92 protein-coding genes and 1 riboswitch (2 of these 93 only partly in view) are annotated in these 115,343 nt (G+C 44.0%); of the genes, 40 read left to right on the top strand and 52 right to left on the bottom strand.

The window, feature by feature from the left end; translation table 11 throughout:
• The 3 genes in view from AAFX28_RS05930 to AAFX28_RS05920 are tightly spaced (at most 18 nt apart) and all read left to right on the top strand, a layout consistent with a single transcriptional unit that may run on beyond the window.
• On the top strand, window positions 1–101 hold the end of the coding sequence (locus tag AAFX28_RS05930) for a transglutaminase-like cysteine peptidase (RefSeq protein ID WP_408686531.1). The gene continues 538 nt to the left of window position 1, outside the view; 101 of the gene's 639 nt are visible here — the last part of the coding sequence; its start codon lies beyond the left edge, outside the window; the stop codon is at window positions 99–101.
• Between the two features lie 5 nt (window positions 102–106).
• A complete protein-coding gene (locus AAFX28_RS05925) occupies window positions 107–2,017 on the top strand; it encodes an EAL domain-containing protein (RefSeq protein WP_408686529.1) in 1,911 nt (636 codons plus the stop codon).
• An 18-nt stretch (window positions 2,018–2,035) separates the two neighbouring features.
• Window positions 2,036–4,150: a type I secretion system permease/ATPase gene (locus tag AAFX28_RS05920; protein ID WP_408686528.1), complete on the top strand. Its 2,115-nt coding sequence runs from the start codon at window positions 2,036–2,038 to the stop codon at window positions 4,148–4,150.
• A gap of 77 nt (window positions 4,151–4,227) precedes the next feature.
• Here AAFX28_RS05920 and AAFX28_RS05915 read toward each other — a convergent pair whose 3' ends face one another.
• Window positions 4,228–6,765 carry a glycosyl hydrolase family 18 protein gene (locus tag AAFX28_RS05915; RefSeq protein ID WP_408686526.1) on the bottom strand — a complete coding sequence of 846 codons (2,538 nt, stop codon included), beginning with the start codon at window positions 6,763–6,765 and terminating at the stop codon, window positions 4,228–4,230.
• 482 nt (window positions 6,766–7,247) lie between these two features.
• On the opposite strand from AAFX28_RS05915, the gene AAFX28_RS05910 reads away from it, so the two are divergent.
• Window positions 7,248–7,892, top strand: coding sequence for a DUF2057 family protein (locus AAFX28_RS05910; RefSeq protein WP_408686524.1), 645 nt, complete (start codon window positions 7,248–7,250; stop codon window positions 7,890–7,892).
• Between the two features lie 16 nt (window positions 7,893–7,908).
• Here AAFX28_RS05910 and AAFX28_RS05905 read toward each other — a convergent pair whose 3' ends face one another.
• On the bottom strand, window positions 7,909–9,186 hold the full coding sequence (locus AAFX28_RS05905; RefSeq protein WP_408686522.1) for an HD domain-containing phosphohydrolase: 1,278 nt from the start codon (window positions 9,184–9,186) through the stop codon (window positions 7,909–7,911).
• Window positions 9,187–9,410: 224 nt separating this feature from the next.
• On the opposite strand from AAFX28_RS05905, the gene AAFX28_RS05900 reads away from it, so the two are divergent.
• The 6 genes from AAFX28_RS05900 (at window position 9,411) to sstT (ending at window position 14,268) form a co-directional block, all read left to right on the top strand.
• The gene (locus AAFX28_RS05900; RefSeq protein ID WP_408686520.1) at window positions 9,411–9,938 is read left to right on the top strand and encodes a GNAT family N-acetyltransferase; all 528 of its coding nucleotides are present in this window, start codon (window positions 9,411–9,413) and stop codon (window positions 9,936–9,938) included.
• A 103-nt stretch (window positions 9,939–10,041) separates the two neighbouring features.
• Window positions 10,042–10,470 (top strand): hypothetical protein, encoded by a 429-nt coding sequence (locus AAFX28_RS05895; RefSeq protein WP_408686519.1) that lies wholly within the window; start codon window positions 10,042–10,044, stop codon window positions 10,468–10,470.
• On the top strand, window positions 10,467–11,057 hold the full coding sequence (locus AAFX28_RS05890) for an SCO family protein (protein ID WP_408686517.1): 591 nt from the start codon (window positions 10,467–10,469) through the stop codon (window positions 11,055–11,057). The genes AAFX28_RS05895 and AAFX28_RS05890 overlap by 4 nt, the downstream gene beginning before the upstream one ends.
• A gap of 5 nt (window positions 11,058–11,062) precedes the next feature.
• A complete protein-coding gene (locus AAFX28_RS05885; RefSeq protein WP_408686515.1) occupies window positions 11,063–11,509 on the top strand; it encodes a copper chaperone PCu(A)C in 447 nt (148 codons plus the stop codon).
• Between the two features lie 245 nt (window positions 11,510–11,754).
• Window positions 11,755–12,819, top strand: a complete 1,065-nt coding sequence (rsgA, locus tag AAFX28_RS05880; protein ID WP_408686513.1) for a ribosome small subunit-dependent GTPase A — start codon at window positions 11,755–11,757, stop codon at window positions 12,817–12,819.
• Window positions 12,820–13,050: 231 nt separating this feature from the next.
• Window positions 13,051–14,268 carry a serine/threonine transporter SstT gene (gene sstT, locus AAFX28_RS05875; RefSeq protein WP_408686512.1) on the top strand — a complete coding sequence of 406 codons (1,218 nt, stop codon included), beginning with the start codon at window positions 13,051–13,053 and terminating at the stop codon, window positions 14,266–14,268.
• Between the two features lie 70 nt (window positions 14,269–14,338).
• Here sstT and AAFX28_RS05870 read toward each other — a convergent pair whose 3' ends face one another.
• Window positions 14,339–14,914 (bottom strand): hypothetical protein, encoded by a 576-nt coding sequence (locus tag AAFX28_RS05870; RefSeq protein ID WP_408686510.1) that lies wholly within the window; start codon window positions 14,912–14,914, stop codon window positions 14,339–14,341.
• A gap of 160 nt (window positions 14,915–15,074) precedes the next feature.
• On the opposite strand from AAFX28_RS05870, the gene AAFX28_RS05865 reads away from it, so the two are divergent.
• The gene (locus tag AAFX28_RS05865) at window positions 15,075–16,616 is read left to right on the top strand and encodes a DUF3612 domain-containing protein (RefSeq protein WP_408686509.1); all 1,542 of its coding nucleotides are present in this window, start codon (window positions 15,075–15,077) and stop codon (window positions 16,614–16,616) included.
• A gap of 284 nt (window positions 16,617–16,900) precedes the next feature.
• Here the strand turns inward: AAFX28_RS05865 and gntR are convergent, their stop codons facing one another.
• From gntR to AAFX28_RS05825, 8 genes are all read right to left on the bottom strand, one after another.
• Window positions 16,901–17,902, bottom strand: a complete 1,002-nt coding sequence (gene gntR, locus AAFX28_RS05860; protein ID WP_408686507.1) for a gluconate operon transcriptional repressor GntR — start codon at window positions 17,900–17,902, stop codon at window positions 16,901–16,903.
• A 115-nt stretch (window positions 17,903–18,017) separates the two neighbouring features.
• Complete coding sequence (gene gndA, locus AAFX28_RS05855; RefSeq protein ID WP_408686505.1) at window positions 18,018–19,526, bottom strand: NADP-dependent phosphogluconate dehydrogenase; 1,509 nt, start codon at window positions 19,524–19,526, stop codon at window positions 18,018–18,020.
• Window positions 19,526–20,032, bottom strand: a complete 507-nt coding sequence (locus AAFX28_RS05850; protein ID WP_408686503.1) for a gluconokinase — start codon at window positions 20,030–20,032, stop codon at window positions 19,526–19,528. The genes gndA and AAFX28_RS05850 overlap by 1 nt, the downstream gene beginning before the upstream one ends.
• Before the next feature lie 85 nt (window positions 20,033–20,117).
• The gene (locus AAFX28_RS05845) at window positions 20,118–21,440 is read right to left on the bottom strand and encodes a TRAP transporter large permease subunit (RefSeq protein WP_408686502.1); all 1,323 of its coding nucleotides are present in this window, start codon (window positions 21,438–21,440) and stop codon (window positions 20,118–20,120) included.
• The gene (locus tag AAFX28_RS05840; protein ID WP_408686500.1) at window positions 21,433–21,990 is read right to left on the bottom strand and encodes a TRAP transporter small permease subunit; all 558 of its coding nucleotides are present in this window, start codon (window positions 21,988–21,990) and stop codon (window positions 21,433–21,435) included. The genes AAFX28_RS05845 and AAFX28_RS05840 overlap by 8 nt, the downstream gene beginning before the upstream one ends.
• A 70-nt stretch (window positions 21,991–22,060) precedes the next feature.
• On the bottom strand, window positions 22,061–23,077 hold the full coding sequence (locus AAFX28_RS05835) for a TRAP transporter substrate-binding protein (RefSeq protein WP_408686498.1): 1,017 nt from the start codon (window positions 23,075–23,077) through the stop codon (window positions 22,061–22,063).
• Window positions 23,078–23,324: 247 nt separating this feature from the next.
• On the bottom strand, window positions 23,325–23,759 hold the full coding sequence (locus tag AAFX28_RS05830; protein WP_408686496.1) for a DUF962 domain-containing protein: 435 nt from the start codon (window positions 23,757–23,759) through the stop codon (window positions 23,325–23,327).
• A gap of 71 nt (window positions 23,760–23,830) precedes the next feature.
• Entirely contained in the window at window positions 23,831–25,207 is a 1,377-nt protein-coding gene (locus AAFX28_RS05825; RefSeq protein ID WP_408686495.1) for a diguanylate cyclase domain-containing protein, read from the bottom strand.
• A gap of 247 nt (window positions 25,208–25,454) precedes the next feature.
• On the opposite strand from AAFX28_RS05825, the gene AAFX28_RS05820 reads away from it, so the two are divergent.
• Together AAFX28_RS05820 and AAFX28_RS05815 are read left to right on the top strand one after the other, a co-directional pair.
• Complete coding sequence (locus tag AAFX28_RS05820; RefSeq protein ID WP_408686493.1) at window positions 25,455–27,638, top strand: EAL domain-containing protein; 2,184 nt, start codon at window positions 25,455–25,457, stop codon at window positions 27,636–27,638.
• 85 nt (window positions 27,639–27,723) lie between these two features.
• On the top strand, window positions 27,724–28,794 hold the full coding sequence (locus AAFX28_RS05815) for a DUF3541 domain-containing protein (RefSeq protein ID WP_408686491.1): 1,071 nt from the start codon (window positions 27,724–27,726) through the stop codon (window positions 28,792–28,794).
• Window positions 28,795–28,839: 45 nt separating this feature from the next.
• On the opposite strand, the gene AAFX28_RS05810 is transcribed toward AAFX28_RS05815, so the two are convergent.
• Window positions 28,840–29,724, bottom strand: coding sequence for a DMT family transporter (locus AAFX28_RS05810; RefSeq protein WP_408686823.1), 885 nt, complete (start codon window positions 29,722–29,724; stop codon window positions 28,840–28,842).
• Window positions 29,725–29,843: 119 nt separating this feature from the next.
• Between AAFX28_RS05810 and AAFX28_RS05805 the strand changes: the two genes are divergently transcribed.
• Window positions 29,844–30,746: a LysR substrate-binding domain-containing protein gene (locus AAFX28_RS05805; RefSeq protein ID WP_408686490.1), complete on the top strand. Its 903-nt coding sequence runs from the start codon at window positions 29,844–29,846 to the stop codon at window positions 30,744–30,746.
• A gap of 290 nt (window positions 30,747–31,036) precedes the next feature.
• A complete protein-coding gene (locus AAFX28_RS05800; RefSeq protein WP_408686488.1) occupies window positions 31,037–32,188 on the top strand; it encodes a diguanylate cyclase in 1,152 nt (383 codons plus the stop codon).
• 2 nt (window positions 32,189–32,190) lie between these two features.
• On the opposite strand, the gene AAFX28_RS05795 is transcribed toward AAFX28_RS05800, so the two are convergent.
• The 20 genes from AAFX28_RS05795 to AAFX28_RS05700 form a co-directional block, all read right to left on the bottom strand.
• On the bottom strand, window positions 32,191–32,493 hold the full coding sequence (locus AAFX28_RS05795; protein WP_408686486.1) for a hypothetical protein: 303 nt from the start codon (window positions 32,491–32,493) through the stop codon (window positions 32,191–32,193).
• Between the two features lie 300 nt (window positions 32,494–32,793).
• On the bottom strand, window positions 32,794–34,230 hold the full coding sequence (locus AAFX28_RS05790; protein ID WP_408686484.1) for a coniferyl aldehyde dehydrogenase: 1,437 nt from the start codon (window positions 34,228–34,230) through the stop codon (window positions 32,794–32,796).
• A gap of 123 nt (window positions 34,231–34,353) precedes the next feature.
• Window positions 34,354–36,117, bottom strand: a complete 1,764-nt coding sequence (dsbD, locus tag AAFX28_RS05785) for a protein-disulfide reductase DsbD (RefSeq protein WP_408686482.1) — start codon at window positions 36,115–36,117, stop codon at window positions 34,354–34,356.
• Window positions 36,114–36,998, bottom strand: coding sequence for an FAD:protein FMN transferase (locus tag AAFX28_RS05780; RefSeq protein WP_408686480.1), 885 nt, complete (start codon window positions 36,996–36,998; stop codon window positions 36,114–36,116). Before AAFX28_RS05780 ends, dsbD begins: the two co-directional genes overlap by 4 nt.
• A complete protein-coding gene (locus AAFX28_RS05775) occupies window positions 36,988–38,211 on the bottom strand; it encodes a DUF3570 domain-containing protein (protein ID WP_408686479.1) in 1,224 nt (407 codons plus the stop codon). The genes AAFX28_RS05780 and AAFX28_RS05775 overlap by 11 nt, the downstream gene beginning before the upstream one ends.
• A 19-nt stretch (window positions 38,212–38,230) precedes the next feature.
• On the bottom strand, window positions 38,231–38,710 hold the full coding sequence (locus AAFX28_RS05770; protein WP_408686477.1) for a DUF4266 domain-containing protein: 480 nt from the start codon (window positions 38,708–38,710) through the stop codon (window positions 38,231–38,233).
• Window positions 38,707–39,171 (bottom strand): TlpA family protein disulfide reductase, encoded by a 465-nt coding sequence (locus AAFX28_RS05765; RefSeq protein ID WP_408686475.1) that lies wholly within the window; start codon window positions 39,169–39,171, stop codon window positions 38,707–38,709. The genes AAFX28_RS05770 and AAFX28_RS05765 overlap by 4 nt, the downstream gene beginning before the upstream one ends.
• 22 nt (window positions 39,172–39,193) lie before the next feature.
• Complete coding sequence (locus tag AAFX28_RS05760) at window positions 39,194–40,384, bottom strand: hypothetical protein (protein ID WP_408686473.1); 1,191 nt, start codon at window positions 40,382–40,384, stop codon at window positions 39,194–39,196.
• Window positions 40,374–41,000, bottom strand: coding sequence for a tight adherence pilus pseudopilin TadF (gene tadF / locus AAFX28_RS05755; protein ID WP_408686471.1), 627 nt, complete (start codon window positions 40,998–41,000; stop codon window positions 40,374–40,376). The genes AAFX28_RS05760 and tadF overlap by 11 nt, the downstream gene beginning before the upstream one ends.
• The gene (locus AAFX28_RS05750; protein WP_408686469.1) at window positions 40,990–41,418 is read right to left on the bottom strand and encodes a TadE/TadG family type IV pilus assembly protein; all 429 of its coding nucleotides are present in this window, start codon (window positions 41,416–41,418) and stop codon (window positions 40,990–40,992) included. Before AAFX28_RS05750 ends, tadF begins: the two co-directional genes overlap by 11 nt.
• Window positions 41,415–42,152, bottom strand: a complete 738-nt coding sequence (locus AAFX28_RS05745; protein ID WP_408686467.1) for a tetratricopeptide repeat protein — start codon at window positions 42,150–42,152, stop codon at window positions 41,415–41,417. Before AAFX28_RS05745 ends, AAFX28_RS05750 begins: the two co-directional genes overlap by 4 nt.
• Complete coding sequence (locus AAFX28_RS05740; protein ID WP_408686465.1) at window positions 42,149–43,003, bottom strand: type II secretion system F family protein; 855 nt, start codon at window positions 43,001–43,003, stop codon at window positions 42,149–42,151. The genes AAFX28_RS05745 and AAFX28_RS05740 overlap by 4 nt, the downstream gene beginning before the upstream one ends.
• Window positions 43,000–43,908 (bottom strand): type II secretion system F family protein, encoded by a 909-nt coding sequence (locus tag AAFX28_RS05735; protein ID WP_408686463.1) that lies wholly within the window; start codon window positions 43,906–43,908, stop codon window positions 43,000–43,002. Before AAFX28_RS05735 ends, AAFX28_RS05740 begins: the two co-directional genes overlap by 4 nt.
• Window positions 43,905–45,221: a CpaF family protein gene (locus AAFX28_RS05730; protein ID WP_408686822.1), complete on the bottom strand. Its 1,317-nt coding sequence runs from the start codon at window positions 45,219–45,221 to the stop codon at window positions 43,905–43,907. The genes AAFX28_RS05735 and AAFX28_RS05730 overlap by 4 nt, the downstream gene beginning before the upstream one ends.
• A 17-nt stretch (window positions 45,222–45,238) precedes the next feature.
• Window positions 45,239–46,402 (bottom strand): CpaE family protein, encoded by a 1,164-nt coding sequence (locus tag AAFX28_RS05725; protein ID WP_408686461.1) that lies wholly within the window; start codon window positions 46,400–46,402, stop codon window positions 45,239–45,241.
• Between the two features lies 1 nt (window position 46,403).
• Complete coding sequence (locus tag AAFX28_RS05720; protein WP_408686459.1) at window positions 46,404–47,030, bottom strand: CpaD family pilus assembly lipoprotein; 627 nt, start codon at window positions 47,028–47,030, stop codon at window positions 46,404–46,406.
• A gap of 7 nt (window positions 47,031–47,037) precedes the next feature.
• Window positions 47,038–48,417, bottom strand: a complete 1,380-nt coding sequence (locus tag AAFX28_RS05715; RefSeq protein WP_408686457.1) for a type II and III secretion system protein family protein — start codon at window positions 48,415–48,417, stop codon at window positions 47,038–47,040.
• Between the two features lie 20 nt (window positions 48,418–48,437).
• Window positions 48,438–49,280: a Flp pilus assembly protein CpaB gene (gene cpaB / locus AAFX28_RS05710; protein WP_408686455.1), complete on the bottom strand. Its 843-nt coding sequence runs from the start codon at window positions 49,278–49,280 to the stop codon at window positions 48,438–48,440.
• A 25-nt stretch (window positions 49,281–49,305) separates the two neighbouring features.
• On the bottom strand, window positions 49,306–49,488 hold the full coding sequence (locus tag AAFX28_RS05705) for a Flp family type IVb pilin (protein WP_408686453.1): 183 nt from the start codon (window positions 49,486–49,488) through the stop codon (window positions 49,306–49,308).
• A 76-nt stretch (window positions 49,489–49,564) separates the two neighbouring features.
• Window positions 49,565–54,421 (bottom strand): DUF1566 domain-containing protein, encoded by a 4,857-nt coding sequence (locus AAFX28_RS05700; protein ID WP_408686452.1) that lies wholly within the window; start codon window positions 54,419–54,421, stop codon window positions 49,565–49,567.
• A 164-nt stretch (window positions 54,422–54,585) separates the two neighbouring features.
• Between AAFX28_RS05700 and AAFX28_RS05695 the strand changes: the two genes are divergently transcribed.
• From AAFX28_RS05695 to AAFX28_RS05660, 8 genes are all read left to right on the top strand, one after another.
• Entirely contained in the window at window positions 54,586–56,601 is a 2,016-nt protein-coding gene (locus tag AAFX28_RS05695; RefSeq protein WP_408686450.1) for a hypothetical protein, read from the top strand.
• A gap of 372 nt (window positions 56,602–56,973) precedes the next feature.
• Window positions 56,974–58,725, top strand: a complete 1,752-nt coding sequence (locus tag AAFX28_RS05690; protein WP_408686448.1) for an SgrR family transcriptional regulator — start codon at window positions 56,974–56,976, stop codon at window positions 58,723–58,725.
• Between the two features lie 211 nt (window positions 58,726–58,936).
• Complete coding sequence (locus AAFX28_RS05685) at window positions 58,937–59,926, top strand: ABC transporter substrate-binding protein (protein WP_408686446.1); 990 nt, start codon at window positions 58,937–58,939, stop codon at window positions 59,924–59,926.
• Window positions 59,927–60,027: 101 nt separating this feature from the next.
• Window positions 60,028–60,927 (top strand): ABC transporter permease, encoded by a 900-nt coding sequence (locus AAFX28_RS05680; RefSeq protein ID WP_408686444.1) that lies wholly within the window; start codon window positions 60,028–60,030, stop codon window positions 60,925–60,927.
• Entirely contained in the window at window positions 60,920–62,146 is a 1,227-nt protein-coding gene (locus AAFX28_RS05675; protein ID WP_408686442.1) for a glycine betaine/L-proline ABC transporter ATP-binding protein, read from the top strand. The genes AAFX28_RS05680 and AAFX28_RS05675 overlap by 8 nt, the downstream gene beginning before the upstream one ends.
• A gap of 194 nt (window positions 62,147–62,340) precedes the next feature.
• Window positions 62,341–63,933 carry a BCCT family transporter gene (locus AAFX28_RS05670; RefSeq protein ID WP_408686441.1) on the top strand — a complete coding sequence of 531 codons (1,593 nt, stop codon included), beginning with the start codon at window positions 62,341–62,343 and terminating at the stop codon, window positions 63,931–63,933.
• Window positions 63,934–64,196: 263 nt separating this feature from the next.
• Complete coding sequence (locus tag AAFX28_RS05665) at window positions 64,197–65,612, top strand: YfcC family protein (RefSeq protein WP_408686439.1); 1,416 nt, start codon at window positions 64,197–64,199, stop codon at window positions 65,610–65,612.
• Between the two features lie 135 nt (window positions 65,613–65,747).
• Window positions 65,748–66,548: a Cof-type HAD-IIB family hydrolase gene (locus AAFX28_RS05660; RefSeq protein ID WP_408686437.1), complete on the top strand. Its 801-nt coding sequence runs from the start codon at window positions 65,748–65,750 to the stop codon at window positions 66,546–66,548.
• Here AAFX28_RS05660 and AAFX28_RS05655 read toward each other — a convergent pair whose 3' ends face one another.
• The 6 genes from AAFX28_RS05655 to AAFX28_RS05630 form a co-directional block, all read right to left on the bottom strand.
• Window positions 66,549–66,935 (bottom strand): VOC family protein, encoded by a 387-nt coding sequence (locus AAFX28_RS05655; protein ID WP_408686436.1) that lies wholly within the window; start codon window positions 66,933–66,935, stop codon window positions 66,549–66,551.
• A 9-nt stretch (window positions 66,936–66,944) separates the two neighbouring features.
• On the bottom strand, window positions 66,945–67,373 hold the full coding sequence (locus AAFX28_RS05650) for a VOC family protein (RefSeq protein WP_408686434.1): 429 nt from the start codon (window positions 67,371–67,373) through the stop codon (window positions 66,945–66,947).
• Window positions 67,374–67,390: 17 nt separating this feature from the next.
• The gene (locus tag AAFX28_RS05645) at window positions 67,391–67,981 is read right to left on the bottom strand and encodes a hypothetical protein (RefSeq protein WP_408686432.1); all 591 of its coding nucleotides are present in this window, start codon (window positions 67,979–67,981) and stop codon (window positions 67,391–67,393) included.
• Window positions 67,982–68,139: 158 nt separating this feature from the next.
• On the bottom strand, window positions 68,140–68,676 hold the full coding sequence (locus AAFX28_RS05640) for a GNAT family N-acetyltransferase (protein ID WP_408686431.1): 537 nt from the start codon (window positions 68,674–68,676) through the stop codon (window positions 68,140–68,142).
• Window positions 68,677–68,749: 73 nt separating this feature from the next.
• Complete coding sequence (locus tag AAFX28_RS05635) at window positions 68,750–69,919, bottom strand: MerR family transcriptional regulator (RefSeq protein WP_408686429.1); 1,170 nt, start codon at window positions 69,917–69,919, stop codon at window positions 68,750–68,752.
• Window positions 69,920–69,984: 65 nt separating this feature from the next.
• Entirely contained in the window at window positions 69,985–70,770 is a 786-nt protein-coding gene (locus AAFX28_RS05630) for a response regulator transcription factor (RefSeq protein WP_408686428.1), read from the bottom strand.
• Between the two features lie 208 nt (window positions 70,771–70,978).
• On the opposite strand from AAFX28_RS05630, the gene AAFX28_RS05625 reads away from it, so the two are divergent.
• Window positions 70,979–71,992 carry a porin gene (locus AAFX28_RS05625; protein WP_408686426.1) on the top strand — a complete coding sequence of 338 codons (1,014 nt, stop codon included), beginning with the start codon at window positions 70,979–70,981 and terminating at the stop codon, window positions 71,990–71,992.
• 122 nt (window positions 71,993–72,114) lie between these two features.
• On the opposite strand, the gene AAFX28_RS05620 is transcribed toward AAFX28_RS05625, so the two are convergent.
• Window positions 72,115–73,590 (bottom strand): DUF1566 domain-containing protein, encoded by a 1,476-nt coding sequence (locus AAFX28_RS05620; RefSeq protein ID WP_408686424.1) that lies wholly within the window; start codon window positions 73,588–73,590, stop codon window positions 72,115–72,117.
• 660 nt (window positions 73,591–74,250) lie between these two features.
• Here AAFX28_RS05620 and AAFX28_RS05615 point away from each other — a divergent pair.
• The 5 genes from AAFX28_RS05615 (at window position 74,251) to ribB (ending at window position 79,678) form a co-directional block, all read left to right on the top strand.
• Window positions 74,251–76,143 (top strand): diguanylate cyclase, encoded by a 1,893-nt coding sequence (locus tag AAFX28_RS05615; RefSeq protein WP_408686422.1) that lies wholly within the window; start codon window positions 74,251–74,253, stop codon window positions 76,141–76,143.
• A 286-nt stretch (window positions 76,144–76,429) separates the two neighbouring features.
• Entirely contained in the window at window positions 76,430–78,001 is a 1,572-nt protein-coding gene (locus tag AAFX28_RS05610) for an ABC-F family ATP-binding cassette domain-containing protein (RefSeq protein WP_408686420.1), read from the top strand.
• A gap of 116 nt (window positions 78,002–78,117) precedes the next feature.
• Window positions 78,118–78,279: a hypothetical protein gene (locus AAFX28_RS05605; protein WP_408686419.1), complete on the top strand. Its 162-nt coding sequence runs from the start codon at window positions 78,118–78,120 to the stop codon at window positions 78,277–78,279.
• 78 nt (window positions 78,280–78,357) lie between these two features.
• Window positions 78,358–78,606, top strand: a complete 249-nt coding sequence (locus AAFX28_RS05600) for a DUF3297 family protein (protein WP_004412401.1) — start codon at window positions 78,358–78,360, stop codon at window positions 78,604–78,606.
• 157 nt (window positions 78,607–78,763) lie between these two features.
• Window positions 78,764–78,910: riboswitch (FMN riboswitch) on the top strand.
• Between the two features lie 111 nt (window positions 78,911–79,021).
• Entirely contained in the window at window positions 79,022–79,678 is a 657-nt protein-coding gene (ribB, locus tag AAFX28_RS05595; RefSeq protein ID WP_408686416.1) for a 3,4-dihydroxy-2-butanone-4-phosphate synthase, read from the top strand.
• A 48-nt stretch (window positions 79,679–79,726) separates the two neighbouring features.
• Here ribB and AAFX28_RS05590 read toward each other — a convergent pair whose 3' ends face one another.
• The 5 genes from AAFX28_RS05590 to AAFX28_RS05570 form a co-directional block, all read right to left on the bottom strand.
• The gene (locus AAFX28_RS05590) at window positions 79,727–82,222 is read right to left on the bottom strand and encodes a cache domain-containing protein (RefSeq protein ID WP_408686415.1); all 2,496 of its coding nucleotides are present in this window, start codon (window positions 82,220–82,222) and stop codon (window positions 79,727–79,729) included.
• A 206-nt stretch (window positions 82,223–82,428) separates the two neighbouring features.
• The gene (locus AAFX28_RS05585; RefSeq protein WP_408686414.1) at window positions 82,429–83,991 is read right to left on the bottom strand and encodes a response regulator; all 1,563 of its coding nucleotides are present in this window, start codon (window positions 83,989–83,991) and stop codon (window positions 82,429–82,431) included.
• A gap of 26 nt (window positions 83,992–84,017) precedes the next feature.
• Complete coding sequence (locus AAFX28_RS05580; RefSeq protein ID WP_408686413.1) at window positions 84,018–85,106, bottom strand: two-component system response regulator; 1,089 nt, start codon at window positions 85,104–85,106, stop codon at window positions 84,018–84,020.
• A gap of 31 nt (window positions 85,107–85,137) precedes the next feature.
• Window positions 85,138–90,519: a response regulator gene (locus AAFX28_RS05575; RefSeq protein WP_408686412.1), complete on the bottom strand. Its 5,382-nt coding sequence runs from the start codon at window positions 90,517–90,519 to the stop codon at window positions 85,138–85,140.
• Between the two features lie 272 nt (window positions 90,520–90,791).
• The gene (locus AAFX28_RS05570; protein ID WP_408686411.1) at window positions 90,792–91,994 is read right to left on the bottom strand and encodes a sugar efflux transporter; all 1,203 of its coding nucleotides are present in this window, start codon (window positions 91,992–91,994) and stop codon (window positions 90,792–90,794) included.
• 169 nt (window positions 91,995–92,163) lie between these two features.
• Here AAFX28_RS05570 and AAFX28_RS05565 point away from each other — a divergent pair, with 169 nt between their 5' ends.
• On the top strand, window positions 92,164–93,051 hold the full coding sequence (locus tag AAFX28_RS05565) for a helix-turn-helix domain-containing protein (protein WP_408686409.1): 888 nt from the start codon (window positions 92,164–92,166) through the stop codon (window positions 93,049–93,051).
• Between the two features lie 132 nt (window positions 93,052–93,183).
• Here AAFX28_RS05565 and AAFX28_RS05560 read toward each other — a convergent pair whose 3' ends face one another.
• The 7 genes from AAFX28_RS05560 to AAFX28_RS05530 all read right to left on the bottom strand — a co-directional run bounded on the left by AAFX28_RS05560 (window position 93,184) and on the right by AAFX28_RS05530 (window position 101,110).
• On the bottom strand, window positions 93,184–94,032 hold the full coding sequence (locus AAFX28_RS05560) for an ABC transporter permease (RefSeq protein ID WP_408686407.1): 849 nt from the start codon (window positions 94,030–94,032) through the stop codon (window positions 93,184–93,186).
• 2 nt (window positions 94,033–94,034) lie between these two features.
• The gene (locus tag AAFX28_RS05555) at window positions 94,035–95,315 is read right to left on the bottom strand and encodes an ABC transporter permease (RefSeq protein WP_408686405.1); all 1,281 of its coding nucleotides are present in this window, start codon (window positions 95,313–95,315) and stop codon (window positions 94,035–94,037) included.
• On the bottom strand, window positions 95,312–96,433 hold the full coding sequence (locus tag AAFX28_RS05550; RefSeq protein ID WP_408686403.1) for an ABC transporter ATP-binding protein: 1,122 nt from the start codon (window positions 96,431–96,433) through the stop codon (window positions 95,312–95,314). Before AAFX28_RS05550 ends, AAFX28_RS05555 begins: the two co-directional genes overlap by 4 nt.
• 133 nt (window positions 96,434–96,566) lie before the next feature.
• Window positions 96,567–97,481 (bottom strand): dihydrodipicolinate synthase family protein, encoded by a 915-nt coding sequence (locus tag AAFX28_RS05545; RefSeq protein WP_408686401.1) that lies wholly within the window; start codon window positions 97,479–97,481, stop codon window positions 96,567–96,569.
• Window positions 97,482–97,560: 79 nt separating this feature from the next.
• The gene (locus AAFX28_RS05540) at window positions 97,561–98,526 is read right to left on the bottom strand and encodes an ornithine cyclodeaminase family protein (protein ID WP_408686399.1); all 966 of its coding nucleotides are present in this window, start codon (window positions 98,524–98,526) and stop codon (window positions 97,561–97,563) included.
• 70 nt (window positions 98,527–98,596) lie between these two features.
• Window positions 98,597–99,676, bottom strand: a complete 1,080-nt coding sequence (locus AAFX28_RS05535; RefSeq protein ID WP_408686397.1) for a polyamine ABC transporter substrate-binding protein — start codon at window positions 99,674–99,676, stop codon at window positions 98,597–98,599.
• Window positions 99,677–99,844: 168 nt separating this feature from the next.
• A complete protein-coding gene (locus AAFX28_RS05530) occupies window positions 99,845–101,110 on the bottom strand; it encodes an NAD(P)/FAD-dependent oxidoreductase (protein WP_408686396.1) in 1,266 nt (421 codons plus the stop codon).
• A gap of 111 nt (window positions 101,111–101,221) precedes the next feature.
• Here AAFX28_RS05530 and AAFX28_RS05525 point away from each other — a divergent pair, with 111 nt between their 5' ends.
• A complete protein-coding gene (locus tag AAFX28_RS05525) occupies window positions 101,222–102,223 on the top strand; it encodes a 4-hydroxyproline epimerase (protein ID WP_408686394.1) in 1,002 nt (333 codons plus the stop codon).
• Window positions 102,224–102,253: 30 nt separating this feature from the next.
• A complete protein-coding gene (locus tag AAFX28_RS05520; RefSeq protein WP_408686392.1) occupies window positions 102,254–103,768 on the top strand; it encodes an aldehyde dehydrogenase (NADP(+)) in 1,515 nt (504 codons plus the stop codon).
• Window positions 103,769–103,864: 96 nt separating this feature from the next.
• Here AAFX28_RS05520 and AAFX28_RS05515 read toward each other — a convergent pair whose 3' ends face one another.
• A complete protein-coding gene (locus AAFX28_RS05515) occupies window positions 103,865–106,006 on the bottom strand; it encodes a glycoside hydrolase family 19 protein (protein ID WP_408686390.1) in 2,142 nt (713 codons plus the stop codon).
• A gap of 216 nt (window positions 106,007–106,222) precedes the next feature.
• Here AAFX28_RS05515 and ribA point away from each other — a divergent pair, with 216 nt between their 5' ends.
• From ribA to AAFX28_RS05475, 8 genes are all read left to right on the top strand, one after another.
• On the top strand, window positions 106,223–107,278 hold the full coding sequence (gene ribA, locus AAFX28_RS05510; RefSeq protein ID WP_408686388.1) for a GTP cyclohydrolase II: 1,056 nt from the start codon (window positions 106,223–106,225) through the stop codon (window positions 107,276–107,278).
• Between the two features lie 190 nt (window positions 107,279–107,468).
• A complete protein-coding gene (locus AAFX28_RS05505; protein ID WP_408686386.1) occupies window positions 107,469–108,140 on the top strand; it encodes a GntR family transcriptional regulator in 672 nt (223 codons plus the stop codon).
• A 13-nt stretch (window positions 108,141–108,153) separates the two neighbouring features.
• Window positions 108,154–108,918, top strand: a complete 765-nt coding sequence (locus AAFX28_RS05500) for a transcriptional regulator (RefSeq protein ID WP_408686384.1) — start codon at window positions 108,154–108,156, stop codon at window positions 108,916–108,918.
• Window positions 108,919–109,134: 216 nt separating this feature from the next.
• The gene (locus AAFX28_RS05495; protein ID WP_408686382.1) at window positions 109,135–110,322 is read left to right on the top strand and encodes an alpha/beta hydrolase; all 1,188 of its coding nucleotides are present in this window, start codon (window positions 109,135–109,137) and stop codon (window positions 110,320–110,322) included.
• 386 nt (window positions 110,323–110,708) lie between these two features.
• Window positions 110,709–112,319 (top strand): peptide ABC transporter substrate-binding protein, encoded by a 1,611-nt coding sequence (locus AAFX28_RS05490; protein WP_408686380.1) that lies wholly within the window; start codon window positions 110,709–110,711, stop codon window positions 112,317–112,319.
• Between the two features lie 333 nt (window positions 112,320–112,652).
• On the top strand, window positions 112,653–113,573 hold the full coding sequence (gene oppB / locus AAFX28_RS05485) for an oligopeptide ABC transporter permease OppB (protein ID WP_408686378.1): 921 nt from the start codon (window positions 112,653–112,655) through the stop codon (window positions 113,571–113,573).
• A gap of 10 nt (window positions 113,574–113,583) precedes the next feature.
• Window positions 113,584–114,513 (top strand): ABC transporter permease subunit, encoded by a 930-nt coding sequence (locus AAFX28_RS05480; RefSeq protein WP_408686376.1) that lies wholly within the window; start codon window positions 113,584–113,586, stop codon window positions 114,511–114,513.
• A 9-nt stretch (window positions 114,514–114,522) separates the two neighbouring features.
• On the top strand, window positions 114,523–115,343 hold the 5' portion of the coding sequence (locus tag AAFX28_RS05475; RefSeq protein WP_408686374.1) for an ABC transporter ATP-binding protein. The gene runs 169 nt beyond the window's last position; the window shows 821 of its 990 coding nt (coding positions 1–821); its start codon is at window positions 114,523–114,525; its stop codon lies beyond the right edge, outside the window.

Here is a 115,343-nt window from a genome sequence, read left to right as displayed (position 1 = left end):
AACTGGCAGGGAAGTCATCAAGGTTAAGCCTATGGAATGATCTCCGTGCCCGCGAGAAATCGCTCAAGTTAAACAAACCAAAAATTAATTATGATGAGTAGGCAATATGACTCTATATAAACAACTTGTCGCGGGAATGATTGCAGTTATTTTGATGCTGTTGATCTCAGTGTTTGTCATTGAGTTCAACACCACTCGAAGTAACCTCATTCAACAACAGCGCTCTGAAGTAAACAACACTATCAATACGGTAGGCTTGGCGTTAGCCCCTTACTTGGAAAACAAGGATCAGGTTGCCGTAGAGTCGGTCATCAATGCTCTGTTTGATGGAAGTAGTTATTCGATTGTCCGCTTGATCTTTCTAGACACCGGGGACGAGATTCTTCGTTCTTATCCAATAAAACCAAACAATGTACCGAAATGGTTCACTGAATTAAATCTATTCGAAAAAATCCACGATCGCCGCGTTGTCACTAGTGGATGGATGCAATTGGCTGAAGTGGAAATCGTGAGCCACCCTGGGGATGCCTACACCCAGCTTTGGCTCGCGTTTGAACGCCTTGTTATCGCATTCTGCCTGATCATGCTGATTGGTTTATTCTCGATTTCTTTTATTCTGAAACGCGCATTACGTCCATTGCAACTTATTGTCGATAAGATGGAGCAAGTAGCTCGCAACCAGTTTGGTGAGCCATTGCCTCGCCCTGCGACTCAAGATCTCATCTATGTGGTTGACGGTATCAATAGCATGTCTGCGCAATTAGAAAAATCTTTTAAAGCTCAAGCCAAAGAAGCTCAACAGCTACGTGAACGTGCCTACATAGACCCTGTATCTCAGTTGGGTAACCGTGCTTACTACATGAGTCAATTGAACTCTTGGATTGGTGAAGGTGGTATTGGTGGTGTTGCGATTCTTGAAGCAAGCTTCATTCGCGAGCTCTATGAAGATAAAGGCTATGAAGCCGGCGATGGCATGGTGAGAGAACTAGCGGATCACCTTCGAGTCTCACTTACCTCCCCTAACGTTACTCTGGCTCGTATTTCGAGTGAAGAGTTTGGTTTCATCCTCCCTAATATGGAAGACTCTGAACTTAAGCTTATCGCTGAAAGCATCGTTACTTACGTTCAAGATATCAATGCCGATCCTACGGGAATGGCAACATCTAACCTATCGTTAGGTGTGGTTTACAATAAATCTTCAACTAATTCGACTGAGTTACTCACCATGTTAGATAACGCTTTAGCGACCGCGAAGTCTAACCCTGAAATCACTTATGGCTACGTAACAGGTGAAAACACCGATAGTCTAATGGGTAAACAGCAGTGGAAGAACTTGGTGGAAGAAGCCATTAGCAATGATTGGTTCAGTTTCCGATTCCAGTCAGCTAACAACAGCTGGGGTCAGCCATACCACCGTGAAGTGTTCTCTGCTATTGAGAAAGATGGTGAGCGCTTTAGTGCAAACCAATACCTGTTCGCTCTTGAGCAACTTAATGCTAGCCACCTGTTCGACGAATACGTGATTGAAGCCATTGTTAAACGACTACAAGCCGGTGAGTTCAAAGAACCTGTTGCGATTAACATTGCGCAAAGTAGTATCTCTCAGCCAAGCTTCATCCGCTGGGTTACTCAGTTACTTAATAAACACAGCTCTGTTGCCCCTTTGCTGCATTTCGAAATCCCTGAAAATTGCTTCATACACGCCCCACACCATACCGCACTATTTTGTAATGCTGTACGTGGTGCCGGTGCAGATTTTGGTGTCGATAATTATGGTCGTAACTTCCAGTCTCTAGACTATATAAACGAGTTCCGCCCAGCGTATGTTAAGTTGGATTACTTATATACGCACCATCTAGACGATGAGAAGCAAAAATTCACTTTAACGTCGATTTCAAGAACCGCTCATAACTTAGGTATTAAGACGATTGCTTCACGAGTTGAAACTCAGACTCAGTTGGACTTCTTATCTGAGCATTTCATTGAAGTCTTCCAAGGTTTCATCGTAGATAAATAACAACTATAAAGGTATAGCATGCAAGACCCGCTATTAAATTCTCTTATCTACGTCAGTCGATACTATGGTTTAGCGAATTCGCCAGAAGCTCTAATTAACGGTTTGCCACTTTCTGATGGCAAACTGACGCCATTCTTATTCCCTCGCTCTGCTGAACGAGCAGGCTTGGTTGCTAAAGAGAATCGCTCTGGATTGCTTGAGATTTCTCAATTGGTCATGCCCGTCGTATTGATCCTGAAAAATGGTGAGGCATGTGTTCTAAATAGCATCAACGAAGAGAAAACCGAAGCAGAGATCGTGACTGGAGAGTCAGGGCTTGTTCCTATCTCCATGAGCATTGAGGAGCTAAACCAGCTCTACATCGGACGTTACTTCTTGGTAAAGAAACAGTTTCGATATGACGAACGCTCACCGGAAGTACTTAAAACCCGTGAAGGACACTGGTTTTGGGGAACAATTTGGCAATCTAAAAGAATCTATCGTGATGTTCTCATCGCTTCAATTCTAATTAACTTGTTCGCCATCGCAGCACCCATGTTTACTCGCTTGGTTTACGATAAGGTGGTCCCGAACCTCGCCTTCGAAACCTTATGGGTGCTAGCAAGCGGTATTTTCGTAATCTTCTTGTTTGATCTTACTTTGAAGTTGATGCGGAGTTACTTCATCGATGTCGCGGGTAAAAAATCCGATATTCTCATTTCTTCCAAGCTATTTAGCAAAGTAATGGGGATTCGGATGGAAGCAAGGCCAGCATCGGTTGGTGCTTTCGCTCGACACCTGCAAGAATTTGAGTCTATTCGCGAGTTTTTTACCTCTGCGACTATTGGCTCTTTGATAGACCTTCCGTTTGCCATTCTCTTCCTAGTGCTGATCTGGCTTATGGCGGGTAACTTGGTTATTGTGCCTATCGTGGGTGTACTTATTCTGGTTGTCTATTCGCTACTTATTCAAGGGCCATTGCGTCATACCATTGAAGAAGGCTCACGCTTAGCATCGCAAAAATACGCCAACCTTATCGAAAGTCTTTCAGGTTTAGAAACCGTTAAGCTGTTTGGAGCACAAAGCCAATTCCAGTTCCGTTGGGAGGAAGCGGTAGCTCACATGGCAAACTGGAACATTAAAAGCCGCCGGATTACCGATGGTATTCAGAATACCGCAGGCTTTGTTCAACAAGCCTCGAACGTAGGCATGATCATTCTAGGTGTTTATCTAATTGCTGAAGGTGATTTGACGATGGGCGGCCTGATTGCAGCGACAATGCTTAGCGGCCGCGCTATTGGCCCAATGGTTCAGCTTTCACTGCTTTCGACACGTTACAATCAAGCGAAATCATCGATGACGATCATCGAACAAGTCATGGAAATGCCTGATGAGCAAGAAGAAGGAAAGCGCTACATTCACCGCCCGATCGTACACGGCAAAATTGAATTAGATAAAGTAACGTTCCACTACCCTGACTCACCAATTGCCTCGGTTCGAGATTTAAGTCTAACGATTAATCCAGGCGAGAAGGTGGCTATCATTGGACGTATTGGCTCAGGTAAAACAACACTTGAACGTCTAATCATGGGCCTTTACAGACCAACTGAAGGCCACGTCCGTATTGATGATACTGATATCGATCAGCTACACCACATCGATATTCGCCGCAACATAGGCTGTGTACCACAAGATAGCCAACTATTTTATGGCAGTATTCGTGACAACATCACACTGGGTCGCCCTCTAGCTGATGACCGCGATGTGCTTGATGCCGCGAACCGCGCAGGCGTAACGGTATTTACTCAACAAGATCCAGCAGGCCTCGAACGTCAGGTCGGTGAAGGCGGTATGCTGCTATCCGGGGGCCAACGTCAAGCCGTAGCAATTGCACGCTCTCTATTAGGTCGTCCACCTGTTTTATTAATGGATGAGCCGACCAGTGCAATGGATAACCGTTCAGAAATGCATATTAAGCAACAGTTAGCTCAGTTGAAGCAGAGTGAGACTTTGATTTTGATTACGCATAAGACTTCAATGCTTGATGTAGTAGACCGTGTCATTGTTATGGAGAAAGGTTGCGTTATCGCCGATGGGCCTAAAGCTGACGTTCTGAATAACCTTAAGCAAGGTAAGGTAAGAGCGGTAAATTAACTCAAGCTTAGTTACTCGTATAAAAAGAAAGCCATTCGAGTTTCCTCGAATGGCTTTTTTATTAGATTAACGACTAATTAGTTAGTTGCACAGTTCGCTGCGCCAACTTCTTTCCAAACGCCCCACTCACCTGATTGCGTTGGATCATCACCTTGTGTCCACCATTTCGCTTCCCAGACTTTTCCAGCCCAAGAAACTTGGTCGCCACCGTTATATACAGAACCTGATTGCCACAAGTTGTCACACAGTTCACCACCAGTAGATGTCTTCGCTACGACAACTGTAGCCGAAACAGAAGACTCAGCTTGTCCATCACTGACTGTAACAGTAAAGGCTAACGAAGTGTCTTGAGTATATTCACCAGCAACAAAGCTCACTGTCGCACCATCAACCGTAGCTGTAAGACCTGCAGGAACACTCCATGTATAAGTAAGAGCATCGTTATCAGCATCAGTCGAGCCGGATGCGTCAACAACAACGACATCACCTGCATTTACGTTAGTAGGCGCAGTCACTGAAGCAACTGGCGCTTCATTGACTGGAGGAAGATCTTTAGGGTTAACCGTGACAACGACTGTGTCAGTTGATGTTGCACCTTCGTTATCAGTCACTGTTAGCTTAAAGCTTAACGTTTCAACTTGAGCAACTTCTACTACATCAAAGCTTACTACTGCGCTATTTGCTGAGCTCAAAGTTACTGGAGTTCCAGAAACTTGCGCCCATTGATAGCTTGCAACGGTGCCATCAGAATCACTTGAAGCACTTCCATCAAGGCTGACATTAGCAAGTCCAACGACTGTCACATCTACACCCGCATTCGCAACTGGAGCTCGGTTTTGCGGGGGACCACCAGCTAGACCTTCGTGCATCGCGTTTAAAATGTCACCGTTATCAGCATCAATTTCCCAAGAGAATAGACCCGCTAGGCCTAGGTTACGTACGTACGCACCTTTTGCTTTCACTGAGCGATCGTCATCAAATGTAATTAGCTGGCCTGTAGTCGGGTTCCATACCCAAGGCGCTTCAGCTTGCTCATCATAGCCATACTGGAAACCGTTGATACCTTGGCTGTTGTCACCCAACATGAACGACTTAATACCTTTGTAGTCAATAACACCGTCTTCCCAAACACCTTGCGCAGTAGAGCCTTTCAACTTGCCGTTACCAACACCAGTCATAGGATCAGCTGGATCTGATAGTGTTTCTGGCATCACACCTTCCCAACCACGACCATACATAGCAGCACCAAGAACAAGCTTACTTGCAGGAACACCTTGCGCTAGCAATAATTGGATACCGTTGTCAGACGTGTAGGCCGGTCCTTTGTACGCTTCACCGTTTTCATCAACACCAGTACCATCACACTGACCTGGGCGCATAAAGCCACCACAGTACAATGCGGTTTGGTGGCCCACTACATTGTTCCAACCGCCATAAAAGTCGTAGGTCATAGCAAAGATGTAATCCATGTACTGAATCGCTTCACCATAATTCACATCTTCAATCTTGTCGTGACCCACACCAATTGCAGAAGTCAGTTCATAACTTCGGCCAGTTGACGCTTCAAGCTCATCAAGCATCACTCGAAGTTCTTGCATTAGGGCAATATACGCAGGACCATCGTTAACTGGGTCCCCTAAGTTAGCAGCAGCACCGCCACCACCCGGGAATTCCCAGTCAATATCCACGCCGTCGTAAAACTTCCACGTCGTTAAGAATCGCTTAACTGAGGCAACAAAAGTATCTCGGTTCGCTTTGGTAGTGAAATCGAAAAATGGGTCAGAAAGTGTCCAGCCACCAATTGAAGGGATAATTTTCAGATCAGGGTTGCGCTGCTTAAGTGCCATAAGCATCGCGTAGTTACCTTTGATTGGAGAGCTATATTCATGCCCAGCTTGCGGGAAGCTTTTTTGGTAAGCCGCCCAAGGATCATGGATAACAACTTCGTAATCTGGCACGCCCTGACAAGCTGTCATCAGTGCATTGTAGCTATTACCACCAACCGACTTAACCGACTCATTTGGTCCACAAATTGGGATAAACCCGTAAAGAATGTGAGTTAGATTGTCCGCAGGAAGGTTATCTACTGTGTAATCACGGCCATAGATACCCCATTCAACGAAATACGTACCTACTACTGTGTTTGGGTCAGTATTGTAAGACTTGTTGTTCGGGTCGATATTCATTGTCAGTGGTTTTAAATGTGACCCGTCAGTGTCCGCTACCGTCACTTCAACCGGAGCACTAGTGCTACAACCAGTCGCATCACACGCTTCGATGGTCATTTGGTACAAACCACCTTTGCCATATTTAAATGTCGCATCCGTTTGACTGCCACTGATTGGGCCCGTTGCCACCTGTGTACCATCAAAGTAGATTTTGTAAGTGTCGCCTGTTGTACCACTCCATTGATTAAACTTAATGGTGATATCAGCTTCTTCGTGATACTTCACCATCTGGTTATAACCCGATACGGTTTCCATGGCTAATTCAATCTTAGAAAACTGAAGATTGTTCGAGCCATATACATCGACACTCGGCGCTGTAGGAGCGGCTATCGCTGCGCTTGATACTGCTAAAGCAATACTTGCAGCGCATAAGTTCATACGATTCATACCTATTTCTCTCGTTCCTTGAATATGTGCCCTAAAAGGGGCTAAGTCTGATTCCGTCAATCGGAAACATCCTCTTCAGTATTTAAGAGACTTTTTTTTAGATAGAAAAAATTAAAACTAATTACGAGCCAAGGCCAAAAATCAATTTGAAGTTATCAAAATGTTACATGACAAGTGGAATGTCGAGTCAAAAATTTGCAGCTAGCGGCATCAACAGAATAATCAAAATAGATATACGATCTTGCTAGAGAGTAGAACTATTTGGAATCGATATAACAGTATAGAACACTATAACCAGTCAGGTGATTACCTCCCCCCTTTGAAGACCTATCACTGGATTTGACACCCTCTGATGCAGGAATAGCGTTATTGTTCATTAAGATTTGATTAATTTTTCGAACTTCTTACATTTGGACATTGCAATGAATCCACAAGCTAGGCACTCTCTTTGAGTTAAGTGCCTGTTTATTAGGAAACTCAAAATGAAAATTAAAACAACACTACTTACTACCGTTGCGCTAGGATTTAGCGGTTTCACTACTGCTGCTGTCACCATTGAAGTTCCTGACACTGTCGAAGTTCTGATTGCTAATGACACAAAGCCAGAACTGTCGGGCGGTTTTTTCTCAGCAACAAAAACTCTCACGCTTCCTGACGGAGAGAACCAAATTCTGTTTACATACAACCCATACTTTGATCAAGGTAAGGACCGTATCATTTTAGAAAGTGATCCGATTATCGGGACATTTACTGCGAAAGATGCAGAATTACAGTTTGAGCTCCCGACTTATCGCAATGAGCATGAAGGCTCGAAGAAAATTCGAAATGTAGAGTGGAGCCTCAACGACAACAATGGTAACGAAGTTGCCGTCAAGCAAGATAAGTTAGTTAAAGATGGTATGCAAATCGGCCGTAACCACCAAATTGAATTGGCGGAATACAACCGAAAAGGTGGTATTGCGGCTCTTTCAACTGCAGTAGCTGTGCCAGTAACATTGCCAGCCCAAATTCCAGCTAAAGATGGCAAAGCCTCTGACAATACGGCTGAAGAAATGCTGCATTTTTGGTACAGCAAAGCAGACGCTGAAACTCAAGCACGCTTTAAAAACTACATAAATCAGCAGTAAGACTTGTCTGCCAGCGTTATATTAACGCTGGCTGATGCTGTTTTCGACCAGTCGAAATCTGATAACACGTAGTTTGATAATCCAGCAAGCATTCAAACACCAAGCGATCAAGTTTCCCCGTCTCAACCAACTCTTGAATAATATCGAGCGTACACTCAAGCGATAGCCCTTCTCGGTATGGTCTAGATTGAGTTAACGCCTGGAACACATCGGCCACCGCGACCAACCGACTTGGCCCATCAAGCTGAGAGGCATTCAGTCCAAGGGGATAACCAGACCCATCGAGTCTCTCGTGGTGATTTGCAGCCCATTGAATGATCAAGGAATCAGCAAACATATTTTGTAAAGCATGCCTTGAATCCGTTGCATGCCTTTTAATACAGCAATACTCTTCGTCGGTCAGCGCGCTCGGCTTATGTAAAATGCTATTTGGCGTTTTAAGTTTGCCAATGTCGTGAATGAGCCCTGCCAAGTAAAGCATACGTTGAGTGCGACAGTCATAACCTAACTTCTGAGCAAGAAATTCAGCCAACTCGGCGACATGCTTAGAGTGCTGATAGGTAAATGAACTTTTTGCATCAACAATGTTTGCAAACAGTTCAGCAACTTCTATTGATTGCTCCAACCCTGTGCGATGAACTCCGAAAGGTAAGCTTGAGAACTGACAAGCAAGAGTTTCTATGTACCTTGAGTCCATAGAAAACCAAAAGTCATCACACTGAATCAGTTCCACCATGCCTGTTACCTGTCGGGGATCAAACATTGTTCCTGAGTTAGCGACAAGCTCTCCCTCAAGGTTGATCTTATTGGCCTGAGTGATGTTTCCATATGAATCTAGGGGGTAGCAGCCATGAAGATAATCCACTCGGTCAGCGATAAAAACCAGCGCTGCAAACTGCTTATCTTCTTCGCTAAGTTCATCTAAGCTTGAAAGCTCTTTCCACCATGTATGGTGGTATAAAATCGGTGTAGCGAATTCAGACAGGGGCTGACATGCCTTTAGTAACTGATAACCTTTAATGCAGTGATCTTTGGTGTTTTTTGGGGCGAACGTAGTTAGCAAACCATCAATTTCTTTGGTATCAGAGACACCACAGTCGTGGATCAAGCCAAGCGAAAAAGCTTTTTGCGCTCTTTGCTCACTCCATCCCATTTGTTGTGCACACCGATAGGCAATATACGCGACTCGGTGTCCATGATAAGTATCATCAAAGCCAACAGCATCCAAAGCATAAGCAATTTCGAAAAGAACGCGACGTAGATCGACACTTAAATCAGTCTTGGGTAATTCCATATGAAGGGTTTAGTGTTTTATAAATAATTTTTATGTCTCGGAGGGTATACGAAAGTAGTACTTATAAACCATAAATTATGAAAGGTTATTAATAGAATTGTGACTTGTGTAACGGGATGGGATATTTTCGTGCCAGAAAGAAAACTGAATCTCAGCAATACCTTATGGAGATCACTCTTCGAGTCTGTTACGTTTACCATTCCCGATATGACCATGGATGCACTATGTTTTCACAACAAATTGACGCTGATATCTCGATTGCTCTGGTACAAGAATCTTTTGCCAATCATTATTCATCTATCGTGAATAGCCAAATAGATTATTTGTCTGAATGGCTTGCATGGCCAGGGGTGTGTACTAGCGAGCAAGACTTTCGCTTTTTCATTCAAAGAGTTTTACATGAGTATGCCGACGGAAAATCGATGACCTGCGCCATCGTTTATCAAGGTACTATTGTTGGTAATTGCAGCTTTAACACGATTAATTATGATACGAAATGTGCTGAAGTAGGTTACTGGTTATCTCAACCGTATCAAGGTAAAGGCATCATTACTCGAGTGGTTAAGTATCTAATCTCTTATGCTTTTAATCAGTTAGATTTACAGAAAGTTCAACTCTCAGCAGCAGTGGACAATCTGCCTAGTAGACGTGTTGCTGAACGTGCAGGAATGACTCTTGAAGGAGTGTTAACCAATCAAGAAAAAGTGGGCGACCGAATCTTAGACCATGCTATATACGGTATAAAACGATAAAGCAATAGCTAGTTGATGTGTTGCACAGTTTTACTTTTCAGCTCAAAGATTTAGCCAACTGTATGCTAGGATTGCGCCGGATAGAAACCATGGAACAACCAACATGCCCTCAATTGTTAAGCTACTACTCGTCGTACTAGCAGTCGGCGGAGGCTTCTTCGCCAATGATATTGTGCATTGGTTTAAAGCATCTAACAGCCCAATTTCACTTGATGACTATTGCATGCTCACCACTCAACCTTGCATTGAAGATTCCATCTCCATTAGTGCCGACAAAGAAACTAGTCAACCGCTCGTCCCAACTCAGGTCGAAGTTAAATGGCAAAATAGTTCAGCGGATAACCTGATAATATCACTTCAAGGTTATGAGATGGACATGGGTACTGTGGTGTTCAAACTCAATAGCACCGGAGGCAATGCTTATACTGGGCAGGTTATCTTACCCGTCTGTACTACCGATGCCATGACTTGGTACGGCACAGTAAGCGACGGAACAACATCGATTAAAACGTCTATAAGGATGGAAAGATGAGCAAAAATTGGTCTCTTATCTTAATTGTTGCATTTGCCCTTGGATTTGGGCTAAAAAGCTACCTTGATCAACAGGAAAACGCACAAGTAACGACTTCCGACTCTTCCGTTGTTCTATATGGTGAGAACAACCAAGCCGTCTCATTGTTCGATCAAGCAGATGAGCGAATTCGAGTTGTCTACTTTGGATTTACCCGTTGCCCTGACGTATGCCCAACATCTTTGGCAATGCTCGCTGGCGCACTTAATCAAGTCGAACAGTCAACCAAAGATCACTTCCGCCCTGTATTTATTTCACTGGATCCAGAACGAGATGCTGCCGCTGATTCGTATAAGTACGCTCAGTACTTTCATCCGATGATTGAAGGCCTGTCTGCGCCGTTAGAAGTGACTAAGCCACTTGCTCATCGTTACGGTGTTATTTTCCGTAAAACAGAATTAGAAAATTCGGAATTGAAATACACGCTTGATCACAGCTCGTATTTCTACTTCTTAAAACCAGATGGCACATTAATTACTAAAGTGCCACATACTTTGACCCCAGCACCGCTCGTTGAGGCCTTTAAAACCATTACTTCAAAAGGTTAGTTCAAATGAAACTAAAAGCACTACTTTTAGCCACTTTAGTATTAAGCCCACTTGCACAAGCAAAAATGGACATCATGACCCACCACGCTTACGCTCGTGCTACACCGCCAAATGCAGCGACAAGTGCCGTATTTGCTGAAATTATGAACCGCAGTGAAAACGTTCGCTACATTGTTTCCGCATCAACTGAAGCCGCAGGTAAAGTGGAGCTTCATGATGTGCTTAAAGAAGGCGATGTGATGAAGATGCGTCAGGTAGAACAAATCGAGGTCCCTGCTAACGGTAGTGTCGAGCTAAAGCCAGGTAGCCTACACATTATGTTGTTTAACCTGAAAAAGCCGCTCGTCGAAGGTGAAGAAATTGATGTTCAGATCACCTTTGCCAACGGAGAAAAACAGACTTTCACAGCACCAATTAAGAAAGTGATGAGCGGTATGAAACACCATCACTAAACTGAACAATATGGGGTGGGCAAATGCCTACCTCTTTTGCTATGATTGCGCCGTAAACAAAACATGAACCAGGAGGAAACGATGATTGTATTACAAACCCGCCCGGCAAATTTGGTGAAGAAAGACTAAAGCAGACTATTTACTCCCTTCTCTTCCCTTCTATTTTGCCCGGTGTTAATCAAACCGGGGTCTTAAGACCCTAACGAATTATATTCATGCAGAACTTCTGCAAGTTTGGGGCAATTATGTATACCAAAGAAAACAATCCAATCTCATTAGCAACACTTGGTTGGAACAACCTTTTTCAACAACAGCTTACACTAGAAGATCTAGAGCACCAGTATGTGATCGCACGCGTCAGTGAGCACCATCGCAGTGGCTATAAACTCATAAGTGAACATGGCTTGATCGATTTAGAGATTCACAAATCCCTTCCTTCAATGGCCGTGGGTGACTGGATTCTTCTTGATCAGGAGCAGCGATTTGTCCGTTTGCTAGACCGACAGTCATTATTTCGCCGTAAAGCAGCAGGGACGAAAGTGAGTGAGCAGCTTATATCCGCTAACGTCACGACACTATTTATCGTCTGTTCACTCAATGATGACTTCAACTTGAGCCGTATCGAACGTTACTTAGCGATCGCACATGAGGCAGAAGTTGAACCCGTTATTGTTTTGACTAAAGCTGACTTAACTGACGACGACGCGGAAAAACGCTCTCAGGTTCAAAAGCTCGATCCACTACTAATGGTAGAAAGCTTGAACGCTTTAGACGTAAATGAATGCCAACGTCTGAGTGCATGGTGTAAAACAGGTAATACCGTTGCATTCATGGGCTCGTCAGGTGTGGGTAAATCCACGTTGGTTAATACCTTACTTAACGAACAGACACAGCTTACCGGCGGGATTCGTGAAGACGATAGTAAAGGGCGGCACACCACGACCAACCGTTCATTGCATTTGATGCCAACTGGCGCTGTTTTGATCGATACTCCTGGAATGAGAGAGCTTCAATTAGTTGACTGCGCCGATGGCGTAGCTGAGACATTTTCTGATGTTGAATCACTTGCATCGCAGTGTCGTTTCTCAGATTGTCAGCATATCGACGAACCGGGTTGCCGAGTACGTGAAGCTATTGAGTCTGGAGAACTAGAAGAACGACGTCTAACTAATTACCTTAAGCTACTACGTGAGCAACGACGGAATACCGCTACTCTTGCAGAACAAAGGGCATCTCATAAACAGATGACTAAGTTCTATAAGAAAGTTCAAGGTGCGAGTCGCTCTCAGAAGAAAGGCGATCGTTATTAACGGTTTAAACATTATTTTAAAGGGGCTTTATGCCCCTTTTTTCTTTATTGAAATTACCAAAACAAAACACCAGCGCAACATAAAAACAACAACAAGTACGAGTTAGCAATCTTTAATGCTAAATTTCAAATAATTCTAGACACATAGTTTCAAGGCGATAGTATACCTCCCTCAGTTTTCAATAACTGAAATGACTACAAATCTATAAAACAATTCATTGTAGGGATAACTATGCAACACAACTCACTTATTGCACGTTTTGCTCGTGGCAATCTGGTTTTGCAGATCCTAGCAGGCATCATCTTAGGTGTTGGCTTAGCGATCGTATCGCCAGAACATGCTCAAAGCGTGGGTTTACTTGGAAGCCTCTTTGTCGGTGCACTAAAAGCTGTCGCACCAATTCTCGTCTTTATTTTGGTCGCTGCCTCAATTGCCAACCAGAAAAAGAACCAGCATACCTATATGCGTCCTATCGTCGTGCTTTACCTTTTTGGTACGCTTGCCGCTGCTTTAACCGCGGTCGTACTGAGCTTCCTTTTCCCGACGACATTGACACTTGTATCTGGAGCTGAAGGGGCAACGCCACCTCAAGGCATTGCTGAAGTACTAAATACACTCCTGTTCAAACTTGTCGATAACCCAGTCAGCGCCCTAATGAACGCTAACTACATCGGTATTCTTGCATGGGCAATCGGTCTTGGCCTTGCGCTTCACCACGCATCAGCAACAACGAAAGCAGTGTTTGAAGACCTTAGCCATGGCGTATCTCAAATTGTACGTTTCATTATCCGTCTTGCACCATTCGGTATCTTCGGCTTAGTGTCAGCAACTCTTGCAACTACAGGCTTTGAAGCACTTGCTGGTTACGCACAACTTCTCGCAGTTCTGCTAAGCTCGATGGCAATCATTGCACTGATTGTAAACCCGATCATCGTCTTGGTTAAAACCGGTGAGAACCCTTACCCACTCGTTCTACAATGTATCCGTGAAAGTGGTGTAACTGCATTCTTCACTCGCTCAAGTGCCGCGAACATTCCAGTGAACATGGCTTTGTGTGAGAAGCTAAAACTTGATGAAGATACTTACTCGGTATCAATCCCTCTAGGGGCTACCATCAACATGGCGGGTGCCGCGATTACAATCACAACACTAACGCTAGCCGCAGTTCACACCATGGGTATCGAAGTCGACATCTTAACGGCGATTCTACTAAGTGTTGTAGCAGCAGTCTCAGCTTGTGGAGCTTCAGGTGTGGCCGGTGGTTCACTGTTACTTATTCCACTAGCATGTGGCCTGTTTGGTATTCCAAACGAAATCGCGATGCAAGTAGTTGCGGTTGGCTTCATTATTGGCGTGGTTCAGGATTCTGCTGAAACGGCGCTGAACAGCTCAACTGACGTAGTATTCACCGCGGCAGTTTGTAAAGCGAAGCAAAAAGAGCAAGCGTAATCTACGCCATGCTCCATAAAATCAAAAAAGGTCTAGTGTTCTACTAGACCTTTTTTATTTCTGTCACTCTTTACTTGTTCATCGTGTAACAACACTCAAGATCGTAGTCTTCCCCACCTTTACCTGTGTACGCTTTTGCTTCAGTACAGGCTTTTGGTTTGCCTTTTTCATCGCCCCTTACCAAACTAATCCAGTGGCGCATTGCTGAAATTTCAGAACTCTCTGATGGGAACATCGTACATGTCTCTAGCTGGATATCATCAATTTCAATCAGCTCTACACAACCCGTCCCTTTTTGGCCACCAAATGTCAGCTCAACATGGCTTCCTGTGCCATCGCGGAACAAAATTGACGTTGGCGTTTCTTTCTCACCGCTATAAGCAACGAATTGTTTGTTGCTCTTCAAGCCACTGTGGGTTCCATCTTTGAAGTAAGCAACTAGATGGCGGTAATCAACCATGTAAGCAGTTACTTCTTGATGAGAACCGTTTTCTAGCGGGAACATACGGTCCAGCAGTTGTTTTGCTTTGGTTTGTTTTTCTGAAGATCGCTTCGAGTTAGTTTTCTCAACCGCGAAGACTGCTTCAGCGATAAATGGTTGTTCTTGTTTTTGGATGTCTGTTTTATCGATAGTCAGCATATTCATAGTGTTTCCCTCGCGGATGTTTCACAACTTTATGTCCTAGAGCAAAGATTTCAAACTTGCGTTTAATTGTTTTAAGTTTTGTGACTTTGCTTACTTTCTATACTAGTGAATTTTTGACTACAATTTCACAACAAAAATTTTACAATGTGAATTTTACAAAATGCCAGTGTCAAAAAGCTTAATTAGACAGTCCCATTTTTTGGGTACAAAGATAAGAAACTTGAGAAAACGCAACCACTTAACGATGGAAGATCTCTCGGCGCGCTGTATTCGTGTCAACCCAGAGTACGCACCTTCAGTTTCCTACCTCTCCATGATTGAACGCGGGAAACGTGTTCCAAGCATCGATATGTTGGAAGTCATCGCCGAAGTTTTCCAAAAAGATCCGGCATGGTTTCTAGATGATGAACCCGAGCAAGCGGACATCACACCGGATAAAGGAAATCGTGGTGGAATTAGTGGTATGGCATTAGAGCCAAGTTTTCTTTTTTCCAATGACATTCTCCAAATTGCGATTCCTGAGATGCTCTCACAAACGGGCATCACAGGTCGTCAATTTGCCCACCTGCTCATTCGTGCACACCAAGAAAGCAACCAAAATCACTTTCCTGATCTAGAGCGAGCAGCCGAAGAAGTCGGATTAAAAAGACTCAACCTATCGGCTGAAGATCTTATGGATATTGCCCGCAGCCTTGGATTGACGATTAGATGGATTTCTCGCCCACCTAAAGATGTTGTCGATGAGCTAGGAGTGAGTGCAAAACAAGTTGTGACTTCATTCTTTGAGCCCCCTGGTAGCATCTACTTGAATGAAATCCTTAAACAATATCCTACTCGCCTTAAGTATGACCTCGCGGTTTATATCGGCCACTGCGTGTTGCACAGTAAAGAGGGATTAAAAAGCGTACTTTCAGTTGGACACGCAAATAGCTGGGAAGAACACAGTCAAACCTCACCAACGTCAGAATTGAACTCTCAAGACATTCTTCAAGCATGGCGAGATTTTGAGTCTAGCTTCTTTGCTGGTGCGCTTTTGTGTCCGAAAGTTCCATTTAGACAACTTCTTGATAGAAGCGGCTATGAGATTGATGTGCACCAAAAAGCTGGAGTTTCTCCATCTGTTGCTATGCGCCGAATGACTGTAGTGTCTCCGTACCCACATTGGCACTACTTTGATGCTTATGGGCAAAACAAACTTAAGGCCGTGTACCGAGGTAACGGTATCCCTTTACCATGGGGGAATATGCGTAAAGTAAATGACCCTTGTCAGCACTGGGCGGTATTTCGTCGACTTTCAGAACCTCAGCAAGGGAGTTCAGCACAAATTTCCATTCTTAATGTTGGAGATGAACCAAGAATCTATTGTTGTGAATCCGTCAATATGACCGATCCTGCTGGCAACAACCGAGTTCTGTGCGCAGGCATTGATCTGAACCCGGCAATTGATGCTCAAGGGGGTAACTCACTCGAACTTGCAGAAGAGCTTAAATCACTCTGCGTTGGCAATGGTGGTAGCGCAGCAATTCCTCGCCATATTCAGAAAGAGTTTACAACCATTGCTAAAATCCTAAATATTAATTGGATTGAACGTGGAATCCAAACGGATGCGAGGGTTATCTGTTCCCGTGGCGCTGTTTGCCCGAGAAAGCCAAGCTGTTATAACGGGTGTGAAGACAACACGAATCAAATAATCTTAAGCTAGTATTGCCATGACGTTAGAAAGAAAAAAAGCCAATCACAATATACGTGATTGGCTATATATAAGTGTGAACAAAGTAGGTTCACTAACAACGTCAGTTGGCTAGGTGACCCTCGGCTTAATAAGGGTCGATGTATACAAAGCAGAATGCGTGCCAACTTTAAAACTATTTTAAAGCGGCTGTTTTTGTTGGATTTTTATACGATTTCACAAAAACAATGCGCATAATGAATTTTCAAATTGCAAATTGCTCTATTTTACAAATCTCAACATTTGCAAAACGCGAATTAAATACTCTCTCCAAGCTCAATTTCGTAACCTAAATCAATCGTTGCTGGCCAATCATGAACTCCTTTCAGACGCTGGATCAACTGCTCAGCAGCCACACGACCAATCTCTTCACGTGGCGTCACGACAGTAGCCAATTTCGGAATCATAGTCTGGCTGATATCATGCCCATGAAAGCCTGCAATCGCCATTTGCTCAGGAACTTGAATTCCTCGACGTTGACACTCGTAAACTGCACCAATAGCTAAGTCATCGTTGGTACATACAATCCCATCTACGTCAGGGTACTGTTCCACCAACTGAGCAAGAAGTTTTGCTCCTAATGTAAATGAGGATGCCTCTTCGGTTTGTAAGCTGACCGGCGCATTGCCTGCATCCTCCATAGCTTGATAGTAACCATCCATCTTCAAACGAGTGCGTTCATCCATACGAGCGGCGAAATAAGCAATATTGTTTCGACCTTTAGCAATAATCGCCTCTGTCATTGCCTTAGAAGCTTTAGCATTATCAAATCCAATCGCTTGCTCAATCTTATCGGAGTAACTGTCCATGATCTCTACAACTGGTATCGAAGCTGTTTGCAACATTTTACGCGCTTTTTCGGTATGTACATTTTCGGACAAAATAATGGCGTCAACGTTATACGAAAGTAGAGACGCAATGCTTTTTTCTTCCAGCTCTTCGCTATAACCATAGTGTGCAATCATGGTTTGATAACCCGCTGGTGCTGTCACGGACTCTATACCTCTAATCACTTCGGCAAAAACTTGGTTGGTCAACGATGGAACAAGTACGCCTATCGCGTTGGATTTTGCGTTGGAAAGAATATCAGGAGCACGATTGGGGATGTAACCAAGATCTTCCACTGCTTGATTGATCTTATCCTTGATTGAATCAGATACTTGGGATGGATCACGTAAGCAGCGGCTAACGGTCATTTTTGTCACACCTACTCGGTCAGCGATGTCTTGTAATGTCGGTCTTTTTTTCTTATTTGCCATGACAGAGTCTTTAACTTATTACTAATGTTACTGGTAACATAATACCTATGAATTCAATGTTTTTTATTGTCGTAGGTAACAAAAAAGCGCTCACATCACTGTGAACGCTCTTTTTCTATACACTGATTTGGGTTCTTTGTTCAGCACTCCACGTGATGTGGTATTTCTTGGATTCGTCTTCGTCAATACGAGCATAGCTGTGAGCACCGAAATAGTCCCTCTGCGCCTGTAACAAATTAGCAGGGAGAATTTCACAACGCAGTGAATCAAAGTAACTCAGTGCAGAGCTTATTGCCGGCATAGGTACACCTGTTAATGAAGAGTTAGCCACAGCGGCACGCCAGCCAAATGAACGGCTATGGACTTCATTCACAAAGCGTTCTGCAAACAATAGGTTTTCAAGCTCTGAGTCCGATTGGTAAGCTGAAGTAATATCTTGTAAGAAGATCGCTCGGATAATGCACCCTGCTCGCCAAATTTTAGCGATATGAGCAAAGTCTAATGCCCATCCCTCTTTTGCGGAGGTCGCTTTCATTAAGTCGAAACCTTGCGCATAAACAGAGAGCTTAGAACAGTAAAGTGCATCATGCAGCTCAGCGATGGTTTCCTGCTTGTTGAGGCCAGAACTCGGCTTAGTGTGCGTTTTAAGTACGCTCGCGCCTTTGATTCTGTTGCTCTTTTGGCTGCTTTGAGCTCGTGCAAATACCGCTTGAGCAATCGTCGGAGCTGGCGCGCCTTCTTGTAAGCTGTTTACTGCAGTCCATAACCCAGTCCCTTTCTGGCCTGCTTTGTCCAATACCACTTCAACAAACGGCTTTTCAGTCACAGGATCGAGAGTTTTGAGAATATCCGCACTGATTTCCATCAGGTAGCTATTTAAAACTCCTTGGTTCCACTGCTCAAATACTTCACCAATCTCGTTTGCAGACATAGCCAATACATCAGACATAAAGTGGTAAACTTCACAGATGAGCTGCATATCTGCGTATTCAATACCATTATGTACCATCTTCACATAATGGCCCGCACCAGCAGGACCAAGGTAAGCAGCACATGGCTCGCCTTGTTCGAACTGACCTACAGGTAGCCCTTTATCGTCAACCTTTGCAGCAATCGCTTCCCACATCGGTTGGACATAATTCCATGCATCTTTATCACCGCTCGCCATCAGAGCAGGGCCGATACGAGCACCAACTTCACCGCCAGACACCGCAGTCGAGAAAAAGCGTAGTTTTCCGCGATACTTCAACTCACGGGCTTCAGTATCGGTCCAAAGGCTATTGCCTGTATCAATAACAATATCATCCTGCTCAAGACCAGCCGTAAGCAAATCATCAATGACTGCTTCAACGATGTTACCCGCAGGGACAGACAGTGCAATGACACGAGGTTTCACCAATGAATCTAATACTTGGTTCAAGTCTATCGCTGTAATAAAGCTACCTTTACCCGCTTGCTGAGCAAGTTCTTTCGCTTCTGCTTCTGCACGTTCACGATGCGCGTCACTGATATCAAAACCGGTCACGTTGAAGCCTTGGTCAAGAAGGTTCAGTGCAAGGCTTTTTCCCATCACACCAAGACCGATCATTGCAATATTTGATTGAGTACGGTTAGAGCTAGTCATTACTTCTGTTCCTCAAACTGGCGGATTGAGCGCAATGTATCTTCAATTACTGCTTGTGCATCTTGTGAGATATTGATGAATAGAGCTTCACTTTGCTCTGGTTCAACAAGCGCTTCAAATTGGCTTTCTAGCATTGCTGAGCCATTGAAGTAGTGATTTTGACGTGCCTTATGGCGATTCCAAATCGTATCGAAGTCACCTTGAAGGTAGACAATGACAAGCTCTTCGTTGTTCTGACGTAAAATATCTCGATACATAGGTTTCAACGCTGAACAAGCGATTACAGCTTCATCATTGTTGGTATAAACCTTGTTTAGAGTTTCCAGCCAACCAATGCGATCTTCATCAGTAAGAGGAATACCCTCAGCCATTTTGTCCACATTTGTTTGTGGGTGGTAATCATCCCCATCATGGAAAGGAAGATTAAGAGCGTTAGCGATCTCGCTACCAATCAAGCTTTTTCCGCAGCCTGAAACGCCCATTACTAAGATTTTTTTCGCTTTCATTGGACAATACTATCCTTAGCCTCCAACTTACACCGGAGGCTGTAACTATATTCTTTGGGTATTTCGAGTTATTTAGAGTGGTGGATTATTTCCACCACATCGCTAGTTCAGGGAACGCAATCACAAGGCCAAGAACCAGAACCTGCAGTCCGATAAACGGCAATAAAGATGTGAAGATTTCACCTAGCGTAATGTCTTTTGGTGCGACTGATTTCAGATAGAAGGCAGCCGGGCCAAACGGAGGTGATAGGAATGACACCTGCATGTTTAGACAGAAGACAACACCAAACCATACTGGGTCGTAGCCAAGACTGGTAATAATTGGTACGAAGATAGGCATTGTTAGTAGTGCAACGCCAACCCAGTCTAGGAACATACCTAGAACAAGCAGAATCACCATCATGATCAGCAGAGTGGCTAATGCACTACCACCACTTAAACCTAAAATCACTTCTTCTACAAAGTCGATACCGCCCATGAGGTTGTAGATACCAACCAACGCGCTTGCGCCAATACCAATCCACATGATCATGCCGCAGGTACGCATCGTCGCAATAGCACTCTCTTTCAGCATGCTGAAGTTCAGTTCACCGCGAATCGCCGCTGAAATCATAATACCAACGACACCAAGAGCAGATGCTTCGGTTACAGATGCAACACCTGTGTAGATACTACCTAGAACAGTTGCTACTGATAGCAATGGGAAAAATAGCGCCTTGAAGTAGCTCGGCTGGTTCGCCATGTCTTCTGCCATCTCTTCATCGCTCGGTAACGGTGCAAGGGATGGGTTTAACTTACAACGAATTAGAACGTAACCAATGTAACAACCAGCAAGAATAAATGCAGGTAGGAATGATGCTTTGAACAGGTCACCAATTGAAACACTTGCTGTCATACCGTAGATGATCAAAACGATCGAAGGTGGAAGCATAGTACCTAATGCACCACCAGCACAGGTCGTACCGATAGCAAGCTTACGGTCATAACCAAGACGTAGCATCTGTGGTAGTGCAAGAATACCCAGTAGAACTGTTTCGCCACCGATAACACCGGACATAGATGCCAAAAGTACCGCAACTAAAAGCGTCTGAACGGCAACACCACCACGGACTCTACGACCGACTGATTTCATCGCATCAAAAAGATCTTTTGCGATACCAGAACGGTCAAGCAATGCAGCCATTAAGACGAACATCGGAACCGCAAGGAAAACATAACCTGACGCAAAGCTGTAAGTACGACTTGCAATCAAAGGAAGTGCATCTGGGCCAAACCAGAAGAGCGTGAAAAAGATGGCTACGAAGCCCGTTACGAACGCCAGCTGCATACCGGTTAGTAGCAAGCCAATCATCATAACCAGCATGAGGATACTGCCCCATGCAATGCCAATAGAAGATAAATCAAACATCGTCTTTCTTCCCTAGACCTACAATCTCTTGGATTAGGTGCAATACAAACTGGACAACAAGAACACAAAGGCAAACAAAAATAATGCCTTTTAACAGTGCTGGGTACGGTGCGTTAAGAACCGAGCCCGAGGTTTCAAGACGTAAATCACCCCAAGGTGTAAACCAAGACTCTTGAACCATTGAATAAGACGCGTATGCCAACATACCTGCAAATGCAAGGCCGACAACATGGTGAACTAGGTTTAGGTATTTTCGAGTTTGAGCTGAAACTGAGTCATAAATAAGAACAACTCGAACGTGCTTGTTAGCCGCAAAAGCATAAATGCCACCAACAATAAATAGAGAACCACCAACAAAAGAGGCTGTTTCATGTACCCACGTTGTTGGCGCATCAAAAGCGTAACGCATGACAACTTCGTAGAATGAGATAAGTACAGTAACGATAAACAACCAACTCAATAGATTACTAATTTTAATAATGGCTCTATCAAGAATGTTACGAGGTTGCTCTTCCTGCTCTGGCGGAGTATGTGAAGTGTTATCAGTCATAATTGGGCAATCCTGAAAAAAATAGGAGGGCTTTCGCCCTCCTGAGAGAAGCTAAACAAATACGTGTAGCTTAAAGAAGACCGTTAGTCTCTAGGAACGTTGTTACAGAGTCATAAACTTTCTGTGCATTTGGTGAACGTTCTGCAAATACCTTCCACTGACCTTTTGCAATTTCACGGAACTTCTTGCGTTCTTCTTGAGACCAGTCGTGAATTGTAATCTCTGGGTTAGCTTGCGCTTCTTTAACCGCAGCTTGGTCAGCCATTTTCAGCTGAGTAGTCATGTCGTAAGAGAAGTCACGAACAGATGTAGTTAAGATTGTTTGTAGGTCAGCTGGCATCTTGTCCCACTTTTTCTGAGAGATAGAAATATCAATCAGAGGTAGAGAGTGGAAACCAGGTTGAACTGGGTGCGTGGCGATATCGTTCATGCCCGCCTTTTGGTTCGTAGAGAATACAGTGTAGTCAGCGGCATCGATTACGCCTTTGCTTAGACCGGTAAATACTTCAGAACCAGGTAGGTTAACTGGCGTCGCACCTGCTGCTGCAAATACCTGTTGCACTAGACCTTCTGGAGCACGAAGTTTTAGACCTTTAAGATCTTCCACACCGTCAATTGGCTTCTTAGAAATGAACGACTCAACACCTGTTGTCGAAGCACCAACGAACTTCACACCGTACGGCGCGTAAAGCTCAGTCATTAGCTCGTTACCACCACCATAGTTCATGTATTGAAGTAGCTGAGTGGTATCTGACCATGCACCAACCATGTTACCGATTAGGCCAAATGCTGGATCTTTACCTGAAAAGTAACCTGTCGCTGTTACTTGACCATCGAGGATACCCATCTTGATAGCGCCCAGTGTTTCTGTGTGCTTAACCACAGCACCAACTGGTAGAAGGTCGATATCAATACGACCGTTAGACATAGTTTCTACGCGCTCTGCCCAGTTTTGCTGAACTTTAAAGTTCAAATCACCTGAAGGATCTGACGATTGAATTTTAAGCGTGAAATCAGCAGCTAGTGCTGACATCGAAAATAGACCAGTAATTGAAGCAGCAAGTAGAGTTTTAGTCATTGCTTTCATAATAGGGTTTTCCTTTATTCGTTTCAGTTGTCCAATCTAGCCGAAAATGACTGCTTGGTGATCCACCGGCTGTAGTTTTTATGTTACCGGTAACGTTAGGCGCAATGTTACCGGTAACAACGCATAATTTACTATGACGGCTATCACATTTGTTATTTGCTACTACTTAAGAATTAACAAACGTTAAAGAAAGTGTGATGAAGAACACATGGCGAGACGCAAACGATAAAACAAGTGCATATCAAATCTATCGCTGACGAAACACCCAAATAGGTCCGATAAGTAAAAATTGTAGATCTTCGAAAAATGACGGCTTCTTACCTTCAATTTTGTGGCCAATAAACTGAAATAGCCACAGCACTGAGAAAAGGACGAGTGAAAACAGTAGGACAGGTACCTGCATTAGCTCTATCGACCATATCAACGATATACAAGCGAGCGTGAAACCTAACATCATTAGGAAAACACTCAGTGAGAGACGAAAATAGAATACCATGACGGGAAGAGCGGCGACCCATACCCAGTTAAGTGAAAGACCGAATAATTCAACAGAAGGAATAGACCAAATCAACCCAACCACAGATAGGAAAATGCCCGGAACTGCCACTTTATGAATTTTCTGATTGATCGGATTTTGATGGCTTTCACCATATTCACACAACCACTGAGTCAAATTCTTCATATGCACTCACTCTTACTACCATCTTTACTATTTCTATAGCATGGGTTGCAATAACTTGCCTTTTGAAAGAGTTAATTTGTGTTGTCTTTTAAGTTTTGGCGCCGCTTTTCTTCATACATACGGATATCGGCAAGGCGCAGCATATCATCAACATCTTTTAGCTCTGGCTTGTACAACGCGAAGCCCACACTCACGCTGATGGTAATTAGGTTTTGCTCAAAAATAACTGGGGTATGGCACACCGCTTTTTGCAGTTCAATATTAATCACATCGACATCTTCAACGCGGTCAATTCTCGGCAGCAGTATTAAAAACTCATCACCACCCATTCGAGCAACCAGATCAGAGGATCTTAAAACGCTTTTGAGCCGCTCAGCGGTGGCAATTAACACTTTATCTCCTGCTCCATGACCGTAGGTATCATTAATGTGCTTGAACTTATCTAGGTCGATATTGAGAATGGCGAACCGGTCTTTATGGTCACTTCTTAACGCAGCATCAAAGTGTTCACTTAACGTGTACATAAAATAACGTCGATTGGGCAAATGGGTAAGTTCATCATGAAGAGAACGTCTATTCGCCTGCGTATACAAGCGATAGGTTGCGACAAACGCGATAATTAAAACAGCCAACATAGGATAGCCAAGCATCCTGACCGCATGAACCCGATACCATGGACTATTAGCTAACAGATCCCCTTCGACTGCCGCAGCAATTGCCCAACTCCCATATGGAAAATGCACAGCTTCCACTACAAAAGCGTTGTCAAAGGTCTTTTGAAGGCCATAAAACACTTCCCCATCAATCCCCGAGCTATCAATCCCTCTCATCGCTATTCGATATTTATGCTCAAAAGCAGCAATACCGGCATCTGAAAACAGTGAATCAAGCGAAATGATGACACTACATACTCCCCAATAGGCAGTATTGTATGGTGGATCAGAGAATATCGGTACACGCGCAATAAGCCCTCGCCCTCCTTGAACAAGATTGACGGGGCCCGATATGAAAATTTCTTGGATTTTCTGAGCTTTTTTTACGGTACGCCACTGACTTGGAATGGTTCGATAATCTAATCCAATCGCCTTTTCGTTCCCTTCTAATGGGTAGATAAACTCGATCACGTCATCCGGCGCAAGACCTATCACTTGCACATGCCGACTTTTACGTAAAATGCTTGAGGCGATCAAATCCCATCCAGAAAACTCAAACTCTGGGTTTGCTGCAACTAAAGCTGAAAGGCTATTTGAAACATAAATGTCCGACACGATCGCCGCTTCGAGTTCAGAACGTACAATAGAAAGCTCTTCTTTCGCCCTTGCCAACAGGCTATCGCGAAGAAAAGACTTCTGACTTCGGTCTAGGGACTCGATTAGCCCTATTGAAAAGATAAAGACGGTCAAAAACAAAGCACTTACATAGTAATGTTTGCCTCGGTGATAGGTCATCCATCCCCCACAGCTGGTACGCAACTCTACACAACCCGAACATTGAGTTCGGCCAAATACGCGCAAATGACGGTGTTATTATTTTTATCAGTTATATAAAACGTACAATAATTTGATCAACTTTTCATCGGCAATGGATAAATTTATTGATAAGCCAACTCAATATTGTTACCTTATTTATAGTACAGCATACAATTACCCAGCCTAGCCGATGCCCACATTCACTTTCCCCTTGTTACCTCGAACAATGCTTCAGGTGATCTTTCAGCATATCGCAATAGTGATTGGCATACTTATTAGCTTCCAAGTTTCAAGCTTGTTTGAGCTTCATACTCAACGCGTTCATATTCTCTCTTTTACCGCTGGGTTTATCGCTGCTGTGTTCATTACCGAGCGAGTCAAAGCGCTACCGGCGGTTATTTTTGGCTTGTTATTTCACTACCTCTACATTTCCCAACGAGAGCCTTCTGTCGCTGTTGCGTTTTCTCTATTGTTGCCAACGGTCATCTACGTCTTCACACGCTTGCTGGTCTATCTCAATGCTGAGTTCGCTAGTAACAACTTCACCATGAAAGCCATATGCTATTTGTGCATCATGGTCGTGGTTTATCCAATCGTAATGACGGTATCAATCATCCTAGTGACTCAAGCGTTTAATTATCCCTTTATGGATGACCTTCATTACTATGGTTACGCTATTTTAAGTAGTTCGCTTACTCAGGTATTACTCACCCCAATGTTCCTTGTCCTGCTCAGCTACTTTGATACAGAGCAACGAACCTCTCTTATCAAGTTAGATAATGAAATGCGCGAGCGCGGTGAGAACCACAGCTTCTATAAACCATGGATTGCCATAAGCTCCATCATCCTACTTGCAGCATTCATTGCCGATGATTTGCTAACGCTTAATGCGCTCTGTATCATCTTAGTCCCTGTTATTGGCGTAGGGCTGGGTAGCTTTGGGTACTTACAACCAGCATTCCTAACTCTGTTTCTTAGTCTTATCAGCACCTACAGTTCTGTAAACGCCTTTGATTCGCAAGCAATTACGATAGAAACGTTTTACAGCCTTATCGCAATGCTGTTTACCATCACGAGTGTTATCTTCTTGATGATTGCTCAAGCGATCAAAAATCACCTTACATTGAAAAAAGTCATTCTTAGCGAGCGACGCGACCCTTATACCAAACTGTTTTCGTTAGCCCAGCTTCAAGATGACGTTCAGTTGACTCATCAGCCTATTTTGATTCTGATTGACCTATCGGAAATTACGCAACGTCTAAAAACACTGGGGTTAGCCGGAAAAGGAGAGCTTGTTCAGCAACTCTCTAGGCACCTGTCACAGTACAATACACTTTGCCAGCGCGCTTACATTGCCCCTTTTACGACCAGTTTGATCTATCTTTCAAACCGCTCAACGGCCAACCCAAACCAACTTCATGTATTGCATGATCTGGTCGCTAATTTTTCTTTTGAGTGGCAAGAGCGTTCTATCAAGATCCTTAATCCGAAGATCATTCACGGAGATATTCCTTTAGAGCAAGATATAGGTCTGACGGTATCTGAGTTGTGTTCATACTCCGGTAAACGTCAAACCTTTTTATCTGTTGTGGAAGTTGAGTTATCCAGTGAGCAGTCAAACGATATCTCTAAATTGAGCCAAATTCAGTCGGCATTCGACAATGATGCGTTCGAACTCTATTGCCAGCCATACCGAAGCTTACAAGAATCAAATAGCGCGCTCTCATTCGAAGTCTTGCTCCGATTACCGAGCAGCACGGGTAACGTACTCGCTCCTGCTGAATTTTTTCCTCTAATCCATGAGTTTGGGCTAGAAGTTGAACTTGATAAGTGGGTAATACACCACACATTCAAAACGCTTCACCACTATGTTAATGATTGGAATCAGATCGAAATCTGCTGCATTAACCTGACAGCTCAGGCGCTAACTCATGTAGACTTAGACAAACAAATCGTTGATACAGCAACTCTTTATCAGATTCCGCTCAATAAAATTTGTTTCGAAATTACCGAAAGTAAGCCTCTCGACGATGAGCTCCAAGCCTCGATCAATATCTCAGCATTACAATCCCAAGGATGTAAGATCGCACTTGATGACTTTGGTACCGGCTATGCGTCATTTGATTACTTACGCCGCATCCCAGTTGACGTGTTAAAAATCGATGGTTCTTTTGTCGAACAAATAGACAAAGACGAAACCGACAAGGCAATTGTTAGCAATATCAGTCATATAGCACAAAGTATGGGTTTAAAAACCGTTGCGGAGTTTGTTGAGTCTGAATGCCATGCAGAGATCTTAACTTCACTCAATATCCATTACGGGCAAGGTTATGGTATCGCCAAGCCAAGACCACTAGCAGAGGAGCTATCTTCCCTCTACCCAAAACCTAAAGTTATCGGCCTCGCTTAATAACTAACCCATTGCTCACAATAGTACTCTAAAATTCTGATAGTGTTATAGGTAGATTGGTATAACTGCCGAAAAGGGTGACATCATGCGCGGAAAGTTTCTCGCACTATGCTTAGGGCTAGCGATTAGCCAGACATCATTAGCAGCAACACAGACAGAAAGTTTTGCTGCTTCTGCTGACATTATTCGCACCACATACGAGACTCAGCTCTATACACTTCCCGCTTTCAAAGAAGGCCACTATGGCTTACGTATGTATCGACAGACCCTCAATCCAAAGTACTCTGCTGCGGTTTGGAGTGATATGGCGAGAGTCGCGAGTAAACTCAATAAATTTGCCCAAGAAGTCTATACACCAGAACAAATCCTCCTTTACTCAGAAAAGCGCCTTTCAGCCTATAACGATGACACTGATGAACGCAGTGTGAGACGCTATACCGTCACTAAGCACATGCCTGAATATATCTACCTTGGCGTCGACTTACTTGGTTCAATGGCAAGAGCCAATGAATATGGTTTGAAACACAGAGAGGATCAAAAGCTACGCCAAGTTATTCGTCGTTACGATTTTGAAAAGTACGCCACCGACCCTGAAATGATCAAAGCCTGGGCTGCACAGCTTGCAAACCAAGTCTTTTGGCTACGACAGCTCGGAGAACAAGATGTCGTTACACCTTTCATTGATACGTTCAGAGAAACTTATCCTGACAACCAAGACAAGAAGCTCTCTAAGCAACAATACGGCAATAAACTTTATGGTTTAACACACATTATCTTTGCAGAATCTGAGTACTATCAGCATCAGGTAGACGAGAAGAAGTATCAATGGATTTATGACTACTTCCGCGAAAACATTGATACGATCTTGCTGAGGGCAAAAGAAGACGTGATTGCTGAAGTAGGGATCAGTTTCCTTCTCGCTGGCTTAGAGAATGATTCAGTGGTTGCAAAAACCCGCTCTGCTATTCAACAATCGATCGATACAAACAAAGGGATGATCCCTTCCGTGACAGGCGACTTTGATATTACTTACGGTGAACACCGAAACGTACTCGCGATTATGTTACTCGATTGGAAGAGCGTAAACGAAGCCCCAACTATAACATCGACCCCAAAGGTGTTTAGCAGCCTACCCTACGGCCTAGTCGCCCAGTAACCAATAGAAACAAAGCTCCTTAAACACTTAAGGAGCTTAACATTATCATCTCGCGGCGAGCGCTCTACCCTGGCGAGCACGATAGATTGGGAACAATACAACAAACGCATTGGCAACCACGATTAGCATCAATCCTAAACACTGAGTGACACTGTAACTGACATTATAGAATATAGTTTGCCATAGAGCGGTAAATAGAAGATTGGTAAACACAAGCGGAGCAAGCTGAGAGCCTGTTTCAGCTAAACGATACGCCTTAGAACGGAAAACCTGAGTGTTGATGATCAACATCGAAGTCAATAACAACACCACTATTAGCCATTCCCAACGTACTACGGTTAAATCCACCAGCGTCTCAAATGACTCGTAACTGAACCCTACAAACGGCAGTAGCACAATTCCAGCCAGTAAAAACGTCCAGTAATTTATCTCAAGCGCAGACAAATTCGATTTGCTAACTCGGTACAGGGTCAACTGAGAGCCAGCATTAAACAAGCCGGCTGCTAACCCCACAACCAACTCAGGTCTAAATGACATATCAGAGAGGTCACCAGCCAGAAGTAATACTCCTAAGAAAGTGGCAATAAGTCCAGCTACCGACGTCCACTGAAGGCGCGTAGAATATATAAGCCTTTCTAACACCGGAATAAACAGTGGCCCCGTGCCAAAAAGCACAATACTCTCGACTAACGAAAGGTGTATCAAAGCATAAATAAAACAAATCTGACAGCTCGCAATACAAATGGATCTAATCAAAATTGTGTTGAGCTGGCGACGTTCTGGTAATTTCACTGGCAGTCTAAAAACAAGCAATATCAGGATGGCAGGCACTATAAACCTAAGGAAACCTAATAGAGCAAGATCAATATATTGACTCAAAAATTTGGAAAGCAGTCCCGTTAATGACAGACTAAACGTTGACGCTAACATGAACAACAATGGGTACAACTGATTCGGCATACATCCCCCCTTATGCCGATGAGTGTAGGCGGAGCTTAGAGAAATTAAAACTGAGTTAAATTGACAATATTAGTAAGAAAAACTTACAGATGAAAAAATTCGCTTCTGCACCATTAAAATCATTGTACGCTTTCATCGCAGTCGCTGAGACAGGGAGCATGACTGAAGCTGCTAATCAACTTCATGTCAGTCACTCTGCTATCAGTCAATCGATTAAGTCACTAGAATCTTATCTAGGACAATCCCTTTTCAACCGAGTAGGACGAAATATAACGCTCAATGCTCTCGGTCGAAGCTACTATAAAAAAGTAGCACCACCTCTAGAACAAATCACCCGAGCCACACAACAATTCGTTGAGGAAAAGCAATCCCACCGACTGACGCTAAACATGGTCAATTCACTCGCTATGCATTGGTGGATACCTAGAGTACATAAACTCAATCAGTATGCGCCAAACCTTGATATCCGAATCTCCACACTGATCGGTCAGTTTGTGATGGAAAACGAAGGCGTCGATATCGCGGTCATTCATGGACACACCGATGACTGGCAAGACTATTATTGTGAAAAGCTAGCCGATGACGAGCTCATTATGGTGGCTAGTCCAGAGATAGCACAAGGGCAGCAAGATCCTATCGCTCTACTTGAGAGTCATCCAGCAATCATTGTGACCAATGATCGGCGTAAACATGACTGGGAAATCTGGTGTAATCAGTATCAGCATGACATACCTGATCCGGTGAACAATTTAAAATTCGGTGCATCAATTCAAGCCGTACAAGCAGCGACACGCCAGCTAGGAGTATTTGTCACCCACCGCATTTTTGTCAGAGAGGAAGTGAAGCAAGGCTATTTAGTTGAAGTGGGAGAGCCTGTCCTGAATCCTTATCAAAACTTCTACTTTGCCTGCGAACCCAACAAGCTAAAAAATGAAAATGTACTCTTGCTAAGAAGCTGGATACGAAACGAATTCAAAGCAGAACCTGAATAAACATTAGAACAATTAGCTATAAATACTGAGTTTTTAATCACTAAGCTGTATAACGTAAGACGTCTGGTAAACGTCAAAACTCCAACACTAAAGCAACTAGAGACCTCTGTACAAAGCAATTATCAAAGAGTCAAAATACCGTTCATTTATAAATCTCATCAATCATTAAGAATCAAGGCTCATATAGATAACTAAAGTAGCGCTCATTCCAATAATTCGTCCTTCGTTCAGACAATTATATTTCTCCTAGACTTAGCTTGAGGGGCTATGTGTAGGGAAACAATCAAAATATGCCACAACTTGCAGGGCGACAAATTGAAGAAATGGCAGATATTCGTGCGACACGCAAAACGAATATTGTTTTACTTTGTTCATTAATTTCAATCGCTATTTTGGCAACATATGGAGTTTTACGCTTTTTAAACGGTGACTATTTTCTTTGTGCGATTAATTTCTTCTCTGCTTGCGTGCTATTGCTTAATACGCTTTACCTTTCTAAACACCGCCGCATCAATCATTGCGACCTGGTGTTAAGCAGCATATTACTTTTTCATGGTGTTGTGCTTTTACTTTATGGACAGGAGGTCAGTGATCGACTGCTCTGGCTCTACCCCATTATCGCAGTACTCATTTTCGCCAACGACTTTAAAGTCGGAGCCCTTATGAGCGTTGGTTTCTGCGTTCTAACCCTAATCGCAATTCAGTTTCCTCAAGCGGTCCATTTTTCAGAAAACAACTCTAAAAGTCGGTTTTTACTGAGTCTATTTTCACTCTGTTTACTCTGCAATATCTCTGCCTACTACTATTCAAAAGTAATGAACTACATACACTCTCTCTATAAAGAAGGTATTGAAGATCTTGCCTATTTAGACCAACTGACAGGGTTAGCAAATCGATGGAGTTTTGAGAGCTGGGCAGCGGGAAAGCTCATCGAGAAGACCAACAGTGCGAATATTACCGCCATGGTCTTTATTGATATCGATGATTTTAAAATGATTAACGATACTTACGGACATGATGTCGGCGATAGAGTTCTACAGCATTTCGCCAAACGCTTACGTAATAACGTCCGTAACAAGGACCGAAAAACCGACAAGCACGACTATTCAATTGCACGTTTTGCTGGTGATGAGTTCGTTTTACTGCTTTATGATGTGAAAGAAATAGATGACCTAAAGGGGATACTCAAACGGGTTAGTAATCTTTTTTCAGAGAGTTACCAATCTTCCGAGCGCATCAACAGGCTCACTGTAAGTGTAGGTGTGGCGTTATACCCTCAGGATGCACGTACGTTATCAGAACTGACACGTTGCGCTGATAAAGCGATGTACGCTGCGAAACACAGTGGCAAGAACCAATATCATTTCTACAGCGACAACAGCTTTCCTCAATCTCTCAGTGATGCTGATAAAAAACTAGCAAGTGTCACCTCGATAAAATAGATCTAGCGGGTCATATACATAACCCAAAGAGAGAACACCATAATCACAAGCATCCACACAGCGTAACGAACCGTGTTCGGCTTGTTACGTTTAGGGGTAACTACGGGTTTGAAAGCTGCATCTTTTAACGCAGCTCTTCTTGCCGCACGATCAGTTTGAGGAATGACTCCTCGCTCCAATCTCTCATCACGCCGCTGTTGAGCTTTTTGCGCCACCTCTCCAAATCGGTGAAGCTGATCTGCGGTTAATTCCTGACTAGGATCGTAACGAGTGCTAGAGTCGGTATGTTTTGGAACAACTGCCATAAGCATCTCCTCTCGGTGATAGTCATAATCTAAGTATAGCCAACACTTACATTAATAAATCTGATAATAACGACTTCATTACTCGACATTTTCGAAAGTCTTGGCTGCATCACTATTACAATATAAGTTAGCAACTCTCATGCCGAAGCAATCGTTAGAGGCCTATCATCTTGATTTATGGAGATTATATTCACCTAAGGTCAATATTTATTAGCATGTATTCTCAAATCTATTCTCATAATGCACATAAAAGAAAGCCAGCAACCTCCGTCGCTGGCTATCAACGCAGATTCTGCATGCTTAGCGTAAGAACAATCTACCGATAACGTTAATCACCCATCGACGATAGGCCAACAACAGGTAGCTACGAGGCATCCAAGAGTATGACGACAGTACCGTTTTAGCTTTAGAGAACGTTCTAAACCCTTCTTCACCGTGGTAATGGCCTATGCCTGACTCACCGATACCACCAAATGGCGCGTCATCTGCAGCGACATGAAGTAGCGTGTCATTAATAGCCACTCCACCACTATGAGTATGCTCAATCACTTGTTGCTGTAATAGCTTGTCGTCTGACATCAAATACAATGCGAGTGGTCTTGGCCTTGCGTTAATAAAAGTCAGCACCTCATTTAGATGGCGATACCCAATGACAGGTAAGATTGGACCAAAGATCTCTTCTTTCATGACCAACATCTGCTCAGTAATACCGGTGACTAACTGAGGTAACATTTGGCGCTCATCCACTTCCACATAGTCTATGCTATGTAGCGTTCCTCCTCTCTCTTTAGCATCTTGAAGGTAAGACTGTAAGCGCTGGTACTGAGCATCATTTACTATGTTAGTCGAGTTTTTTAATTGACCATCTTCGATATAAAGCTCATAAAAGCGCTCCAGGTAACGCTCAATAAACCTTAATTCCTTCCCCTGCGGCACCATAACGTAGTCAGGCGCGACACATATCTGCCCAGCATTGACCGACTTACCGAGCATAATGGCATCCACTGCTCGGTCTATATCCGCATCATCGGCAATAATCACGGGCGACTTGCCACCTAACTCAAGCGTTACTGGTGTAAGGTTCTCAGCAGCAGCTTTCGCAACTAATTTCCCTACTTTAGTCGATCCAGTAAAAATTAAATGGTCAAAGGGCAGAGACGAGAAACACCGAGCTATGTCAGCTTCCCCTTCAACGATGTAGATATCATTCTCCAGCACTGAGCAAATTTGGCTTAACACCGCGTTGGTGGCAGGGGTATGTTCACTCAGTTTAACCATCACTCGATTACCAGCCGCTAATGCTGTAACAATAGGAGCAATGCTCAGGACAATGGGGAAATTCCACGGAGCAATCACCCCGATCACACCTAGTGGTTGATATTCGACTCGAACTTTAGAAGGGAAGAGTAATAGACCAGAATGACGCTTGCTTGGCTTCACCCACTTTTTTAAGTGCTTTACTGTGTAGTTAATGTGGTTTATTGCTGGCAACAAATCACAGATAAGACTGTCAAACTCACTACGATGGCCGTAGTCAGTGTTCAAAGCAGTAACGAGCTGAGATTGACTGTCGAGCAAAGCAAGTTTCAAAGTATTCAACTTCTCTAACCGTTGCTCGTATGATGGGGCAGGATCTTTGGAATATTGAGCTTTTAGTTCACTAAACAAGTCACGTAAATCTTGTTCACTCTTAATGTGTTCCTTGTGCCATTTGTTAATGTCTACGACTTTTTCCATATTAATAGCCAACTATGAGTTCTTCCTGATTAATATTAGCCACTATCGTCGACAAAATCTTCTAAAGCGCTCCAGTTCCTGAGTATTAAATATCAAGCAGCCCTATAAGCTGCTTGAATATTATTAAAGTTGTGGGAATCGCTCTTGGAACTTTTCTAAGCTCACTGCTCCTGCAATGCGACTGTTTTTTAACTCTTCTCCATTCGGTGAGTAGAAAAATATCGCTGGAGGGCCAAAGACATTCCTTTGAGCGAGCCAAGCCATTTGATCCGGCGTGCTCTCTGTTACATCAAGCTTGATGGTTTTCCATTTTGCAAGCTTCTGTATAACCGAAGGATCATGGAAAATTTCCTTCTCAATCACTTTACATGACACGCACCAATCAGCATATAAATCGATAAGCACAGGTTGCCCAATCTGTTTAGCTTTAGTCAATACCGTATCCAATGAGTCGATCGTTTTGACTTTGGTAAATGTCTTGCCCTGAGACGCCTGAGCAATAGGCCCATTTTTCTGCTCTAAAGGATTCAAAGGATCATCATTTCCCATCAAGTAACCGACAAAAAGAATTAGCCCATAAAACAAAGACATGAACGCAGCGAATTTACGCATTCTTGCCCAACCCGCTTGCGCTGACTCTAATGCACCGAAATGAATCCCCGCACCAATCGCAAGGACCGACCACAGCAACATCGTTAACCAAGTTGGGATGAATCGGCTAAGCAGAACAATCGACACCGCGAGCAACAGTACACCAAACAACTGTTTGACAGATATCATCCAAGGGCCACTTTTTAGCAACAATTTACCACCGCTTACACCAATCAGGATTAGAGGCAACCCCATTCCCAACGCCATGATAAACAGGGTGACACCACCAAATACCCAGTCTTGTGTTGTAGAGACATAAAGCAATGCACCCGCTAAAGGAGCGCTGACACATGGTGAGACGACTAAAGCCGATACCGCTCCCATACCAAATACACTTGCTATGCGCCCTCCACCGAGTTTGTCAGATTGTGAATTTAACTTTTGCTGAAGTGATGCGGGTAATTGCAGTTCGTAGAAGCCAAACATTGCCAAAGCAAGAACGACAAAAACAAGTGCAAATATGCTCAGCAACCAAGGCTGTTGCATCGCTGCTTGTAAGTTAACCCCTTTAGCAACAGTTGTCACTAAAATGCCCGTCATTGCATAACTCGTCGCCATGCCAAGAACATAAGAGCTGGATAAGATAAGCCCTTTACGCCCTGTCATTTGCGCATCTCCTCCGATAATACTGGATAAGATTGGCACCATAGGGAGTACACAAGGCGTCAACGACAACCCTAACCCTAACAAGAAGAATACCGCTACTGCTTGTACACGAGACGCATCACCCAAGAACTTTGATATACCATCAGTATCTTCCGATAAAGAGGTTATCTCTTGCCAAACGCTGCCTTGTTCTTCACCTATCGTTGTATCAGTTACTGTGTTGGTACTTATACTTTCCGGTAACGACAACTTTATTGTTTGAGGCAAGTAACAAAGGCCCTTATCCGCGCAACCTTGGTAACGAATCTTCACCTCCCCTCTACCGCTATAAGGAATAGTTAAAGTGACAGGCTTATCAAACACTACGACTTCACCAAAGTATTTATCTACTTTGGTTTTCCCCGGCCAGGAGTATTGGGCACTCACTAGCTCGACAGAGTCTTCGGCACTAAATTTAAAGCGCGATTCATATAGGTAATAGCCCGGATGAACCGCGAAGTGAATCTGTAAGCCATTTTCTCCTACTGACCACTGATAGGGAAAAGCTTGTTCAACCGGTAAAAAGTTCTCCTCTTGAGCCCATGAGTTCAAAGAGAGAAATAAAAATAGACTAATAAAGAGTTGTTTCATTGAGCGAGAAATTCCGTGTCTTGATGAATAGAAAGCTGGTCATCAATAAAAATAACGCCTACTCCCTTAGGAACAGGTAATAGAGGATCAATAGTCAATGCGGTGCTGAGTGCTCCGGCTTCTAAAGCTGTTGGCGCGACAACAGTGACAGACAAAACCTTAGAATGGACACCCTTTTCAGCTAATATGTGGGAAGTTTGCTGATCCGCAAATTGAGCTTTACGCTCATAGTGTGCTGAGGTCGTTAGCGCTGCATCCTCTAAAGGTAGTGAAAAGAATGGCTCTGAAGGATTCGCTGGATTAAGCACTGCTACATTAAATGGAGTCGAGTCACCTTTTGTTTTCAGTGCTCTTATATCACCACCAAAATTGATAAGAGCACCTCCAGCTCCAAGGCTATCTGCAATATTAACCGCCTGATCGATAGCGAACTCTTTGATCACTCCACCTAAGTCGAAACGAGTGTCGGCATGTGGTATATGAAGAAAATTGTCTCGTATCGACCATGAACATACGCCCATTGCTTGTGAAGCTCTTTTGTAGACCTCTTCACGACCCAGTGATGAGTTAAGTGAGGCTAGATACTTTACTGTCCCCACTGTAGGATCAAATACTCCCTGAGTCGCCTGAACTAATGTCTGCAACGCTTGGAATACAACAAGCGACTCATCATTCAACTTAACATCTTGTGACTGGCGCTGATTAAGCGCGCTATGAAGCCATGACTGGGTTGAATAAAAGTTGTATTTCTGTTCTAAACGGCGAGTGTTTTGCTCAATCAGCTGGGCAATTTGGTTCGCTTTACACGAACCAAATATCTGCACTTCACAAACAACCGTCATCGCGTGAAAACGATGGACGAACGGTTCACTAGAACGCATAGCTCGCTCCAATAGCCCACCAGTTCGCCTCAAATCCATTAGACTGCTCATAGTAAGCACCCAAGAGATTCACACTCACGCCTTTATATACTTTAAAGCTCGCACCGAGTTCATAGGCATTTGCGGTATAGTCACCCAAGCGTAAATCCGACGTTGCGTAGCCAGTCGATGCGAATGTTTTATCGTTCCCATAAGGGTCACGATAGAAGTCTGCTGCGTCTTGCGTATACCAAAAGTAGCCTGGCGCTAAAGTCAGCCAGTTGGTGACAGCCCAAGAGAGTTTTCCACCAATTTGATGAGACATGACACCCCAATCATCTTGGAACCATTTGTATCTAGGGCGAACCACTAGAGAATCAGTAATTGACCAAAATGCTTGCAGGTTAACACCGCCGGATAAGCGTGTATCTGGTCTAGAATCCTGAGCCAAGAACACTTCATCTGTACCTATCTGACCGTCTTCATCAACATCGATCTCACGTAAAACAGTCAGGTAGTGGTTGCTCAAGTAACCCGAACGGTAACCCGCATAACCAGTAAAAACCATATATAAGTTCGGACTAAACACCTGAGATAGGCCCGCTTCTACACTACCAGTGAAGATTCGTTCCCACTCTTGAGTGTTGGTATAGTTTTCGTACTTTTGAAATGCAAGAGTATTATCAAAAAGTGTTGCGACACCTAAACTATAAGAGCGGTTCTTTTGCGAATCTGCATAGATAAGCGCTTTACCATTAATGCCAACACTCTCGTAGTCCTCCTCTACCGAAAAATTATGGCCAAACGTCCATTCATTACGAGCTTCATCACGGTAGGTTGCACTGCCACTAAAAGAGACGCGCTTATCTTTTAAAGGCACTTTTTGAATCTCATAACCACTCGCATGAGGATCATAACCCGATCGAATCACTTCATCGGTTTTAGCCTGAGCCTTTTCCGTCATTTCAGCTCGGTTAATAGCATCATCAACGCCATAAATTGGTGTGGTTGCTCCCCAAGCAGGTGAAGCGCCAGAAACGGTGTCATAACCGACCTCAACATTGAGGGTCCAATCTAAGCCAATGCTTTTCTCAAATGAGACAACTCGATCACCAGCTTCAACTTTATCATCGTATTCTTGGTAACTCAGGTAATGGACGGAGATATGGTCCTCTGCCATTACATTATTTGCCACTGCCGCCGCACCAAGCAGCGTTAAAGGTAATTTCTTCATTTTGTTCTTTTATCTATTACTAGTTACAACCACAGCCGCCACCACCGACGCCGCTACCACCTACTGAACCTTGTTTGTAGGCAAACACTTTTTCAGAAAACAAATCGAATTCAGGAACTGGGCCTCCTGGCTTCATCTCTTTTTTGGCTAACGTGCCTTTTTCCCAAGCTTTAACTGGTTTAATCCCTAGAGCTTCATCTACGAATGCAAGTGCGGATTTCTCATTCTTCTTAGGCTTTTCAGTTGGTTTTGATTTGGTTAACTTCAGTTGAGAGCTGTTTGGCTTCACCATCTCGACATTTCTTCGTGCCCCGACAGTTGTACCGTCACTGCTGTAAACTTTAGAGGAAATCACTTCCTCTTCCATGCCGTCTTTTGCCACAGAAGCTTGAGGTTTAGCTTTACCTAGATTGCTCAAATCAACTTTGGGCGCAGCGTGAGACACCGCCGACGTTGATAGTATTAAAGCCACTAGGAAGCCATGGGATGTTAGACTCATAGCTGGATCCCCATCGCTGCTAGGTCATCGGTAATCACTTGGCTAATACTGTTAATTGCGCCAAATCTCACCTTAAGAATCTGACCTTGGTAGATGTAGTAAAGTGCTGGCATACCAATCGGCTTAAATTCACCAATTAGCGACTGCTCAGGATCGTTCACAACAGGAAACTCAAGACCCAGCTCTTTTTGAAATGCTAGGCCAACTTCTACCTCTTCATCAACGTCAACGCCAACAACAGTTACTCCCGTCCCTTCTAGCGTTTGATACAAGGCATTGACCTCCGGTAGCTCGTGACGACACGAAACACACCACTCGGCAAAGAAGTCCACGATGGTCAACTGTTCAGGATCAAGACCTAACCCTTGCGCAGCTGATTCTGTTAACGTATCCCCTTCTTGAAAAGCCATAGCAGGTATGGAAGTGATAAGGGCAAATAGAACAACCAATTTTCTTAACATTATTTCTCCTTAAGTTATTGTTTTAGTTATTTCCAAAATTGATAGTGGTGTCGTAATCCACATTTAGAATCTGTGAAAAGTACTGCTCGAGTTCATCGTGGTTATTCGCTGAGAAGACGCTCCCCGTTCCTCCGGCACAACGGGAAAATTGCGCTAAACGAGCATCTAATACATCAAAACCAATGAAGTTGAATTCGATTCCATAATCCTGAGTCGCTATCCGACATAAGCCTGCGTCCACCAGCTGATCCAAAGCATTGTTGTTGTCAGCCCCGTCCGTCATTAGCACTAGCTTTCTGTTAACGCCACCATAAGCTGCTGGGCCAACGTTCCATTCACGTTGCCAGTTAGGCATCAACTGTCTTAAGCCCCAAATCAAACCTTGGTAAGAGGCTGTGCCGCCTGAAACATACAACTGGTTGACTGAGTTAATCACTCGATTCAAGTCGTCGGTGAGCGCTAGTGTTGGCGAATTTTCGTTGCAGTCGCTCAACCAACGATCAGGAGCGGTCACTTTCACTGGTTTGTCGTCATGGACAACGTCCAGATTAGCGACTGTTTCTTCGGCTGAGAGCGTGTCATTGGGTTGCTGTAGGCCATCCACACAAAACACTCCCGACTTGTCTGACCAAGGAGCGTCAACAACAGATACGCCATCAGAAAATGGAACAATGGCAACCTTAATATGGCCTTGTGTTTCTGCTGTTTGTTGCTGCTCTTCAAGTGAGGAGATAGCGTTGTTCAAAATCGACTTTAAGTCGTCGATATCGCTTAACATCGAGCTTGAAACATCCAACACCAACACAAGCTCGGTAGGTTCACTGTTGAGTTCTTCTCGAACGTAGACTTTTTCCTGAGCTGTAGAAGAAACATTGAATGAGACATCAGACAAAGTTAATGAACTAAAAATGGTCGATTCTTGATAACCAACATTAACCACGCAGCCTGTGTTCCCAACCAATATGAAGTCAACGTTATTAGCTTCAGGGCTGTAGTAGTCGAGGTAACCTTGCATCATTTCACGATCGACTTCGCCTTTAAATTCACACGCAAATGCCGCCGAATCTGTCGCTTGTATCGCCCTATTTGACCATTGAATTTGATAACCAATGACTACCGTTGTGGCTACCGCGGCTAGCATTGGGATTAACAATGCCAAATACGCAATAGCAACCGACCCTTTCTGGTTCTTCAATGAATGCTTAGCGTGCATAATGCCTCCCGAGCATTACCGCTTTACTACTCAAAAATTCCGGTAATACAACACCAGATAAAACGAACTGCGAATCTGCACTAAACGGTTGATTAATGCATATTGTCGTCTGTACTAAAGTCGCCTTTCTGTCATTTAATGACGTTTCAGGACGTTGACTTGTTGGAGCAAGGCTATCAAGTTGTGATACAGATTCGTTGCTTGAGCAGTTGACCCCACCTTGAGAAGATCCAGAAAAAATCTCGACTTTTTGTGTGGTTGGATGCGCTCGACGAATTTCAAGTTCTAAACCAATCTGGCTACTATCAAGGTGTTTGGGTAACGTGCGAATTACCACGGCAAACACATCTTCAATATCCAATTGGTTTATTTGCCAACTAAGCGATTTTGTATCTGTCCCTGCTGGCGCTCCTGCAAGGCTTATGGTCGCGTTATCGTTAAATGTTCTCGACACAGCGTTAGTCACCATAAAGGCAGCACTATCTAATCGCGTTTGCAGATGCATCAAACGGTAGATGGACACTAAGCCAAACACGATAACCATGATGCCGATAACAACGAATGGAAACTCAATCGCTGTGGCCCCAGCTTGACGCAGCCTCAATTTAACTGTCATAAGCAACCACCACAGTTCGCTCTAAAGAGACTAGCTTTACAAAGTGTTCACTCAGCTTAGGGACAAGCAAAAACGCAAACGAATAGGTCACTGTGTATTGGCCTAACTGAGCTTGTGAAGACGACGTATAATGAGTGTTAGCCAAGTCTGAAATCGTCTTAGCGTAGATCGGTTGAGTCACTTCTAATTTTGCCGCGTCAATCAATGGATACTCTCCAATTTTTGCTTTGAATGCTTGGTCTGCGATGTAAGAAGGCTCCATCACCCGTGCTACTCGCACAGCGTGATTCACTGCAGAGTCAAACACCATGTTCACCCATAGAAATCTCGTCAGCTCGAAAATCGCTAAAATCAAAATCAGAAATGGCAATGCAATCATTGCAAATTCTAGTGTTTGACTACCGGCTTGCTTTTTCATTTCTGCGCCTCGCGAACATCTGTTGCGAGAGAGTGATAAAACTGACTATTGTTCTCTAGTTCAGCTTGAGACAGATCTTGTTTAGCGACTTGCTTAGCAGCTTCAACATCACCATTCATGGCATAGGATAACGCCAGGTTAAGCCGTAATTTTCGACTAGCTTCTCCACGCTGATAAATTGGGTAGAGGATACGAATAGCTTGATTAGGCTGCCCGTCTAGCATCCATGCCAATGCAAGGTTATTACGAAACTCCACACTGTCTGGTTTTAGCTTCAAGGCTTGGTTGAATGAATCCCTGGCACTGACATAATCATTTTGCAAAGACTGCGTCACTCCAAGGCTATTTAACGCAACTTCATCTTGATCATCAGATTCAACCGCTTTTGTTAGCGCAGCTTTCGCTTGGATAAAGTTACCCAACGCTAGTTGGGCTCGTCCAATTTCACGTTCAAACTGATGAGAAGGCGAAATCGAATTTCCTTTGTTCAGATAATGTAACGCTTCATCGTAACGCCCTGATTGATTACATGCAGAACCAGCCAAGAACAACAGCTCTACATCTTCTGGTGTTGATACCAGTTGCTGCTTATAGATCAGTAGCGCGTTGTCTGCATGGCCATTAAGCAACGCGGTGTTGGCCAGTTTTAGATCATCTTGGTCTTGTTGTTCTGGCGCAGATTGACACCCCAGTAATAGAAACCCAAAGCAAATGGAAACGAATAGTCTGATCATAACTGCCCCAATGTATTGAATAGACTTAAGACCGTTGGAGCAACGATAATGACCACTACTGGCAACATGATGAAGACAACAAGAGGGAATGACATCTTTGCGGGAATTTTTCCCACCCACTCTTCAAGCTCCAATAGATGGTACTGGCGGTTATCCGAGGCAATCAGTTTGAGAGCTTCAGCCATCGGCGTACCAAACTTGATCGCTTGAGACATTGTCACTGCCATATTGTTAACTTCAGGCAACACTAAACGTTGGTCAAGATTGGCCAAAGCGCTAAGCGGTGAATCGAGTACCGACATCTCAGTTGAAGTGAATAACCACTCTCTGGACAGAGCTGGAGAAATTGACTTCATCTCTTTACCTACAGTGTAAAATGTCGCTTCCAAGCTTTGACCTGAAGAAACACAAACCACCATAAGATCCAACACATCCGGAATTGTACGAGCTATGTCTTGGCGAACCGCATGAACACGCCAATCAATTACCTTGTCAACGAAGATCCCAACCACAAATGCTATTGCAACACTCTGGGCTACACCCTGAGCATCAAAAGCTAACTGTTGGTGGAAATACCATACAACTGCACCTGACAACATTAATATCGCTCGAATCAGCATAAAGGTCGTTTCAGCACTGCGTGATACGTAGCCAATCAATGACAGTTTCCGACTGCGCTCTGGATTGCGTTTCCAGCTCCATTTCAATTTTGACGAAGTAGCACCGGAGTTCACGATTGCGACACTGTCTAATCGCTTTTTCAAAGCATCACTTTGAGAAGCGAAAACAAACCCAAGAATCGACCCGACAATACCGAACGATAACAAGGCGATGCCAATATAGAGGCTCATCTAAACCTCCTATTCTTGGTCAACATTTGTAGTGAAATACCCCCAATCAGAATACTCAAAGCGCAGTAAGCTAGAACAGACTGCCCACTTTCCGTATCGACCAAAAGCTGAAACATAGATGGGTTAATCCAAGCGATGATAGCGAGCAAGATCAAAGGTAGAATCGCCAGAAATCGAGCTGTCATCCGTGGTTCAGAGGTAAGACTCTTGACCTTTTTCTGCATTGCTCGGTTGTCATGAAGCGTTCGGCTGAGATTATGTAAAATCTCTCTTAGCTGACCACCATTGCTCTGGTTTAGAATCAGAGCAATACTAAAGTATCGGAACGCTTTGTAGGGCATACGAACACATGCTTCATCCAGTGCAAAACGCAAACCACGCCCAAGAGACAATTGATCTTCAATTAAAGAAAACTCTCGTCCAAGAAGCCCTTTTTGTGAATGCGCAACTTGGCTGATCGCCTGAGGAACGGATAAGCCAGCAGAAACTGCTCGGCTAATCATTCCGAGTACTTGAACAATACTCTGCTCAAACTCTTCTGACTGTTGCTGTTTTCTAATCAGGAATAGAACACCAACCAGTGTAAACACCGCAACGAAGCCAATCAGGAGTCGCCAATGACTGTCTAGAGCAGTCATAAAGAAATAACTTGCCCACGGTAGACACACAAAACAGAGAGCCAACAACAATTTGTCCCGGCGAGAAAATAGTGCATCAAGGCGAGACAGCACACGACCACTAAACTTAGTCGATTCTGCTTTTTTTAGAATCGACCCTGTTTCTAGAACTTCCCCTTTGGCTGACAATGACTGAACGCGCGCAGAAACCTGCTTTTTAAGCACATACGTTCGCACTGCGTATATTCCAGCACAGATAAATAGCGCTAACAACAAAGCAGAGATCATGACTCTAACTCCATAGCATTACGCAGTTGACGCTCTAATTGGTAGTAGCTCACCCTTTGAGTAAACTGAGGTAGCGTTCGAGAAGAACGATAGCTACCAATTAAATTGCCTTGAACATCTTCTCCAGTTGTCACAAAACGATAAAGGTCTTGAGTCACATACTGCTCACCTTCAAGCCCTTGAATCTCAGTGATGGCTACAATGCGGCGTTTTCCATCTCGCATTCGCTCTACTTGAACAACAACATCGATGGTATCTGCGACTTGTCGTCTCAAGGCATAGAGAGGTAAGCTCGATTGAGCCATCATCAACATGTTTTCAATACGAACTAGCGCATCAGTCGGCGAATTTGCGTGCAAAGTAGATAAGGAGCCATCGTGGCCCGTGTTCATCGCTTGCATCATTTCAAATGCTTCGTCACCACGTACCTCCCCGAGAATAATTCGGTCAGGACGCATACGAAGTGCATTCTTAACCAATTCACGCTGACCAATAGCGGGCAGACCTTCAGCGTTTGCAGGACGAGTTTCTGCACGAACGACATGAGGTTGTTGCAACTTCAGTTCAGCCGCATCTTCAATCGTAACAATTCGCTCATTCGGAGAGATGCTAAAAGACATTGCATTGAGTAAAGTGGTTTTACCTGCACCTGTCCCACCTGCAACAAGCACATTGAGACGTGAGCGCACGATTACATCAAGCAATTGCACCATTCCATCCGACATTGAACCTGTTGCCGCTAATTGGTTTAACGAAAGCTTTTCTTGATTAAATTTACGGATGGATATGTACGTACCGTCTAATGCGAGCGGCGGAATCATTACATTGACACGACTACCATCTTCTAAACGGGCATCAACCAATGGCGACGATTCATCAATTCTGCGGCCAATCTTACCCACAATACGTCGAGCTAAATTAAGCAGTTGCTCTTCATTACGAAAAACAACATCCGTTTTGTGTAGCTTACCCAGTTTCTCGACATATACTTCTTGATAACCATTCACCATGATATCTGTCACGACAGGATCATTGATGAGTGGTTGTAATGGCCCTAAACCACACAGTTCATCGACAAGCTGCTTAACGACGGTAGCGACTTCTCGATGTCCTAATGGCAATTGTCCCGTCGAAACAATATCTGTCACTAAGTTATGGATTCGTCCTTCAAGTTCATGAGCTGACAGCTTGACGACAACACTTGCTTCGATTGAGTCCACTACCTGCGCGTGGATGCTTTGGTAATGTTCTCTTACTGGATCAGCTGAGGCCGTTTGTGCTCTGGTCGTTGATAACAGCCTCGACGATTTCATTCTAGAGGTGGTAAACATCATGCACCTCTTTTCCAAAAGCGGCGCTTAGCAATTTTACTTTCACCAGCGACAAGGTCTGCCAAGTGAGCAAATGCTCTGTTTACTTTACGGTTGCCTTTCAGCGCAGAATAGCCTAATGAATCTTTTGTCAGGAAGTGCCCAGGCGCATATGGCAATACAACGTCTACCGAATAGCCAAGAGCACGTTGAACATCGTTACAGCTAATCAAAGATGCTTTATCAGATTTAGTGTGATTAACAACAATTACGTTCTTTCTAGCGGATTGCGTTGACTCCGTAGATTCAAGGGCGCGCAGGATTTGCCCAGCATTACGAATTGAAGCTAATGTTGGTTCAACCACCAAAATACGAATATCGGCTTGAGTCAGTGAGTTCAAGCCAATTTGATCGCGCATAGAAAACGTTGGTAAATCTTGAATCAACATATTTGAATGCTTTAGACAGAACTTCCTAAAGTGGTCTAGAGCACTTTTCTCAGGCCAAAATGGGCTTGCATCTAATGGTAAGTATCCAGTGAACAAAGTTAAGTTGTCTTCAACCGCGATTCCACTTCTTGCATAGACAACCGGCTCTAGGCGTTCCGGGTACTGCAACATTTCAACCAATGAAGTGTTACCTTGGACATTGTACTGGAGGTCTAAATCCCCTGTTGAAAAGTCCATATCAGCAATAGAGATGGCATCACCACGTTGACTCAGCTCTCTTGCCAAATTTACAGCGACAGTCGAACTACCAACCCCACCTTTCGCACCAACAATCGAAATAACTTTTCCGGTCGAATCCTCTTGGTTCACAGAATGGAAATCGACGTTATCAAACGCGCTGACTTCAACTGGGTTCAACACATACTCAGAAGCACCAGCTTTGATCATTGCTCGATAAAAGGCGATTTGTTCATCATCACCAATGGCTAAGATATGACTCCCCGTTCTAATTTTTAGTGCGCTAATCAAACTCTCTGCTTGCTGCCTAGCCAGTCCCGAAACATCTAGAGCGATGATTGGATAGCCATGCTTAACCACACTCTTAACGATTAATTCTTCTTCACGGGAAACCGCGTCTAAGTCAGTAATACCTTGCTCTGCAAACGCTAAAGTCAGGCTATATGAGTCTAATTGTCCATTTTCAGCAACCAATACGGATAAAGATTTCTTATTCATTTCAGTTCACTCCAAATGCCGTTGTATTAACATCTTGACCACTGCTTGCATTTCCTGTGCTAACCGGAGGAGCAACATAGCCCTCGATCACTGAGACAGCCTTTGCACCATTGGTTGGGCCTAATTGTTCACCCACAATTAGATCCTTAGGGTTCGCCACCATTTGAGCTAAAGCGGTGGAATTCGCACAACCATAAGCTGGGTGCGTTTTGTAACGGTTGATGAAGTTATTGCTGTGTTTTTGGGTTACACATTTAGGAAGTTTCGCTCGAAATGATTCGATTAAAATTTGTATGTCCCCTGCATTTTTTTCACTAGTGTGCTCGCGATAAATTTTATTTCGAGCAACCCCTTGGCCGATAATAAGCGACTCAATGGTGTCTAACTGTTGCTGACCTGCAGTAGTGTGCGTTAATAACTTCACTGTTAAGCCGTAAGGAGACCCCTTACGTTCTATATACTGGCGAATAGCTTTCTCTTGCCCAGAAGAAATTTTCGCACTATCAAGCTTTATTGTTAGCTTGTTCGTCACCGATACCACGTCCAAAGCTGGAGCTTGTTCAATTGGTGAAGATGTACAGCCGCCTAACAACACTAAGGCTGGCAGAATGTATTTAATCATGTTCATAATGGCCTCAGTAATAGAATCCGTTGTCGCCGAGCAGCCTTGGCTTACTGTTGTCGGTATAGGTATCACTCTGTTTAGGTGATTTTTGACGCGAACGAGGGATCGCTAGTAAGCGCTCTAAGTCACTCAGTGGTAGTAAGCTATCCGTTGGCAATGGCAGAATGTCGTTACGAGTCGGCTCAACAAGGTAAGCCGTAGCGATAATAATCAACTCAGTTTCGCGGCGCTGATATTCACTTGAACGGAACAATCCCCCTAGAATAGGAATATCACCTGCCCCTGGCAGCTTTTGGATTTGATCGATTTCGCTGCTTTGTAATAAGCCACCTAACGCAAAACTTTGGCCACTCGCTAACTCAATGGTGGTGGTTGCGCGTCGTGACGTAAATGACGGGTATACATTCCCATTTAGGCTAGTTTGGTTTTCCACCGAAACACTGCTCACTTCAGGAGAAACTCTTAAACTAATTCTGTCAGGCCCTAGAACAACTGGCGTAAAGTTTAAGTTCACACCAAACGGCTTATATTCAACCGTTGCCGTATCGCCTTGGATTAATGGAATAGGGACTTCACCTCCCACTAAAAAGCTTGCGTCTTCGCCTGACATCGCAGTCAGATTTGGTTCAGCCAGCACCGACATAGTGCCGTCTGTTGCCAAAGCGTCAATCAAGGCGCTCAATGTCGGCTTACCCCAGCTACTGACATCCCAAGGTTTGGTGTATAAAAAGCTACCGACACCTGATTCAATCGAGCCCCATTTAATACCAAGCTTGTTTGATACATTTCGCGAAACTTCAGCAATTCGGACTCGAATATTTACCTGCGTTGGCATAGTGACGACCAGCTGATTAACCAGTTCATCATTCATTGGTACAGATTCATTCTGGGTTGAATCTGACGAAGACTGCGAACTGCCGCTGTTTTCGGTTTGTTCTGGAGCAATGATCGGTGACAGGTAGCCTTTAGCAACATTGACGATACTATGCGCCATCACTGGCGTCGGCACGGTTCCTTTCAACCACAACTTTCCTCCCAGAGACTCAGAGTGCACTGACGCTTCTGGGAATTGAGTTGAGATCAGAGAGTCTAGCTCATTGGTGTCATGAACTACTCGAATCTTGTTGTTATAAATAACACGTTCTTGTTGATTCAAGATTGTGATTGTTGCCGTACCTGCCTGCATACCAAACACCATGACTTTGGTGTTGGTCAGTGGTTGATAATCAGCAATGTGAGTGTTGGAAATAAAGATTGATTTAGCGTCTTGAGACAGAGTAATCATCTTTGCTTCGTTAATATTCACTTCTAAGGGCGCAGCCCAAGAAGCGAACGAGAAAAACAAACCAGGAAGCAATAATAAGCTCCACCAGCGGAATGCTTTATTCATAGTGTCAGTTCCTATCACGACTAGTTAGTTTTATCTTTTGTAGGTCTAAGTTCGATCAAACCGAAATCCGGTGCGACCTTCTTCGAGTCTGGGTTCATTAGCGTTGAGGTAACAGTAAACGGTTCTGCAATCTCAGAATCCGCCTCATTTGCGCCACGTAGTGAAAGAGTTAACTTACCAATCTGATTAGCGAGCACGATTTGAGTCGCTTGTTGAGGGGTCACTTCAAGCGAAACTGAGCTATTGTCGGGTAAATCAGCACCATACGAACTACGTTGCTTTTGAAAGTTTTCAGACGTAGCAAGCTCATTAAATGCCAAAACTCTCACACCCGTAGCAATGGTTTTTACGTATAAGCCGGTCACCTCATTGTTATACTTTTTCAGTTCACTAACTTGAGAGCCCAACATTAAAATATCGACTTTGTCCCCAGGTTGAACAAAACCAGAGTTAGCCGTTACTTCATCGACAGGGACAGAGATCGCGCGATAACCGCTGCGCACGTTCAACGCGAGCGATACCCCACCCTCTGGACGAGTGAAGTCATTGGCAGACATTACCTGCCCATTTTTAATCGCAATATGAGCAATTCCAGAACGAAGATTGAGGTCTGTAAACTGTTGTTCCGAAATATAGTCTAGGTAGTTTTCAAGCTCTTGTTGAGAGACCTCTTTCCACTTAAACATGTTGAGGTTATATGGTTGACCTACATCTACAGCTTGTTTAGCGACCAGTACTTTTTTAAAGACTTCGCTAGCAGGCTGTGGTGATGTAGTATCTGTATTGCTTTGGTTAAGCAGGAGTATCGCAATACCCACTGCTGAAAGTACCAAAGACAGCAACATTAAACGTTTCGCTGTCATGATTATTCCTTAACTTATAACGAAACTATTCGCCTGAATCCTTGGTTTGCTCTAGTGAAGTAATGACTGTCTCATAAGCGTCAGTAATCGCTTTGGTCAAACGCCCTTCACTTCCCCCAACTAATGACAGCAAAACGACTGACATCGCCGCTGCTAAAATGGCATATTCAATTGCAGCTGCGCCGCGTTGTTTTTTCTTATTCAGCATGAATAGACTCCTAAAATGAGATAGTCAGCCTCCTATTGGAGGCTGGATTAGTTATTGTTTTTTGACTTACTGAGGTCTATTTAGACACGAAGCGATAAAGGAACTTGGTAGAACTATTTGTGCTGTTGTAGCGAGTATTAGATTCACCAAGAGGCAGTTCTATATATTCGAGCGAAGTTCCGGCAGTACCATTGGTGACGTAATAATCCTTGTCGTTATAGTCACTACTTGTCGGCTCTGCATATGGGAAAACCGTAACATCTGATGGAATCAGACTTTGCATATCCGCCACTGAAGGTAGTGTCCAGTTTGATTTACCACATACACCGTTCTGATAATTGGCTAATTCCGTTTGAATATTGTTGTACGTCTTGTAACGTTCGCTCGGTGTAGCATTTTGGAAGATCTGCCAGATTTCACCTGTCGCAGGATTCTTAGCACATTGAGCTGATGCACGGTCTACAACAGTCGAGCCGTCGCTAGCAATGTATTCCCAAACGAGCGAGTCCTCGCGCATTAGTCTTACCATTGTGACGTATTGATCATAGCTATCCCCATCGAGATCAAAGGAACGTAGCTCTGGTCGTTCGCTAGTATTCGCGAATACGTAGGTGTATTGCTTCGAAGAACTTGATGCCGCACTAGTCCAATAATAGAAACGTGTACCACCGTTGTAATACGATTTATCAAACTCAGGTAATAAGCCTTTGTGATTAGGAAAAACATTCACATCAATCGTATGGCTTGCGCTATTTAGCCCTGCTACCGCAGCGGTCTCCAATGATTTAATATGATTAGGGTGAGGAACTTTCCAGTCATTGAATCCACATAAGTTAGCGTTATTTGTTGTCTCTAGGACACCACCTGCACCCAGAACACTTGGTAAGTCTGCACCTGCGGCGTTGTAAACCACTTCATCTTTACTACCCGGCATACCACTTCGTAGTAAGCTCCAAACACGCTTAGAACCTACAATGTTAGTATCCATCACACAGCGCCAGCCTTGTTCATAAGATGTAGCTTTAGGCAAGTAGCGACCTAGTGAGTCTAGTTTTGCGAATTGCCCATCAATAAGAGCATCCGCTTGGGACACAACAAAGCCTGCCGTATGAGCTCGGTTTAGCCCATCTTTTGCAGTTGTGTGCAACGTATCTGTACTATGGACTGCGACGGTTGCATCTAACTGAGAAATCAATCCCTCCATCGTAGATAACAAGTTTGCAAACTGATTATCTACCCCTGCCAGTGCATTATTCAAAGCCGCTTTAAGCGCGTCGGTCGTATCATAGTCATTTTCAATATCAAAGAGCGCCGCGTAAAACGCCAAGGTTGCTTGATGAATCGCACTGCCTGAGCTTGCTGCAAGTAACGCTGATTGTGCTGATGTCATAGACTCAGAGTTCAATTGAATCTTAGCCAGTTTTTCCGCGAACGAAGTCGCTTCAATCGCGCCAGTTAATGCCAAGTTGTTCTTACTTAACTGCTCAAACTTGGTTTCAAAATCTGCCACTTTAGCGATGAAAGCAGCACTGTCCGAGTCCGTGCGAGACTGTGCAATTTGTGCTTCAAACGTATATTTAGCTAGTTGTGCTTGCTGCTGCGTTTTCTGAGTTTCCCAGTTCGTTGTTAGACCGTACAGAGCAGCTAGTTTTGCATTCGCCTCGCTACTTAATAACGTGTAGCTCTTTTGTTTAGCTTGATTTGACGCCAACCAAGCCGTCAAGAACGACTCTGCTTGAGTAAGCTCTGCAGATTGCTGCGACAAGAAGCTATCTAATGCTGATAGTTTCGCGGTAATGTCAGCAACAAGTTCAGTTCCACTTGCAAGCTGCCACTTCGCAAACGCGTATTTACTTGAGTAGAGCGAGGAATCCTTAACCCCATTTTTGTAAGCTACCGCCGTTCCTGCTTCATCGACCCAAGTGATTGAATAGTCAGAGATTAGATAAGATCTTGCGTAACTTGGTAGCGTATCTCGACTACGAGTCGTTAGTGGCAATGCTTCGGAAGCTTTAGGTAAAGTCCAATGCTTGATGCCACAAGTCGTAAGTTCTGAAACTTCATTGAATACGTCTTCCGATTTTGACACTGAGGTAGCAACCCAGAATGTAGGTTCTCCTTGTCCATTGACATCATATTCCGCAATACACTCGGTATCGTAGCTATGCCAGCCATTGTATAAACTGTACCCTGAGGACTTATTCCACAACTCCATCGGAACATATTGGATGGCGCCAAACTGACCGCTCAACGCTGTGGTCCACAGTACATCACCGGCAGTATTCTCTTTTCCTACAATGGCGTTCTGTTTGATACGAATACCAACGTCGCTTTTGTTATACGCTTTAGGGCCAACGAACTGAGGGTTATTTGTAACAGGCTGCCAAGTCGCACCTTTATTTACTGTGAACTCATAATATTCTGGTCTATCGTAGTGCTCGCCGCTGTTCACATAGTCCCAGCTGACCATGTTTGGTGCTACACCATTATTAGCGACCTTAATCTCACCATTACTTGGAGCAGGTAATTTAGGTGTCTCAGTGAATGCTTGCTTGTTCGAAGCAATTAGACCTACAGGCATACCATTTTGCGCGTTTGCTCGAACTCGAAGTTGTACTTCATTGATCGATTTTGCAACGTCTCCAACCAAAATAGGTTTTGCTCCAACAACCACCCAAGTTGACCCGCTATTGGCAGACCATTCATAGTCTGATGGCGCACTAAAACCATTAACATGGGTCCAATCTAAGGTGTTGGCAACATCATCAACGACAAGTGACGTCGGTGCCGCGGGTGCATCAGGCTGTTTGGTGAACGCTTCAGCATTTAACAACGGCAATCCAGCCGGACGCCCATCAACCGGATTAGGTTTAACGCGCACCTCAATACTGTTCACACTGTAGATGCGGTCTTCTAAGTTAATTGGTTTGCTAGTAACGCTCTGCCAAGCACCAGATTCGATTCTAACTTCGTAATCTTGTTCACTTTCAAAGCCTGAAACCCAAGTCCAATCAAAGGTGTTAAGTGCATCATCAACCACCCCATTGGTTGGAGCAACTGGTTGTGCTGGCGTTTGGGTGTATTCAAGATCGTTACAAAGCATGCTACCCGCGGCATTGTTCACGCCATCTTTTACTCGAACACAAATCTCACCAACAGCGTAATTTTCATCCGTTAGGGTCACCGGGTTTGCTGACACTGATTGGAAAGTTTTTCCTCCGTCAACTGACAACTCGTAGAGCGAAAGGTCTGAGAAGCCAGACACTAATGTCCATCCAAAGGTATTACTAGCGTTATCAACGACAGGTGCAGTCGGACTAGCAGGTTTATTCAAAGCCTGGGTAAATGGTGTATTGATTGTCAGAGATGCCCCAACAGGTCGACCATTGTCAGCATTGGCTTTGACACGGATTTGAATAACATCAGCAGCAATATCGATATTGCCAACTAAAGTTGGGTTCGCTGCCATTGTTTCCCAAGACGAACCTAGGTAGATTTCGTAAGAATCTAGGTTTGGATAATCTGAAACTAAACCAATCTCAACAAGGTCTGCTGTATCGTCAGCCCTCAATAAAGTCGGCGCTACAGGAGCAGCAGGAGTAACCGTCATTGCCTTTGCTGATTTAGCCATTAAACCGTGCGGGCGACCTTGCAGATCATCACCCTTAACTCTCAGCTTTAACGCACCAGCGGCAATCGCAATATCGCCAACCATTTGTGGCTTTGCGGTTACTGCTGCCCAGCTACTACCGTTGTCAACGGAATACTCGTAATCATCAGCTGAGGTAAAGCCAGTTGCCCATACCCAATCAAAGGTGTTTTGAGCATCATTCACTGTAAGACTTGTTGCAGCAGGCGGTATTTGCGTGTTGGTGTAGGCTTGAGCAGAAACAAGGGCTGTACCCGCTGCAATTGACTTGTTTGCATTGGCAGCAACACGAACTTGTACGTCACCTTTGGCAATGTTTCCAGAACCGACGTTGATTGGCTTTTGATTGACAACTTGCCATGTCGAACCACCATTAAGGGAATATTCATAGCTCGATAACGCGTTGAACGGCTTGACCCATTCCCAATCAAACGTATCAGCAGCATCATCCACTACGCCGTTCTTTGGTGCTTTTGGCCTAACCAACACGATATCGCCATCAATATCGTCAGGGGTAATTTTGAGATCTTTCTTGTAGTCAGTGGCAATTTGATCGAGCGCTTGCTCAGTATTTTGTGCACCATGGGAAAGGCCATCTGTACGCTGCTTAAGCGCAACAACATCTAGGTTAGCAAGGCGCTGCATTGAGCCCTTTCTAGCATGTTCTTCAGTTACACCACCGTTTATTGAGCTTTCTTGTGCAGATTGAAGGACTCGCGTAATACCGCGAGCCAGCATGTGAACTTGCTTGCTCTCCGTGCTGGATTTACCTACATAATCCGACTTTAAGACCTCTTCAGACACATTAAGATCATTTGCTAGGCTCTTAGCTGCCTCGTCAAACGTTACTCCTGTCGTTTGGGCAATACTAGAAACCATGGAGGTCATTGGGCTAACAACTTCAGGCCTTGCTGCTGGCGCCTCTAGAGTAAAATCACTAAGTAAAACTTGACCAGGGTTATCCATGTCAATCGTAACACCTGATAACGCTTCGACAAGAATGTTGTAGTTTGAAATATCCCCTTCAAACGGTAGCTGATAGTGACCATTTTCATCACTCTGAACGATGGTGCCATCTCCGCTATCACAGTGCGCATTGTTGTTCTTATCTAAACAAACATTGGCGTTTTTTAGGTAGCCATCCATGACAACACCTGACAAATTATTGGCAGTTGCATTCCCTCCAGGAGAGGAAATTTTCGCGTCAGATTCATTTCCACCACCACAGCCAACTAACGCAATTGTTATTGCTCCAGCCCCAAGCTTTTTGACCAGTAATCCCACCGTCCAGACTCCATGATTTATAAAACCAACAACAAAATTGAGCGGCGATATTAATTTAAATGATATTTATTATCAATATCATTTGATCTTTTATTTTATAAGATGATTAAATAGTAGCGATTAATACTGTTCAATATGGAATTCAATAAAATTATCGGTTGACTATGCTTAAAAAATATCCAATGTGTAAATTGGCACTTTCTGTCTCTAGTGCCCTACTCTTGTCTGCTTGTGGAGGGGGGTCTGATGATTCAAGTTCATCGAGCAGCGGCGTCAATGCTTATTCATATACTTCTCTAGATGTGTGCGCTGACACCGATCTAGATGGGGCATGTAGTACCTATGAACAACAGATTAGTGACACTAGCAATTACTCACAAATGATCAATGACAATGGGGCAATTCTTACCGCTCACGCTGGGTCAAAGATGGTCTCGCCTTTCACAACTTTAGTGCACAGTGAAATGCTGTTTAACCCGACATTAAAAGGAGAGCAAGAAGGTGCGGTCGCTTACCTTCAGAAAGTGCTCGGAGACATAGTGAGTGTGGACTTCACACATGTAGACACGACCCATGGACCGAAAGAACAGACAGAAGTTTTACTAAAATCTTTACGTCAAGCCCAAAGCCAAGGAGAGCTTGACCCGATGCTCAATATCGCTCACGCATTGGACATCATGATCGCTAACCAAACCCTTGATTTATCAGGCTTTGATTTAAGGACGCAACCCAATCGACATGTCTCATTTGACGGCTTACTTACCATACATGGCTCTCAGGTCGACTCATCTCTCTTGGGTGCGAAATCGATTACGTATAATCCAGCTAATAACAAAATTGTATTTTTGGATTCTTCTGACAACGTTAAGCAAATCGATATAGGCAACACCAATAGTGCGGTTAGCCAGTCAGCACAATCATATTCAGCCTTAAATGCGATAAGTCGATATGACGATGATGACGACGACGATGATGATGACGATCACCATGGAGGTAGCATTGAAGATCTTCTTGGACTCCAGCCAGGGGAACATCAACTCGTCCAAATTCTTCCAGCGCTGAATAGCATCCAGTCATACAAGCTTTATCAACCTAAACTGGTTGCTCAATCAAGTACTCATTGCAACTCAACAGGAACGAGCGGAATCTTCTTAACAAGTCTGCATGACAAATCCACTCAAGCGGTCAGAGCTTCAAAAGTTAAGATTGATGCGTACGGCGGTGCTTCTGGTAGTGTGCCAATTCCTAAACCTAAGCCAAAACCAGTTAATCCAGATGCGAATCTTGCAGCTCAGCGTTGCTTTAACGATAACTTTAACTGGATGATGCCGCTGTATCAGAAAGACTCTATTATTGCCGAGTTGGATGATGGCATTTATGGGCAAGACAAATTACGTCGGCTCAACTCTAAGGATCTCAGCATGGGGTCACAGAGCTATACACTTTCAACAACTCAAGATTTTGTTACTGCATCTTTGGATGAATCAGAATTACTTGTTGTCGACAGTGGTGTTGGCGGAACGAAAGACGCTACCCTACTTGATTCTACTTCACTCGCACAAAAGTCTACCGTTGGAGTGAACAATGCTGTCGCTGGCGCCTTTACGATCAACAACAATCTGATTTTTGGTTTAAAAGATAATCATGCTACTTGGGTGGCCAAAACGCCTGCTGCCACTGAGCGTAAGAAAACTCTGTTAGACGCTAACATTCGGTTCGTTAAGTCGTCACCTAACGGTAAACAGTCAGCCATCGTGACGGATACCTCCCTATATCTTCTAGACAACGCTAGCTACTCTATCATTGACCAGTTCTCCATCGCTGGGACAACTGTGAAAGACTTGAGAATGCTTAACGATAAAGCTGTGACAATACTCAGCAACTCAGTTGAATATTTCCAGTTTGGTAAGATCTCTGGACCAAAGTTAAAAGTCGCCGCGCAGCTAATTACTGACGATCTAAAAGATGACTGGGCAAATACACCATCGGCGCATTGGAAAGCAACCAATATGGGGTTCTTGCTTGAAGCAACTGGCGTCGAATCGGCTGCGGCTAGTCAGTTCAACTCTATCAATGTAAGTTGGTTACCTACAGGGGTGACACAAGCCAGTAATGTGACTGGTGTAAACATCAGCGGATTAGATAGAGGGACCTGGGTAACCTTGTATAAGGCTCTATAAAAATAAAGCGGCATCAATCAACTGTTTCGTGGGGGTCAGGAGCAAGTTTGATTTGATGCCGCTTTAAATTTTTTGAACGAATGTTATTCAGACAATAATTGCAAAAGGCTAAGTAGTGCCAACTGCTCTAGCTTGTTAGATGAACTCACCAGTTTTTTTTGATAGTAACGAATCATTGATTTGGTCTGCATATTCGCCTCCTTAGTTGAGCTCTATTGTTGCTTTTTATTAGGAAGCTAAAAACTGGCCAATTAATTTATTTTCTTTCCCCATATATTGATTTTTTCACTAAACAAACTCTAAAACTGTAGAAAACAAGCTAAATTAGGAACAAAATAGAGTTCGTTATTGCTTAGTTTGGTGAGAGTTACTGTGTCTGATTTAAATCTTATTCGTTATTACGCACGCCTCGTACCTATGGGTGTAGGCACCGAGATAAAGACCGCGTTACCTATGGTGGCCGAGTTGCTGTTTACTAGCTCTAGGCACGCACGTAATCTGCTCAACCAAATGCAACAACTTGAATGGCTAACGTGGAGCCCTAAGTCAGGACGTAACCAACGATCTTCTCTTGTATTGAACCTTCAAATGGATGAGTTAAAGAACGTCTTGGCAGCCAAACGGATAATGGAAGGCAAGTACGAAAAAGCGCTCTCTATCCTAGATGATGACGAAGTCGCTTTTGGTCGCTTGTTACAAAGTACCTCCGGAGCTTCCGTTCGTGAAGGCCTGCTTCACATACAGCTCACTTATAAACGCCCCTTCGAGCGACTCGTTCCGCATCAACTTCAGCGTTCTAGTGAACGCTATTTAATCAGGCAAGTTTACTGTTGTTTGGTTGGTAGCTCTGCCACTGGAGAACTAGAACCCCAACTCGCACACCATTGGAATTATGACGAAGAAGCATTGGAATGGACCTTTTACCTAAGGCCAGGACTCAGTTTTCACAACAGCTCAGCCATTGATGGAAACTGTATTGCGGAGCTTTTCCGCCAATTAATGCTTCTAGAAGATTACGTAAGTGAACTGAGTCATTTGGAGTCGGTACATTCTCCAACCCAAAACAAGGTAGTTTTTAAACTGTCGAAACCCGACCAAGGCTTTGGTGGGCTTATCTCAGGTGTCAAATATTCCATTCAGCCACCGAACCAAATCCATCAGTCGACGTCTCGCCAGGTCATTGGTTCAGGCCCTTTTGAAGTCACAGAGCACACTCAAACAAAATTATGTCTGCAAGCGTTCGATCGCTATTACGCTTGTCGAGCCCTTACTGACCAAGTGACTATTTGGCGTTTAGACGAAACCGAGATAGAAAACAAACAGATACAAACCAACCAACCCGGGGCTCAATCCAACAAACAATGTAATTACTATGTTTCTCATGCTGTCAGTCAGCATATAGAGAAAGACGTAAAACAGAGCCGCACCGAAGATGGCTGTATGTTTGTCCTATTTAACCAATGCGGTGAAGTCATCCTTGATGATAGTCAGCGACGCTTTTTATCCACTTATCTTACCCCCGAAAAGGTGTATCAATACCTCGAAGAATCGGGGAACTTATTTGGTTGTGAAATAGCACAAAACCTTTTACCAATGTGGCACAAAATTACACGTCCAGAGATGCCAAAAACCGAGTTACCTGAGCATCTCAGCATCGCAATATACGATTACAGCTCTTTGATGAACTGTGCGCTGGCGGTTAAACACATTCTGGAACAAGAAAATGTTCAAGTAACCATCAATACCTATTCTTACCGAGAATTAACCGCTCTTTCCACAGAAGGCAAGCTGCGAGAGTCTTTAATTATCACCAACATAAATCTTGATGATAACCGTCATGCTTCCGCGTTTAATAGCCTGTACCACAATCCTATTATTCAACGTTGCATTGGTGAAGAGTCAAAGCAGTGGCTTATTCAACGACTAGATAGCCTACGCTCACAAACTCCTCTACCCGATTACTTAGACGCTTTAGAACCTATCGCCTCTGCACTCATCAACCAGTTTTGGCTCTCACCTTTATTCCATCACCGCCAAACATTGCGCTTTCAAGGTGTGCTGAAGGACGTCGCCCTGACAAACTGGGGGTGGCCAGATATAAAAAATGTTTGGTCTGCAGACTAACGAAACAATTAATTTGAACTCAAAATATTAGACACGTAAACACCTATAAAACAAGGGGCTCGCAAGGTTTAAAAGTCGCATTTTCGCGTAAATACCGATCTAAACCTGCTTAATCTTGTTTTAAATTAACATCACAACAACAAATCAATCATTTGAACTCTAAATATTAATTCACTACCATTACAACGTATTCATTAATAAGGAAATTCAAATGAAACTAAAAACGGCTGCATTACTAACCCTAACCGCAACCGCTTTCCAAGCCCAAGCAGAGGACTGTGGCACTGTAACTATCGCAGATATGAACTGGAACTCCGCTACCGTGATAGCTAACGTTGACCGATTCATCCTAGAACATGGATATGGATGTGATGCTGAGCTAATCCCTGGTGACACAATGCCGACTGGCACGTCAATGATTGAAAAAGGCCAACCGGATGTCGCACCTGAACTGTGGAGCAATGCTCTGAAAGATGCACTTGATAAAGGTGTGGCTGAAAAACGCCTTCGTTACGCAGGCAAGTCACTCGTCGATGGTGGTGAAGAAGGCTTTTGGGTTCCCGCTTACCTAGTAGAGAAACACCCTGAGATTGCAACAATTGAGGGCGTAAAGAAACACGCGAAACTTTTCGAACACCCAGAAGATCCTGAACAATCTGCATTCTATAGCTGCCCAGCTGGTTGGAACTGTCAAATCAGTGCCGGTAACTTATTTAATGCGATGGCTTTAGATAAGTCTGGCTTCACCATAGTAGACCCTGGTTCAAGTGCAGGCCTTTCCGGTGCTATCGCTAAAGCCTACGAACGTGAAGAAGCGTGGTTTGGTTACTACTGGGCTCCGACGGCTGTGTTAGGTAAATATGAGATGGTCAAAGTCGACTTCGGTAGTGGCGTTGATACAGATGAGTTCGTTAACTGTACAACTCAAGCAGAGTGTGCGGATCCAAAACCTACTATGTACCCGCCGTCACCAGTACACACAATCACAACCGAAGAGTTTGCTACTCGCGCACCACAAGCATATGAATACTTTGCTAAGCGTGGCTTTACTAACGCCGACATGAACCAGCTGCTTGCATGGATGGAAGACAATCAAGCAGACGGTGAAGAAGCGATGTTCCACTTCTTGGAAGAATACCCACAGATCTGGCAAGCATGGGTACCTCAAGACGTCGCGAACAAAATTAAACAAGCCCTGTAACGCAACCTTCAAAATCGCTTAGCGCAATTGGCGCTATCCTATAGAAGTACTCGTTCATCGCGACATATGTTGCGATGAACGAGAATAAAAGGAACTTATTGATGTCAAATGATAGCTGGTTCAACAGCTTTCCTGAGATGGAGCGCTCTGATCTTAGAGCCATTCGAAAGACGCTAGATGGCGCATATCGAGACTTTTCACGTGAATATGGTGATTTGATCGAATCATTCTTCGACCCTCTTCTCTCTTTTCTTATCTGGTTTGAAAAACTACTTATTTCCACACCTTGGATGATCATTCTCGCCGTTTCTACGGGACTTGTGTACGCGGCTAGTCGCTCTTGGAAACTTGCGGTGGGCTGTTTTGTCTCATTGATTCTGATTGGTTATTTTGGAATGTGGGAAGACACCATGCGAACTCTTAGTATCATCACCGTGTGTACCCTACTCGCAATTGTTCTCGGTATTCCGATTGGGATAGCAATGGCCCGTTCCAACAGAGTTCAATCCATTGTTACACCAATGCTAGATGTTATGCAGACCATGCCTGCGTTCGTTTACTTGATTCCTGTGGTGATGCTTCTGGGTATCGGTAAGATCCCAGGACTTATTGCCGTGATCATTTATGCGATTCCTCCTGTCATTCGCTTAACCAATTTGGGGATTCGTTTGGTTGATAAAGAGGTCCTCGAAGCAGCAACCGCATTCGGTGCCAGTGCCAAACAACGCCTATTCGGTGTCCAACTTCCACTCGCAATGCCAACCATCATGGCAGGCATTAACCAAACTATCATGATGGCGCTGTCTATGGTTGTTATTGCTTCGATGATTGGTGTAAAGGGTCTTGGTCAGCCAGTTCTTAAATCAATTACCAATCAGTACTTCACACTTGGCTTGTTGAACGGTTTCGCGATTGTTGCACTCGCTATCCTGTTTGATCGTGCTTCTCAAGCATATGCAAAACGCACTCAAGCTCACCTTGGAGATCTGAAACATGACTAAACCACTCATCGAAATCAGTGGACTGTATAAGGTCTTTGGCAATAAACCACAATCGGTTATGTCTCGAGTTAAACAAGGTGACAGTAAGGAGCAAGTCCTTGCTGAGACAGGCCATACCGTTGGTTTAAAAGAGATTAACTTGAGTATTAAGCAAGGCGAAATCTTTGTCATAATGGGACTTTCTGGCTCAGGCAAATCGACCCTAATACGTCACTTCAACCGCCTTATTGATCCGACTGAGGGTCAAATCCTTGTTGAAGGCACCGATGTCATGAAGCTCAATCAAAAAGAGCTTGAAGAGTTCCGCCGCCATAAAATGTCGATGGTATTCCAACGCTTTGGCTTACTGCCACACCGAACCGTCCTTGATAACGTTGCTTACGGGTTAGAAATCCAAGGGATTGAAAAATCCAAGCGATACCACAAAGCAACAGAATGGCTAGAAACCGTTGGTCTAAAGGGCTATGAGAAACAATATCCATCCCAACTTTCCGGTGGTCAACAGCAACGTGTCGGTTTAGCTAGAGCCTTATGTACTGACGCAGAAATTCTGCTTATGGATGAAGCCTTCTCCGCTCTTGACCCATTGATTCGAAGTGAAATGCAAGATCAACTGATCGAGCTTCAAGAAAAACTGCACAAGACGATTGTCTTCATCACACATGACCTTGATGAAGCACTTCGCCTTGGTGACCGTATTGCAATCTTGAAAGACGGTGAATTAGTCCAGCAAGGTACGCCAGACGAAATCTTACTCCACCCTGCCGATGATTATGTTGAAGCATTCGTGAAAGATGTAAACCGCGCAAGAGCACTAACGGTCGAAACCGTCATGAACCCACCCGCTTATCGCATTACCGCGAATACTATCCAAGAAGCGATCGCTCAAATGAAAGGCTTCAAACAAGATTACGCATATCATGTTACGGAAGATGGTTACCAAGGCGTACTAACGAAAGAAGGTCTACTCGACGCGGCGAAAGAGACATCACAAGAAGAAATCAACCAAGAGATCTATGAAGAAGTCCCAGCCGTCTCACCAGACGCTGCGATTGAAGAAGTGTTAGTTGATACCATGTCTTATGATTACTCACTCCCCGTTGTCGATGATGACGGCAACCTTCAAGGAGAGCTTGAACGAAGTGCTGTTGCAGAAATTTTCTCTGAACCTAGTGAAGAGGAAACCAAGGATAGCCCAAAGCTCGATAAGGCTTCGTAGCCATAACATCGCACGATAATAAAACGTCAGTTTAACAACTGGCGTTTTATTAAATAGTTAGAGTTCATCGCAATTTTTCTTCCTATAAAGTCGTCACTTTCACTTCAATTTGTGATCAATCTTTAGTTTATCTCAAACTTCTGTTAGTCTTTGCCTGAAATTTGTTTCGAACTCTAACTATTTTGTGAGGATTAATGAGTAGTACTAAGGATAGGTATAGTATTGAAAGTACTGACTATACTGTCGGTCAGGACAACGTCCAAAAGTGGGGATTTGACGTCCACAATCCGGTTTTTGGCATCAGTGCCGGCGCCATCATTCTCTTTCTTATCGCTCTTCTAATTGCTGAACCAGAAACTGCCAAAGCCGCCTTAGATGGTATGAAATGGCAAGTAATCGGTAACTTTGATAGCTTCTTCATGTGGTCAGCAAATTTATTTGTTGTCTTCTGTTTTACCCTCATTGTCTCCCCGTATGGCAAGATACGCATCGGTGGTAATGACGCCAAAGCAGAACATTCAACACTATCTTGGATGTCGATGCTTTTTGCTGCTGGTATGGGTATCGGCCTGATGTTTTGGGGCGTAGCTGAGCCACTTGCTTACTTTACTGGCTGGTATGAAACTCCTCTTGGTGTTGAAGCTTATTCTCCTGAGGCTGCGAAGCTCGCGTTAGGTGCAACTATCTACAACTGGGGTCTTCACGGCTGGGCAATTTATGCGATCGTTGCGCTGTCTCTTGCCTTCTTCACCTTTAACAAGGGCATGCCCCTCTCCATCCGTTCTATCTTCTACCCTATTTTGGGCGACAGAACATGGGGTTGGTTCGGTCATATTGTTGATATCGTAGCCGTTCTCGCGACGCTATTTGGCCTGGCAACTTCTTTAGGTTTAGGCGCGCAGCAAGCAGCGAGTGGTATAAACCATGTATTTGGTACTGATGGCGGCATTGGCATGCAGCTAGCCGTTATCGCAGTGATCACGCTTCTTGCGACTATCTCTGTAATTCGCGGTATTGATGGTGGTGTGAAGGTGCTAAGTAACGTCAACATGGTAGTCGCACTTGCGCTGCTAATTTTCGTTACTATCGCAGGTGGCCTAGTGGGTATTAAAGCTATCCCAACAGCACTCATGGGTTACATCGAAAACTTCATTCCATTAAGTAACCCTCATGGCCGTGAAGATGAAACATGGATGCAAGGTTGGACTGTATTCTACTGGGCTTGGTGGATCTCTTGGTCACCATTCGTAGGCATGTTCATCGCACGCATCTCTAAAGGTCGTACTATCCGTGAATTCGTTGTGGCAGTACTCTTTATCCCAACAACGGTTATCGTAATCTGGATGGCAATCTTTGGCGGCATCGCGATTGATCAAGTGGCGAATAAAGTTGGAGAGATAGGCATGAATGGTCTAAAAGACATTACGCTCTCGCTATTCCACACTTATGACGCACTGCCAATGAGTTCGTTGCTGTCAGTAGTCTCAATTGGCCTAATCATGGTGTTCTTTATTACCTCATCGGACTCAGGTTCACTGGTAATCGACAGCATCACATCAGGCGGAAAAGTAGATGCCCCAGTTCCTCAGCGTGTTTTTTGGGCTACTATCGGTGGCGCTATCGCGGCAGTATTGCTTTGGGTTGGTGGAACAGAATCAATTCAAGCTCTACAAGCGGGTACAGTTTCAATGGCTTTACCATTCGCCTTTATTTTGTTGATGATGTGCTGGAGCTTGCTGCTTGGTCTACGTACCGAAATGCAGCACCACAAGCTCAGTTACGCATAAAAATTTGCAGATCCATTCAAAGCCTAGCAACTCGCTAGGCTTTTTTGTTTGAACTAAGGTTCTACAGCCAGATAATATTTACACCTCAAATTAGAATAAAGTACCATTAAAGTTTGACATAGATCTCACAATTGCTACCCTGCGCCGCTTTCTACTGATTTATCGATTTGTAAAATCGCCAAGAATTGCACTTGGCACATGTCACGGAAGCACTCTACCCCGATCGATCAGTTTATGTTGTTAGAAACGAAAACGGGGAATTTATGACAATTAACACCACAGCATCTGCAATAAATCCACCAGTTGAAGAAAAAGGTGTAAACCACCCATTTCTATCGCTCGTTATCATGGTGATCATTGCTGCTATTGCAAGTTACTTCATCCCGGCAGGCGAATTTGAGCGCATTATTGTCGACGGCCGAACCATGATTGACCCAGATAGTTACAGTCAACTGCCAAGCAACCCGACTACCCTTTCTTCATTTTTTGAGTCTTTCTTTAAAGGGTTTAAGTCTGCCGCAGGCGTTATGGGTGTGGTTTTCTTTGTGGGTGGCGCATTTGGAGTCATCAAGCGTATGGGAGTACTTGATGCCTCTGTTGTTGCTTTGACCACTAAGCTTAATAAGCAAGGCTTGTACGTAATCGCACCAGTGATCATGACAGCTATCTTTTTCAACGTAACCTTTACAGGAATGCGTGAACTCGATGTGATCTTCATTTCGTTGATGATCCCTATCTGTATCAAGTTAGGATACGACGCTATAACCGCTTTAGGTGTGGTTCTGCTCGCAAGTTGTGCAGGGTTTGCCGCAGCGTTAGCCAATCCATTCTTTACTGGTATTGCCCACAAGATTGCCGAGTTACCGCTGTATTCAGGTATGTGGTATCGCTTCATTGTTGGCATGTTTATGCTAATCACTGGCGCACTTTACGTACTAAACTACGCAAGAAAAGTAAAACAGGATCCAAGTAAGAGCCTACTCAACGGGACGGGTTATAGCTACGATTCAAACATTGAAGCTAAGACTCTGAGTACACAAGAAAAGCTGGCTGGTATAGCATTCTTAGTCGTGTTTGGCTACATGATCTTCGGCACCCTGACGATGAACTTTGGCTTCACAGAGATCGCAGGTTGCTTTGTTGCCATGGCAATTATTCCTGGTCTAGTTGGTGGTTTATCACCAAACAAAATCTGTGACTACTGGACAAAAGGTTGCTCAGACGTATTAGTAGCTGTACTCATCATCTTCTTTGCTCGTTCAGTGTTAACCATTATGGAAGATGCTCGTATTGTTGATTCGATCATCTACTACCTAGCCCAAATGATTTCAGGTAGCTCCCAGCTTGTCGCCGCTGCTGGGATTTACTTTTCTCAGGCACTGATTAACCTATTCATCCCATCAGGTAGTGGTCAGGCAGTAATTACTATGCCAATCATTATTCCTTTAGCGGATATTGGTGAAGTGACTCGTCAGGTGGCAGCCCTTGCTTCTCAGCTAGGTGATGGTATTTCAAACTACATATACCCTACTAACGGTGGTCTTCTGGCAGTACTCGCGATCGCAAAAGTGCCTTACGGAAAATGGGTGAAGTTCTTCTTACCGCTTTTCTTAGTCTGGTCTATCGCTGCGCTAATCGCCGTCGTCATCGCTCAAATGATTGAATTAGGTCCTTTTTAACCTGCAATTGATAAGTAAAACCCTCCAAAAGTGGAGGGTTTTTATTATCGGGTGAAAATTTGTCTTGTATCGCATAGTCACTCGTGTAATTTAGCCTCTAGATACACCAACCATAAATAGTAGATACCCATACTGATGAACACTCCAGACATTAAGTTCATTGCTGTCGATATGGACGGAACACTCCTAGACGAGAACAGCCAACTCAACCCAGAAATATTTAATCTTTATGAACAACTGGAAGAAAAAGGAATAATTTTTGCCGCTGCTTCTGGTCGTCAATACTACAGCTTGATAGAAACCTTTAAACCAATTAGCGATCGTATGATGTTTGTTTGTGAAAATGGCACCATGGTGATGCATCAAGGCAAAGAGCTTTATAGTTGCGAAATAGATAAAGCATCCATTCATGCGATTATCAAACAAGCACGTGCAATTGAAGGCGCGCAAATTGTACTTTGTGGTAAAAAGTCTGCATACATTGAAACGCAAGATCCGCAAGCGTTGGAAGAGTTTGCGAAATACTACAAACGTTGTGAATATGTCGAAGATCTATTAGCCGTCGATGATGACTTTATTAAAGTCGCTGTCTGTCATTTTGGTGGCACAGAACAAAACGTCTATCCTTCATTCAATGAAGCATTTGGCGAAAGCCATCAAGTCGTAGTGAGTGCAAAGATTTGGCTTGATGTAATGAACGCAGAAGCTTCTAAAGGCGCCGCGATTGAGCACCTACAGCAAGAACTCGGTTTTAGTTACGAACAAACCATGAGCTTCGGCGATTACCTAAACGACCTAGAAATGTTGAAGGCAAGCTACCACTCTTACGCTATGGCTAATGCTCACCCTCAACTAAAAGAAATCGCTCGCTTTGAAGCGCCAAGCAATAAAGACGCAGGCGTGTTCAAGGTAATTAAACGAGAGCTATTGAGCTAATCACGCCTCATATAACTCTAACGGTAAGCCGTCAGGATCTTGGAAAAAAGTGAACGGCTTACCGGTAAATTCATCGACCCTTACTGGCTCTACCGCAACACCTTTTCGCTCAAGGTACACCACATACTCTTCTACTGAATCGACTGCAAATGCCAAGTGTCTCAACCCTTGAGCTTCCGGTCGAGATGGCCTTTCGGGTGGGTTGGGAAATGAAAACAACTCAATTTGGCTACCATCTGGTAACGCCAAATCAAGCTTAAAAGAGTCACGTTCCTCTCGGTAATTCTCAGCAATAACATCTAGGCCTAAAATTTCCGTGTAGAACGATTTAGACGCAACATAGTCTGAACAAATAACTGCGACATGATGAATTCGTTTTAGCTGCACTCAATTACCTCAATCAATGACTAACGAGCCATCTTCATTAAACTCCCAACAATCTCCGTATGCGATTTCCCATAGGTACCCATCAGGGTCTGAGAAATAACCGCTATAACCTCCCCAAAAAACATCTTGAGCAGGTTTCTCTAACGTTGCACCTAAGCTTACCGCTTTCTTAAGAAGCTCATCAACGTCCGCTTTAGAGCGAGTATTGTGCGCTAATGTTACTCCACTGAACCCTTCTTTTTTCACTGACATATCCGGTGAAACATCTTCGGCTAGGGCTTTTATTGGGTAAAGTGCTAAACATACTCCACCCGTCTTAAAAAAGATGATGCCATCTTCAGGTGACCTAGAACTCGGAAAGCCTAACTGGCTATAAAAGTCGAATGAACGTTTAAGATCTTGCACGCCTAGAGTGATGATACTGATACGTGGTTCCATGTTGGCTACCTTTGTCATTAAGTTTTTCCAGCTGAACGATTAACGGCTTCTAATCTCTGAGAAATCTCTTCTTGTTGATTAGATATGGCATCAAGCGCTTGAGCGGTTGTCTTAATCGCTCCGGCCATTGATGAGATATTATGTGTGGTCTCAACCAATGTACTTTGCATCGGTCGTAGAATGAACCAGAAAATAGCAGCAATAATCGCAATAATCACGACGCCCACCAGCCCAATGATAACGATAATTTGCAGCCTAAGGTCATCAAGAAAACGCTGACTGTTCGTTTCTAGAGCTTGCTGAGATCGTTGGAAAGTGCTGGGAAGCGTTTCAACCGACTGCTTCGATAAAACAACCAGTTGGTTAAGGTTATTGATAGTATCGCCCAGTTGAGCTTTTTGGTCTGGAGTTAAGTTCTCACTTTGGGAGATACTTTCTAGTGCCCCACCAATCCCATCTAGAGATTGCCTCGTATCTTGAATCGCTTTCTCGATACCATTCAGTTCCAGCGTCATATTAATACTGACAAATGCTTGCTCGTCCTTGGTTTCGCTCGCTACCGCTATATTCATTAGTAGCGAAGCAATGATGCCTAGCACCCACTTCATACTCAATCCTTGATTCAAAAATACCATCTGATTGAATCATAGGATAAAACCCTCATATCGACGCGAACTAAAAGGCAAAAGTCTCGCCTACATCAATATCTCTGTATCGCAAAAAATAGAAAACCGACAGCCTGACACTGTCGGTTTTACTATTCTAGTTACCAGAACTCTGGTTTGTTAAATGCCGGAACGCACTGAGAGTCTCCTGCGAGAGAATCAATCTCTGATCCTGTCAGGGACTGCGCCATCCAACCATGAGGGAAGCTCAGTGGTAGTGGTGCTTTAAACGCACTTTCTTCAACGGGTTTAAAGCCTGACTTGGTATAGAAGTTTGGGTCGCCATAAGTAAAGGCGATATTGATGCCTTCATTGCGCATCGCCTCTAAACCAAACTGAATCAGCGCTTGGCCAATACCTTTACCTTGATAATCCGTATGTACTGCAACAGGAGCCATCAAGAAGCTTTGTTGCTCTGACTCATAGGTCATACGTGTGAAAAGAATCGCACCCGTAATAACCTCTTCTTCTTTTGCAATGCAGACGTAAAGGTCCTGCTCTGGCGTCGTTGTGATCAAGTCTGTCACTAATCCACCAATTTGTTCTCCAACTGACTGCCCTTCTGAATCGCCAAATGTCTTAATAAATAGTTGGATAATAGTGTCGGTTTCTTTTGCGTTATATAAACTGTAATTCATGCTGTTACCTCTTTATTGTGCGAATAGCATAAACTGTAAAGCTGTAGACAGGTCAATAACGGAAATCCATAAATTACACTTTTTTTAGAATCAGCATCTGATAATCAAATTGGTGATTACGAGTATGGTAAGCCGCCAATTCAGCATGAAGACTTTCTAGGGCCTTAGAACCTTGTAATCGCGCTTCAAGTTCGATAACTCGCTGCTCTAAAGGTAAGTAATAGTCGTCCCACGCACCGTCACTGATTGGAAAAGAGCCCAAGACCTCATAACCTAAAGCCTGAGCCTGCTTAGCTCTCTCTTTTGCATACTTCATGTCTGGGTATTCACCTTGCCAGAAAGATTTAGCCTCATCACTCGGCTCACTGGCTCGCCATACCAAGTCGCTCAATACTAAAATTCCATCGGTTTTAAGTAGCTTGTGCCAATTTTTTAGAGCTTGCTCTACACCTATGATGTAGGCGCTACATTCAGCCCAAACCACATCAAAGCTTTGCTCAGTAAAAGGTAGTTTCGCCATATCAGCGCATACCGTAGTCACGCGGTCCTTTTGCTCCTGCTGAGTAAGCGTGTTTTCTAAGAATGTGAGCGCGGGTTGGTCATTATCAACCGCAGTAATATGAGCATCGGAATGACTGACTAATACTTGCGTTGCAATACCTTGCCCACAACCAATCTCCAGCCATTCTCCAGACAAGTTTGGTAGCTGGGAAATCGCTTTTTGAGTGTCAAACTCACTCCCTGGTCCCCACCTTTCAAGCTCTTTGAAGACCAGCATAAAATCTTGCATGTAACGTTCGTGTTCATTCATATCTTTTGATAACCATTTAAGATGCATCGCCTGCTTCTCATCGAAGCCTTGTTTCATTAACCACTCTAAGTGAGCATCGGGAGCAATTTCGTCGAGTTTAGAGTGCCATTCTTCTAGTGGACGTTCACCTAATAACGCCGACAATAGTTCGCGAGATGTTTGTTTTTGTTCAATCTCGCGATCCAGTTCTGTAAGACGTTTTTGCAATATCGTGCGGTCAATTTTGGCATCAAGGCAGGCTTGGCACTCTTTTAGAGATAGGCCACCAGCTTGTAGGTTCTGGAGTAGTTTTAAGCGTTGGAGATCTTTGTCTCCATAGGTTCGGTAACCATTACTTAACCTCTGACCTTTGATTAGGCCGAGTTTCTCGTAATAGAGCAATGTTGTGCGTGAAATGCCGAGCAAAGAGGCCAATTGCGAGATTTTGTACATAGCAGTGACTTATAGTGAAGGTTGAATAACCTTAAGATAAACTATAAAGCTATAGACAGGTCAAGTTATCCATAATCCTTTACGCCAAAACCATTGCGAAGAGCAAATTGGATAAGCTCATTGTGGGAAGAAAAGCCTAACGCATTTTGCATTCGATATTTGTGGGATTCAATGGTTCTAGGGCTTAAGAAGAGTTTCTCTGCACACTGTTTCGCCGTATACCCTTGCGCTAGCAATGTCAGTACTGAACACTGCTTCTTGCTTAGCATCAATAGCTTTTCATTCTCATCAACCAAACGAGTATCTTGGTCAGAGAGACTGCGCGTAACCAGAGAATGCTGCCAAAAACAGAGCCAGCTATCACAAAGCAGTTTTAATCTTTCGATATCTGCTTTAGAAAGAGGGTCGCTATCTTCATGAAAGCGTGAAAATGCTAATGCTCCCCAAGTTTGCCCAAACAAATTAAGTTGAATAACACCATGCCAACGAGCGCCTTCTCGATACAAAATTCGCAATGGAACAAGTGGATGTGCTCGTAGCATGTCAGCATCAAATACTTGCCAAGGACGTTTCACTTTCAGAATATTGAGGTACTCTTCGTAATTGCCCATCGCGAACTTATCAAATCTTAATTCCGGAACATTGGGTCTAGAAACCGTCATGCTTTTGCCTTCTTTAAGAGAGATAATTGAGTTTGGAAATAGCGTCAGCCTATCGAGCTTAAAAAAGTTAAGTGCTTCTAATGCAACAACTTTAAATGTCTCTCGAAACTTATCAGCCTCGGTTAGAGTCAATTGATTAGACTGTTTAATCAACAACTTTTCAAAGCTTGTTGGCACTTGTTCAAGCATGTACTCGATCCTTTGTTACGGTGATGCTAGTTAATATTTTCTCGGGTGAATGAAACGTTCGCTCAACCATACTAAAGCATATAGTAAGTTTACTGCAATTTAAAAAACATTGTTTTATTGCAGTAGATCTACGGTATTTTTGACATAAATCTTACGCCAGAATCATCACCAATTGTTAACACAACACTAAAAACAATAGGTAGTGGTCATGAAAAAAACGTTACTTTCTTTGCTTGTTGCAGCCGTTGCAACGCCAGCAATCGCAGGTGATATCTATTCAACAGATACAACAAAAGTTTCTTTCTCTGGTGAGATTGATGGTTACTTTGCAACAACAGACATCTATGACAATACTAAGAAGGAAAGTGTAAAAACCGACCCAGATGTTAATATGTGGGCTAAGGTTCAGATGGATGCTGAGCAAAAAATCACAGACACTCTAACGGGTTTCACCTCTTTCGAAATCGAAGCAGGCTCTTGGTACACAGGTACAGATTCTGAAGCGAACTTTGATGATGTTCTTATCGGCCTTAAGACTGAAACTTGGGGCGTTGCAATGGGTGAAGTTGGCGACCTAGCAAGCTCTTCTGATGCTATCGAGAAAGACGATATTACAAATGAAGGTAACTACATGGGCTCTGCTGGTGGTAACCACCGTGAGAGCGATGGCAAAGGTTTTGTTGGTAAAGCTAACTTTGGCCCAATGACATTCGTAGTTGATGCAAACACTGTTGCTGACAATGACACAGACAACACCTACGGTTTCTCAGCAGACTTCCAGCATGACCTATTCAGTGTTGGTGCTTCTTACATTACTGGCGAAGTTGCTGCTACAGGCACTTCATCTGCAGCGGATTTTGAACTATTCGGCATGTCAGCATCTACAGAATTCAAAGGCGTATTCCTAGCGGCAACTTATGCTGATTTCGAAGGTGTTGATAGCTTTGGCTTCTACAAAACAGATGCCCTTGTTAAAGGTGATACTCTAGGTCTAGCAGCCTCTTACAAAATTGAGAAAGCACGTCTTTACACGACTTATTCAATTGCCGATGTAAAAGCAATGACAGGTTCAGACCAAGGTGACGCAACAAACTGGGTTATCGGTGCTGACTACCAAGTTGCGAAAAACATCACTGCATTTGCTGAATACCAGCAAGCAGACGCTGATTGGGCGACTGAAGACTCAATGACTGTAGTTACTGGTGTTTACTACGCATTTTAATTGTTTTTAGTTGGGTAGTCCTTCTACCCAACTTTTTTGTTTCACACTAATTGGCTTTATCGCCTTTCCATGCTGTCCTTTGAAACAACACACTCTTGAGGCTCAGAGTGTGTTTTTATTGGTTACTTTCGCTTAGGTAACTCACCCTCCGTGATGTAACCATCATTGTTTCTATCGATTCGGTTAAAGTCTTTCGAAAGCGGACCTTTCACTTCCGTGCGAGACAACTTTCCATCACCGTTTATATCCATCTTTGAAAAATGTCCACTGTTTGATTTTCCACCTGAAGGCTTACTCATTGAAGCGGAACCGCTGTTAACGAATGTTTTAGCTGATCGTTCAATTGTTGTGGGCTGCAATACAAAAGTGACATCACCTTTAGATACACACCTCACCATATTTTCAATACGAATAGCATCTCCTTGAGGACCATGTCCTGTAGGGTACTGACCCGCATTTCCCTCTTTAGGGTCACTACGCTGAGAACCCGCGCCATGGACATCTATCCAACGATTATTCATATAACCAAGAGAAGAGCCAAACGCTACGTACGCGCCATTCGCACCACTCCTTAAGTTGATATGTGTAGTACTACTCCAGTAATTTGCATAATCAGTCTTACCTGCCTCACTCTCAATTGGCGTTGCATCAAACATACCATCTATCGCAGCACTTCCGGTGGTAGCAGGAGAACGTAAATAGTCGACAATAGATTGAAGCTCTTTAACATTAGGTAAACGCCAATCGCTTATACCCGAGACTGTTAGGTTCTCACAATAAGAAAGAGCTCTGGGAAAATCCATTGGTGTTCTACTGTCAGACTGTTGCCAAAGTAAGCCCGTTGACTGATCTGAAATCGTTTGATTTCCATTATCTTCAAACACGTTTTTCCCATAGTTTGGATTACCACGTACCGCTAAGACGTAAAAGGTTTTGTCCCCTCCTTTAGGGCTTCGCATTCCATAGCCTTTAATACGGCCATCAATAAAATTAACTCCAAATACAGTCTCATCTCTGTTCATCGTGGTAGAGACATACCTAGTACTCGATACAAATTGACTATCAATCAGCCGCTCTCCAGAGTTAACATCACCAGCGTTCATATCGAAGTAACGTGCATCAATAAACGGTATAAGGTCAACCTCACCCGAACGGTTAAATCCGCTTGGATCTTGCCCGTCAAACAATACTAGTGAGTACAACTCTTTAATTGTTGGAAGACGCCAATCATCTGCCCCAGCCAAAGTAAGCGATTCAACGTATTCTAAAGCCTGTTCATAGCTAAGCTTATCATTTACATTGATCTTACCATCACCATTAAGATCTGTAGTCGCACTCCAAATCAATCCTGTCACATTGTCACGAACAGTCCCATCGCCATTATTGGTATAACTCGGCATGTTTCCTTGATACTGAGCATCTTGTCCAAAAGTGGAAGAAGAAAGTGAGGGGCAGCTACTCATTAGATCTTTGGTATCAAAACATTGAGTCTGGTTCGTATCGACAATAGGAGTCGAGAGCGAACTAGCAAATACACTCCCAATAGAGGTACTTAAGCTCGCTAAAGCTAATAGTCTAAGTTTCCATAATGTATTCATCGTCATCCCTTAATTTATTTCTTAGCCATAGTGTAGAAAACGCTAAGTAAAGAAATGAAGATCTTACGTAAAAATGTGTAAAGCTTTACAGTATTTTCCTAACGGGTGTTCCGCATAACACCAAAGCAGACATAAGCTGAATGATCAAACAGACAGCAAATACAGCACTGATGCCAAACAAAGTGACTAAGTAACCTGATGCCGCTAAACCTATCGGCATATTTCGACGTAATCATAACAGGTGAAGTCTTGGGAATGATTTGGAAATGTCATGGTTAGGTTGGTTGCTGTGTACTTTTTCCAATGAAGCTTGCTTAAACACCCAATTAAAACAGTGGCTGTAAAATCGAGCTATCAACGCGAATCAACGCTCCACCAACAAGCAAAAATTGAATGCCTTTTTAAGAATAGAAAAAGATCTGATCACTAAGGGGATTTATCAACCACTCTATCATGTACAGCAGGATCTGAGTGTCTCTGAAACAATATCCACCCCTGAACTATTAGCCAACGGTTGGATAGACTTCAATCGAGTCACAATGATCTAGGAGAACACTTCAATTGCTCAGTAAACGGTCTTAGTTTTAGCCACAATAAAGTGCAGGTTATTTATAAAATGGTAAACTATTGTATTAGGCCAACAAAGAGTATTGCTGTTTAATGAAGCGTTATATTTTAATTGTGGTGACCTACTTTGTTCTTGGCGTTAGTTTGCCAACCCAAGCGGCATGCAACGTAGAGTCACAACAAGACTTCCTCTACAATCAAGTTGAGGAACAAGATCGCCTAATGCTTGATTTCTACTACCACTCTTTGTGCCGCCCAGGTCAGGTTATTGCCGATGATGTATCACTGCCCGCTAATAGTAGCTCTCAAACTCGTGCCTTGTACTTTTTAGGTCTACTAAACCTTCATAAGTACGAAGGTATTCAGACTCAAACAATCCCTGATTTGGTTGCGCTTGGGCAAGACTCTAAGATCGAATGGATCATTGCTGAAGCTAAGTTGAATCAAGCGATTAAGCTCATTGAATCTGATATGTTGCTTGAAGGGGAATTCCTACTGCACGAAACGATCACATTAGCGAGAGAGATCGGCTATAAACGCTTACTTGCAAGGGCGTATCGCTGGCTAGGTAATATCAGAATTCAACGTTCTGATATTAAAGCGAGCCTAAATTACTACAAGACAGCTTTCGCTTTAGTCAGCGAGATTGGTGACAGTTTCCAAGCGACCATGACTCTCAACAACATTGCCACCGTCTACATGCAGTCTGAAGAATGGGAGCAAGCGAACACTTACATCAAAAGGGCTGTGAAGCTCTATGAAACTAACCACTACGATAACAGTCTCTTTGAGGCGATTTTGTATGCGAATTCGAGTGCCATCTATTTTGCTACAGGCGATCACGATACAGCCACTGATTACATGCGCTTGGCACTCCAGCAAGCAGATAAAACGGGCTCTAGCCGAATTAAGTTTTCGACACTATCAGATTTGTCACAGCTCTACTCTACCGTCGGTAGACCTAAAGAAGCGTTAGAAATGGCACAAAGATGTCTTAGTCTTTCAGAGCAATCTCCTGAATCTCCAATTATGTTAGCGACATGCTACGACGCCTTTTCTGCAGCCTATTTGGCACAAGGAGATTATGATGAGTCGATCATCTACGCCCATAAATCTCTTAATATTCTAGCGATATCTGAAAGCCAAGAAACGGCTTGGGAAATAACAATATTAGAAAACTTAGTTCAAGCTCATGAACAGCGCGGCGACTATCAACAAGCATTAAATTACATGAAGCAAGTGGCGTTACTCAAACAAGACTTCTACAAACAAACTTACAACGAAGAAATCATTAGTGAGAAAGGCACTCTGGAGCGTCAGTTAAACAAACGCGAAGTCGAGTTATTAGAAGCTCAAAACGCCTTACAAGCAGCGACTTTAAAAGGCCAACGTTCCAAAGAAATCTTGTACGTTACACTATTTTTGATACTGACCTATTTCGTGGTGCGAAGTTTACTGCGATTAAAACGCTCTAATCACGAACTGACAGCTCAAAACAACACTGATGCACTGACTGGAGCATACAACCGACGCTACCTAGAAAATTGGCTTGAGCAAATAGCATCATCCAAAAATAACTCAAGCTTCTTAGTTTCCGTGCTAGATATCGATCACTTTAAGTCATTTAACGATCGCCATGGCCATGACGTTGGGGACGCTGTATTGATGCAAACGGTGCAAGTGCTTCAAAGTCAACTTCGCAAACAAGACACACTGATTCGCTGGGGAGGCGAAGAGTTTATCTTGCTCATTCCACTCGAAGATAATGAAGATATCAACAGCATCCTTGAAAGACTAAGAGCCTGCATAGAAGAGCACTGTTATTCAGACGGCGCTAATCTGTTTCAAGTTACTATCTCGATGGGCGCAAAAATCTGTGATGGACAAACCCTTGCTAATCAATGGGAACAGACCTTTTCACAAGCAGATTCAGCTCTCTACCAAGCGAAAGAAGACGGAAGAAACCGATATCACATCCATGTGTGACCTTTTGCAACCTTTCAGTAGGGTTGCTTGATTTTTGGCCTACGCGGTAGGTATACTCGCCCCATCACTTCTTTAGGAGATTACGCCAACATGAACAACTAAACCTGTCATCCAACTTCAACTTTTCTTTGGATTTACAGGGTTAGTAGGCGTAGCTCAACCACAGCTATTTCTTTGCGTTCAGAAACTGCCTTATTTTGAGGTGTGATTTCTCTGCGGCACTGATCTGGCTTCATCAGACATCTTTATAGCTACGGCTGTCTCCCTGTACTACAGGAGGCAACACATGCCAGTATTTAGCGCTCATAATATCAGTTACAACTTTGACAACGGTGATCAACTCTTTACCCAAGTGTCTTGTTCGATGACAAAACCTCGCGTGGGATTAGTCGGACGAAATGGCATTGGTAAGTCTGTTCTTGCATCAATTTTGTCAGGAGCAATATCCCCATCGGGTGGTACCGTTTCAATACCACGATCATTTTCAATCTATCACCAGCAAACAGATGCGTTTTTCACACAAACCATCTCAATTGCCCGCTTTTTAGGGAAAGAATCCGTTCTTCAAGCGATTAAAGAAATTGAGTCAGGAAGTTGTAATGAAGAGCTATTCAGCATTATCGGTGAACAATGGGATTTAGAAACGAAACTCAAAAAGCAACTTGCAGAGTTAGAATTACCGTTAGATCCGCTGTTTTGCTGTTCCCAATTGAGTGGTGGGCAACTTGCGCGATTGCAGCTTTGGCAATTGTTTGAAAGCGATTCAGAACTGCTTATTCTCGATGAGCCGTCTAATCACCTAGATGCTCAAGGCAAACAGTGGCTTATTCGTTCAATGAAGAACTTCAAAGGATCAATACTGCTTATTAGTCACGACCGCCAACTATTAAGAGAGATGGACGAAATATGGGAACTATCCAAACTTGGTTTGCATACATTTGGTGGGAACTATGACACCTATAAAAAGCTAAAACAAAATGAGCTTCAAGCCGTTGAAAGACAGTTAAACAGTGTCGAGAAAGATCAACGAAAAGTTATAGAGCAAGCCCAGAAAAACAAGGAGAAAGCCGACCAAAGAGCCTCTAAAACTAACAAACTCCGTAAAGATGGCAGTCAGCCTAAAATCTTGTTGGACGGAATGAAAAACAGCGCCGAAAATCGACTCGCGAGCCGCAATAAGAATGAACAGCTTAGAATGAGCCATCTGCAACAAAAAGAAAGTGTATTACGAAAAAGGCAAGAACAACTAAAAACCCAAAAGCTTTATTTAACCGAAGCAGAATCAAGTACGAAGAGAATCATATCGTTGCTTGACGTAACGTTAAAGTATGGCTCGAGAGCACCCATAACATTACAAATTTTCGCAAATGATAAGCTGCACTTAATCGGAAAGAACGGGAGTGGTAAGTCCACGTTACTCAAGTCACTGTATGGTCAAATGCCTTTTATGGGAGGAGAGTGCCAAATCAACGCTCCACTCTATTATCTTGACCAACACTTTCAAGTTATACATCAGCACCTATCGTTGTTAGACAATTTAATGTCGCAGTGTGAAGGTATGAGCGAAAGTGACGCACGCACCTTATTAGCTGGTATAGGATTTCGCCGAGACAGTGTATTCCGACAGGGCGCTGCGCTCAGTGGAGGTGAAAAAATGAAACTCGCCATGTTGATTGTTAGCCACCAGCCGACTCAACCTTTGTTGTTACTCGATGAGCCAGACAACCACCTCGATCTGGAGTCCAAGATTAATCTTGCCCAAGCATTGAAGCAATATCAGGGAGGATATATTCTCGTCAGCCATGATCATGACTTTGCATCAGAGTCAGGGGTTAGCAGTACAATTGTGATGAGCTAACCAACACCGGTAAGGCAGATCTGCTCTGCTTTGCCGGATTCTACATCATTCAGATGTCGTGCCTTATGTGCATCAGTTTGATACCATCTCGAACTTCTGTCTACGGTGGTAAACTCATGCGCAAATTTTACGTGGTTGAAGTGACAACCAGCTCAAAAAAACAAAAAGATGCTTATCCAACTCTAGCCTTGTGCGAAAAATGCGTGCGTAAGCATTTTGTCATTAGCGAAGGGGAAAGAACCTACCAAGTATGCGCCGCATGTGGAGAAGACGAGTAGTAACCGCTTACTCTGTCTTGTCGCCGTGCTCTGTATTGTCTACAATGCGTCACCTTAAATATATTGCAGGTCATAATCATGAGCGATAACAACGCTAAACCAGAGTTACCAGATCACCTATCAGGTAACCCACGCAGCCCACATTTTGTAAAAGAGTGTTTTGAGCACCACATTGGTATCCGTCTAAACGGTAAAGAGCGTACTGATGTTGAAGAGTACTGCGTGAGTGAAGGTTGGGTTAAAATTCCTTCACCAAAAGCAAAAGACCGCTGGGGTAACCCAATGCTTATTAAGCTAAAAGGCGAAGTAGAAGCGTTCTACAAATAACCCTTTTAGCCACGATGATTCGTATTTAAAAGACAGCCTAGCGCTGTCTTTTTTATTTTTCACATCATATCCATGCCTCACCTCATGATATTGAGTCGCTTTGTTGATTTTCCTCTCAGAAGCGATAGAATCCTAACCGCTTAATAGCAAACGTTTAATTTATTCTCAGGGCGGGGCGAAATTCCCCACCGGCGGTATTCCTTACATCGTTAAGGTGAGCCCGCGAGCGCTCGATACGTCGAGGTCAGCAGATCTGGTGAAAACCCAGAGCCGACGGTTATAGTCCGGATGAGAGAGAATGAAAGTACGCCACCATACTCTGTATGACGTGGTGCATTTCGTTTTGGCTGAAATGGTATGAATCTATTTCAGTGCTCATGCATGCCCTGATTCTGGTGATATTTAGGAGTTAACCATGAATCAGTCATCACTTCTTGCCGAGTTCGGCGACCCAATTACACGCGTTGAAAATGCACTATTAGCCTTAAAAGAAGGTCGTGGTGTGCTATTACTTGATGATGAAGATCGTGAAAACGAAGGCGACATCATCTACTCAGTAGAGTCTCTAACCACTGCACAAATGGCGTTGATGATCCGTGAATGCAGCGGCATTGTGTGTCTATGTTTGCCAGAAGAACAAGCAGACCGCTTAGAACTAACGCCAATGGTCAAAGATAATAACAGTGCAAACGAAACCGCCTTTACCGTGTCAATTGAAGCAAAAGTTGGCGTTACCACGGGTGTATCCGCTCAAGACCGAGTGACTACGATTAAAACCGCAGCTAACCCTACTGCACAACCATCAGACCTTGCTCGCCCTGGTCACGTATTCCCACTACGTGCCCGCAAAGGCGGCGTATTGACTCGTCGTGGTCACACTGAAGGCACTATCGACCTGATGCAAATGGCTGGGTTACAACCTGCTGGCGTGCTTTGTGAAGTTGCGAACCCAGATGGTAGCATGGCGAAAACACCTGAAATCGTTGCTTTTGGTAAACTACACAATATGCCGGTTCTAACGATTGAAGATATGGTCATGTACCGCCAACAATTTGATTTAAAACTAGCATAATAAACAAAGCCAAGCGATACGTTGCTTGGCTTTTTCAATATCCCACCACTATGCGTGTTCTTTCTTTAACATCCACTCTTTTAAAGCGTCATATGTCATAGGTTTAGCAAAGAAGTAACCTTGAATCGACTGACAACCATACGACGTCAACATCAAATACTGCTCTTTGGTTTCGACCCCTTCGGCAACAACATCAAGCTGATAAGTATTGCTAATAGCAAGAATCGCCTTAACCAATGCGTTACTCTGAGCATTGTTGACCATATTGGTCACAAAGCTTTTATCAATCTTCAGCTCATTGATCGTTAAATGGTTTAAATGACTCAGCGATGAATAGCCAGTGCCAAAGTCATCTAACGAAATGCCAAACCCTAGCGTTTGTAAATGTTCTAAAATTGGAACTACTCGCTCCAAATCATGAATAAAAATACTCTCCGTCACTTCAATGGTAAGTCGCGCTGGATCAATGCCGACACTTTCTACGGTGCGTTCAATGGAGTGCGTAAAGTCATCAACCAGTAGTTCTTTCGGCGATACATTCACGGAAAGACGTAATGCATCTTGGCCATTAGGAGAGATTCGATAAATATCTTCACACGCTTGCTGAAAAACAAAACGGCCAATATCAACAATCAACCCGTTGTTTTCTGCGAGCGGTATGAATACATCTGGCCCGACAAACCCAAGCTCTTGATTTGTCCATCTTACTAGCGCCTCTACACCAACAATACTTTGAGTGTCAGCACATATCTGAGGTTGATAGACGACACTCATTTCTCTTCGTTGCAGCGCACTATTTAATAGCTGTTCGACTCTGTATTCCGTTTTTATTTGACGATTAATGTCTTCATTGAAAAACAGCACACTGCCCTTTTTATGCTGTTTAGAACGGTATAAAACCATATCAGCATTAGTAATAAGCGTCGAAGGATCATCACTATCTAACGGATACAAGCTGACGCCAATACTCGAGTTAGCGCTTAGTAACTTACCATCTATAAGAAATGGATCTTTAAATGTACTTTGTATTATCTCAACTTTTCTTTGAGCAGCACTTCGGTCTTTAAGTAGCGGCAAGCAGAAAATAAACTCATCACCACCAAAACGAGCTACCGAGTCATACTCGTCTAACACAGCTTCAAATTTCCGACTTAAGCTTTCCAGCAACTTGTCGCCTATAGCGTGTCCATAGAGATCATTGACCTTTTTGAAGTCATCCAAGTCAAGAAACACAACGGCAAGGCATTGTCCTTCAGAACGTGTAATCTCCATCCCTTGAGAGATAGAATCAATCAATGCACTGCGATTTGCCAGCCCAGTTAATGGATCGTGAAGCGCCATATATTGCATTTGATTTTTGGTTTGCTCTAAACGGCCAAAATCGTCCGAAATTCTTTGCTGAAACTTATCAAAACGTCTCACGATGAGCTGACTCGCTATATAGCTAACCGCCACCATAATGAGCGTTGATAGAATACTGAGTGCAATGAGTTGGGTAAGATATTCTTGATTGCTTTGTTCAAGCTCTTGTTGCTGCGTAAGAATGTAGTGATTGATTTCCTCGAGTGAAAAAGAAGACCCAATGACCCATCCCCATGGTGAAAAAGGACGAATAAAAGCCACTCCTTCATTGGAAGCTATATTTCCAGGCGGTTTTTCAAAGTTGAAATCGACATAGTCCCCATCTTGATGAATGCTCGCTAAACCTACCGCGGGATCCTTTATTTGCTCACTGATTCCAGTAATATTTTTGCCGATTAACGCGAGATCTTCATGGATGAGGATGGTGCCATCAACATCGAGAATAAACACTTTCTCTTGCTTGTTATTTTGATATTCGGAAACCCAATCTAACACGGCCCCCTTAACATCGGTTTCAACATCAGCAAGATACTCTCCCGTGCCAATGAACCAATCGTAAGGCTCAAATGCTTTGCCATAGCCAATTTTTTCGAACTCTTTCTCGACGGGATGGCCCGGCTTTTGGTACCACCAGCGATAAAATGCTTCCCCTCCTTGTTGCTTAATCAACTTAATGTGTTCTCGCAGAATGAACGTCCCTTTTACATCTACACTGCCCCAAGCCGAGTTCCCCTCTAAATGTGGCTTCAATGCGTGCATGACATTGATGCCATCCATCTGGAAGATAAAGAAATAACCTCGGTTATTGTAAAAGCGGATGGGCTTTAGTGCGTCGGAGATCATCTTAGTGATCTCTAGTTTGGATTTATTTGGGTTATTGTTGTAGATGCTAGTAGCAATAAGATGCGCTTCACTCACCCTAGACTTGGCTTGGTGCTTTAGCAGTTCTTCTGTTTTCGATTGCTGAGTTTCAACGTGAGCAAAGATCTGCTCCACTTGGTTCGTGATGACCTGCTTCTGATGATCAATGATGTTGCTGTATAGCGCTTCACTGTTTAAACGCGCTTTCTCATGATTATCGTTGATCACCGCAACAGTGATTAGAGTCGCAAACAAGGCCACGATAATAGATGGGACGAAGCGTATTAAAAGGACTAACTTATGATCATTCAGCGTTGCCATGAAAAATTCATCAATTCGATTAAACTCCTATAAATTATACATAGCAGCATCCTATTCTGTATGAACTAGCAGAGTTTTTTTTAACTTGGTATTAAGCCAATGACAAAACAGAGATATAAATCTCATTCCCAACCCAAAAAGTGACATTTGTTCCATAAAAAAGCAGCCTATCTAGGCTGCTAACTACGTAAAAACTTCTATCGAGATCAGCTTTCACTGAACTCCGGTACTTTTAGATACAAAATCAACGTTGTGCCTTGCCCTTCTTTAATATTGAGCTGAATTCGTCCTTCCTGAGCGAGCGCACATAATTTTGCTGAATACGCGCCAATACCTAAGCCATCCACTTTGCCTGCAGTAGTGAACTTACTAAAAAACTGACCACGTATATTAATTGGGACTTCCCCCTGATTATTAATAGAAACGACAATTTCGTTACCGCGGCGCTCAGAGACAACTTTGACATGACTTCCCGTTGGCGCTGCGTCTATCGCATTACTAATCAGGTTCGAGTACATGTTGTAACTGAGTAACTCATCCCCCTGATAGATATGGTCTGGGTCGACGTCTAAATCAACCTTGACCTGCTTAGCGTTCGCTTTGGCAGCAAACCCTTCAATCACTCTTTGAATGACATTGTCTGCGGTAACGGGCACTAAAGGTTTGGAGTAGTTGCCTTCTTCAAGATCTTTCAGCAGGTTATGATTTTCTAACATTTCTGACATGATCTTCGAAGAATCAGCAACCATATCTAGCTCAGCTTCTATCTCGGGGGAGCGTTCTTGTATTGCACTCAAGCTGGTCATGATTGCGGTAAGAGGGTTTCTTAAGTCGTGGTAAAAAGTTTGATCGGCTTCGTCTCTCGATCTTGCTGCCTGAATCAAACGATCCAATTGCTTAACTACTTTTTCCTTTTGAACAACAAGGTTGATGTGAGTTTGAACACGCGCGAAAACGATCTCAGGGATGATGGGTTTAGTAATATAATCAACGGCACCTAGCTTCAAGCCCTTAACCACGTCATCAGTTTGAGACAATGCCGAAACGAATATAATTGGGATAAATTCAGTTTCAGGGTTAGATTTAAGCGCTTTACATACTGCCAGGCCATCCATTTCTGGCATCATGATGTCGAGTAGAACGAGATCTGGTTTTACCGCTTTCGAACAAATGTCTAACGCTTGTGCGCCACTTCTACATACCCGAGTTTTATAATCAGACTTTAATAGCTCACCAAGCACTTGTAGGTTAGTAGGCTCGTCATCTACGATCAAAATAGTTCGGCGTTGATCCACTTCTTCTGGTTCATCCTCTCCCTCTTTTGACTTTTTAAGCCGAGTAACAGCAGAGCTTGGAATAGGTGAAACGAAAGCCTTATGAATCCGCTCTCCCAGAGTCGCCATTGAAAATGGTTTGATCAGATACTCTGACACGCCAGCTTCAATCGCATCAATCACGTCACTTTGCTGTAAGTTGCCTGTTAACATCACGAACGGCGTCGTTTTGTAGGCTTCCATTTGACGAATGCGTTTAAGTAACTCAAGCCCATCCATTTTCGGCATTTTCCAGTCTGAGACAATAATATCGACGATATTATGCTCTAGTCGGTAAAGGGCTTCACGGCCATCTTTCGCTTTTAATATGGTCTTAAAGCCGAGCGATTCAAAAGCGCTATAGAGTGTTCGAGTCACCGCTTCAAAGTCATCGACAATCAGGACTGTCAGCCCTTTGTATGGCGACTCTTTCCCAACCAACTTAAAGTTTTGCATTCAGTACATCCTTGTCCAAAATTAGCTTAATTGTCCGCAAACTCTAAAGCGATACGCTGAAATTCATCAGCAACATTCATAAAGCAATCAATCATAAACGGGTCAAAGTGGGTACCTCTACCATCTGCAATGATGTCTATTGCCGCTTGATGAGAAAAGGCTTCTTTGTAAACACGCTTACTAATCAATGCATCATAAACATCAGCAATCGCCATAATACGAGCCGATACCGGGATATCTTCTCCACTTAAACCTTCTGGGTAACCGCTTCCATCCCATTTTTCGTGATGTGAGTATGCGATTTCTTTGGCAAAGATCAGAAAGTTATCAGCAACATCCATCGAACCTTCAGCAGCTTCAATCGCTTTTTTGCCATATTCCGCATGGCGCTTCATCTCTTCAAACTCATCGTCAGTAAGTTTGCCAGGTTTGAGCAGAATGCTGTCTACAATTCCAACTTTACCAACATCATGCAATGGCGCAGATTTGAACAGTGCAGTGATCGATTCTGGCGTTAAGAACAAACGGTATTTGTCGGTTTTGGCCAGTTCCGCCGCCAACACTCGCACATAATGCTGGGTTCGGCGGATGTGGTTGCCCGTTTCTGGGTCTCGCGACTCTGCCAGTGCCCCCATCGCGACCATTGCAACATCTTGAAGCTCTCCAAGCTGGTGAGTACGTTCTTCAACTTTTTCCTCAAGTGCCTGATTTTGTTGGGCAAGCAAGTCCATTGAAGCTTTCAATAGCAGGTGATTTTTCACACGCTCTTTCAGTATCGGAGGGCTGATTGGCTTGGTAATATAGTCCACCGCTCCTAACGCTAAACCGCGAGTTTCATCTTCCTCTTGCGATTTGGCCGTTAAGAATATGACCGGAATATCTTTGGTTTCTTCATTCGCTTTTAGCCTTTCACACACTTCATAACCATCCATTTCTGGCATCATGACATCAAGCAAAATTAAATCTGGCTTACGCTTTGCGACGATCTTAAGTGCTACCTCTCCACTTAGCGCAGCTTGAACCAAGTAATCATCCGATAAGACTCCCTTTACAACCTCTATATTCATCACCGTGTCGTCCACGGTTAGAATGGTTGCCTTTTTATCTGAACTCATACTGTTTCCCATATTTGTTATCGTTATTGTTTTAATTTGTTTTCTTTAGCTCTGCGACTAACTCAGAACCACTATCGAAATCGTAATTGCTTAGGACATCTCGCAACTGAATAATTTTAGCTTCTAACTCGTTATCCATCTTGTTTTCTAAGAGCTCATCAAGCACTTCCACCACGCTTGAATCAAACATTTCAATTTGCTCCTCAAGCCCTGCCAAATGAAGCTGAATATCGAATTCACCCTTATCAGTGACATCAGCGTCAACATTGGTCTCAGACAGCAGTTTCTGCACCAGAGGTAATGCCGATTCGAAGTCGAATGAACCCAACGCGTCGTTGATTTGTCCCACTAGCGACATTTGAGCAGAGAAATCCATAAGCCCTTGAATTTCATCAAACGTGTCAGAAGCGCTGCTATCATAATCATCCAACTGCTGCAGTAGCGAATCCGCTAACACTTGGTATCGCTGCGCATCAAAAACTGGATTAACCACTTCTTGATGGCTTGATTCCAAAGCTGCGCTAATTGCGTCAATCATTCGATTCACTAATGGTTCGATAACGTCTAGATGACCTTCAACTTCCTCAGACACCAGTACATCACCACGCTCCTTAAGCTCTGTCAGCTGAAGTTCTAACTTATTAGTCGGTTCAACTAAGTAGTCTGCACCGATATTGCCAGCGATCCCTTTTAAGGTATGGACAATAATAATGGCGCTATCGAAGTCCTGTTCAGCCAATGCTTGTTTTGTGCGAGTAATAGCATCTTTTTCACTATCCACGACGCGACTTAGAGTCTTTTTATAAGCTTTAACATTACCCGCCATACGAGCGATTGCTGCTGGAGTATCAAAGCCTTCAACCTCAAACGCTTCATCTGCAACATCTTCCAGTACCGGCTCTAGTGTCTGGCCTGTGGGCTCAATCCATTTAGATAGTGTCTGGTAAACCTCTTGAGGGTTGATAGGTTTCGGTAGGTGATCATTCATACCCGCTTCAAGACAACGCTCTTTATCGCCTGACATCGCATTAGCAGTCATTGCAATAATTGGCAGACCATCAAATTGACTTTGCTGACGAATGGTTCGTGTAGCTTGGTAACCATCCATCACAGGCATTTGGATATCCATTAACACCGCATCAAACTCACTTTGCATCACTTGGTCTATCGCTTCTTGACCATTGTTAGCCGTTGTGACATCTAGGCCAGCCATCGTCAGTAATTCAATGGCAATCTCTTGGTTAATCTCGTTATCTTCAACCAAAAGGATCTTGGCTCCGACAATACCTTGGGTCGCTGAGACATCTAACTTGCCATTTGAACTAGACGGGGCTTGTTTAGACTTGTTGCCCATCACTCTCATCACAGAATCAAGCAGTGTTGAGGCACTGACAGGTTTGGTAAGCGAGTCGTCTAACTGAATACCTTTTGCTGTCTCAAGCATGTCATCTCGATCGTAAGCCGTAACCATGACGTAATGAGGCTTCTGCGAGATATCCTGTGCAGTTTCAATTCTCCTGCCAAGTTCAACACCGTCCATCGCCGGCATTTTCCAGTCCGCTAACACTAATTTGAATGGTTGTTGCTCTTGCTCTGCATGAGCGAGTTTCTCAAGAGCCTCCGCGCCAGAAGAGGCAACATCAGCATTAAACCCAACGCTGTCACAGATATTGAAAAGGATTTCTCGCGCTGCAACGCTATCATCAACAATCAATACTGGTAGAGCTTGCAGCGACTTGGCGAATTCAACTTTGTCGCCTTTCTGATTGGTCGATACGTTGAACTTAGCAGTGAAGTAGAACTGGCTCCCCTTACCGCTTTCACTCTCAACCCAAATCTCACCACCCATAAGCTCTGTCAAAGTCTTACTGATCGTTAGACCTAAGCCTGTACCACCATACTTACGAGTCGTTGATGCATCCGCTTGACTGAACGACTGGAATAGACGACTGATTTGCTCCTCAGTCATACCAATACCGGTATCGCTTACTGAGAACTGAATCATGACGTCATTGTCATCACGTGAAAGCTGCTCTGCTTTTACAATGATCTCACCCTGATCGGTAAATTTGATCGCATTATTGGCAAGATTAAGCAAAATTTGCCCTAAGCGTAATGGGTCTCCCACCAAATCAACGGGTAGATTTGGATCCACATCGATCAATAGCTCGACACCTTTTTGCTGCACTTTGTGCGAGATGACTTGAACTAACCCTTCAACCGATTCGTCTAAGTTAAAATCAGTTTTCTCTAGATCAAGTTTGCCTGCTTCAATTTTGGAGAAGTCGAGAATATCGTTGATGATACCTAGTAAGGACTCCGCTGAAGTTTGAATCTTGTTGACATAGTCCGCTTGCTTTCGATTTAAGTCGGTCTGCATCGCTAGGTAACTCATACCAATGATGGCATTCATCGGGGTACGAATTTCGTGGCTCATATTCGCTAAGAAATCACTCTTAGCTTGAGTCGCTTCTTCGGCTTTCTGCTTAGCGAGCATAAGCTCACGCTCTGCTTCTTTTCGCTCAGTGGCATCACGCACAATCGCGGTAAATAGAGTGCCACCATTGAAGTTCGCTTCACTGATCGCCACTTCTATATCTAGATGAGCTTCGTCTTTGCGGTAGCCGGTAAACTCAAACAACAAATTGGAGATATCACCTGCAGACTTGAGCTCTAGGTAATATTCGTGGAATGGCTTGTCCATCAATTTACTAACGGACGTATTCAGGACCTCATCTGCGAAATAGCCAAAGATATCTTCAGCGCCTGGGCTAAATTCTTTGATGTAACCATCATCATCAACAGCAATGATGCCATCAGAAGCGTTGTCGATAATGGTGCGAGTTCGCTTAGAGTTCATTTCCAACTCGGCCGTTCTTGCCAGCACTTGAGCTTCAAGGTCTGCATGGGAGCGGGTTAAGGCGCGTGTAGCACGAGTACCAATCCGTAAAGTAAACATACTGGTACCCAGCATTAGGATTAATGATAAAGCGATCATCGACCATACTGTGTACTTGAATGTTTTCAGCAGTGCGTACGCCTCATCAACATCGATTTCAGCCGCAATACCAACGCCAAGCATCTCGTCCCATACCCAACTACCGACAACAGGTACGCCCCGATAATCGTTATATCCTGCTAGGTTTGAGCCAGCCTTTTTCTCGACAGCATTTTTTGCCATTTCAGTTAAAGGCCAACTTGGATCGGCTGAAGTTGGGTTATCAATCAGGCTAAAGCCAGGGTCAGCGACTCGAACATTTAGTGAAGCATGCTGGCCTTTTTCTAAAAGACCAACGTCTTGCAGCTGCTGCTCAAATCGAACTTTTGACAGTAATAGGCCAGAACGGTCGATAGCGTAAGTCTCTCCACTGCGACCAATAAAGCCAGCAGAAAGCACAGTTGAGAAAACACCTTCGAAGTTAACTCGTTTGGTCAATACCGCAATCACTTCGCCTGTAGCGTCCATAATTGGCACAGCAAAGAACATGGTCGGAGGTTTCGCTCTCGACATATCAACACCTAAGTGAACGTCCGAACGAATCGGTGGAATGAATACGCTTTGCCCACTGAGGACAGACTCCATAAGGTCTGGGCGCTGCTTCTGGATAAGGTTTAACTCACCTAGGTTAGAGTCTCGACGAGAGGCCAAGCTGATTTTTTCAGGAGAAATGACAAAGAAACCAAATGAACCAGAGATCCCTTTTCTCTCTTCAATAAACTCGCGAATTTCGGCTTGAACAGGGGTACGACGCAACGCTTCTGGAGTAGGTGGAACGAGCAATAAGTCTTGAACTAACGCCACCATGTCTGGGTTTTTACCCAACTGTTCAAGCGAGTTTATTTCAAGATCAACCCAGCCAACCATTCGCTTGTGAGTTGAAGACAATAAAGTGTTTAAACTGTACTCAAGTGCGCTTCGGCTTTGCCTTTCGGCGTATTGAGTAACGAGTATTCCGGTAATCACGAGAAATACAGCCAGTACCGCTTGACCAATCCACAACGTGCGTTTGAAGCTCTTACTACTGAATTTATTCGCTAGTTCTTTGTCGCTCGCTCTGAAAACACGGGCAGTAACGAAAAACAATAAAACGACGACAACCACGACAACGCCAGCCACAACCCATAACGTACTCATAAAGCTTTCTTGTTGATGGGTTTGCTGAGTGGAAATATCTTGGGTTTTCAGCCAATCATTACGAGTTAATATAAGGTCGCGTAAATTGAGAGAGTCCAAGCCTTTTTGCAGGATTCCACCAAGAAGTGGAGCACGGTTGCTTGACCAAAGATGCAGCGTTGACGGTGAAACAACATCCTCATTAATTGGACGAAGTTCAGTAATATTGTTGTTCGATAAAGCGTCTAGAATGACCGTTTCAGCATCGAGAACGGCATCTGCATCTCCATTCACCACATGTTGAATCGCATCTTCAATACCTTTAGTTTCGATAACCTTAATGTTCGGGTACAAAGTTTTGATCTTATTGATCGTGGTGTACCCTTCAGAAATCGCAATGGTAGCATTCGCGAGATCTGAACTGGTTCTAAACTGTGAGTCTGTATCACGTACAAAGAACAGCTCTCGTACCAAGAAAAATGGCGTTGAGAAGTTGCCTGCTTTTTTACGTTCTTCACTCAAATACGCGTGAGGAAGTAAATCAATTTCACCGAGATAAAACTTTTGCAGCAATATATTCCAGTCTGCTTCAACCAATTCCACTTTTAGGCCGGTTTTCTCGACAATCTGGTTAACAATAGTTCCCGCTAGGCCGCCAATTTTACCTTCATCCGTTTTGTAAAGCATTGGTGGCCAATGCTCAATACCAACACGAATAGTATTGTCTTCAATCCATTTAGCTTCTGTTGTCGTGAGCGACAAGAATCCATCACCAGAAGTTTCCTTCGCTCTCTTTTGAATGCGGTTGGCTAGGTTTAATAACGCCCCCATATACTGACTTTTATAGTGGTGATAATCCTCACTATTAATCAGATCCATCGCTTTTAGTCGATCGCCAGCTTGAATAAGGTCGATTGCTCGCATCTCAATTTCAACTAAGGCGAAATTGACACTTTCAAGTTCACTTACCACTGCTAGGTCTTCGTCTTTTTGCCCAGCGAGTAAGGCATTAATAAGGGACGTAAGCTTTGGTTCGTACTGATAATATCTATCTAGCCATTTCTCATCGCCTGAAAACGCATAGCTAAGTACCGAAGACGTCAGCACCTCATCAAGGTACTTCATTTCTACAGTGATATTTCTTACTTGAGATTCAGTCAACTGGCCTTGAAGTGAAGGAGGCAAGCCATCAAAGTCTGCGTGGGCAGTAGAAAAGGTACAAGAAGAGAATAAAACCGCCAAGCAACTAAGAAATGAAAAAAGCGAGCACTTCCTTAGCTCACGAAAAATAGATGTCATATTGTATACGTCCTGTTTACATATATAACACAGCGTACAATGCTACAAACCTTGAATCAAGATACCAAACGGCGTAATGACAAAAATGTTATTTATTTGCTCAAATTTTATTAAAAATGCGCATACTTTCGCTACTTGGTTTAGAAAAAGCACCGATTTTCATTAACTAGGCGTCTTATTTGAATAAAAAGGGAAATCAGTGTTCTTGGCCAAAGAGCTATAAAACTCGCGTTAACCCTTTAGCCAAAGAACACTGTAGTAAGGAACTCGGTTTAAGCTGGCATTGGATTACTTGATGTTTGATGACGCTTAGATTCAATCTGTGCAAATAGAGCAAGTAAGCATAGCGCTGCTAGTGACCCTGCAAGGGAAACATAGAGCGTACTGTAGTAGTTAAATAGCTCCCCAACGACCCCAACACATAGGCTCGCTACCAACATGCTGACATTGAGCATATTGGAAAATAATGTTGATGCTGTCCCTAAACGATCTTTCATCATATCTTGCAGTACAACCATACCAAGGGTCGCGCACACGCCAATAAAGAAACCATTGAGAACCTGTGCTGCGAGCATCGCAATAAAAGAGGTGTTAGTCAGCATGACTGCATAAAACGCAATGCCACTAACCAAACCCGCCATGAGTAGCTTTAGTGTGCCAAACCTTACAGCTAGCTTACCGGCCCCAAGCATGACAGGAATTTCAAATAAAGCCCCTGCACCAAATAGAAAGCCAAGCCAACTAGGGTCAACTTTCAGTTCTTGCGACAAGTAAAGTGGCATGCTGGTGATGTAAAGATTATTGGAGGCAAAAGCGAACACAACGACCAAGCAATAAAGAGAAATCAAAACGTTTGAAGTGGTAGGGTGCTTTACCTCAACTTCCACTTCTTCTGGCGTCTCTGCTTTAACCACTCCATTTGGTAAATATTTGGCAATGACCACAATAGATAGGCTCACGATAACCGCAGAGACAGCAAACGAGGCGTTGTAACCAAAGCTGGCTTTGAGCATAAATGCCATTGGCGGGCCAAACACCCAAGCAATAGCGATCCCTGCTCGCATCGTTGATAAGAAAGTCGTACTGTCTTTCATATGACGGTCACCATACTCTCGGCCAAGTGCGAACAATTGGCCAAAAGAGGCACCACTAACACTGCCAAACACTGTCGCAATGGTCACCGCCAGCCAATATTCTCTCACCACTATAAAGCTAGAGATGGTAATTAGGTAGCAGCTCATCGCCACTAATAGTATGGTTTTTCGTTTCCAGTTCCGGTCCGATTGCCTCGCCAATAACTGAGAGACGATAACAGCACTCACCACCGCCATTATCATGTACAAACTCAACATCATAGGTGATGCGCCAAGCTCTTCAACAATAAATAGGCTCGATAAAGGGTAAAAAAAGGCCCCGCATAATCCAGTGACAAACGCAGTAATAATAAACAGCATTGCCGTTTTATCTTTGAACATGAAGGGCTCCTTTGAGTAAGTGTGTGAGGCTACAGTCTACGCAAAGATATGCCTGTACATTGATAGTATTCGAGCCACATCTAATACTATTCCATCAAGTTAACCTCTTGGTTTGACAGAAAAGCAACAAAATCCATACTATTGAACGGTTAGATCTAGGAGAGCCTCAATGAAGCCATTTATCGAAAATGTTATGGAGACACCAAGCAATGATTGGATTGTCCGTCAGTTTCATTGTCGCGAAAAAAAGGAAGAATTTGCCTGCTCATGGCACTACCACACAGAATATGAGCTCGTCCTTTACCAAGATCCAGAATCCATTTTCAGTGGTAATTACTTTGCCGGTGACGCGGTCGGCTCGGTTCATCACAATACTCTGCTCTTATACGGACCAGGATTGCCACATATGATTACCGGTCAAATCAATGGATCAGAAGAAAAGCCCCACCACTCTGTCATTGTTTGGTTAAAGCATGACTGGATAGAAAAACTACAAGCAACGATTCCAGAGGCACGCAATATTAAGCGAATACTCGAACAGTCCGCTTATGGAGTTAAATTCAGCCCAGCCACATCACAAAAGGTCGCGGACCTACTCAACGGAATTGAGAATATAGAGCGACAGTTCCAAGCAATACGCGTGATTGAAGTACTATTGCTGATTGCCAACGACGTAAGTTCTCAACGATTGTCTTCATCCCCTTACCGTATTAGCCAAGTATCAGGGAATCGCGAAGCACACCAAAAGGTTCAATTGGCGACGCGCTATATCGAAGACAATTATGGGGAAACTATTCGTATTTCCGATCTCGGACGCCACTTACATATGAGTGAAAGCTCCGCGTATCGTCTTTTTGAAAAGCACTATGGGGTGAGTTTTTCCGACCACTTAAAACAATTTAGAATTGGCAAAGCATGTGAGCTGCTCGCTAGCACATCTCAACCTATTGCTCTTATTGCAGAGAAAACGGGCTTTCAAAACCTCTCTAATTTCAACCGACAGTTTAAAACGGTCAAAGAGATGACCCCATCGCAATTTCGGAGTCGCTTTCAGTAGGATAAGCTACTCTACATTAACGAAAAAACGCCTCAAAAAATGAGGCGTTATGGAAAGAGCAAGTTGGGGATTATTACCTACTAGGACATCTGGACAGAACCTAAACAGTTAACTTGCCATGATCCAAAAAACTTACTCTTGAATACCTCGAATTTTCACATTGCGTCGTCGCAACATTTCGAGAGTTAACAACAGCAAGACGGACATACAAATCAGCAATGTAGCAACCGCTAGAATTGTCGGACTTATTTGCTCACGGATCCCTGACCACATCTGCCTTGGCACAGTTCTTTGTTCTACGCCAGTGATAAACAAGGCAACAACCACTTCATCAAAAGACGTTCCAAAGGCAAACAGACCACCCGAAATCATTCCTGGTCGAATTAAAGGAAACGTCACATGTCTAAAGGTGTAAACAGGGTTTGCACCTAGGCTGTAAGCTGCTCTCACCAAACTATGATCAAAACCACTTAATGTCGCAGTGACAGTAATGACGACAAAAGGGGTCCCTAACGCCGCATGAGCTAATACAATACCAGTAAAGGTTTGAGATAAATCTAAACGAGTGTAGAAGAAGTACATCGCCGCCGCTGAAATAATCACAGGTACAATCATCGGAGAGATCAAAAACGCCATAATCGCATTTCGAAACGGAACATTATTGGCAGCAAGCCCCATCGCCGCAAGTGTCCCTAAAACGGTCGCAACAATGGTTGCACTAACGGCAATCAACGTACTGTTTTTAAGCGCCATCAACCACTGACTGTTGGTAAACATATCCACATACCAACGCACCGAATACGCCTCTGGATCTAGGCTTAACATACCTTCAGTGAAAGTAAAGTAAGGTGTCGCATTAAATGAGAGCGGCACTATGATAAGAATCGGTGCGATCAGAAACAAAAATACCAAGGTACAAAACACTAGGTAAGTTGCGTAACCCACTCGCTCACGCATATTACAATAAGCTGGTAATCCCATAGTTAACCTCCTACCTTGATGTTATTGATCCCAACGATGCGATTAAATAGGTAGAACAGCACCGTAACAACAGCGAGAAGTAAGCCTCCAAGAGCAGCCGCCATCCCCCAGTTAAGAGATGTTTGCATATGATAAGCAATCATGTTCGAGATCATTTGACCACTTCGACCACCAACTAATGCAGGGGTAATGTAGAAGCCAATGGATAGAATAAATGTCAGCAGCGCTCCCGCTCCGACTCCCGGCATCGTCAACGGCATATACACTTTAATAAAAGCCATAGACGGCGTTGCTCCTAATGATCGAGCCGCACGAAAGTAGCTCGGGCTTATCCCTTTCATCACGCTATAGAGCGGTAAGATCATAAACGGCAATAAGATGTGGACCATTGCGACTATGGTGCCGAACGTATTGTGCATCATGGCTAATCGCTCGTTAGTCAGACCTAACCAAAGCAGCAGATCATTCACCACACCTTGGTTTTGCAATAAAACTATCCATGAGGTCGTGCGTACCAACAACGAAGTCCAAAATGGTAGCAGAACCACAATAAGTAAAAGGTTTGCCTGTTTATCAGGGAGGTTAGCCAGCAAATATGCCACCGGATAAGCCATCACTAAGCAGATCACTGTGATAGCTAACGACATACCTAATGTCTTAGTAAATAGGTCAACATAGACCTGTCTGGTTTCTGGCTGTGCTGTCACCTTCCCTTCGGCGTCATAACGTAAGTCCAGAGCGGCAAGGTAATAACTCAAGGTATAGGGTGAACTTAAGTTCTTTAATGCAGCCCAGTATTGCGGCTTAGCCCAGCGTTTATCGAGCTTTTTAATCTCATCTAGGCTTTGCGGCAATGACTCCAACTTCGCTAACTTGCGCCCCGTTTTCATCAGCAGACTACGCATACCCGATACTTCAATATTCATTCGGTTTGCAAGCTTAGGTAGCGTCTTGTCTTGGTAACGGTCTTTCAGCTCAGCCATAAAAGTTTGCTGAATACTTAAGTTTGGCACACCCTCATAATCCCACTGCTTAATAGCATTAGAAGATTGAGGAAAAGCATTCGGCAATGCATGGTTGTCGACACTACGATAAAGCATTTCAGCAATTGGGAATGCGAATGTTACACAGATAAAACAGACCAAAGGAAGAATTAGCAAAATGGAGCGAATCTGTTTCTGGCGTTCAGCACGCTTGAGCTGAGCTTTGAGGCTTTTGTCTGACCGAACCAATTTGCGTTGCAGTGACAATACCGAGTTTAGTCCAGTTAATTCGCGACTCATGCAGCCACCTCTTGCTCAACTTGGATCTGTTCACAATCTAACGCATGGCAATCTTGGCTAAGCCAACCTATTCTGTATTGGTTTCCAGCAACAAATGTACGTTCACCACGACTGTCATTAGGGACCTTAACCACCAAGTCTCCAACGCCCGAGATTTCAACCACTAAGCGATGATGATCACCATGATAGATCAACTCTCTCAACATGCCGGTAACCTCGTTATCGCAGTAACCAGACTCAGGCTCAACAATGATCTTTTCCGGTCGAATTGAAAGTAAAGTCTGATCACCAACCCGAGACACTTTGACCGGTTTAGCCTGAATAAGATGGTGATTAATCTCGACAGAACAACGGTCTGAGCCAAGTTCTGCAACCACTCCTTTGAGCTGATTATTCTCACCAATAAACTGAGCAACAAACGCATTGCTTGGTGATTCATAAAGTTCGGTTGGCGATGCCAATTGTTGGACTGCACCATTGTTAAATACGGCAATGCGATCCGACATAGTTAGCGCTTCATCTTGGTCATGGGTTACATATAGCACTGTGATGCCCAGCTTTTCATGCAAACGTTTTATCTCAAGTTGCATTTGTTCACGAAGCTGTTTATCGAGCGCTCCCAAAGGTTCATCCATCAACACTAACTTAGGTTCAAATACCAAGGCACGAGCCAGAGCCACACGTTGCTGTTGCCCGCCGGATAGCTGTTTGGGATAACGATTGGCGACATGAGCGAGTTCTACCATTTCTAGGACCGACGCCACTTTTCGTTCAACCTCTTCAACTGATAACTTGCGAACCTTTAATGGGAAAGCGAGGTTTTCTGCAATCGTCATATGAGGAAACAATGCATAGTTTTGAAACACCATTCCGATATCACGTTTGTGAGGCGCAAGGTTGTTTACTGGTGTCCCGTCGATGTAGATCTCGCCCTTTGTCGCCGTTTCAAACCCTGCCAACATCATTAAACAAGTCGTTTTTCCAGAACCTGAAGGTCCGAGCATAGTGACAAATTCACCCGGCTCAATCGCCAAATTAAAATCTTTAACGACCAGGTTTTCACCATCATAGGTTTTCTGAACGTGTTGAAAACTCACGTATTCCTTTTGCAATGCCATTGTGATTCCTTTTTTGACAGCAATAAAGTAAGCAATCCAAATAGGTAAACAGCTTAACGACCTAATAAGCCGTTTACATAGATACATTGAGGGCAAGAAAAGTCTTGCCCTTTGCGCTAATGACTAGATTCAATTAAAGATTGTATTTTGATAGGTCAGGACGAGTCGCTATCGCCTGTTCAACCAAAGCAATCACTTGAGCACGTTCCTCACCTTTTAGGTTTTGACGCGGAGCACGAACTTGCTCACTGCCTCGACCACACACTTGTTCAGCAAGCTTGATGCATTGAACCAAAGTTGGGATCGTATCTAGGCGTAGTAGAGGTAAGAACCAACGGTAGATTTCTAACGCTTCTGCATAACGACCTTGGCTTGCGAGTTTGTAGATTGCGACCGATTCAGCCGGGAATGCGTTGGTTAGGCCAGAAATCCATCCTGTAGCACCAAGCATCAATGACTCTAGAGCGATATCGTCGACACCACTAAACACGGTGAAGCGATCATCAAAACGGTTGTACAGTTCCGTAATGCGGCGGGTATCCGTTGTTGACTCCTTAACTGCGACAATGCTTTCACACTCCGCTAACTGAGCCATAAGATCGAGATTTACATCGACGCCGTAAGAGACTGGGTTGTTGTAAATCATGATTGGCATTTCTGGTGTCGCTTCAGACAAGGTGCGGTAGTAATCAACCGTTTCACTGTCTGATGTGCGATAGACCATAGCAGGCATTACCATGCAACCATCAATACCAATTTTGTGCGCGTCTTGCATGTAATCAATTGCCGCTGTTGTGATTGATTCTGCAGTCCCTGCAATTAAAGGAACACGTCCCGCAACCACTTCTTGAGCAGCAGCAAGTACCTGGCGCTTCTCTTCTGGGTATAAGGCACAGTTTTCGCCGACAGTACCAAGACAGATAATGCCGTTAACACCATCGTTAATTTGGTTATCAATTACCGTTTGAGTCGCATCCAAATCGATACTCTGATCTTTGCGAAACTGCGTGCTAACTGCTGGGTAGACACCTTTCCAATCTACGTTCATCTTTTACCTTCCATTTGTATATTGTATGCAATTTTAAATTACGGCAGAAAACCGTGATAAATGAGGGTTACCCTCAAACTTAAAGAATCTCTTTTTGGGTTAGAACAAATTTAACTGCGGCCAGATCAGCCAGAGCACTACCAACTGACTTATATAATGTGATCTCTTGTTCAGACTGGCGTCCAGTGTGATGCTGAGAGCATAGTTCAGTTAACTCAGCTTGGATTTGCTCCTGTGTAAATGCACCTTGTTCGATAGGGATAAGTAAATCCCCTGCTTCGGCCAATACATTGATTTTGCTATCCACAAATACACTAGAGCGTTTAACTGCAGCCGTATCACACTCGCGTTTATCTTGATCATGATTGCCGATGAGGTCGATATGTGTACCGGCTGTCACTTTCTCTCCATCAAATAGCGCTGTGGCAGAGCCTGTCACACAAGTAATGATATCATTACTGGATAATGCACTATTCACATCATCGATAGCTTCGACTTCAAACTGCTTTTCAATTGACAATGACTGATACTCATTGCTCGACAAAATGGCGTCGACGGTACTCAATGCTTTTTGCTTATCTCGTCCCCAAACTTGCACCTTAGTCAATGGGCGAATCGCTGAATACGCATAAGCCATATAAGGTGCTAGGTTACCCGTTCCACATATCAGCAGTCGGCTGGCATCCTTGCGGGCCAAATAATCCGCTGCCAATGCTGATGCAGCCGCCGTACGCCAGAACGTCAACACCTTACCGTCTAGCAGAGCAAGAGGCTCACCATTGCTACGATCGAACGCCAAGATCTTCGATGCTAAACTATCTTTTCCTTCTAGATAGTTTTGCGGAAAATAGGTAAACGCTTTAACCGTAATAAGTGACTCACTCCATGCAGGAAGCAAGGCGAAAGCGTCGTAACTTCCCTCTTCTAATGGCATAACTCGACGTTGTGGAATCGTTGACTGCTCTTGGTAAGTTTGGCACATCGACTCAATCAAACCTTTCATAGACAAGCATTTCACTATTTGCTGCGCATCCAGATTGATCATGAAACCTTCCTTATGAAAGAGGCGCATTCACGCCTCCATTGGTTATTAAATTTATCTAGGGTTTGTTGACTTAGTTAAGAAGCCAAGTGTTGAACTCTTCATTCAGCTCATCGGCATAATCTGACCACCACTCATCATCAATCAAAAAGGCAGTTTGAAAGTTGTTTGGCGCTGTCGGTAAGCTCGCTAAGATTTCAGGGCTAATTTGCGCTGATGATGATTTTCGTGTCGGACCATAAGCAACGTACTTAGCTTGGTCAGCTAGGGGCTTAGTACCAGAAGAAAATTTAATAAAGTCGAGAGCCTGAGCTAGGTTAGGACTTCCCTTAGGGATTGCCCACCCATTCATGTAACCCAACTGGTGATCCCAGATGATCTTGAACGGCTGGCCCTCTTCTTGAGTGGCACTATGGATACGACCATTAAATGCCGATGCCATCACGACTTCTTTATCTGCCAACATTTGCGGAGGCTGAGCACCCGTTGTCCACCAAACAACCTGCGGTTTAATGCTATCTAACTTAGCGAAAGCGCGAGCTCGGCCTTCAGGACTTTCAAGAGTTTCATACACTTGTTCTGGCTTCACTCCATCTGCAATCAACGCCCACTCTAAATTGCCTTGTGGCATTTTCTGTAGCGCTCGACGACCTGGAAATTTATTCAGATCAAATAGGTCGGTCAGCTTGGTCGGTGCTGGTTTACCTTTAAACGCTTCCTCATTGATCGTAAGCACTGTTGAAACCACGATCGTATTTACCGCACATTCATGGATAGCACCTGGAATAAAGTCTTCATTTGCAGGTGTACCGTCATCACCTGCAGGCAACATACTAGGATCAACCGTTTCCAATAACCCCTCAGCACAGCCACGAACAATGTCTGGCTTATCTAGTGACACTAAATCCCAACGCACATTATTTGCTTCGACTTGCGCTTTAATCTCCGCGAGACCACCACTAAAGTCTTCAGACACCAATTCAACACCGGTTTTTTCAATGTAAGGCTTGTGGTACGCCTCAACTTGGCTCTTAGTAAATGCGCCGCCCCATGAAACGACGGTTAGCTTTTCACTTGCCGTTGCTACATTGATCGTCCCTAACAGCATTCCAGAAACCAAAAGTGCTAGTGGTGTCATCGTCTTACTTGACATGATTTTGCTCCTTGTTGTTGTCACATCGGGTCATTCCCGAAAGTTTTTGGACGCCTGGATACCGCTGTTAGGCATCAAATATTATCTGTATTTGGCTATCATTTTCGTTAACCTTTAATTAACATAATCCGCTCGTATATTTTATACAATATTTAATTTTAAATTTTTTTAGCAAAAGCGATCTAGCGCAAATGGAGAAATATTAATCGCCGGCTTGCTCTCATTATGGATATCAGAGATTAACGATGCTGTGATTGCAGCTTGAGTTAAACCCAAGTGTTGATGACCAAATGCCAGTAATACTTTTCCGTTCTCAACCGCATCAATCACTGGTAAGGAATCAGGTAAAGACGGGCGGTTCCCCATCCATTTTTCATCAGCAGTATCTAATTGACACTCCGGTTTTAGCAAGCCTGTCGCGAGGCCTTTAAGCATATCGGCGCGCTTCATATTGGGCGGGGATACTATGTCTGCATACTCAACGGTACCAGCAAGCCGCAAACCATTTTCCATTGGTGTCATAATAAACTTTCGATCAGCTGAACTGACTGGGAATGGCAAACAATTTTTCAACTCGGGGACCATTAGATGGTATCCGCGTTCGGCTTGAAGCGGCACCTTAATCCCGGTAATTTTCTTCACTAACGGCACCGATTCAGCGCCTGTTGCAATCACCACTTTGTCAAACTCATGACTGAGAGTTGGTGTCACAACTACCCCCATATCACCATCAAAAAAGACATCATCAACTTGTTCAGTTATCCATTTACCTTGCGCTGACTTAAATGCTTTTCTTATCTCATCGCACATTTTATAAGGGTTTGCCGTATGTCCTGTTTCTGGGAAGAACACCCCTTTCTTAATCGCGTGAGACAAATTGGGCAGTTCATTTCGCAGCTTCTCCTGCTCCCAAACCAGACACTCCACTCCTTGTTCACGTAACGAATTTAAAGTCGGTCTATAACTGTCAAATAGCGTTTCACTTTCAAAAGTCAGCAACGACCCGTTCATTGAAATTAAGTGCGATAGGCCAACTTGGTTCAGTAATTCAAACCAGTTGTCCATCGCGACATTATTCAGCGACGTCAATGCCTCCGTTGCAAGTTTTGAAGACTGCTTTCTCGCTTTGAGTAAGAAGCGAACCATCCACGGCAATGTTCGGTGAATATCTTGAAAACGGACAGAAACCGGACTGGTTGGCGACAACAACATCTTCGGCAGTTGAGGTAAAAGAGCTGGCGTTGCCAGAGGAAATACTTGCTCAGTAGCAAAATGTCCAGCATTCCCTTTTGAGCAACCTTCGCCCGCCCCTCGTTTATCAAAAATGGTGACATCTTCACCACTCAACTGCAGCTTTAACGCGATACACAACCCAATCACACCTCCGCCAACAACAGCAATTTTTTGCTGAGTTGTCGATTTATTACTCACCATTTATTTTGCTCCTCATCACGTTTCAAAAACAAAATTGTATAAAATATACTTAACATCACGATAACATCCATTCCATCCACTTCAACCAATTTCTTATTCAAGGAGCGAGAAATGAGACAAGGAACCTTCTTCTGTATTGATGCGCACACGTGCGGTAATCCAGTTCGTTTAGTCGCAGGGGGTGTACCTCCACTTCAAGGAAAGACGATGAGCGATAAACGCCAGTTTTTTCTAGAGCACTATGATTGGATTCGTCAGTCGCTAATGTTTGAACCACGCGGTCATGCAATGATGTCGGGTTCAGTTGTTCTTCCTCCTTGTAGTGAAAATGCCGATGCGTCGATCTTATTTATTGAAACCAGCGGATGCTTACCAATGTGTGGCCACGGTACGATCGGCACCGTCACATCAGCACTCGAACACAAGTTGATTACACCACGAGAAGAAGGCCGCCTAGTATTAGATGTACCAGCTGGCCAAATTGAAGTGCACTACCAGCGTGATGGCGAGAAGATCACTTCGGTTAAGATCTTCAATGTCCCCGCTTACCTCGCTCACCAAGATGTCACTGTTGAAGTAGAAGGACTCGGCGAAATCACGGTGGATGTCTCTTATGGGGGCAACTACTACGTGATTGTTGATCCACAAGAAAATTATAAAGGATTAGAACACTACTCTTCAGATGAGATTCTCATGCTCAGTCCAAAAGTACGCACGGCAGTTTCAAAAGCGGTGGAATGTATTCACCCGGACGATCCGACGGTCTGTGGCGTCTCTCATGTTCTTTGGACCGGCACACCAACTCGTCCAGAATCGACCGCTAAGAACGCGGTTTTTTATGGTGAAAAAGCCCTCGATCGTTCGCCATGTGGGACAGGCACTAGCGCTCGTATGGCTCAATGGCATGCCAAAGGAAAACTCAAGCAAGGTGAGGATTTCATTCACGAAAGTATCATCGGAAGCTTGTTCACCGGTCGTATTGAGGGAGTCACAGAGGTCAATGGCAGAGCGGCGATATTGCCAAGCATCGAGGGTTGGGCACAAGTGACCGGTCATAACACCATTTGGGTCGATGACCAAGACCCTTACGCCCATGGTTTTGAATTGAAATAAATAAGTTAATCACCACATTTAGGAAACGTTATGAGTAACAACCAAACCTTTCGCGCACTGAACCCAGCGACAGAACAATCATTACCTGGCGATTTTGCCCAACACAACCAAGCAGACGTTAACCTAGCCGCTTCAGCCGCCAATGAAGTCGCTAAGTCATTTCGCCAAACTTCGCCTCAAGTCAGGAGTATGCTTTTACAAACAATTGCTGACTGCCTCGAAGAACAAAGAGAGGCGATTGTAGAACGAGCGAATTTAGAATCAGCACTCCCACCAGCAAGGCTTAACGGCGAGCTAAGCCGAACAACTGCTCAGCTGAGGCTCTTCGCTGGCGTAGTCGAAGGAGGACTGTGGCAAGAAGCCATTTTTGATACTGCGAACCCTCAACGAGAGCCGCTACCAAAACCGGACCTACGACGTCAGAATATTGGTCTCGGTCCTGTTGCCGTGTTTGGTGCGTCTAACTTTCCGCTTGCCTTCTCTACCGCAGGAGGAGACACCGCTTCCGCACTCGCTGCGGGTTGTCCGGTCGTAGTGAAAGGCCACCCCGCTCATCCTGGCACTAGTGACATTGTCGCACAATGCATCGCTAAAGCACTTGACGCGCAGGGGCTACCTCAAGCAATTTTCACCTTGCTCCAAGGTACCAGTCATGAACTTGGTCAAGCGGTCGTCAGCCACCCAGCAATTAAAGCGGTTGGATTTACAGGCTCTATTCATGGAGGCCGTGCTCTATTTGATCTTGCTCAGCGCAGAGCAGAACCCATCCCATTTTATGGCGAGCTTGGAGCATCAAACCCTGTGTTTATTCTTTCCCATCGCATGAATGAAAACGCTCAATCTCTTGCAGAAGAGTATGTCCTATCCATGAATATGGGTTGCGGGCAATTTTGCACTAAGCCAGCAGTTGTCTTTGTATCCCAAAGTGACGCTACTGAGAAGTTTTTGGCAACGGTACGAGATGGTATTACTCAGCAACCCGGTCAAACCATGCTGACCTGTGGCATTAAACAAAATTATCTTATCCAAAGTGAAGAGCGAGCGAACCAGCGTGGATTAACACGCACCCAGTCACAACCAGAAAGCGGCGTACCTTCAATGCTGTTCGAAACCACCAGTGATGAATGGCGTAATAACCCTCAGTGGCAAGAAGAAATCTTCGGCCCACAATCCATTATTGTGGTATGCGAAAATGACCAAGACATGGTGCAACTTGGCCAAAGCTTAGCCGGTAGTTTAACGGCTACAATTCATGCAGATGAGGAGGACTATTCGATCGCAGGCCAACTTTTAGCCGATCTAGAGGAAGTGGCTGGACGTATTGTCTTTAACGGTTGGCCAACCGGAGTAGAAGTCAGCTACGCCATGGTTCACGGCGGCCCTTACCCAGCATCAACCATGCCAGCAAGTACTTCAGTGGGTGCAGAAGCAATCAAACGTTGGCTAAGACCCGTTGCCTATCAATCAGTCCCAGAAGCCTTATTACCTGATGCGCTAAAATCGCAAAACCCACTCAGTGTTCGCCAATCGGTGGACGGGAAGTAGGCTTAACAATCCTCTTCACAAAACCAAAACAATACAGCCTGCTACATTGAGCAGGCTGTTTCTTAAAGCAAAACCTATTAGGTTTTCACTGATATGTTACCAACCGTAGTAGCTCTTCTGAGCGTAACAAGTCGATGTTTTTAGATTATCAGGGCTTTGATCGTTAACCTTAACTGACCAAACGTTCGTTGAATCTTGAACGGTAGGAACCTGAATACCATTGATACTCGCATTCATATACTTAGCATAGGCATTGTAGTATGAAGCACGTTGAGTCGGACCAGTATGGTAAGACGCAGCCTTATTACACTCTAATCCACCATTCACAATGTTAGTCACAGTACCTAAACGGTAAGAGATAACAGCCTCATCGTAAGACTCTCCTTCAGCCGTAACAATACTGCCGCCATCATTACGTTGTGGTAGCCCTAATTCTTGACTACTACTTGAAACGTGAGTGATGTTACCCATCATGACATCATGCGAAGATGGTTTTGCACCTTGCGGCGTCATCCAGAACCAAATACCCGATAAGATCGATAGATCCCCGCGGCTTGCAACATAATCTGGACGCTTCAGCAAGGTGTCACGTTCCGTGATCAAATCACGCATCATGCCATTGTCATATAACCAGTAGCTAAACGCACCGTAGTTATAGTTCCAAGATAGCTGAATAATGCCTCGACCATAGTAAGAACGACCTTCAGCAGGCGGATAAGCGGTAGAGCCAGCATCGACATAGTTGATTGCTGGGCTAGTACCGTCAGGGTTAGTTGAATAACCCACTTCTTCGACCCAGTAAAGTGCACCTTTCCAAACAATACCAGCGTCTTTATCGTTCACGATCCATGGCGCAGGAGCATTGTCCCACGAGCCAGAAGTCTCTCGCGATGATTTCGCCCAAAAGCTTGTGAATTCTAGAGCTTGCTGAGACTTAGTCCCTTCATTCAGGAACTGTTTGTAGCCTTTACTTTCCGCCCACGTATTGTACTCCAGTACCGCACGCTTGAATGCGTCTAGATTAAACGTATCTGTAGAACCATCAGCAAGCGCAAATGGAGGTTGGTTACGAGTTCCACCTTCAACATTGTAGCGACCAGAACGCATAGGGAAGAACCAATCCCAATGTTCGTTAGTTAGCTCACTCAAGAATTCATAGCCGTCGGCTGGCAGGTCAGTAGGTGGATCAATAACTGGAGTTTCTGGATCAGGTGTTACCGGCACTTCCGGTTCTGGATCTGGAGTAACAGGTAACTCAGGTTCAGGCTCGACTGGCACTTCTGGCTCAGGTTCCGGAGCCACTCCATCAACAACTTGCCAAGGAGTTTCCCAATCCTGCAACGTTCCCCCACTAGATACCGTCAGTACTGGCTTGTCGCCTTTCGTCCAGTATCTTGCTTCAAACAATAACGTTGAGCCGTCAATCGTGTGCTTGACTCTGTCCCCTGCAACATAAGCCGTCGTCGAGTTCCATAATTCACCTGGTAATTCTGGTTCTGGAGTAACCGGGATTTCTGGCTCCGGATCTGGAGTGATTGGTAATTCCGGCTCTGGGTCCGGTGTCACTGGAGTTTCTGGATCTGTTGTCACCGGAGGCTCAGGGTCAGGATCCGGTGTAACTGGCGGAGTCACATCATCAGATACCCCATCGATTTGGTTCCACGGAGTTTCCCAATCTTGAGCCGTTCCACCATTCGAAACAGTCAGTGCTGGTTCAGTACCTTGAGTCCAGTATTTAGCCTCAAAATATAGCACCTCTCCATTGATCGAATGTTTTACTTTGTCTCCAGCGCTATAAGCCGACGAACTGATCCAATTATTCACAGTGACAGATTCAGGCAAATAGTGACCTGAAATATCTGTTTCGCTAACCAGTTCCCACGCACCATTAGCGTCGATGAAACTTGGCGACTCACCTTTCACCCACCACTTATTTTTGAATACCCCCCAGCGTTGGCCATCAGTAAACTTTACGCTCGAATCTGCTCGTTCATACGTTTTATTTACGTCAAACACAGGTAGTTGATCCCAACCAGAATAGATTTCACGTTGTGCTGCTTGTTTCGCAAAGCTTCTCTCGTTACTCAGGCTATGGTTGTACACAGCTATCGATTCTGCGTTAGGTACTGTTTTACTGCTTGGAGCAGTGTTGGGCGCTGCATACACACCAGTTGAAACTAACCCACTTGCAATAAGCGTTAATGTTAACTTACTTAAATTTAAGTTTTTGTTTTTCATATATAACTTCCCAATATACCACCGGTTGTGGAAAGTCATATTTTATTGACCAGTGTAGCGAGCGAACACACTCTTTAATTCATAAGCGTAATGATTTGCTCACATATTCCAAGAACAAATAAACACTCCTCAATTGACATTGTAATCATCAACAACTAGTTCTTAATAAGCAACATGTTTCTTAGTGTGATCGATTAACTGTATCAGGAGAGGCACATGGACTGTGATATTCAATTTTATGAACCCGATGATGACTATGGGTTCCTTTCAAACTTTTACGAGTCGCCAATTAATATCGATGGCCAAATTTGGTCCACCAGCGAACACTATTACCAAGCACAAAAATTCATCGACCCTGAAATCCACGCCAAAATACAGCACTGTGAATCCCCCGATTTAGCGTTTGCCTTAAGCCGTAAATATCAGCTCGAAGAGAGAGCAGACTGGATGGAAGTCCGCTTAGATGTCATGCGATTTATTGTTGATGAAAAGTTTCGCCAAAATCCATTGCTCGCGTTCAAGTTAATTGAAACGGGCGATGCGACTCTTACCGAACATTCCCATAAAGATGCTTTTTGGGGAGATGGAGAAGATGGACAAGGCGAGAATCACCTCGGCAAGATCCTAATGGCCGTTCGAGAGCAGTTAAAAGACTCAGAACCTTTCAATCTGATTCAATTTGTTGATAAGGCAAAACTTCCTACTAAATGGGGAACGTTTGAGGTGTATGGCTTTATTGAACGAGAAACGGGTAAGGAACATCTCGCGCTGGTTTATGGTGATATCTCTTCGGTCAAAGCGCCTCTTATTCGTCTCCATTCAGAGTGTTTAACGGGTGATGCACTTTTCAGTACTCGATGTGATTGTGGTTTCCAACTTGATAGAGCATTACAAAACATCACCGATGAAGGTGCAGGAGTATTGCTATACCTACGACAAGAAGGCCGTGGAATTGGGCTACTTAACAAGATTCGAGCCTACCATTTGCAAGATGACGGCGCAGATACAGTCGAAGCTAATGAACGCCTGGGGTTTTCTGCAGACATGCGCGACTACCGCTTCTGTAGAGGAATGCTTAGTTACCTTGGAATTGATACCGTGCGTCTTATGACCAATAATCCGCGCAAAGTGAAAGCGCTAGAACAAGCGCATATTGATATTCAGGAACGCGTTCCTCTTCAAGAAGGATGCAATACGAATAACCAGTTCTATCTTGAAACCAAAGCCGCGAAACTCGGTCATTTATTTGACCGTCAATTTATCAAGCAATAAATCTTACTAAAGTGAGGGCCTACTTGATGAGGTCCTCACAGACTCTTCAATGCTGGCATAGCCTCACGGCCAAATTCCTAACTATTGACCTATCCCCCAAAAAAGAAGTCATTGGCACGTTGTTCGTTCACATTTTCATTCAAAATAGTATATTGAATACAATATTGAAGAAGTAACACTGGAGACTTGGATGTCACAACCTGTTTTTAAAACTCGAACCCAATTAGTCGAAGAAGCGATTCGTACTAAAATCCTCAAAGGCGAGTTAAAAACCGGTCAGCCATTGCGACAAGATGCTTTGGCAAAGGAGTTTAACGTCAGCCGAATCCCTGTTCGAGAAGCCTTGATGCAACTTGAAGCGCAAGGACTAGTTAGTTTTGAAGCTCACAAAGGCGCCACCGTAACGGAACTCTCCCCCGACAAAATTGATGAGTTGTTTGAGTTGAGAGCCGTGGTTGAGTGTCACATCTTAGAGCGAGCAATTCAGAAGATGACCGACGAGGACCTAGCGAAAGCCAACGCAATTCGCGAACGTTTTGATGATGTGGTGAGCCGTGGTGACGAGGTCGAAGAGTGGAGTAACTACAATTACGAACTGCACAAAGCGCTCTATGCCCCTGCCGAAATGCCAGAAACTATGGACGTCATCTACAACTTGAACACTAAGTGCGACCGCTATATTCGAATGCAGCTTCTATTTACAGAAGGCACGGCTAAAGCAGATAAAGAGCATCAGGCACTACTCGAAATGTGCCAAAACCGCGATATAGATGGGGCAAAATACATGCTCAAGAAACACATTCTTGAAGCAGGTGCCGCCATCCGTGATCTGTTGTTAGAGCGTCAGAACAAACCATCGTAACTGAGTGATTTGAATGCATATTGGACCAGAGTTTTTGCTAGCCGCTATCCGCCTTAAAATTAAGGACGAAGGCTTGTGCTATAGCGCATTGTCGGAAAAAACCGGTATCCCACTGTCGACGATAAAACGGCATTTGCACAACCCATCCCTTGGTTTGGATAAGATCCTCATCTATACCAACCACCTCAATACGGATCTAAAAGAACTGTCTGAGATTGCCATTCAAATACAGCGAGATAACGAACAATTCTTATCTGACGAGCAGAATGAACTCTTTGTAGAGTATCCTTATTTGCTCGACTTTATCTACTTAGTAACTTCTTGCAACATGCCTCCTGAAGACGTCGCGAAAGAATACCAGCTGTCTGATACCAGTTTGCGTTTTTACTTAAGCATTGCAGAAGTACTTGGATACATCGAAAACCTCGGCGATAAGGTGTTCTATCGCTCCGGGCGTCGTTTTATTATGGAAGAAGGTACTGCTCTAGATACTCTATTTAAGCGTCGCTTTGAACAAGTGTCCATGGCAGATCAAACTCTATCTCAAGTGTGCCACGCTCGAGTTCGTCTCACAGCAGAACAGAGACTCAAACTTGAACAAGAGATCGATCAAAAAATTGGCGAAATGCATGCTGCCAATTGCGCTAACGGAACAGGCGAGCTAACCAACGTTCTGTTTCGCAATATTCCCGGCCAACAGATTTTCTTTTCTGATGGCCTGCCAGAAATAGATGGTGAACTTCTCAAAACGGTGTCTGCGCGCTTCAGAAACCGATAATTTCATTTTTAAAAGCCGCTGTCATCGAGCAGCGGCTTAAAATGCTTCTGTTATTCAACCCGCCAAACTCGCTCCTTTCTTAAGGCTCAGATCTACGTTCGAGTCATAAATCGTGAACTAAATATCCATTTTAGCGTCACCTATACGCAAATTTTCTACATTTCACTCGATATAGTTACTCGGAAAATTAAACCAATAAACATATACGAGTTAACTATGAATAAGAAAACAATCGCCCTTAGTATCTTACTCGGCTTAACGGCTGTTGGCTGTACAACAAGCAACATGGATGCACACTCTAAGTTCCGCGGTGAGCAAGCGCTAGAAGCGGACCAATCGCAGTGGTTCCGTGAACTACGTATGGAAGATTGGGAGAAAGTCGTACCAAAAGAAGAAATTCGCTCTGTACTTGAACGCATTAACTCTGGCGGTGAGCTACGAGACTTTATCAACAACGATGAGCCGGGCAACTGGACATACGAATTTACTAAAGCCGCTGACGCCTTGGCAGCATCCGCAACTGATTACGAATCATTTCGTAAAGCCTCTATGATGTACCTAATCGCGTCATACCCGAATCACTTAACTCCTCAAGAGCATAATGCCATTGAGCGCTCTGTCGAGACATATGTTAAGGCTGAAGCATTCAGTAAGACAATTAACGTCGAGCGCGTAGAGATGCCATTACCAGCAGGCGGCACAATTACTGGTCTGTTACACTTGCCAAAAGAGGCCAATAAGCCACCTGTTATTCTCTACACTGGTGGAGTCGATAAAGTATTGACTGAACACCGTGATTCTATCGATAGCCTATTGAAAGATGGCTATGCTGTCCTCACGTTTGATATCCCTGGTGGCGGTTTAAACAATCAAATCCACATAGAACTAGGAAAAGAAGACCAAGCTCACCAAGCTGCTTTAGCTTACGTTAAGTCTGACCAACGCCTTGATAGTAGCAACGTTGGGGCACTAAGCTCTTCTGGTGGTGGCGTTCCACTGATGATGTTTACCATAAATACACCAGAGCTGAAAGCTGCCGTAGCACGTTGCGCAGTTGTGACTGACGTCCTGACCGACACTAGTGTTTTCTATGATGCACCACTCATGTCTGTGATGTCTTATGGTTACCGCGTAGGTGTTGAAGACGTGAGCGATTTAGGCTCTTATGGCAAGTGGACAGTCCCACTAGCGCTTAAAACACGCGGCTATAAAGAGAACGTTACAGAGGTGCCAATCCTTGCGATCAACACAAAAGATGACATGGTGAACCCACCTCAAGAGATGGAATATACAGCCGGACTATCAACTCATGGTGAAGTGGCTTACTTTGGCAACTCGGGCCACTGCCCAGATGGGGAAGCAGCAGAGCAAGCTATCACAGGTTTCTTTAATAAGTACATGTAAAGAAAGGCAGAATAACCAGGCCAGCAATCCTATTGCTGGCCTTTTACTATTTTGACAAGCAAGATATATATTCGCTACTGTCTGTCAGCCATCACAGCGAAATTTCACCCACATTCAATGCCTTTATAAAACGCTGTGATCAAACAGCGGTTTCTCAATAATTATTGGTTAGATTTTATCCAGTCTCAATAACTAAGCCCGCTGGTCTCTGTTCCTGCCACCTTGTTACAAACATGTTAAATAGTATTTGTTAGACCATTTTATACAATATACATTCACCTCATCCCTGTTGGTGAAATGTCGGTTAGCCCCAAGCCGTTCGTGGCGTTAGCCTCCCCTCCCATTTCACCAAAGGGTTACTCCTATAAGGAAATAACGAGGAAGCTATGAAAGCCAAAAAACTGATCGCATTGAGCGCTATTGCTGCTGCATTTATGGCAGGCAATACCATCGCAAAGCCTTACCCAGCTGGAACACAACTTGCTGACAAACAAGAAATCGTACTTAACAACGGCGCAGAGGTCACATCAATTGATCCTGCAAAGCAAGCCGCTGAACCTGCTTTTAACTTAGGTCGAGACCTATTCGAAGGCCTGACGGTACAAGATAAGCAAGGTAAAACCATTCCTGGTATAGCCGAAAGCTGGCAAGCCAATGAAAACAATACGGTTTATACGTTCAACCTACGTGAGTCCCAGTGGTCCAATGGTGACCCGCTGACGGCACACGATTTTGTTTACAGTTGGATGCGATTAATCGATCCAGAAACAGCTTCTCCTTACGCTTGGTTTGCTGCCATTCCTGGTATCAAGAACTCAAATAAGATAATGAAGGGTGAAGCGCCTGCAAATACGCTCGGCGTACGTGCAATCGACGACTACACCTTTGAAGTCACCTTAGAAAAACCCGTCCCATTTTTTATCAAACTCTTAAGCCATCCAGTACTTGCCCCTGTTCATAAAGCAACTATCGAACAACATGGCAGTGCTTGGACTCAGCCTGAGAATATCGTCACCAATGGCGCTTTCACGGTTTCTAATTGGAAAGTGAATGAAAAAATGGTGATGGAAAAAAATGAAAGTTACTGGGATGCCGACAACGTAGTATTAGAGAAAATTACATGGCTACCAATTGGCGACGCAAATGTGGCGCTTAACCGCTATCTTGCCGGTGAAATTGACCAAGCACTCTCAATTCCTTCTGCACAAAAGAACAAACTGCTTAAAAAGTTCCCAGAACAAGTAGCAGATACCAGTGCTTCATTGGGCTCGACTTTCTACTACCTAAATACTGAAAAGGGAGCAACAAAAGACCTTCGCGTTCGTCAGGCGCTTTCTTACGCTATAGACCGCAACATCATCACTAAAGCAATTGCTAAGAATGGTGGTATTCCGATGTTCACATTAGTCCCACCACAAACAGACGGCTTTAAAACTCACACTCCTGAATTCGCCACTTGGGATCAAGCCAAGCGCAATGCACAAGCAAAAGCGCTGATTAAAGAGGCAGGTTACAGCGCTTCAAACCCGTTGAAACTAACGTTCACCGTCCCTACCTTCTCAAAAGATGTGAAGATGGCAACGGCAATGGCGGGGATGTGGAAGAGCGTTCTAGGGGCTCAAATCGAAATCAAACAGCTTGAGCCAAAAGTATTCTACGCACTGAAAGATCCTGGCAACATCAGCCGTGGTGGTTGGACTGCGGACTACAATGAAGCATCCACATGGTTAGATATTTTCGTATCAACTGGCGAATACAACGACTCTAAATACAACAACCCAGAGTATGACCGTTTAATGACAGAGTCGAAGAGTTTGAGCGACCCATCTGCAGAGTATATTGCAGCTGAGAAACTGCTTATTGAAGATATGGCCATTATTCCGATGTACCGCAGTGGTAACAACCAATACCTAATTAAAGAGTACGTTGGGGGTTATGAGCGTACTAACCCAGAGTCTTCATACTACCGCAAGAATGTTTACGTAAAGGCCCACTAATTGGGACGGTTTGCCCCTAGGGTCTGTTAACCCTTTGAGGTGATTTTTGCAGCTGTTGGTGGCTTCTTTATACCAGGCAGAGGCTTTGAAATGTAGTGCTCCTACCTGATAAGCCGATAACGCAGTAGAAAGGAGCCACAAACGCTGCCCGAAGGGTTCGGCTAAAAGCGTTTTTCTCTTTGTTGAGAGGTGTTTTGCTTAGGAGACTAGGCGTCAAACCTCTCGCCGCGACAAAAACGCTTTTATCTCGAACAAAATTTAACCGCAAAAGGTTAACAGACCCTCCCGACGTCCTCGTAGGTTGCGGGCTTTTTTCTAAGGAAAGGATACGTCATGTTGTTGTATATTCTTCGCCGCTTGCTCATTGCAGTGCCGACCCTCCTATTCATAGCGTTGGTCTCATTTTGGCTAATGCATATTGCGCCAGGAGGCCCCTTCGATATGGAGCGTCCAATGCCAGAAGTGGTGCGCGCTAATATTGAAGCAAAGTTCCACCTCAACGAGCCTTTTATCATCCAATTTTTCATCTACATCGGTAACTTTATTCAGGGTGACTTAGGTCCAAGCTTTGTCTACCAAGACTTTAGTGTCACTGAACTGGTTGGGCAATCTTGGCCTGTTTCAGCAGTACTGGGCGTGATTTCATTCTGCATCTCGGTGCCTCTAGGCATGGTCTTAGGCACTATCGCGGCGCTTAACCGCAATGGAAAACTCGACTACTTATTGATGTCACTTTCGATGACTGGAGTCGTCATCCCTGCGTTCGTTTTAGCTCCAGTGTTAGTCACAATCTTTTCAATTCATTTAGGTTGGTTACCTGCTGGCGGCTGGGAAGGCGGCCAAATGGCATTTTTAATTCTTCCTGTCCTTAGCCTTGCGATTGGTTCGGTAGCGAGTATCGCCCGTGTTATGCGTGGTGCGATGATTGAAACCCTCAATCAACCTTATATTCGGACTGCTAAAGCCAAGGGTCTTTCCACCAGCTACATTTTATTTCATCACGCTCTGAGACCATCACTCATCCCGATCATTGCCATGCTCGGTCCAAGCTTTGTTGCTGTAGTTACTGGCTCTGTGATCATCGATATCTTCTTTAGTACAGGTGGTATGGGGCAACACTTTGTCTCCGGTGCATTAAACCGAGATTATGGATTGGTCATGGGCATCACCTTGATCGTTGCTTCTCTTACTATCTTTTTCAACTTGGTGGTCGACATTCTTTACACCGTCATCGACCCGCGCATTCGTGTTTAGGAGGTAACGAATGTTAACCAAACAAATTGATGCCAAGGAGCTGGCTGATCAAATGAGCTCCAATATCGAAGCCGTAGAAGGTCGCAGCTTATGGCAAGACGCTTGGGCACGATTTCGTCGTAACCGAGCGGCGATGACCTCTGTTTACGTATTGGTGTTCATTGTTTTCTGTATTGTTTTCGGACCTCATTTCGCCTCTTTTGGCCACGATGAAATTGATTGGAATGTCGTTGTAGACCCTTATGAATTAGGCAAGCCCTCCCTGAGCTCTGGTCATTACTTTGGTACAGATGACCTTGGCCAAGATATCTTTGCTCGGACGATGCAAGGCGGCAGGCTTTCTATCATGGTTGGTTTCATGGGCGCACTGGTTGCCGTGGTAATAGGTACTGCTTGGGGAGCTTTGTCGGGTTACCTTGGCGGCATTGTTGATAGCACGATGATGCGTATTATCGAGGTATTGGATTCAGTCCCATTCATGTTCTTGGTCATTTTGTTTGTCACCCTGTTTGGCAACAACATTTACCTAATTTTCGTCGTTATCGGCATGGTGTCATGGCTTGGAATAGCAAGGGTAGTTCGCGGTGTCACTTTCAGCATTAAAAAGCGCGAGTTTATTGAAGCCGCTCATTCGATTGGGGTTTCTCGATTAACGATTGTACGTCGACATGTGTTACCTAATGTTCTTGGCATCGTCATGGTCTATTCATCATTAATGGTACCCGGCTTCATTATGTTTGAATCTTTTCTCAGCTTTTTAGGTCTAGGTGTACAGCCGCCTGATACTAGCTGGGGAATCCTAATCGCTGAAGGAGCGAAGACTATTGACGTTGCGTTGTGGCAATTGGTCTTCCCTTCCATTTTCCTTGTCGCCACGCTGTTCTGCTTTAACTTCATAGGTGACGGCTTACGTGATGCACTCGACCCGAAAGATCGCTAAGGAGTAGTGATGAGTATTCTATCGATTAACAAAATGAATGTGCGCTTTCAAACCCCTGATGGTTTGGTTCAAGCCGTGAGCGATCTTTCCTATTCGATCAATAAAGGAGAAACACTGGGCATTGTTGGCGAATCGGGTTCTGGTAAAAGCCAGTCGGTGTTCGCGCTCATGGGTTTAACCGCTGACAACGGCCGAGTCACAGGAGAAGCCAACTTTCACGGTGAAAATCTTCTGACTATGTCCAAAAAGCAACTCAATCATATTCGAGCTGAAAAGATTGGCATGATCTTTCAAGATCCAATGACTTCGCTTAACCCATTTATGAAGGTCGGCAAACAGTTAGCTGAAGTACTGATGATTCATAAAGGTATGTCTAAAAAGGAAGCCGAAACCGAAGCGATTGCTATGTTGGATGCAGTACGTATCCCCTCTGCTGCGACACGTATGGCGCAGTATCCTCATGAAATGTCTGGCGGTATGCGTCAACGTGTGATGATCGCGATGGCATTGTTATGTAAGCCGGAGCTACTCATTGCCGATGAGCCAACTACTGCACTTGATGTAACAGTACAAGCACAAATCTTAACGTTGCTGCGTGAACTGCAAGCAGAGTTTAACACCGCTATCTTGCTCATCACTCACGATATGGGAGTCGTAGCGGAAATGTGTGACCGTGTATTGGTTATGTATGGGGGAAGAAAAATGGAAGAAGCGGATACCGACTCTATTTTCGATAACCCAGCACACCCATATACCCAAGGTTTGCTTAAGGCGATCCCTTCCATCACCGAAGATATGGACAGATTACCAACCATACCTGGTAATCCGCC

This window comes from Vibrio sp. TBV020, from assembly GCF_046056895.1.
Lineage (GTDB): Bacteria > Pseudomonadota > Gammaproteobacteria > Enterobacterales > Vibrionaceae > Vibrio.
Note: the sequence above shows the minus strand (reverse complement) of the source record. Positions and strands in the feature narration are given on the sequence as shown.

Bases quoted from the DNA above. Each gene is read 5' to 3' on its own strand.
- AAFX28_RS05925 (WP_408686529.1), top strand. From the start codon at position 107: ATGACTCTATATAAACAACTTGTCGCGGGAATGATTGCAGTTATTTTG.
- AAFX28_RS05920 (WP_408686528.1), top strand. From the start codon at position 2,036: ATGCAAGACCCGCTATTAAATTCTCTTATCTACGTCAGTCGATACTAT.
- AAFX28_RS05915 (WP_408686526.1), bottom strand. From the start codon at position 6,765: ATGAATCGTATGAACTTATGCGCTGCAAGTATTGCTTTAGCAGTATCA.
- AAFX28_RS05910 (WP_408686524.1), top strand. From the start codon at position 7,248: ATGAAAATTAAAACAACACTACTTACTACCGTTGCGCTAGGATTTAGC.
- AAFX28_RS05905 (WP_408686522.1), bottom strand. From the start codon at position 9,186: ATGGAATTACCCAAGACTGATTTAAGTGTCGATCTACGTCGCGTTCTT.
- AAFX28_RS05900 (WP_408686520.1), top strand. From the start codon at position 9,411: ATGTTTTCACAACAAATTGACGCTGATATCTCGATTGCTCTGGTACAA.
- AAFX28_RS05895 (WP_408686519.1), top strand. From the start codon at position 10,042: ATGCCCTCAATTGTTAAGCTACTACTCGTCGTACTAGCAGTCGGCGGA.
- AAFX28_RS05890 (WP_408686517.1), top strand. From the start codon at position 10,467: ATGAGCAAAAATTGGTCTCTTATCTTAATTGTTGCATTTGCCCTTGGA.
- AAFX28_RS05885 (WP_408686515.1), top strand. From the start codon at position 11,063: ATGAAACTAAAAGCACTACTTTTAGCCACTTTAGTATTAAGCCCACTT.
- rsgA (WP_408686513.1), top strand. From the start codon at position 11,755: ATGTATACCAAAGAAAACAATCCAATCTCATTAGCAACACTTGGTTGG.
- sstT (WP_408686512.1), top strand. From the start codon at position 13,051: ATGCAACACAACTCACTTATTGCACGTTTTGCTCGTGGCAATCTGGTT.
- AAFX28_RS05870 (WP_408686510.1), bottom strand. From the start codon at position 14,914: ATGAATATGCTGACTATCGATAAAACAGACATCCAAAAACAAGAACAA.
- AAFX28_RS05865 (WP_408686509.1), top strand. From the start codon at position 15,075: ATGCCAGTGTCAAAAAGCTTAATTAGACAGTCCCATTTTTTGGGTACA.
- gntR (WP_408686507.1), bottom strand. From the start codon at position 17,902: ATGGCAAATAAGAAAAAAAGACCGACATTACAAGACATCGCTGACCGA.
- gndA (WP_408686505.1), bottom strand. From the start codon at position 19,526: ATGACTAGCTCTAACCGTACTCAATCAAATATTGCAATGATCGGTCTT.
- AAFX28_RS05850 (WP_408686503.1), bottom strand. From the start codon at position 20,032: ATGAAAGCGAAAAAAATCTTAGTAATGGGCGTTTCAGGCTGCGGAAAA.
- AAFX28_RS05845 (WP_408686502.1), bottom strand. From the start codon at position 21,440: ATGTTTGATTTATCTTCTATTGGCATTGCATGGGGCAGTATCCTCATG.
- AAFX28_RS05840 (WP_408686500.1), bottom strand. From the start codon at position 21,990: ATGACTGATAACACTTCACATACTCCGCCAGAGCAGGAAGAGCAACCT.
- AAFX28_RS05835 (WP_408686498.1), bottom strand. From the start codon at position 23,077: ATGAAAGCAATGACTAAAACTCTACTTGCTGCTTCAATTACTGGTCTA.
- AAFX28_RS05830 (WP_408686496.1), bottom strand. From the start codon at position 23,759: ATGAAGAATTTGACTCAGTGGTTGTGTGAATATGGTGAAAGCCATCAA.
- AAFX28_RS05825 (WP_408686495.1), bottom strand. From the start codon at position 25,207: ATGACCTATCACCGAGGCAAACATTACTATGTAAGTGCTTTGTTTTTG.
- AAFX28_RS05820 (WP_408686493.1), top strand. From the start codon at position 25,455: ATGCTTCAGGTGATCTTTCAGCATATCGCAATAGTGATTGGCATACTT.
- AAFX28_RS05815 (WP_408686491.1), top strand. From the start codon at position 27,724: ATGCGCGGAAAGTTTCTCGCACTATGCTTAGGGCTAGCGATTAGCCAG.
- AAFX28_RS05810 (WP_408686823.1), bottom strand. From the start codon at position 29,724: ATGTTAGCGTCAACGTTTAGTCTGTCATTAACGGGACTGCTTTCCAAA.
- AAFX28_RS05805 (WP_408686490.1), top strand. From the start codon at position 29,844: ATGAAAAAATTCGCTTCTGCACCATTAAAATCATTGTACGCTTTCATC.
- AAFX28_RS05800 (WP_408686488.1), top strand. From the start codon at position 31,037: ATGCCACAACTTGCAGGGCGACAAATTGAAGAAATGGCAGATATTCGT.
- AAFX28_RS05795 (WP_408686486.1), bottom strand. From the start codon at position 32,493: ATGGCAGTTGTTCCAAAACATACCGACTCTAGCACTCGTTACGATCCT.
- AAFX28_RS05790 (WP_408686484.1), bottom strand. From the start codon at position 34,230: ATGGAAAAAGTCGTAGACATTAACAAATGGCACAAGGAACACATTAAG.
- dsbD (WP_408686482.1), bottom strand. From the start codon at position 36,117: ATGAAACAACTCTTTATTAGTCTATTTTTATTTCTCTCTTTGAACTCA.
- AAFX28_RS05780 (WP_408686480.1), bottom strand. From the start codon at position 36,998: ATGCGTTCTAGTGAACCGTTCGTCCATCGTTTTCACGCGATGACGGTT.
- AAFX28_RS05775 (WP_408686479.1), bottom strand. From the start codon at position 38,211: ATGAAGAAATTACCTTTAACGCTGCTTGGTGCGGCGGCAGTGGCAAAT.
- AAFX28_RS05770 (WP_408686477.1), bottom strand. From the start codon at position 38,710: ATGAGTCTAACATCCCATGGCTTCCTAGTGGCTTTAATACTATCAACG.
- AAFX28_RS05765 (WP_408686475.1), bottom strand. From the start codon at position 39,171: ATGTTAAGAAAATTGGTTGTTCTATTTGCCCTTATCACTTCCATACCT.
- AAFX28_RS05760 (WP_408686473.1), bottom strand. From the start codon at position 40,384: ATGCACGCTAAGCATTCATTGAAGAACCAGAAAGGGTCGGTTGCTATT.
- tadF (WP_408686471.1), bottom strand. From the start codon at position 41,000: ATGACAGTTAAATTGAGGCTGCGTCAAGCTGGGGCCACAGCGATTGAG.
- AAFX28_RS05750 (WP_408686469.1), bottom strand. From the start codon at position 41,418: ATGAAAAAGCAAGCCGGTAGTCAAACACTAGAATTTGCAATGATTGCA.
- AAFX28_RS05745 (WP_408686467.1), bottom strand. From the start codon at position 42,152: ATGATCAGACTATTCGTTTCCATTTGCTTTGGGTTTCTATTACTGGGG.
- AAFX28_RS05740 (WP_408686465.1), bottom strand. From the start codon at position 43,003: ATGAGCCTCTATATTGGCATCGCCTTGTTATCGTTCGGTATTGTCGGG.
- AAFX28_RS05735 (WP_408686463.1), bottom strand. From the start codon at position 43,908: ATGATCTCTGCTTTGTTGTTAGCGCTATTTATCTGTGCTGGAATATAC.
- AAFX28_RS05730 (WP_408686822.1), bottom strand. From the start codon at position 45,221: ATGAAATCGTCGAGGCTGTTATCAACGACCAGAGCACAAACGGCCTCA.
- AAFX28_RS05725 (WP_408686461.1), bottom strand. From the start codon at position 46,402: ATGAATAAGAAATCTTTATCCGTATTGGTTGCTGAAAATGGACAATTA.
- AAFX28_RS05720 (WP_408686459.1), bottom strand. From the start codon at position 47,030: ATGAACATGATTAAATACATTCTGCCAGCCTTAGTGTTGTTAGGCGGC.
- AAFX28_RS05715 (WP_408686457.1), bottom strand. From the start codon at position 48,417: ATGAATAAAGCATTCCGCTGGTGGAGCTTATTATTGCTTCCTGGTTTG.
- cpaB (WP_408686455.1), bottom strand. From the start codon at position 49,280: ATGACAGCGAAACGTTTAATGTTGCTGTCTTTGGTACTTTCAGCAGTG.
- AAFX28_RS05705 (WP_408686453.1), bottom strand. From the start codon at position 49,488: ATGCTGAATAAGAAAAAACAACGCGGCGCAGCTGCAATTGAATATGCC.
- AAFX28_RS05695 (WP_408686450.1), top strand. From the start codon at position 54,586: ATGCTTAAAAAATATCCAATGTGTAAATTGGCACTTTCTGTCTCTAGT.
- AAFX28_RS05685 (WP_408686446.1), top strand. From the start codon at position 58,937: ATGAAACTAAAAACGGCTGCATTACTAACCCTAACCGCAACCGCTTTC.
- AAFX28_RS05680 (WP_408686444.1), top strand. From the start codon at position 60,028: ATGTCAAATGATAGCTGGTTCAACAGCTTTCCTGAGATGGAGCGCTCT.
- AAFX28_RS05675 (WP_408686442.1), top strand. From the start codon at position 60,920: ATGACTAAACCACTCATCGAAATCAGTGGACTGTATAAGGTCTTTGGC.
- AAFX28_RS05670 (WP_408686441.1), top strand. From the start codon at position 62,341: ATGAGTAGTACTAAGGATAGGTATAGTATTGAAAGTACTGACTATACT.
- AAFX28_RS05665 (WP_408686439.1), top strand. From the start codon at position 64,197: ATGACAATTAACACCACAGCATCTGCAATAAATCCACCAGTTGAAGAA.
- AAFX28_RS05660 (WP_408686437.1), top strand. From the start codon at position 65,748: ATGAACACTCCAGACATTAAGTTCATTGCTGTCGATATGGACGGAACA.
- AAFX28_RS05650 (WP_408686434.1), bottom strand. From the start codon at position 67,373: ATGGAACCACGTATCAGTATCATCACTCTAGGCGTGCAAGATCTTAAA.
- AAFX28_RS05645 (WP_408686432.1), bottom strand. From the start codon at position 67,981: ATGAAGTGGGTGCTAGGCATCATTGCTTCGCTACTAATGAATATAGCG.
- AAFX28_RS05640 (WP_408686431.1), bottom strand. From the start codon at position 68,676: ATGAATTACAGTTTATATAACGCAAAAGAAACCGACACTATTATCCAA.
- AAFX28_RS05635 (WP_408686429.1), bottom strand. From the start codon at position 69,919: ATGTACAAAATCTCGCAATTGGCCTCTTTGCTCGGCATTTCACGCACA.
- AAFX28_RS05630 (WP_408686428.1), bottom strand. From the start codon at position 70,770: ATGCTTGAACAAGTGCCAACAAGCTTTGAAAAGTTGTTGATTAAACAG.
- AAFX28_RS05625 (WP_408686426.1), top strand. From the start codon at position 70,979: ATGAAAAAAACGTTACTTTCTTTGCTTGTTGCAGCCGTTGCAACGCCA.
- AAFX28_RS05620 (WP_408686424.1), bottom strand. From the start codon at position 73,590: ATGAATACATTATGGAAACTTAGACTATTAGCTTTAGCGAGCTTAAGT.
- AAFX28_RS05615 (WP_408686422.1), top strand. From the start codon at position 74,251: ATGAAGCGTTATATTTTAATTGTGGTGACCTACTTTGTTCTTGGCGTT.
- AAFX28_RS05610 (WP_408686420.1), top strand. From the start codon at position 76,430: ATGCCAGTATTTAGCGCTCATAATATCAGTTACAACTTTGACAACGGT.
- AAFX28_RS05605 (WP_408686419.1), top strand. From the start codon at position 78,118: ATGCGCAAATTTTACGTGGTTGAAGTGACAACCAGCTCAAAAAAACAA.
- AAFX28_RS05600 (WP_004412401.1), top strand. From the start codon at position 78,358: ATGAGCGATAACAACGCTAAACCAGAGTTACCAGATCACCTATCAGGT.
- ribB (WP_408686416.1), top strand. From the start codon at position 79,022: ATGAATCAGTCATCACTTCTTGCCGAGTTCGGCGACCCAATTACACGC.
- AAFX28_RS05590 (WP_408686415.1), bottom strand. From the start codon at position 82,222: ATGGCAACGCTGAATGATCATAAGTTAGTCCTTTTAATACGCTTCGTC.
- AAFX28_RS05585 (WP_408686414.1), bottom strand. From the start codon at position 83,991: ATGCAAAACTTTAAGTTGGTTGGGAAAGAGTCGCCATACAAAGGGCTG.
- AAFX28_RS05580 (WP_408686413.1), bottom strand. From the start codon at position 85,106: ATGAGTTCAGATAAAAAGGCAACCATTCTAACCGTGGACGACACGGTG.
- AAFX28_RS05575 (WP_408686412.1), bottom strand. From the start codon at position 90,519: ATGACATCTATTTTTCGTGAGCTAAGGAAGTGCTCGCTTTTTTCATTT.
- AAFX28_RS05570 (WP_408686411.1), bottom strand. From the start codon at position 91,994: ATGTTCAAAGATAAAACGGCAATGCTGTTTATTATTACTGCGTTTGTC.
- AAFX28_RS05565 (WP_408686409.1), top strand. From the start codon at position 92,164: ATGAAGCCATTTATCGAAAATGTTATGGAGACACCAAGCAATGATTGG.
- AAFX28_RS05560 (WP_408686407.1), bottom strand. From the start codon at position 94,032: ATGGGATTACCAGCTTATTGTAATATGCGTGAGCGAGTGGGTTACGCA.
- AAFX28_RS05555 (WP_408686405.1), bottom strand. From the start codon at position 95,315: ATGAGTCGCGAATTAACTGGACTAAACTCGGTATTGTCACTGCAACGC.
- AAFX28_RS05550 (WP_408686403.1), bottom strand. From the start codon at position 96,433: ATGGCATTGCAAAAGGAATACGTGAGTTTTCAACACGTTCAGAAAACC.
- AAFX28_RS05545 (WP_408686401.1), bottom strand. From the start codon at position 97,481: ATGAACGTAGATTGGAAAGGTGTCTACCCAGCAGTTAGCACGCAGTTT.
- AAFX28_RS05540 (WP_408686399.1), bottom strand. From the start codon at position 98,526: ATGATCAATCTGGATGCGCAGCAAATAGTGAAATGCTTGTCTATGAAA.
- AAFX28_RS05535 (WP_408686397.1), bottom strand. From the start codon at position 99,676: ATGTCAAGTAAGACGATGACACCACTAGCACTTTTGGTTTCTGGAATG.
- AAFX28_RS05530 (WP_408686396.1), bottom strand. From the start codon at position 101,110: ATGGTGAGTAATAAATCGACAACTCAGCAAAAAATTGCTGTTGTTGGC.
- AAFX28_RS05525 (WP_408686394.1), top strand. From the start codon at position 101,222: ATGAGACAAGGAACCTTCTTCTGTATTGATGCGCACACGTGCGGTAAT.
- AAFX28_RS05520 (WP_408686392.1), top strand. From the start codon at position 102,254: ATGAGTAACAACCAAACCTTTCGCGCACTGAACCCAGCGACAGAACAA.
- AAFX28_RS05515 (WP_408686390.1), bottom strand. From the start codon at position 106,006: ATGAAAAACAAAAACTTAAATTTAAGTAAGTTAACATTAACGCTTATT.
- ribA (WP_408686388.1), top strand. From the start codon at position 106,223: ATGGACTGTGATATTCAATTTTATGAACCCGATGATGACTATGGGTTC.
- AAFX28_RS05505 (WP_408686386.1), top strand. From the start codon at position 107,469: ATGTCACAACCTGTTTTTAAAACTCGAACCCAATTAGTCGAAGAAGCG.
- AAFX28_RS05500 (WP_408686384.1), top strand. From the start codon at position 108,154: ATGCATATTGGACCAGAGTTTTTGCTAGCCGCTATCCGCCTTAAAATT.
- AAFX28_RS05495 (WP_408686382.1), top strand. From the start codon at position 109,135: ATGAATAAGAAAACAATCGCCCTTAGTATCTTACTCGGCTTAACGGCT.
- AAFX28_RS05490 (WP_408686380.1), top strand. From the start codon at position 110,709: ATGAAAGCCAAAAAACTGATCGCATTGAGCGCTATTGCTGCTGCATTT.
- oppB (WP_408686378.1), top strand. From the start codon at position 112,653: ATGTTGTTGTATATTCTTCGCCGCTTGCTCATTGCAGTGCCGACCCTC.
- AAFX28_RS05480 (WP_408686376.1), top strand. From the start codon at position 113,584: ATGTTAACCAAACAAATTGATGCCAAGGAGCTGGCTGATCAAATGAGC.